The 84,115-nt window shown below is 61.6% G+C and carries 101 protein-coding genes and 4 tRNA genes (1 of these 105 only partly in view); 35 read left to right on the plus strand and 70 right to left on the minus strand.

Going from position 1 to position 84,115, the window contains the following annotated elements:
• The 13 genes from rplE to rplC all read right to left on the minus strand — a co-directional run.
• On the minus strand, positions 1 to 126 hold the 5' end (the start) of the coding sequence (gene rplE / locus KBZ22_RS08965) for a 50S ribosomal protein L5 (protein ID WP_254941848.1). Its footprint begins 414 nt before the window's first position; the window shows 126 of its 540 coding nt (coding positions 1-126); it begins with the start codon at positions 124 to 126; its stop codon lies off the left edge, out of view.
• A gap of 107 nt (positions 127 to 233) precedes the next feature.
• Positions 234 to 590, minus strand: coding sequence for a 50S ribosomal protein L24 (gene rplX / locus KBZ22_RS08970; RefSeq protein ID WP_106632389.1), 357 nt, complete (start codon positions 588 to 590; stop codon positions 234 to 236).
• Position 591: 1 nt separating this feature from the next.
• Positions 592 to 957 (minus strand): 50S ribosomal protein L14, encoded by a 366-nt coding sequence (gene rplN / locus KBZ22_RS08975; RefSeq protein ID WP_106632388.1) that lies wholly within the window; start codon positions 955 to 957, stop codon positions 592 to 594.
• A gap of 12 nt (positions 958 to 969) precedes the next feature.
• Positions 970 to 1,221 (minus strand): 30S ribosomal protein S17, encoded by a 252-nt coding sequence (gene rpsQ / locus KBZ22_RS08980; protein ID WP_255021737.1) that lies wholly within the window; start codon positions 1,219 to 1,221, stop codon positions 970 to 972.
• A 16-nt stretch (positions 1,222 to 1,237) separates the two neighbouring features.
• Entirely contained in the window at positions 1,238 to 1,462 is a 225-nt protein-coding gene (gene rpmC, locus KBZ22_RS08985; protein ID WP_106632387.1) for a 50S ribosomal protein L29, read from the minus strand.
• A gap of 3 nt (positions 1,463 to 1,465) precedes the next feature.
• Positions 1,466 to 1,909 (minus strand): 50S ribosomal protein L16, encoded by a 444-nt coding sequence (gene rplP, locus KBZ22_RS08990; RefSeq protein WP_254941846.1) that lies wholly within the window; start codon positions 1,907 to 1,909, stop codon positions 1,466 to 1,468.
• A 16-nt stretch (positions 1,910 to 1,925) separates the two neighbouring features.
• The gene (gene rpsC / locus KBZ22_RS08995; protein ID WP_106632385.1) at positions 1,926 to 2,654 is read right to left on the minus strand and encodes a 30S ribosomal protein S3; all 729 of its coding nucleotides are present in this window, start codon (positions 2,652 to 2,654) and stop codon (positions 1,926 to 1,928) included.
• A gap of 19 nt (positions 2,655 to 2,673) precedes the next feature.
• On the minus strand, positions 2,674 to 3,027 hold the full coding sequence (gene rplV, locus KBZ22_RS09000) for a 50S ribosomal protein L22 (RefSeq protein ID WP_106632384.1): 354 nt from the start codon (positions 3,025 to 3,027) through the stop codon (positions 2,674 to 2,676).
• Between the two features lie 4 nt (positions 3,028 to 3,031).
• Positions 3,032 to 3,307 (minus strand): 30S ribosomal protein S19, encoded by a 276-nt coding sequence (rpsS, locus tag KBZ22_RS09005; RefSeq protein ID WP_106632383.1) that lies wholly within the window; start codon positions 3,305 to 3,307, stop codon positions 3,032 to 3,034.
• Positions 3,308 to 3,342: 35 nt separating this feature from the next.
• Positions 3,343 to 4,206, minus strand: coding sequence for a 50S ribosomal protein L2 (rplB, locus tag KBZ22_RS09010; RefSeq protein WP_254937624.1), 864 nt, complete (start codon positions 4,204 to 4,206; stop codon positions 3,343 to 3,345).
• A 15-nt stretch (positions 4,207 to 4,221) separates the two neighbouring features.
• Entirely contained in the window at positions 4,222 to 4,524 is a 303-nt protein-coding gene (locus KBZ22_RS09015) for a 50S ribosomal protein L23 (RefSeq protein ID WP_094560045.1), read from the minus strand.
• The gene (rplD, locus tag KBZ22_RS09020; protein ID WP_255021738.1) at positions 4,517 to 5,152 is read right to left on the minus strand and encodes a 50S ribosomal protein L4; all 636 of its coding nucleotides are present in this window, start codon (positions 5,150 to 5,152) and stop codon (positions 4,517 to 4,519) included. Before rplD ends, KBZ22_RS09015 begins: the two co-directional genes overlap by 8 nt.
• A gap of 11 nt (positions 5,153 to 5,163) precedes the next feature.
• Complete coding sequence (gene rplC / locus KBZ22_RS09025) at positions 5,164 to 5,811, minus strand: 50S ribosomal protein L3 (RefSeq protein ID WP_106632380.1); 648 nt, start codon at positions 5,809 to 5,811, stop codon at positions 5,164 to 5,166.
• Positions 5,812 to 6,265: 454 nt separating this feature from the next.
• Between rplC and KBZ22_RS09030 the strand changes: the two genes are divergently transcribed.
• The 6 genes from KBZ22_RS09030 to recA all read left to right on the plus strand — a co-directional run bounded on the left by KBZ22_RS09030 (position 6,266) and on the right by recA (position 11,862).
• On the plus strand, positions 6,266 to 6,727 hold the full coding sequence (locus KBZ22_RS09030; protein WP_255021739.1) for an NAD(P)H-quinone oxidoreductase subunit N: 462 nt from the start codon (positions 6,266 to 6,268) through the stop codon (positions 6,725 to 6,727).
• Positions 6,705 to 7,736, plus strand: a complete 1,032-nt coding sequence (locus KBZ22_RS09035) for an LdpA C-terminal domain-containing domain (RefSeq protein WP_255021740.1) — start codon at positions 6,705 to 6,707, stop codon at positions 7,734 to 7,736. Before KBZ22_RS09030 ends, KBZ22_RS09035 begins: the two co-directional genes overlap by 23 nt.
• A gap of 32 nt (positions 7,737 to 7,768) precedes the next feature.
• Positions 7,769 to 9,412 (plus strand): AAA family ATPase, encoded by a 1,644-nt coding sequence (locus KBZ22_RS09040; RefSeq protein ID WP_255021769.1) that lies wholly within the window; start codon positions 7,769 to 7,771, stop codon positions 9,410 to 9,412.
• A 123-nt stretch (positions 9,413 to 9,535) separates the two neighbouring features.
• Positions 9,536 to 9,607: transfer RNA gene (locus KBZ22_RS09045), tRNA-Gln, on the plus strand.
• Between the two features lie 60 nt (positions 9,608 to 9,667).
• Positions 9,668 to 10,405 carry an HAD family hydrolase gene (locus KBZ22_RS09050; protein WP_396111890.1) on the plus strand — a complete coding sequence of 246 codons (738 nt, stop codon included), beginning with the start codon at positions 9,668 to 9,670 and terminating at the stop codon, positions 10,403 to 10,405.
• Between the two features lie 191 nt (positions 10,406 to 10,596).
• A complete protein-coding gene (gene recA / locus KBZ22_RS09055) occupies positions 10,597 to 11,862 on the plus strand; it encodes a recombinase RecA (RefSeq protein WP_255021742.1) in 1,266 nt (421 codons plus the stop codon).
• Positions 11,863 to 11,880: 18 nt separating this feature from the next.
• On the opposite strand, the gene KBZ22_RS09060 is transcribed toward recA, so the two are convergent.
• From KBZ22_RS09060 to KBZ22_RS09070, 3 genes are read right to left on the minus strand one after another with little or no spacing between them, the layout of a single operon-like run.
• On the minus strand, positions 11,881 to 12,270 hold the full coding sequence (locus KBZ22_RS09060; protein ID WP_255021743.1) for a DUF1815 family protein: 390 nt from the start codon (positions 12,268 to 12,270) through the stop codon (positions 11,881 to 11,883).
• A 52-nt stretch (positions 12,271 to 12,322) separates the two neighbouring features.
• Positions 12,323 to 12,571: a DUF2839 domain-containing protein gene (locus KBZ22_RS09065; protein WP_254941839.1), complete on the minus strand. Its 249-nt coding sequence runs from the start codon at positions 12,569 to 12,571 to the stop codon at positions 12,323 to 12,325.
• A gap of 38 nt (positions 12,572 to 12,609) precedes the next feature.
• A complete protein-coding gene (locus KBZ22_RS09070; protein ID WP_255021744.1) occupies positions 12,610 to 14,046 on the minus strand; it encodes a helicase in 1,437 nt (478 codons plus the stop codon).
• A gap of 59 nt (positions 14,047 to 14,105) precedes the next feature.
• Here KBZ22_RS09070 and KBZ22_RS09075 point away from each other — a divergent pair, with 59 nt between their 5' ends.
• The gene (locus KBZ22_RS09075) at positions 14,106 to 15,017 is read left to right on the plus strand and encodes a prephenate/arogenate dehydrogenase (protein ID WP_255021745.1); all 912 of its coding nucleotides are present in this window, start codon (positions 14,106 to 14,108) and stop codon (positions 15,015 to 15,017) included.
• Positions 15,018 to 15,031: 14 nt separating this feature from the next.
• On the opposite strand, the gene crtD is transcribed toward KBZ22_RS09075, so the two are convergent.
• Positions 15,032 to 16,555 (minus strand): C-3',4' desaturase CrtD, encoded by a 1,524-nt coding sequence (gene crtD, locus KBZ22_RS09080; RefSeq protein WP_255021746.1) that lies wholly within the window; start codon positions 16,553 to 16,555, stop codon positions 15,032 to 15,034.
• A 20-nt stretch (positions 16,556 to 16,575) separates the two neighbouring features.
• Between crtD and KBZ22_RS09085 the strand changes: the two genes are divergently transcribed.
• Positions 16,576 to 17,478: a fructosamine kinase family protein gene (locus tag KBZ22_RS09085; RefSeq protein ID WP_255021747.1), complete on the plus strand. Its 903-nt coding sequence runs from the start codon at positions 16,576 to 16,578 to the stop codon at positions 17,476 to 17,478.
• Here the strand turns inward: KBZ22_RS09085 and KBZ22_RS09090 are convergent, their stop codons facing one another.
• Positions 17,479 to 17,865, minus strand: a complete 387-nt coding sequence (locus tag KBZ22_RS09090) for a CAAD domain-containing protein (protein ID WP_255021748.1) — start codon at positions 17,863 to 17,865, stop codon at positions 17,479 to 17,481.
• A 101-nt stretch (positions 17,866 to 17,966) separates the two neighbouring features.
• Between KBZ22_RS09090 and KBZ22_RS09095 the strand changes: the two genes are divergently transcribed.
• Complete coding sequence (locus KBZ22_RS09095; protein WP_255021749.1) at positions 17,967 to 18,359, plus strand: M67 family metallopeptidase; 393 nt, start codon at positions 17,967 to 17,969, stop codon at positions 18,357 to 18,359.
• 11 nt (positions 18,360 to 18,370) lie between these two features.
• On the plus strand, positions 18,371 to 19,543 hold the full coding sequence (gene moeB, locus KBZ22_RS09100; RefSeq protein WP_255021770.1) for a molybdopterin-synthase adenylyltransferase MoeB: 1,173 nt from the start codon (positions 18,371 to 18,373) through the stop codon (positions 19,541 to 19,543).
• Between the two features lie 37 nt (positions 19,544 to 19,580).
• Here moeB and KBZ22_RS09105 read toward each other — a convergent pair whose 3' ends face one another.
• A complete protein-coding gene (locus KBZ22_RS09105) occupies positions 19,581 to 20,729 on the minus strand; it encodes a cob(I)yrinic acid a,c-diamide adenosyltransferase (RefSeq protein WP_254937611.1) in 1,149 nt (382 codons plus the stop codon).
• Positions 20,730 to 20,793: 64 nt separating this feature from the next.
• Between KBZ22_RS09105 and larE the strand changes: the two genes are divergently transcribed.
• Positions 20,794 to 21,654: an ATP-dependent sacrificial sulfur transferase LarE gene (larE, locus tag KBZ22_RS09110; RefSeq protein ID WP_254942609.1), complete on the plus strand. Its 861-nt coding sequence runs from the start codon at positions 20,794 to 20,796 to the stop codon at positions 21,652 to 21,654.
• A 14-nt stretch (positions 21,655 to 21,668) separates the two neighbouring features.
• Here larE and speD read toward each other — a convergent pair whose 3' ends face one another.
• Positions 21,669 to 22,175 carry an adenosylmethionine decarboxylase gene (gene speD, locus KBZ22_RS09115; RefSeq protein ID WP_106632365.1) on the minus strand — a complete coding sequence of 169 codons (507 nt, stop codon included), beginning with the start codon at positions 22,173 to 22,175 and terminating at the stop codon, positions 21,669 to 21,671.
• Between the two features lie 53 nt (positions 22,176 to 22,228).
• Entirely contained in the window at positions 22,229 to 23,341 is a 1,113-nt protein-coding gene (gene recF / locus KBZ22_RS09120; RefSeq protein WP_255021771.1) for a DNA replication/repair protein RecF, read from the minus strand.
• Between the two features lie 64 nt (positions 23,342 to 23,405).
• On the opposite strand from recF, the gene KBZ22_RS09125 reads away from it, so the two are divergent.
• A tRNA-Arg gene (locus KBZ22_RS09125) sits at positions 23,406 to 23,479 on the plus strand.
• A gap of 129 nt (positions 23,480 to 23,608) precedes the next feature.
• On the opposite strand, the gene KBZ22_RS09130 is transcribed toward KBZ22_RS09125, so the two are convergent.
• From KBZ22_RS09130 to KBZ22_RS09165, 8 genes are all read right to left on the minus strand, one after another.
• On the minus strand, positions 23,609 to 24,070 hold the full coding sequence (locus KBZ22_RS09130) for a GNAT family acetyltransferase (RefSeq protein WP_106632363.1): 462 nt from the start codon (positions 24,068 to 24,070) through the stop codon (positions 23,609 to 23,611).
• 50 nt (positions 24,071 to 24,120) lie between these two features.
• Positions 24,121 to 27,120: a phosphoenolpyruvate carboxylase gene (gene ppc, locus KBZ22_RS09135; protein ID WP_396111895.1), complete on the minus strand. Its 3,000-nt coding sequence runs from the start codon at positions 27,118 to 27,120 to the stop codon at positions 24,121 to 24,123.
• Positions 27,117 to 28,295 (minus strand): glutamate--cysteine ligase, encoded by a 1,179-nt coding sequence (gene gshA / locus KBZ22_RS09140; RefSeq protein WP_255021751.1) that lies wholly within the window; start codon positions 28,293 to 28,295, stop codon positions 27,117 to 27,119. Before gshA ends, ppc begins: the two co-directional genes overlap by 4 nt.
• Entirely contained in the window at positions 28,292 to 29,845 is a 1,554-nt protein-coding gene (locus KBZ22_RS09145) for an anthranilate synthase component I family protein (protein WP_255021752.1), read from the minus strand. Before KBZ22_RS09145 ends, gshA begins: the two co-directional genes overlap by 4 nt.
• Positions 29,846 to 29,913: 68 nt before the next feature.
• A complete protein-coding gene (locus KBZ22_RS09150) occupies positions 29,914 to 30,345 on the minus strand; it encodes a photosystem I reaction center subunit II PsaD (RefSeq protein ID WP_254961914.1) in 432 nt (143 codons plus the stop codon).
• A gap of 94 nt (positions 30,346 to 30,439) precedes the next feature.
• Complete coding sequence (locus KBZ22_RS09155; RefSeq protein ID WP_261354014.1) at positions 30,440 to 31,825, minus strand: histidine kinase dimerization/phospho-acceptor domain-containing protein; 1,386 nt, start codon at positions 31,823 to 31,825, stop codon at positions 30,440 to 30,442.
• Positions 31,819 to 33,096 carry a rod shape-determining protein RodA gene (gene rodA, locus KBZ22_RS09160; RefSeq protein ID WP_254942364.1) on the minus strand — a complete coding sequence of 426 codons (1,278 nt, stop codon included), beginning with the start codon at positions 33,094 to 33,096 and terminating at the stop codon, positions 31,819 to 31,821. Before rodA ends, KBZ22_RS09155 begins: the two co-directional genes overlap by 7 nt.
• Positions 33,097 to 33,101: 5 nt before the next feature.
• The gene (locus KBZ22_RS09165) at positions 33,102 to 34,196 is read right to left on the minus strand and encodes an Mrp/NBP35 family ATP-binding protein (protein WP_255021754.1); all 1,095 of its coding nucleotides are present in this window, start codon (positions 34,194 to 34,196) and stop codon (positions 33,102 to 33,104) included.
• 149 nt (positions 34,197 to 34,345) lie between these two features.
• Between KBZ22_RS09165 and hemF the strand changes: the two genes are divergently transcribed.
• A complete protein-coding gene (gene hemF / locus KBZ22_RS09170; protein ID WP_255021772.1) occupies positions 34,346 to 35,386 on the plus strand; it encodes an oxygen-dependent coproporphyrinogen oxidase in 1,041 nt (346 codons plus the stop codon).
• Here the strand turns inward: hemF and KBZ22_RS09175 are convergent.
• Together KBZ22_RS09175 and KBZ22_RS09180 are read right to left on the minus strand one after the other, a co-directional pair.
• Entirely contained in the window at positions 35,313 to 36,191 is an 879-nt protein-coding gene (locus KBZ22_RS09175; protein WP_255021755.1) for a dehydrogenase, read from the minus strand. The two genes, hemF and KBZ22_RS09175, sit on opposite strands and share 74 nt — an antisense overlap.
• 16 nt (positions 36,192 to 36,207) lie before the next feature.
• A complete protein-coding gene (locus tag KBZ22_RS09180; protein ID WP_396111899.1) occupies positions 36,208 to 36,792 on the minus strand; it encodes a cofactor assembly of complex C subunit B in 585 nt (194 codons plus the stop codon).
• A 36-nt stretch (positions 36,793 to 36,828) separates the two neighbouring features.
• Here KBZ22_RS09180 and KBZ22_RS09185 point away from each other — a divergent pair, with 36 nt between their 5' ends.
• Positions 36,829 to 37,506 (plus strand): ribonuclease D, encoded by a 678-nt coding sequence (locus tag KBZ22_RS09185; protein WP_106632352.1) that lies wholly within the window; start codon positions 36,829 to 36,831, stop codon positions 37,504 to 37,506.
• 15 nt (positions 37,507 to 37,521) lie between these two features.
• Here KBZ22_RS09185 and KBZ22_RS09190 read toward each other — a convergent pair whose 3' ends face one another.
• Positions 37,522 to 37,779 (minus strand): hypothetical protein, encoded by a 258-nt coding sequence (locus KBZ22_RS09190; RefSeq protein WP_255021756.1) that lies wholly within the window; start codon positions 37,777 to 37,779, stop codon positions 37,522 to 37,524.
• A 28-nt stretch (positions 37,780 to 37,807) separates the two neighbouring features.
• Entirely contained in the window at positions 37,808 to 39,058 is a 1,251-nt protein-coding gene (locus tag KBZ22_RS09195) for a lipid-A-disaccharide synthase-related protein (RefSeq protein WP_255021757.1), read from the minus strand.
• Positions 39,059 to 39,102: 44 nt separating this feature from the next.
• On the opposite strand from KBZ22_RS09195, the gene KBZ22_RS09200 reads away from it, so the two are divergent.
• Positions 39,103 to 39,173, plus strand: a tRNA-Cys gene (locus KBZ22_RS09200).
• Between the two features lie 35 nt (positions 39,174 to 39,208).
• Here KBZ22_RS09200 and KBZ22_RS09205 read toward each other — a convergent pair.
• Together KBZ22_RS09205 and KBZ22_RS09210 are read right to left on the minus strand one after the other, a co-directional pair.
• Positions 39,209 to 39,712: a hypothetical protein gene (locus tag KBZ22_RS09205; RefSeq protein ID WP_255021758.1), complete on the minus strand. Its 504-nt coding sequence runs from the start codon at positions 39,710 to 39,712 to the stop codon at positions 39,209 to 39,211.
• Between the two features lie 8 nt (positions 39,713 to 39,720).
• On the minus strand, positions 39,721 to 39,879 hold the full coding sequence (locus tag KBZ22_RS09210; RefSeq protein WP_254998987.1) for a hypothetical protein: 159 nt from the start codon (positions 39,877 to 39,879) through the stop codon (positions 39,721 to 39,723).
• Positions 39,880 to 39,914: 35 nt separating this feature from the next.
• Here KBZ22_RS09210 and KBZ22_RS09215 point away from each other — a divergent pair, with 35 nt between their 5' ends.
• Positions 39,915 to 40,886 (plus strand): aldo/keto reductase, encoded by a 972-nt coding sequence (locus KBZ22_RS09215; protein WP_255021759.1) that lies wholly within the window; start codon positions 39,915 to 39,917, stop codon positions 40,884 to 40,886.
• On the opposite strand, the gene KBZ22_RS09220 is transcribed toward KBZ22_RS09215, so the two are convergent.
• Together KBZ22_RS09220 and purM are read right to left on the minus strand one after the other, a co-directional pair.
• Positions 40,883 to 41,524: a hypothetical protein gene (locus tag KBZ22_RS09220; RefSeq protein WP_255019460.1), complete on the minus strand. Its 642-nt coding sequence runs from the start codon at positions 41,522 to 41,524 to the stop codon at positions 40,883 to 40,885. The genes KBZ22_RS09215 and KBZ22_RS09220 overlap by 4 nt on opposite strands.
• 214 nt (positions 41,525 to 41,738) lie before the next feature.
• Positions 41,739 to 42,779 carry a phosphoribosylformylglycinamidine cyclo-ligase gene (purM, locus tag KBZ22_RS09225; protein WP_255021773.1) on the minus strand — a complete coding sequence of 347 codons (1,041 nt, stop codon included), beginning with the start codon at positions 42,777 to 42,779 and terminating at the stop codon, positions 41,739 to 41,741.
• Positions 42,780 to 43,169: 390 nt separating this feature from the next.
• On the opposite strand from purM, the gene KBZ22_RS09230 reads away from it, so the two are divergent.
• Entirely contained in the window at positions 43,170 to 43,721 is a 552-nt protein-coding gene (locus KBZ22_RS09230; protein WP_254929500.1) for a septal ring lytic transglycosylase RlpA family protein, read from the plus strand.
• Positions 43,722 to 43,803: 82 nt separating this feature from the next.
• Positions 43,804 to 45,366: a bifunctional pantoate--beta-alanine ligase/(d)CMP kinase gene (locus KBZ22_RS09235; protein WP_255021760.1), complete on the plus strand. Its 1,563-nt coding sequence runs from the start codon at positions 43,804 to 43,806 to the stop codon at positions 45,364 to 45,366.
• Between the two features lie 4 nt (positions 45,367 to 45,370).
• Here the strand turns inward: KBZ22_RS09235 and KBZ22_RS09240 are convergent, their stop codons facing one another.
• The 3 genes from KBZ22_RS09240 to KBZ22_RS09250 are packed head-to-tail and all read right to left on the minus strand — an operon-like array spanning position 45,371 to position 47,309.
• Positions 45,371 to 45,844 carry a low molecular weight protein-tyrosine-phosphatase gene (locus tag KBZ22_RS09240; RefSeq protein ID WP_255021761.1) on the minus strand — a complete coding sequence of 158 codons (474 nt, stop codon included), beginning with the start codon at positions 45,842 to 45,844 and terminating at the stop codon, positions 45,371 to 45,373.
• Positions 45,841 to 46,485 carry a HEAT repeat domain-containing protein gene (locus tag KBZ22_RS09245; RefSeq protein WP_106632342.1) on the minus strand — a complete coding sequence of 215 codons (645 nt, stop codon included), beginning with the start codon at positions 46,483 to 46,485 and terminating at the stop codon, positions 45,841 to 45,843. The genes KBZ22_RS09240 and KBZ22_RS09245 overlap by 4 nt, the downstream gene beginning before the upstream one ends.
• Positions 46,482 to 47,309 (minus strand): HEAT repeat domain-containing protein, encoded by an 828-nt coding sequence (locus KBZ22_RS09250; protein WP_255021762.1) that lies wholly within the window; start codon positions 47,307 to 47,309, stop codon positions 46,482 to 46,484. Before KBZ22_RS09250 ends, KBZ22_RS09245 begins: the two co-directional genes overlap by 4 nt.
• 294 nt (positions 47,310 to 47,603) lie before the next feature.
• Here KBZ22_RS09250 and KBZ22_RS09255 point away from each other — a divergent pair, with 294 nt between their 5' ends.
• Positions 47,604 to 48,317: a heme oxygenase (biliverdin-producing) gene (locus KBZ22_RS09255; RefSeq protein ID WP_255021763.1), complete on the plus strand. Its 714-nt coding sequence runs from the start codon at positions 47,604 to 47,606 to the stop codon at positions 48,315 to 48,317.
• Between the two features lie 27 nt (positions 48,318 to 48,344).
• Here KBZ22_RS09255 and KBZ22_RS09260 read toward each other — a convergent pair whose 3' ends face one another.
• Positions 48,345 to 48,587 carry a hypothetical protein gene (locus KBZ22_RS09260; protein WP_127432026.1) on the minus strand — a complete coding sequence of 81 codons (243 nt, stop codon included), beginning with the start codon at positions 48,585 to 48,587 and terminating at the stop codon, positions 48,345 to 48,347.
• A gap of 102 nt (positions 48,588 to 48,689) precedes the next feature.
• Between KBZ22_RS09260 and KBZ22_RS09265 the strand changes: the two genes are divergently transcribed.
• Positions 48,690 to 49,637, plus strand: a complete 948-nt coding sequence (locus KBZ22_RS09265; protein ID WP_127432025.1) for an NAD-dependent epimerase/dehydratase family protein — start codon at positions 48,690 to 48,692, stop codon at positions 49,635 to 49,637.
• Here KBZ22_RS09265 and KBZ22_RS09270 read toward each other — a convergent pair.
• Entirely contained in the window at positions 49,616 to 50,446 is an 831-nt protein-coding gene (locus tag KBZ22_RS09270; RefSeq protein WP_106632850.1) for a hypothetical protein, read from the minus strand. The two genes, KBZ22_RS09265 and KBZ22_RS09270, sit on opposite strands and share 22 nt — an antisense overlap.
• A gap of 241 nt (positions 50,447 to 50,687) precedes the next feature.
• Here KBZ22_RS09270 and hemH point away from each other — a divergent pair, with 241 nt between their 5' ends.
• Complete coding sequence (gene hemH, locus KBZ22_RS09275; RefSeq protein WP_106632849.1) at positions 50,688 to 51,863, plus strand: ferrochelatase; 1,176 nt, start codon at positions 50,688 to 50,690, stop codon at positions 51,861 to 51,863.
• Positions 51,864 to 51,874: 11 nt separating this feature from the next.
• Here the strand turns inward: hemH and KBZ22_RS09280 are convergent, their stop codons facing one another.
• The 4 genes from KBZ22_RS09280 to KBZ22_RS09295 are packed head-to-tail and all read right to left on the minus strand — an operon-like array spanning position 51,875 to position 54,267.
• The gene (locus KBZ22_RS09280; protein ID WP_106632848.1) at positions 51,875 to 52,663 is read right to left on the minus strand and encodes a phycoerythrobilin:ferredoxin oxidoreductase; all 789 of its coding nucleotides are present in this window, start codon (positions 52,661 to 52,663) and stop codon (positions 51,875 to 51,877) included.
• On the minus strand, positions 52,660 to 53,367 hold the full coding sequence (locus KBZ22_RS09285; protein ID WP_106632847.1) for a 15,16-dihydrobiliverdin:ferredoxin oxidoreductase: 708 nt from the start codon (positions 53,365 to 53,367) through the stop codon (positions 52,660 to 52,662). Before KBZ22_RS09285 ends, KBZ22_RS09280 begins: the two co-directional genes overlap by 4 nt.
• 26 nt (positions 53,368 to 53,393) lie before the next feature.
• On the minus strand, positions 53,394 to 53,963 hold the full coding sequence (locus tag KBZ22_RS09290; protein ID WP_106632846.1) for a phycobiliprotein lyase: 570 nt from the start codon (positions 53,961 to 53,963) through the stop codon (positions 53,394 to 53,396).
• A 49-nt stretch (positions 53,964 to 54,012) separates the two neighbouring features.
• Positions 54,013 to 54,267, minus strand: coding sequence for a hypothetical protein (locus KBZ22_RS09295; RefSeq protein ID WP_106632845.1), 255 nt, complete (start codon positions 54,265 to 54,267; stop codon positions 54,013 to 54,015).
• Between the two features lie 371 nt (positions 54,268 to 54,638).
• On the opposite strand from KBZ22_RS09295, the gene cpeB reads away from it, so the two are divergent.
• The 3 genes from cpeB (at position 54,639) to KBZ22_RS09310 (ending at position 56,469) form a co-directional block, all read left to right on the plus strand.
• On the plus strand, positions 54,639 to 55,199 hold the full coding sequence (gene cpeB, locus KBZ22_RS09300) for a class 1 C-phycoerythrin subunit beta (RefSeq protein WP_106632844.1): 561 nt from the start codon (positions 54,639 to 54,641) through the stop codon (positions 55,197 to 55,199).
• 61 nt (positions 55,200 to 55,260) lie between these two features.
• A complete protein-coding gene (cpeA, locus tag KBZ22_RS09305) occupies positions 55,261 to 55,755 on the plus strand; it encodes a class 1 C-phycoerythrin subunit alpha (protein ID WP_106632843.1) in 495 nt (164 codons plus the stop codon).
• Between the two features lie 93 nt (positions 55,756 to 55,848).
• Positions 55,849 to 56,469, plus strand: a complete 621-nt coding sequence (locus tag KBZ22_RS09310) for a HEAT repeat domain-containing protein (protein ID WP_106632842.1) — start codon at positions 55,849 to 55,851, stop codon at positions 56,467 to 56,469.
• Between the two features lie 19 nt (positions 56,470 to 56,488).
• Here the strand turns inward: KBZ22_RS09310 and KBZ22_RS09315 are convergent, their stop codons facing one another.
• On the minus strand, positions 56,489 to 57,379 hold the full coding sequence (locus KBZ22_RS09315; RefSeq protein ID WP_106632841.1) for a HEAT repeat domain-containing protein: 891 nt from the start codon (positions 57,377 to 57,379) through the stop codon (positions 56,489 to 56,491).
• Positions 57,380 to 57,451: 72 nt separating this feature from the next.
• On the opposite strand from KBZ22_RS09315, the gene KBZ22_RS09320 reads away from it, so the two are divergent.
• Together KBZ22_RS09320 and KBZ22_RS09325 are read left to right on the plus strand one after the other, a co-directional pair.
• Positions 57,452 to 57,880 carry a DUF2656 family protein gene (locus tag KBZ22_RS09320; protein ID WP_106632840.1) on the plus strand — a complete coding sequence of 143 codons (429 nt, stop codon included), beginning with the start codon at positions 57,452 to 57,454 and terminating at the stop codon, positions 57,878 to 57,880.
• A gap of 418 nt (positions 57,881 to 58,298) precedes the next feature.
• Positions 58,299 to 59,660, plus strand: a complete 1,362-nt coding sequence (locus tag KBZ22_RS09325; protein WP_255021764.1) for a HEAT repeat domain-containing protein — start codon at positions 58,299 to 58,301, stop codon at positions 59,658 to 59,660.
• Positions 59,661 to 59,954: 294 nt separating this feature from the next.
• Here KBZ22_RS09325 and KBZ22_RS09335 read toward each other — a convergent pair whose 3' ends face one another.
• The 10 genes from KBZ22_RS09335 to KBZ22_RS09380 all read right to left on the minus strand — a co-directional run bounded on the left by KBZ22_RS09335 (position 59,955) and on the right by KBZ22_RS09380 (position 68,062).
• Complete coding sequence (locus tag KBZ22_RS09335) at positions 59,955 to 60,593, minus strand: chromophore lyase CpcT/CpeT (RefSeq protein ID WP_106632838.1); 639 nt, start codon at positions 60,591 to 60,593, stop codon at positions 59,955 to 59,957.
• Positions 60,594 to 60,601: 8 nt separating this feature from the next.
• Positions 60,602 to 61,144, minus strand: a complete 543-nt coding sequence (locus tag KBZ22_RS09340) for a phycobiliprotein lyase (RefSeq protein ID WP_106632855.1) — start codon at positions 61,142 to 61,144, stop codon at positions 60,602 to 60,604.
• 277 nt (positions 61,145 to 61,421) lie between these two features.
• Positions 61,422 to 62,162: a phycobilisome rod-core linker polypeptide gene (locus KBZ22_RS09345; RefSeq protein ID WP_106632837.1), complete on the minus strand. Its 741-nt coding sequence runs from the start codon at positions 62,160 to 62,162 to the stop codon at positions 61,422 to 61,424.
• Between the two features lie 68 nt (positions 62,163 to 62,230).
• A complete protein-coding gene (locus tag KBZ22_RS09350) occupies positions 62,231 to 63,847 on the minus strand; it encodes a phycobilisome rod-core linker polypeptide (protein ID WP_106632836.1) in 1,617 nt (538 codons plus the stop codon).
• Between the two features lie 132 nt (positions 63,848 to 63,979).
• Positions 63,980 to 64,864, minus strand: a complete 885-nt coding sequence (locus KBZ22_RS09355; RefSeq protein WP_106632835.1) for a phycobilisome linker polypeptide — start codon at positions 64,862 to 64,864, stop codon at positions 63,980 to 63,982.
• A 116-nt stretch (positions 64,865 to 64,980) separates the two neighbouring features.
• A complete protein-coding gene (locus KBZ22_RS09360) occupies positions 64,981 to 65,712 on the minus strand; it encodes a pentapeptide repeat-containing protein (RefSeq protein ID WP_106632834.1) in 732 nt (243 codons plus the stop codon).
• Between the two features lie 100 nt (positions 65,713 to 65,812).
• Positions 65,813 to 66,406, minus strand: a complete 594-nt coding sequence (locus tag KBZ22_RS09365) for a hypothetical protein (protein WP_255021765.1) — start codon at positions 66,404 to 66,406, stop codon at positions 65,813 to 65,815.
• Positions 66,403 to 66,819 carry a hypothetical protein gene (locus KBZ22_RS09370; RefSeq protein WP_127432024.1) on the minus strand — a complete coding sequence of 139 codons (417 nt, stop codon included), beginning with the start codon at positions 66,817 to 66,819 and terminating at the stop codon, positions 66,403 to 66,405. Before KBZ22_RS09370 ends, KBZ22_RS09365 begins: the two co-directional genes overlap by 4 nt.
• 193 nt (positions 66,820 to 67,012) lie before the next feature.
• A complete protein-coding gene (cpcA, locus tag KBZ22_RS09375; RefSeq protein ID WP_106632832.1) occupies positions 67,013 to 67,501 on the minus strand; it encodes a phycocyanin subunit alpha in 489 nt (162 codons plus the stop codon).
• Between the two features lie 42 nt (positions 67,502 to 67,543).
• Positions 67,544 to 68,062: a phycocyanin subunit beta gene (locus KBZ22_RS09380; protein WP_106632831.1), complete on the minus strand. Its 519-nt coding sequence runs from the start codon at positions 68,060 to 68,062 to the stop codon at positions 67,544 to 67,546.
• 514 nt (positions 68,063 to 68,576) lie between these two features.
• Between KBZ22_RS09380 and KBZ22_RS09385 the strand changes: the two genes are divergently transcribed.
• Entirely contained in the window at positions 68,577 to 68,990 is a 414-nt protein-coding gene (locus tag KBZ22_RS09385; RefSeq protein ID WP_106632830.1) for a hypothetical protein, read from the plus strand.
• Between the two features lie 16 nt (positions 68,991 to 69,006).
• Here KBZ22_RS09385 and KBZ22_RS09390 read toward each other — a convergent pair whose 3' ends face one another.
• The 12 genes from KBZ22_RS09390 to psbB form a co-directional block, all read right to left on the minus strand.
• Positions 69,007 to 69,609: a chromophore lyase CpcT/CpeT gene (locus KBZ22_RS09390; RefSeq protein ID WP_106632829.1), complete on the minus strand. Its 603-nt coding sequence runs from the start codon at positions 69,607 to 69,609 to the stop codon at positions 69,007 to 69,009.
• 29 nt (positions 69,610 to 69,638) lie between these two features.
• Positions 69,639 to 69,923: a hypothetical protein gene (locus KBZ22_RS09395; RefSeq protein ID WP_106632828.1), complete on the minus strand. Its 285-nt coding sequence runs from the start codon at positions 69,921 to 69,923 to the stop codon at positions 69,639 to 69,641.
• 47 nt (positions 69,924 to 69,970) lie between these two features.
• A tRNA-Phe gene (locus tag KBZ22_RS09400) sits at positions 69,971 to 70,043 on the minus strand.
• Positions 70,034 to 70,720, minus strand: a complete 687-nt coding sequence (locus KBZ22_RS09405; RefSeq protein WP_106632827.1) for a ComF family protein — start codon at positions 70,718 to 70,720, stop codon at positions 70,034 to 70,036. Before KBZ22_RS09405 ends, KBZ22_RS09400 begins: the two co-directional genes overlap by 10 nt.
• Before the next feature lie 44 nt (positions 70,721 to 70,764).
• A complete protein-coding gene (locus KBZ22_RS09410) occupies positions 70,765 to 71,031 on the minus strand; it encodes a DUF2470 domain-containing protein (RefSeq protein ID WP_106632826.1) in 267 nt (88 codons plus the stop codon).
• 175 nt (positions 71,032 to 71,206) lie between these two features.
• Entirely contained in the window at positions 71,207 to 72,472 is a 1,266-nt protein-coding gene (locus tag KBZ22_RS09415; RefSeq protein ID WP_106632825.1) for an FGGY-family carbohydrate kinase, read from the minus strand.
• A 15-nt stretch (positions 72,473 to 72,487) separates the two neighbouring features.
• A complete protein-coding gene (gene metK / locus KBZ22_RS09420) occupies positions 72,488 to 73,735 on the minus strand; it encodes a methionine adenosyltransferase (RefSeq protein ID WP_106632824.1) in 1,248 nt (415 codons plus the stop codon).
• A gap of 21 nt (positions 73,736 to 73,756) precedes the next feature.
• Entirely contained in the window at positions 73,757 to 74,572 is an 816-nt protein-coding gene (locus tag KBZ22_RS09425; protein WP_106632823.1) for an HAD family hydrolase, read from the minus strand.
• Between the two features lie 24 nt (positions 74,573 to 74,596).
• A complete protein-coding gene (locus KBZ22_RS09430) occupies positions 74,597 to 75,682 on the minus strand; it encodes a 30S ribosomal protein S1 (RefSeq protein ID WP_106632822.1) in 1,086 nt (361 codons plus the stop codon).
• Between the two features lie 208 nt (positions 75,683 to 75,890).
• Positions 75,891 to 76,385, minus strand: a complete 495-nt coding sequence (nrdR, locus tag KBZ22_RS09435; RefSeq protein ID WP_106632821.1) for a transcriptional regulator NrdR — start codon at positions 76,383 to 76,385, stop codon at positions 75,891 to 75,893.
• Between the two features lie 124 nt (positions 76,386 to 76,509).
• Positions 76,510 to 76,605, minus strand: a complete 96-nt coding sequence (locus tag KBZ22_RS09440) for a photosystem II reaction center protein T (protein ID WP_010314684.1) — start codon at positions 76,603 to 76,605, stop codon at positions 76,510 to 76,512.
• A gap of 24 nt (positions 76,606 to 76,629) precedes the next feature.
• On the minus strand, positions 76,630 to 78,189 hold the full coding sequence (gene psbB, locus KBZ22_RS09445) for a photosystem II chlorophyll-binding protein CP47 (RefSeq protein ID WP_106632820.1): 1,560 nt from the start codon (positions 78,187 to 78,189) through the stop codon (positions 76,630 to 76,632).
• A 114-nt stretch (positions 78,190 to 78,303) separates the two neighbouring features.
• Here psbB and KBZ22_RS09450 point away from each other — a divergent pair, with 114 nt between their 5' ends.
• Positions 78,304 to 78,789, plus strand: coding sequence for a 2Fe-2S iron-sulfur cluster-binding protein (locus KBZ22_RS09450; protein ID WP_106632819.1), 486 nt, complete (start codon positions 78,304 to 78,306; stop codon positions 78,787 to 78,789).
• A gap of 48 nt (positions 78,790 to 78,837) precedes the next feature.
• The gene (gene psbM, locus KBZ22_RS09455; protein WP_015109223.1) at positions 78,838 to 78,945 is read left to right on the plus strand and encodes a photosystem II reaction center protein PsbM; all 108 of its coding nucleotides are present in this window, start codon (positions 78,838 to 78,840) and stop codon (positions 78,943 to 78,945) included.
• Here the strand turns inward: psbM and KBZ22_RS09460 are convergent.
• The gene (locus KBZ22_RS09460) at positions 78,942 to 79,790 is read right to left on the minus strand and encodes a universal stress protein (protein WP_106632818.1); all 849 of its coding nucleotides are present in this window, start codon (positions 79,788 to 79,790) and stop codon (positions 78,942 to 78,944) included. The genes psbM and KBZ22_RS09460 overlap by 4 nt on opposite strands.
• 113 nt (positions 79,791 to 79,903) lie before the next feature.
• On the opposite strand from KBZ22_RS09460, the gene KBZ22_RS09465 reads away from it, so the two are divergent.
• The 6 genes from KBZ22_RS09465 (at position 79,904) to KBZ22_RS09490 (ending at position 83,662) form a co-directional block, all read left to right on the plus strand.
• Positions 79,904 to 80,347, plus strand: a complete 444-nt coding sequence (locus KBZ22_RS09465) for a thioesterase family protein (RefSeq protein ID WP_106632817.1) — start codon at positions 79,904 to 79,906, stop codon at positions 80,345 to 80,347.
• Between the two features lie 27 nt (positions 80,348 to 80,374).
• The gene (locus KBZ22_RS09470; protein ID WP_106632816.1) at positions 80,375 to 81,529 is read left to right on the plus strand and encodes a DNA-processing protein DprA; all 1,155 of its coding nucleotides are present in this window, start codon (positions 80,375 to 80,377) and stop codon (positions 81,527 to 81,529) included.
• Positions 81,530 to 81,538: 9 nt separating this feature from the next.
• On the plus strand, positions 81,539 to 82,435 hold the full coding sequence (prmC, locus tag KBZ22_RS09475; protein WP_255021766.1) for a peptide chain release factor N(5)-glutamine methyltransferase: 897 nt from the start codon (positions 81,539 to 81,541) through the stop codon (positions 82,433 to 82,435).
• 31 nt (positions 82,436 to 82,466) lie between these two features.
• The gene (locus KBZ22_RS09480) at positions 82,467 to 83,036 is read left to right on the plus strand and encodes an L-threonylcarbamoyladenylate synthase (protein WP_273330404.1); all 570 of its coding nucleotides are present in this window, start codon (positions 82,467 to 82,469) and stop codon (positions 83,034 to 83,036) included.
• A 12-nt stretch (positions 83,037 to 83,048) separates the two neighbouring features.
• Positions 83,049 to 83,216 carry a hypothetical protein gene (locus tag KBZ22_RS09485; protein ID WP_161956166.1) on the plus strand — a complete coding sequence of 56 codons (168 nt, stop codon included), beginning with the start codon at positions 83,049 to 83,051 and terminating at the stop codon, positions 83,214 to 83,216.
• Between the two features lie 245 nt (positions 83,217 to 83,461).
• A complete protein-coding gene (locus KBZ22_RS09490) occupies positions 83,462 to 83,662 on the plus strand; it encodes a hypothetical protein (protein ID WP_127432022.1) in 201 nt (66 codons plus the stop codon).
• Positions 83,663 to 84,115 lie beyond the last annotated feature (453 nt).

Raw genomic sequence — 84,115 nt, forward strand, 5'->3', positions numbered from 1 at the left:
CGCTTCGCCGAGGCCCCTGTTGATGGTGACTTTCACCACCTTGGGAACTTCGTGAATATTGGAGAGATTCAGGTCCTTTAGGAGTTTGGGCTGAATCGACTCCCGGTAGCGCTTTTTCAGTGACATGACGGGGAGAGGGGGGTGCGCTTCTGGTCTGGGTCAGAAGGCTGACAGGGACTGGAGTTGAAGTTGGCGGGGCATGTGCGAGTGATCGCGGGGCACGCCTCTGGAGCTCAATCGAGGATTTCTCCTGTCTTCTTGAGGCGACGCTTTTTAGTGCCGTCTTTCTCCACCACGATTTCGACGCGGCTTGCCACCTGTTTTGAGCTGGAGTAGAGCATCACATTCGAGGCATGCACAGAGGCTTCCTCGGTGACGATGCGACCACTCTCGCCTTCCTGGGTGGGTTTGACGTGGCGGGTACGCAGGTTGATTCCCTGCACTACGACCCGATTTTCATAGGGAAGGGTGCGTAGCACCTCTCCGGTTTTGCCCTTGTCCTTGCCGGAGATCAGCTGGACGGTGTCACCCTTTTTGACGCGCATCTTGATGCGCTCAGCGGGTTTTGCCTTGGGAGTTGCGGTCGCCATTTCAGATGACCTCCGGAGCGAGGGAAACGATCTTGGTGAAGTTGCGCTCGCGCAGTTCACGGGCAACCGGGCCGAAGACTCGGGTTCCCTTGGGGTTGTTGTCGTTACCCAAGATCACGGCTGCGTTGTCGTCAAACCGGATTGAATTGCCGGTGTCACGGCGCAGGGTGGCTTTGGTGCGCACCACTACCGCTTTGACCACATCCGATTTTTTGACACCCATGTTGGGCATGGCATCCTTGACGGCTGCCACGATCACGTCGCCCACGTGGGCGTAGCGACGGTTGGTGCCGAGCACCCGGATGCATTGGATGCGCTTGGCGCCGCTGTTATCAGCGACGTTTAAATAGGTTTCTTGTTGGATCATTAGGAGTTCTCCTCAACCGGCGGTGCTTTTGGTGAGAACTTCGGCCACGGTCCAGCGCTTGGTGCGACTGAGCGGCCGGGTCTCTGTGATGCGAACCCGGTCACCCACTTTGCAGCTGTTCGCTTCATCGTGGGCTTTGTATCTGGTGGTGCGGCTGACCGTCTTTTGATAGATGGGATGGGGGAAGCGGTTTTCCACCGCCACCACCACCGTTTTGTCCATCTTGTCGCTGACGACGGTGCCGACCCTTTCCTTGAGTGCCATGGGGATCGAGGGGGTATCAGGAGGCTGAAGCAGCCGTGGCGGCGGAGCGTTGCTGCTCCTGCTGCACCGTCATCAGGTGGGCCAGCTTGATGCGAGCCTCCTTGAAGCGGTGAGTAGTTTCCAGCCGGCGGGTGGCTTGCTGGAAGCGCAACTCAAACAGTTCACGCCTGGTGGCATTGACCTGTTCGTTGATCTGGTCACCGGTGAGCTTGCGCACATCGGCGATGTTGGGTTTTGCCATCGGTCAGGCCTCCACTGGGGCTGCGGTTTCCTGATCCGCCAGGCTCAGGAATTTGGTCTTGAGGGGAAGCTTGAACTGCGCCAGGCGCATGGCTTCCTTGGCGATCTCGGGGGTGATTTCAGGACCACCCATTTCAAACAGAATGCGCCCCGGTTTGATTACGGCCACCCAGAATTCCGGGTTGCCCTTACCGGAACCCATACGGGTTTCGGCGGCGCGCATGGTGACTGGTTTGTCAGGGAAGATCCGGATCCAGATCTTGCCGCCGCGTTTGACGTGGCGGGTCATGGCTCGGCGGCTGGCTTCAATCTGGCGGGAGGTGATCCAGCCACATTCCTGGGCCTGCAGTGCAAACTCCCCGAAGGCAATCGTGTTGCCCCGGGTAGCGACACCGCGCATGCGGCCTCGCTGTTGTTTGCGGAATTTGACGCGTCTTGGACTCAGCATGGTTCAGGGCTCCGGATCACTCTTTGTTAGAGCGGTCTTCAAACTGTTGCGGCTGCCGGCTGGTCCGGCGGCGGGGCGCAGCACCAACGGGCAACTGCTCTTTCTGGCCAGGTAGCACCTCGCCTTTGAAAATCCACACCTTGATACCCAGCACTCCGTAGGTGGTGCTGGCCAGCTTGGTTGCGTAGTCGATGTCGGCACGCAGGGTGTGCAGGGGCACGCGACCTTCCCGGGTCCATTCGGTCCGGGCGATCTCGGCGCCGTTGAGTCGGCCAGCCACCATGATTTTCAGGCCGAGCACGCCAGCCCGCTGGGCCCGTTGCACGGCCATGCGGATGACGCGGCGGAAGGCAACGCGCTTCTCCAGTTGCTGGGCGATGTATTCAGCCAGCAAGAACGAGTCGGCATCGACCCGCTCTACCTCCACCACGTTGATGCGCACCTGACGGTTGGCATCACCGAGGGTTTTCTGAATGCCGGTACGTAGCTCCTCGATGCCGCTGCCCTGACGGCCAACAAGCACGCCGGGACGGGCGGTCTTGAGTTCAACTTCTAGTTGATCTGCCTTACGGGCAATAAGCACGTCGCTGATGCCTGCGGCGCCGTACTTCTTATGGACGAACTTGCGAATGCGGTCGTCTTCCTGAAGCAGGATTGGATAGGTCTTACTTGGGGCGTACCAACGCGAGCGGTGATCCTGGGTAATCCCCAGGCGCAGGCCGGTTGGATGGATCTTGTGTCCCATCTTTCGGTGTCCTCGGGGGTTAGGTGGAAGGAGCCACAGCAATGCTGATGTGGCAGGTTTGTTTTTTGATCGCGTAGGCACGACCCTGGGCGCGTGGGCGGAAGCGCTTCAGGCAGGGACCCATGTCGGCGATCGCTGAAGCGATTACCAATGTCGAGGGGTCCAGGCCGAGATTGTTCTCGGCGTTAGCCACAGCCGAGCGCAACACCTTGGTGATTGGGCCGGTTGAGCGGTAAGGCATGAACTCGAGCATGATCAGGGCCTCGCGATAGCTGCGGCCACGGATCTGGTCGAGAACTCTTCGCACCTTGGATACGGAACCGCGGATGAAGCGGCCGTGGGCGAGAGCCTGGTTGGAAGGTGTGTTTGCCATAGCGTCAGCGGCCTCCTTTCTTATCCTTGATGTGGCCCCGGAAGGTGCGGGTGGGGGCAAATTCCCCGAGTTTGTGGCCCACCATCTGTTCCGTCACGTAGACGGGAACATGGGATTTGCCGTTGTGAACGGCAATGGTGTGGCCGATCATCATCGGCAGGATGGTGGAAGCACGTGACCAGGTTTTGATCACGGACTTGTCATCTGCGCCGTTTTGCTTTTCAACCTTGCGAAGCAGGCTGTCGGCAACAAACGGTCCTTTTTTGAGCGAACGTCCCATGGTTGATTAAGCGAACAGCAAAGCGGTGTTGATCATCAGGAATCGCGTCCGCCACGGCTCCGTTTGGAGGTACGGCGACGTTTCCGGAGCACAAACCGATTGCTGGGTTTGTTCCGCTTACGGGTTTTGTAGCCAAGGGCAGGCTTGCCCCAGGGGGTGACCGGACCAGAGCGTCCGATCGGGGCACGGCCCTCACCACCACCGTGAGGGTGGTCGCAGGGGTTCATCACCGATCCACGCACTTCAGGCCGGCGACCAAGCCAGCGCTTGCGACCAGCCTTGCCCAGGCTGGTGTTGCGCACTTCGGAGTTGCCAACTTCACCAAGGGTGGCGTAGCACTCGCGGCGCACAAGGCGCACCTCGGTGGAAGGCAGCTTCAGGGCTACGTAGTCGCCCTCTTTGGCAACCACTTGGGCACTGGCACCAGCCGTGCGGACCATCTGGCCGCCCCGACCGGCATAGAGCTCCACGTTGTGAACGCTGGAGCCGAGGGGGATGGCAGAAAGAGGCAGGGCATTCCCCGTTTCAATCGGCGACTCGGGTCCGGAGATCACCTGCTGTCCGATCTCAATGCCAGCCGGAGCAAGGATGTAGCGCTTCTCGCCATCGGCGTAGAAGAGCAGCGCTAGGCGGGCGTTGCGGTGCGGGTCGTAGTGGATGGCCGCCACTTTGGCGACGACTCCCAGCTTGTCGCGGCGGAAATCGACGATGCGGTAGAGGCGCTTGTGACCACCGCCGCGGTGGCGGCAGGTGATCACGCCACGGTTGTTGCGGCCTTTGCGGCGGTGTTTGGCGACCACCAAGCCTCGCTCCCGTTCGCGGCCAGTTACTTCGGAGAAGTCACTGGCGACACGGGTACGGGTGCCGGGGGTGATGGGTCGGTATTTACGGATAGCCATTTCTTTTCAGACCCCTCAGGACTCAGGGAACAGCTGGATGGCATTGCCTTCGGCGAGGCGCACCACTGCTTTCTTCACTTGGGCACGTTTGCCGGCGAAGCGGCCCACCCGCCTGGAGCGGCGAGGGGGGTTCATGGTGCTGATGCCGATGACTTTGACGTCGAACAGCTGTTCAACGGCAGCCTTGATGTCGGGTTTTGCAGCCCGATGGTCCACCTCAAAGGTGTACTGGTTCTGCTCGAGGGCCCGGGTGGCCTTCTCGGTGATCAGCGGCCGACGGATCACATCCGCAAGCCGGCTCGAAAAACGTTCAGCCATCGCCGTAGACCTCCTGAATCTTCGCGAGTGCTTCCTCGCTCACCACCAACTTGTTGGCGTGGAGCAAATCAAACACGTTGAGCTGATCCGCAGCGATCAGCTTGACCTTCTCGAGGTTGCGCACCGAGCGGCGCACGGCCTCGGAGGCTCCGTCGAGCACCACCAGCACCTTGGTGCCGGCTTCGATACCAAGCCGGCGGAGGCCGGCGGTGATTTCCTTGGTTTTGGGGGTATCGAGCCCAATGCCAAAGCCCTTGACCACGGTGATGTCGTTGATGCGACTCATCAACGCGGTGCGCAGGGCCAGGCGACGCTCCTTGCGGTTCATCGCCAGGGTGTAGCTGCGGGGCTTGGGACCAAACACCACGCCACCGCCGGGGCGGAGGGGGGTTCGAATCGAGCCTTGGCGGGCCCGACCCGTGCCCTTTTGCTTGTAGGGCTTGCGGCCGCCACCGGCTACTTCCGCGCGGGTAAGCGTGCTGGCCGTGCCCTGACGGGCGTTGGCCAGCTGACGGACCACGGCGCGATGCACCAAGTCTGTGGCAGAAGATTCCTTAGCGACTTTGAGTTCAAGGGCAGCCTTGCCGGCCTCCTTGCCTTGCCAGTCGCGAATTACACAATTAGCCATTGGTTTTCTCCTCAGTTCCCGGCTTTGGCGCCCACCCGGTTCGCCGGGCGGATGTTGAGCAGGGCGCCAGGCTTGCCGGGCACCGAACCCTTCACTACCAGCAAGTTGCGCTCAACATCCACTTTGAGGATGACGAGGCCGCGGGTGGTGATTTGTTTGCCGCCGTAGCGGCCCGCCATGCGCTTGCCTGGGTAGACGCGGCCCGGCGTGGTGCCAGCGCCGATCGAGCCAGGCTCCCGGTGGTTCTTGGAACCGTGGGTCATGGGGCCCCTGCTGAAGCCGTGCCGCTTTTGGAGGCCGGAGAAGCCACGGCCCATGGTGTCGCCGCTCACATCAACCTTTTGACCAGGCTCAAAGGCCGTCACGGAGATGGAGCCACCCAGCTCAAGGCCATCCACGCTGTCGACCCGATATTCCTTCAGGTGGCGCAGGACCTCATCACCAGATTTGGCTAGATGCCCCTTGGCTGGCTTGTTCACGAGCTTTTCGCGAATGTCGCCAAAGCCAAGCTGAACGGCGTTGTAGCCGTCGGTGCTGGTGCTTTTGAGTTGGGTGATGCGGCAAGGACCCGCCTCGATCAAGGTGACCGGGATGGACTTGCCCTCGTCGTTGAAGAACTGGGACATGCCCAATTTCTTCCCAAGAATGCCGATAGACATAGGAGGGGAAACAACGCCAGCTGGACCACCGGGCGCAGTGAGCAAGGGGCTCATGCACGACGGTGAAACTGAAGCGGTCAGGATTTTGCCTGGCTCGGCCGAGGGGCCGCTCTTCGCCGCGGAAGCACGGGCTTCCATCAACGGGTTGCGATTTCCAAGGGCTAGCGAGGCTGATCTGATTCGGATCAGCGCGGCTGGGACTTATCGGAACCGGACTGGACTCAACAGACGTGAGAGCGGTGCGTTCTGACAGTTTCCCGACGGGACCTGCAACCTTTTAAAGCTGCTGGAACCGTGCTGGCCGAGGACGATCACCACCACTGGTGATCGTGTGCCGTGATCTGGAGGCCCGGCTAGCGGTCGGGCACATATCAATGGCACAGTTGATGAACATACCCCACCACCTAACCCGTCCTGGGCTGTCAAAGTGGTGCCTAGCTAGCAATTACCCGTAATGCCCCTGCTGCTCTCCGGTCGCGGTTTCCGCCAGGACCTTGAGCGCGCTGGTGCTCTGGCCCTATTTGCTCCCCTTGAGGGTGGCGCAGAGACTCGCTTGATGCGCCGGATGCGGGCTGTTGGTTATCGGGCCCAGCTCACATCGGCGCGGGGCCTTGGTGACCCTGAGGCCTTTCTTCTGCAGTTGCACGGTGTGCGTCCGCCCCACCTTGGTCACCAGAGCGTGGGCAGGGGCGCAGCCGTGGGCGAGGTGCAGCGGGTGATGCCCCAATTGGGGGCTTTGCTCGAGGGCACGCAGCCGATCCTGCTGTGGTTGTTGGAGGGTCAGGTTCTTTCTCAGGCTGAGTTGGGCTCCTTGATTGCCCTCTGCCAGCGTGAGCCTCGCCTCAAGCTTGTGGTTGAGATGGGCGGTTCCCGTGAACTGCGCTGGCAGCCCCTTGAGCAGCTGCTTGACGCCTGAGGAGGCTCTCGCCTCAGGCCGCTGGGTCAAGTTGATCTGTGGGGCTAGCAACCAGGATCTGGCTGGGATCGAAGACCTCTGCGGCATTTTTTCTCTGGCCGGGGTGCACTGCATAGATGGCGCGGTAGATGCGGCTGTAGTGGCTGCGATCCGCCGCGGGATTGATTGGGCCGAATCCCGTGGCGCCAGTCGCCCCTGGCTGATGTTGAGCCTCAGCGATGGCGACGATCCCCATTTCCGTAAGGCTTGGTTCGACCCCGCCTGCTGCCCGCCGGCCTGCCCCCGCCCCTGTGAGCGGGTTTGTCCTGCCTTGGCCATCGGGTTTGCTGCTACTGGCGCTCCAGGAGTGTTGGCGGAGCGCTGCTATGGCTGTGGCCGCTGCCTGCCTGCTTGCCCCCACGGAATGATTGAGGAGCGGAGTCAGGTACTGGCAGGGGCGGATGTGCCTCCCCTGCTTGCGGAGTTGCGCCCTGATGCGGTGGAACTCCACACTCACCCCGGTCGCGGCGTGGCCTTTGCAGAGCGGGTTAGCCAGCTGCGGGCCAGTGGCGTGCAGCTGCAGCGGCTGGCGGTGAGTGCGGGTCTTGAGGGCACAGCCCAGTCGCCCGCTGCTTTGGTAGCGGAGCTATGGCAGCGCTTCAGCCTGCTGCGCGGCGCCGGCTTTCGTCCCCTCTGGCAGTTCGATGGCCGGCCGATGAGTGGTGATGTGGGGGCGGGTACGGCCCGAGCGGCCGTCAAGTTGGTTGCGGCCGTGCTCCCCCAGGCTCCCCCCGGCCCAGTGCAGCTGGCTGGGGGCACCAACGCTCACACGCTGCCGCAGTTGACGAGCTATCCCTTGCAGCATCGAATCGCTGGCGTCGCCTTTGGTGGCGTGGCTCGCCGGCTGTTGCAGCCCCTGCTATTGGAGGCCCAGGGGCGGGGACGCTCTTTGCTGGCCGATGCCGAGCTTTTCCCCCTTGCCCTGGGGCTGGCTCGGGAGCTTGTTAATCCCTGGCTAGAACGTACCTAGTGCCTTGCGATTCGGTGTCCAGCCCTGCTTTGATCGCCCCCCAGCGCGTCACCGACGACCTCGATCGCCTGCTGGCCCTGCTGCCTGAGGTGGTGCAGGCGGTCCTGGCGACTGCCGAGTCGCGTGAACAGTTGTTGGAGGTTGTGCTCGACCTGGGACGGGTGCCCGAGGCCCGTTATCCGGGTCAGGTAATCGCCCTGGGCAATCAGCCCCTGGAGCGCGCCGACCTGGCTGCAGTGGTGGAGCGACTCGGCAGCTTCGGCGGCGACAACCGTGCCGGCATTGAGCGCACCCTGCATCGCATCAGTGCGATCCGCAACCGCACCGGCACGATCGTGGGGCTCACCTGCCGGGTGGGCAGAGCAGTGTTTGGCACAGTGGCGATGGTGCGCGACCTGCTCGATGCAGGCGAGTCGCTGCTGTTGATGGGGCGCCCTGGTGTGGGCAAGACCACCGCCCTGCGCGAGATCGCCCGGGTGTTGGCCGACGACCTGGGCAAGCGGGTGGTGGTGATTGATACCAGCAATGAAATCGCCGGGGATGGCGACATTCCCCATCCCGCCATCGGCGGCGCCCGGCGCATGCAGGTAGCCCGGCCGGAGCTTCAGCACCAGGTGATGATCGAGGCTGTGGAAAACCACATGCCCGAGGTGATCGTTATTGACGAGATCGGCACCGAGCTGGAAGCCCAGGCGGCTCGCACCATTGCCGAGCGTGGCGTGATGCTCGTGGCCACGGCCCATGGTAATGCCATCGAAAACTTGATCAAAAACCCCACCCTCTCCGATTTGGTGGGTGGGATTCAGGCGGTGACGCTCGGCGATGAGGAGGCCCGCCGCCGCCGCACGCAGAAAACCGTGTTGGAGAGGGCTGCCGAGCCCACTTTTGCCATGGCGGTTGAGATGCACAGCCGCCATCGTTGGCATGTGCACAGGGATGTGGCCCGCACGGTTGACATGCTGCTGCGGGGCCAAGTGGGGCGTCCCGAGATCCGGGAGCTTGGCGCTGATGGGCAGCTGCAGCGGCAACAGGAGTCAGCGCCTGCCCTAGCCGCCAGGGAGGCGGTGGCGCCGCGGCCCCATGGGCGACAACGGCTGGCGGCCGCACCCCTGCCTGAGTTCGAGGATGCTGACGCGGCGTCAGAGCGCCCAGCGGTTGAAGCCGCTGCAGCGATGTTGCGGGTGTACGGAGCGGGCCTCAGCCTGGGGCCGTTGGAGCAGGTGGTGCGGGCCCGTCAGTTGCCCGTGGAGCTGGTGGGCAGTGTCGAGCTCGCTGACGCGGTACTCAGCCTGCGTCAACATCTCGGCCGTGATCCCCATGTGCGCCGTCAGGCGCAAGACCTGGGCCTGCCGATTTTGGTCCTTAAGTCGGCGGCCCCGCCCCAGCTGCAGCGCGCCCTAGAGCGGCTGCTCCAGCGTCATCGTGAGGGCCAGGCGCAAAAGGATCCAGGCGCAGTGGCTGCCTGCAGCGCCCAGGCCGATGACGTACTCGCCGGGCTCGAGGAATGCCGGCTGGCGGTTGAACAGGTGGTGTTGCCCCACGGCCAGCCCGTAGAGCTGCTGCCCCGCAGCGAGAGGGTGCGACTGATGCAGGCGGAATTGGCTGATCGCTACCGGCTACGCACCGCTGTGTTTGGTCGCGGTGTGGAGCAGCGACTGCGGCTATTTCCTGTCTGAGCTAGGAGCCGGTGGCTGCGGCGGTTGACGAAGGACCGGGCGCTATGGGTAACTATCTTGGTACCCGGAAATTCCGGTTGAGCCCATCCGTTAGGTTTGGCTCAAGCTCTTTCAGAGCGCCATTGGGTCGTCGCCAAGCGGTAAGGCAGCGGTTTTTGGTACCGCCATTCCTAGGTTCGAATCCTAGCGACCCAGTTTTGATCCATGTCTTTCGCTCCCCCTGCTGCGACTAGCTTTTGGGCTCGATCTGGCCCCTTGATCGTTTTTGATTTCGACGGGGTGCTGATGGACGGCATGCCCGAATACTGGTGGTCGGCCAGGGCGGCGGCCCTGCAGCTGGCTCCAGAGCTGGTGCTCCCTGAGCAGGCACCGGCAGGTTTCACGAGCTTGCGGCCCCTGATTCACAAGGGTTGGGAAATGGTGCTGATGGCAGCGGAGCTGGGCCGCCCGGCTCTCAATCTGGAGGAGTTGCTCGCCGATTACGACGGGGCCTTGCCTGCCGCTCTGGCCCGTTGGGGGTGGCAGCCGGAGCGGCTGCAGCGCCAGCTCGAGCAGGTCCGCAATGCCGCCATCGCTGAAGCGCCTGCTGCCTGGCTTTCCCGCCACAGGCTTTACTCGGGGGTGAAGGAGCGATTACAGCGCTTGGGGCAGGAAGGTGCCGACTGGGTGGTGCTCACCACCAAGGGCGCCGCTTTTGCGGCCAGGCTGTTGGCGGCTGCGGCTCTAGAGCCTTCCGCCCTTTATGGCCACGAGCACGGCAGCAAGCCCGAGGTGCTGCACCAGCTGCTGGATCAGGGGCGCCCGCTCTGGTTTGTCGAAGACCGACGCCCCACGCTGGCAACGGTGCGGGCCGATTACCGCTTGGCATCGGTTCGTTGTTTTTTGGTGAGTTGGGGGTATTTGCGCCCCCAGGACGCTGAGGCTTTGCCGGCTGACATTGGCTGGCTGACGCCGGAGCTATTTGCTGCCCCCCTGGCGCAATGGCCCCAGTGAGCTAGAGTACGCTCGTACTATAAGCAATTGATACGCCGGCCCGCTTTAGGGGCACTTGCTGCTTAGAGGCCGCAGGATGGCCGTCTTCGGGTTTGCCTGGAGGTCGTGCCTGCGGGTCATGCCGATTTACGGCTCGCCCCCCGCCCTGCTTTGCGTCTTTGCGGCCTGTTCCTTCGCATTTGATTGCTGTTATGCCCGCTACCCCTAACTCCTCCTCCAGCCCTTCCGTGCCCCCTGCTTCCCGCGCCTCAGCCAGTTCTGCTTCGGCTTCTGCCTCTTCTGCAGCTACCGCCTCTTCAGCTACTAATTCTGCGGCTACTGCCTCTTCAGCTAATAATTCGACTGCCGATAGCCGGGCAGCCGCCGAGCGCGACAAGGCCTTGGGGCTTGTCTTGAATCAGATCGAGCGCAATTTCGGCAAGGGTTCGATCATGCGCCTGGGGGATGCGTCCCGCATGCGGGTGGAAACCATCGGCACTGGGGCCCTCACCCTGGATCTGGCCTTGGGTGGGGGCTATCCCAAGGGCCGCGTAGTTGAGGTCTATGGGCCGGAGAGTTCCGGTAAGACCACCCTCACGCTGCATGCCATTGCTGAGGTGCAGAAGCGAGGTGGTGTGGCCGCTTTTGTGGATGCGGAGCATGCCCTCGACCCCGTCTATGCAGCGGCTCTTGGCGTTGACATTGAAAACCTGCTGGTTTCCCAACCGGATACCGGTGAGATGGCCTTGGAGATCGTCGACCAGCTGGTGCGTTCAGCGGCCGTGGACATCGTGGTGATCGACTCGGTGGCGGCCTTGACCCCCCGCGCTGAAATTGAAGGTGAAATGGGGGACCTGGCTGTGGGTGCCCAGGCTCGCCTAATGAGCCAGGCCATGCGCAAGATCACCGGCAACATCGGTAAATCCGGCTGCACCGTGATCTTCCTCAACCAGCTGCGCCAGAAGATCGGTGTCACCTACGGCAATCCGGAAACCACCACCGGTGGTAACGCCCTCAAGTTTTATGCATCGGTGCGCTTGGACATTCGCCGGATTCAGACCCTCAAGCGGGGCACCGAGGAGTACGGCATCCGCGCCAAGGTGAAGGTGGCAAAAAACAAAGTCGCCCCGCCTTTCCGGATCGCCGAATTCGACATCCTGTTTGGCCGTGGCATCAGCACCCTGGGCTGTTTGCTCGACCTGGCCGAGGAGACCGGTGTGGTGATCCGCAAAGGCGCCTGGTATAGCTACGAGGGCGACAACATTGGTCAGGGCCGGGACAACACGATCACCTGGTTGGAGCAAAACCCAGCCCAGGCTGAGGTGATTGAGCAACTCACTCGGCAAAAGCTGAAGGAGGGCTCAGAGGTCACCGCCAATTCCATGAAGCCCCTCGCCGCGGCTGCTAAGGCGGCTGTTGCAGCATCAGGGCTCGCTGAAGCGGGCGATGGCCTCGAAGAGTTGCTGGTGGCCAGCTGAGCGGCTTCTTGCCCCAGCTCAAGGGAGCGTGAATGCTCCCTTGAGCTGGTTGGGATTAGGTAGGTTGGCTGGGGATTGAGCTCGCGGTCCTTTGGCTGCCACGGGGCTTTGGAGCACCTGGGCGACTCGCTGTAGCTCCTGGATGGCTTCGGCTCCTTCCAGCTTCACCAGTTCGTGGCCATCGCGGGATTCCACCCAGCTGATGCCGAAATCGGAAACTAAAAACCGCACCATGTGGTTCGCGTCGAGGTTGGCGACGAAGGAGGCTCCGTGACCATCCCGGCCATCACCGCAGACGTAGCAGGTGGCAGCAATGTCTCGGTCTTGAAGGCTTTTGGCGAGAGCCTGAAGACTCATCACCAGGTCGTGAACCACAGATCTGTACTGCTCGGCTAAGCGTGGGAACACGACGACCCGACGGATTCAAAAGATCCTAATCTTTTCTTCAGGATTTGGTGGGTCAGCCGTCGGACAGGTTCCACCAGCCGGCTGCGGGGCCGACAAAACGCACCGTCAGCCAGAACAGCACCAGGGCGCCGATGCCTATCCAGGCCCCTTTGGTGGTGAGGGTGACGAAGCGATCAGCCTGGTTGCGAGTCAGGGGCAGCCAGGCTGCGACGCGTGGCGAGGTGTCAATTTCTTTTGGCCGTTTTGGCTTAACCAGCTTGGGTGGCAGACCCTGAATGCTGCGACGCTTGGCTTCCCCCATGGCCTCCACTACTTAGATGGTGAAGTCAGGATCCCACGTCAGTGAGGCAGTAGGCGGGTGAGGTTGATCCAGGGTTCTAGGGCCGCAAGCACCTGGCGGCCCCAGCTCCGCCCCCGCAGTCGCCCATCCAGTACGGCCAGCCGGCCAGCGCCCTCGCGCCTAAGCCCCGCTACACCGAGCTGCAAACGGGTGAGGGCGTCTGGCAACAGGCCCTCTCGGAACCAATCGCGACCCTCCCGCCGCAGGGCCATTACTCGCGCAGCGGTGAGTGGATCTTCGAGGCTGGCGATCGGCAGCAGGGCGATCACGATCTGGCTTGGCAGCGGCAGCCGGGCCTGCTGCTCGAGCCACCAGCACCAGCGGGCACAAATCACCCCATTGCCTTCGGGCGCGGTGCTCTCGTGCACTACTCGACTGCCGAATTCCGCCGCCAGCCCACTGGTCAGTCCTAATCGCAGGGCGTCGTCATCGATCAGCACGACCGTTAGCCCAGCTTGGCCAAGGATCAGGCGCCGGCTTTGCTCGAGCAGGTGCTGTCCGTAGTTCGGGCTATTCGGCAGCGGTTGGCGCAGCGGCGCAAATAGGGGCAGGGGGTCGGCAAGGGGCGCATCGCCGAGATTCAGCTCCACAACCGGCTTCAGCCCCAATTCACTCCCAGGCGCAAGTTGGCCCAGCAGCACCGCACCCCGCCGCTCCAGCAGGCCGCGCAGCACCGCCAAGGGCTCGAGGGGGTGGCGGTGCAGTTGCCATTGCAGCAGTTGGGGATTCAGCTCGGCCCAGCTGGTCCAGCCGTCGCCCTTGGCGGCCAGCCAGTCGGGCCATGGCGCGGGTAGGGGGCTTAGCAGCTGCAGTAGGTGGCGCAGGGGGGCTTCGTCGTCTGGGGCCAGGGCCACCAGCTGGTTGGGACGGTGGGGGGCGCTGAGCACCCGGCGATTGAGCCGTTGGTGCAGGCTCAGCAGGCTGGACTCGGCCGCGGGCTGGGCCCGCCGCAGTTGGTCCCAGTGCTGGGGCGTGACCACCACCTCCAGGGCTTGGCGCAGCAGGGTGTCGAGCTGTTCCGCTTCCGGAATCACCAGTTGGCGCTCCCCCAGCCAGCCCTTTTGCCAGGCCGCCACCAGCTGTTGATGGTTAAGCAACCAGACGCGGGCATCTTCTGGTGCTCGGTCGCCCTCGAAGCAGGGCAGGGCCATGCTTGGTTCGGCCTTTGCCAGCCTGGGCAACTCCACCTGTAGAAGGCGTTGGCGTTGGGCCTCGCCTACCACTATTGCCAGGGGGCACTCGCTCAGGGCCAGGGGTACCAGCAGGCTGATCCACCAGCTGGGTTCGCTGCCTGGTGCCAATCGCACCAGGGTGTGGTCGCTGCGGCGCAGGCTGCGGGCCACCAAGCGGCTGAGGCTGAGGTGGTGGGGCCAGGGAGCACTGCCCTCCTGGCGCAATAGGTCTTTGAGTTGCTGATGGGCGCGGGCTTCGAGCATTCCCAGCCAACCAACAGATCAAAAGCGTAGGAAGCTGGCGGGATGGCTCCTGCGCCCCGATGACTTCCGATTCCTTGCCCAGCCCCCAGGCTCGTGGTCACAGCACTGCCAATCCGTGGCGGCAGGGGCCCGTGGGGATTGTGGGCTTGGGATTGATTGGCGGCTCCCTGGGGCTGGATCTGCAGCACCAAGGCGTGGAGGTGCGTGCCTTAGTGCACCGTGAGGCCACCGCCGAGCGAGCCCGGCAGCGGCTCCTGGCTACCGAGGTGGGCACCAACCCCGCCGTGCTGGCCGGCTGCAGCCTGGTGGTGCTGGCCCTGCCCTTAGACCGGCTGCTGGAGCCGCCGCAAGAGTTGGTGGCGGCGTTGCCACCGCAAGCGGTGATTACCGATGTGGGTTCGGTGAAGGCGCCGGTGCTGGAGCTCTGGCAGGGCCTGCATCCCCGTTTTGTCGCCAGTCATCCGATGGCCGGTACGGCCGAGGCGGGCGTGGAGGCGGGGCAGCAGGGGTTGTTTCACGGGCGCCCTTGGGTGGCCACGCCCGCTGCCGCCACCGATCCGCAGGCGCTGGCGGATGTGCGGGCCCTGGCGCAGCTGCTGGGTGCCCAGTGGCTTACCTGCGCTGCTGCCGCCCACGATCAAGCCGTGGCCCTGATCTCTCACCTGCCGGTGCTGGTGAGTGCGGCCCTGCTGCAGACGGCAGATCGGGCCAGCGCCGCGGGCTCCGGGGATCTAGCCGTCCTAGTGCGTGCCCTGGCCTCCAGTGGCTTTGCCGACACCACCCGCGTGGGCGGCGGCAACCCGGAGCTGGGCAGCCTGATGGCCCGCTGCAACCGCGAGGCGCTGCTGCTCGCCATAGCCAGCTACCGCACCCAGCTGGAAGCCCTGGAGCAGCAGGTGAGCCAGGGGGATTGGCAGGGCTTGCGGCAGGAGCTCGATCGCAGCCAGGAGTTGCGGCCGCAGTTTCTCTGATCTCCCTGACATGGCTAGGTGCTCAGTCCGCTGAGGCTCAGCGTCTGGCCCCGCTCTGCCAGTAGCTGGCGGCAGGCCATTAGGGCTGAGAGGCCCACGGCGGCCGTGCCCTCGCCGGGGTGGATCGAATCACCGCACAGCCACAGGCCCGGTAGGGGGGGGCGGCTGGCCAGGCCGAAGGGCCCGAAGCGGCTGGGGTGTTGGCCCAGGCCGCCCACAAAGCCAAAGGGCCGACTGGTCCAGCGCGCAAAGCCGCGCGGAGTGGCCAGCTCGCCGTGGCGCCACTGCTCCGGCGCCACCCCCAGCAGCTGCTGCAGGCCTCGCTGGATGCCAGCCTGCGCTGTGGCCTTGGTCTGGTCGTAGGCCGCAGGCTCCAGGGCAAACCAGGGCCGGGCCGGCTTGAACACACTGGCGATCACCGTGGCCTGACCCACCGGCGCCCGGCCATCGCCCTCGCGGCTCACCGACACAAACAGCGAGCCCGGCTCGGTCCAATCCATCTGCAGGTGGGCGGGGCACTCGGCCGGCAGCCGATCACGCGCTACGGCCCCATAGAACACCAGGGCGCCGGAAGGATCGCCCAGGTTTGCCAGCCGCTGCCGGTAGCCCGCAGGTAGCTGGGCGCCCAGCAGCTCTGGCAGGCTTTGCACCGGCAGCGCCAGCACCACATCGGCGGCCGCCATGGCGAAGGGCTCGCGCCGGGTGCCGGGCCCCAGCCGCTCGCCCCGCACCAGCCAGTGGCTGCCACTTCTTTCCAGGCCGTTTACCAGATGCCGCAGTCGCAGCTGGCCGCCGCCGGCAGCCAGGGCCTGCTCAAGCTGCTGGCTGAGCACCTGCATTGAGCCCTGCAGGTGCCAGAGCCCCAGCGGTGCCTGGCCCATGGCCAGCACGGTGGCGCCATAGAGGGCGGCGGTGCGCTCGGCGGGCTCCTGGGAGTAGAGGCGTAGCTGCAGATCGAGGAAGCGGCGCAGGCGCGGGTCGCCGCCGCAGCCCGTGAGCGCCAGCAGATCGGCCACCGTGGCGCCGGCCAGCAGGCCGCTGGCCAGGTTGACGGGGCGCAGGGCCGGCAGCAGCTGGCCCAGATCCCAGAGGGTGCGCGGTGGTAGCACCGGATCGCGGCCAGCGAAGGCCCAGTTGGCCTGGTGCAGGACGGCGCACAGTTGCCAGAAGCGGCCGCTGCCGGGAAACTGCTGCTCCCGCTCGGCGGCCCAGCGCTCCGGATCGCGCCAGATCCGCACCGGCGGCTGGCCATCGGCCAGATCCACCACGCAGGCCGGATCCAGGGGGGTGGCCTGCGGTAAGGGCAGAGCGAAGTGGGCCAGCAGGCGCTGGTGGCTGCCGCCCGGTTCCAGGCCTGCCACCTGGGTGGCGCCCACATCAAAGGTGTAGGGGCCGCGGCGGAAGGTGCCGGCGCAGCCGCCGCTCTGCTGGTGGGCTTCCAGCAGTTCCACCGTCAGGCCCTCCCGGGCCAGCAGGGCTGCGGCGGTGAGGCCGGCGATGCCGGCGCCCACCACCACCACATCGAGGCGCTTCTCCATCGCGCCATGCTGGCAACCAGGTGCGCGGGCGCGCGATGCAGGCTTGGGTAGAGCAGCAGCTCGGCTGCGCCGTGGTGGCCCAGACGCCGCTGGGGGGTGGTTGTATCCACCAGGCCTGGCGGCTGGAGTTGGCTGATGGTCGCAGCTTGTTTGCCAAGACCAACACGGCCGCAGCCCTGCCCATGTTTGAGGCGGAGCTAAGCGGCCTGCAGCAGTTGGCACAGCATGCGCCTGCCGCGCTGGTGATTCCAGAGCCCCTGGCATGGGGAGTGGCCGGCGATCTCGCCGTGCTGCTGCTCAGCTGGCTGCAGTTGGCAGGCTCACCTGGCGCCGCAGCTGAAAGTGGTTGGTTTCAATGCGGCCAGGGCTTGGCCCAGCTGCACCGCAGCAGTGCCGGCTCGGCACCAGCCCAGGGCTACGGCGCGGCGGCAGACAACTTCATTGGATCAGCCCCCCAGCCCAACGGCTGGCGCTCCGATTGGGGGGTGTTTTTTGCGGAGTGCCGCTTGGCGCCTCAGCTGGCTTGGGCCGCTAGGCGGGGAGAGCCGCTGCGGGGAGCACGGGAGCTGCTGGAGCTGGTGCCGCTACGGCTAAGCGGCCATCACTGTGAGCCGGTGCTTGTGCACGGGGATCTCTGGTGCGGCAATGCGGGCCTGCTGACCAATGGCTGCAGCACAATTTTCGACCCCGCTTGCTACTGGGGGGATCGGGAGGTGGATATGGCGATGGCCCAGCTATTCGGCGGATTTCCGAAAGCTTTTTTTAGCGGTTACGAAGATGTCTGGCCGCTGGAGCCTGGGGCCAAGGCTCGGGTCGCCCTCTACAACCTGTATCACCTTTTGAATCACGCCAATCTTTTTGGCGGCGGCTGGGGGCGCCAGGCTCAAGCCAGCATTGATCAGCTGCTACTTAATAGGGGCTGATTAGCCCAGATATTCCTTGCGGAGGTTCTGGACCTTGGATACCACGGCACCACGCTTTTCGCTGGTGGTGAGGTTGTGCCAACTCCACTGGCCGACAACCACCAAGCCCAGCAGCTCCAGCAGGCCAGGAACCACGGGCAGCAGGTTTATTGCGTCGAGCACTCCTTTGATCAGGATCTGAGCGACGATCACCGCCAGAATCACGCCGCTGGCTTTGCCGATCCGTCCCATCTGGCTCCAGTCCACCTGGTCCAGGGTGCCATTCACCTTGGCAAGAATTTCGCTGTAACGCTCACTGAAGCTGGCATCGGCGGCACCGGAGGTGGCGTCAGTCTCCACTTCAGTGGCAGTGCCCTGCTCAACCGCGTCGGTGGTGGTATCGCTCATGGACCGGTTGGGAGGCGAATGTTTGGAATGATTCATAAGGTATCGGCGTGTTCTCCCAAGCGCCAGAGCAAATCAGGGCAGATCTGCACCTGCTCACCGTTTTGCGCCCCGTTCTGGCCAGCGCAGAACCGGAGGAGGGTTGTGCCCTGCTGCTGGGCGAACGCTTGGACTTCGACTGGCAACTGCGCCTGGTCTGGCCGTGTTGCAACGTCTGGCCCCAGCCTCAGCAACGCTGCCAGCGCTTTGCGATTGATCCAAGGGAGCAGCTGCAGGCGCAGAAGTGGGGCAGGGCTCAGGGGCTGGAGCTGCTGGGCTCGGCCCACAGCCACCCCACTAGTGGGGCCGTGCCTTCTGGTACCGATCGCAGTCTCTGTGGGATATCCACTTTGATGGTGATCCTCGGGGCCCAAACCCTTGGCGGGGAGTTGGTTGCCTGGTGGCTGCCGGAAGCTCCGGCCGCGCCCCTGCGCCTGCCATGGAGAATGGTGTCCTGATTCAAGAAGCCATGCTTCCTCCCGACACCAGCGGCGTCCAGCTCAGCCCCGATGAGGTTGCTCGCTTTGCCCGGCACCTGATCCTGCCAGAGGTGGGTATGGAGGGGCAAAAGCGGCTCAAGGCAGCTTCTGTTCTGTGCGTGGGCACCGGTGGGCTGGGCTCGCCCCTGCTTCTTTATCTAGCGGCTGCCGGCGTAGGCCGGCTCGGCATCGTCGATTTCGATGTGGTCGACCACTCCAACCTCCAGCGCCAGGTGATCCATGGCACCAGCTGGGTTGGCAAGCCCAAGATTGAATCGGCCAAGGCCCGCATCCTGGAGATCAATCCCCACTGCCAGGTGGATCTCTACGAGACCGCCCTCACCAGCGAAAATGCCCTGGAGATCATTTCCGGCTACGACCTGGTCTGCGACGGCACTGATAACTTCCCCACCCGCTACCTGGTGAACGACGCCTGCGTGCTGCTGGGTAAGCCAAATGTCTACGGCTCGATCTTCCGCTTCGAGGGCCAGGCCACGGTGTTCAACCTCGATGCCGAGAGCCCGAACTACCGCGACCTGTTCCCCGAGCCGCCGCCGCCGGGCATGGTGCCCTCCTGCGCCGAGGGCGGAGTGGTGGGGGTGCTGCCCGGAATCATCGGCGTGATCCAGGCCACCGAGGCGGTGAAGATCATCACCGGCATCGGCACCACCCTCAGCGGCCGCCTGCTGCTGTTCGATGCCCTGGGCATGAAGTTCCGCGAGCTCAAGCTGCGGCCCAATCCCGAGCGCCCCGTGATCGACAAACTTATTAACTATCAAGAGTTTTGCGGCGTTGGCGGCACCGCACCTGGCCAGGAAGAATCCGGAGCTGTGGAGAGCATCAGCGTGGGCGAGCTCAAAACGCTGCTCGATGGTGACACCAGTGGCCTGGTGCTGATCGACGTGCGCAACCCCCCCGAGGCTGAGATCGCTGGGATTCCCGGCGCTGTTTTGATCCCTCTCGATCAGATCGAGAACGGCACGGCAGTGGAACGCATCCAGCAGCTGGCGGCGGGCAAAAGCCTCTACGTCCACTGCAAGCTGGGCGGCCGCAGTGCCAAGGCCCTGATCGCCCTGAAACGCCACGGCATCGAGGGCATCAACGTGGCCGGAGGCATTGACGCCTGGAGCCAGGAAGTTGATCCGAGTGTGATGCGCTACTGAGGCCTCTTCTCAGTAGCCCAGCCTCAGTAGCCCAGCCTCAGTAATCCACGCCGCGTTTTAGATCGACGCCGCGCTCGGCGTAATGCTTGTGGCACACCATCTCGGAGTGCACCGAAGCCAGGTCGAAATAGGCAGGGCGGTTTTTACAGCGGCCGGTGAGGATTACTTCCGTTTCAGCGGGTTTGCGCAGCAGGGTTTGCACGATCGGCTCCACCGGCAGCAGCTCCAGATCAACTGTGGGGTTGATTTCATCGAGGATCACTGTTTTGTAGAGGCCGCTGGAGATGGCGGCGCGGGCGATCTCCCAAGCACGCTCGGCTTCCACGTAGTCGATCGGCTGCTGCTGGCCGCGCCACACGATCGCGTCGCGCCCGGAGCGCAGGTGATCCACCAGGTGGGGATAGCTCTCGCGAAGTGCGGCGATGGCGGCATCTTCGGTATAGCCAGCGCCACCTTTGAGCCACTGCAGAATCAGCACCCGGTGGCTCTTGTCCTGGCTGATGCCACGGCCGATCGCCTGTAGCCCCTTGCCCAGGGCACTGGTGGATTTCCCCTTGCCTTCACCGGTGTAGATCTCGACGCCCTCAAGGCCACCCGGGCCCTGGTGGGCGCGCATTTCCGAGTGCAGGTCGGCCAGTTGCACCAGCTGGCGGGGCGCACCGCGACCTGTGCAGATCACCTCCATGCCGTCGGGTTTGGCCGCCAGGGTGCGGGCTACATCTTCGACATCAAGCAGGCCCAGATCAAGCACCGGGTTGAGCTCGTCGAGCACCACCACCGAGTAGAGGTCGCTGGCGATGGCCCCTTTGGCAATGTCCCAGCCCCGCTGGGCCTCCTGCCGGTCGAAGCGGGTGGCTTCCTCGGCGCTGAAAAAGTCTCCCCTGCCGGTGCGCACCTGGTCGATCAGATGGGGAAAGCCCTGTTGCAGGGCTTCGATGGCGGCGTCTTCGTCGTAGGCCCGGCCAGGCCCCTTGAGAAAGCGCAGCAGCAGCACCCGGGTGCGTTTTTGCTCGCAGATACCAAGGCCGATGGTGCGCAGAACCACCCCTAGGGCCGCCTGGCTTTTGCCCTTGCCATCGCCGTCATAGACGTGCAGCTGGCCATGGGCGCGCTCATCGCTGCCGGCCGCCGTACGGATGCCGATACCCCGGCCCGTTCCTCGTTGCGGCGTCTGGGTGCTGCTCATATTGCGATGCTACCGGCGTCATTGGGGTGGGGGTTGCCAAGATCTGGGCAGGAGTTTGGTGGCGATGCTGTTTTCCCCGTTGGAGCTGTTGCCGCCGCCGCTGGAGCTGGCGCTGGCTTCGCTGCGTCAGCAGTTGGCGTGCCTAGATCGGCTGGTGCTGGCCTATTCCGGTGGCGTTGATAGTTCCCTAGTAGCTGCCCTCGCCGTAGAGCAACGCGGTGAGGCGGCTTTGGCGATTACGGGTGTGTCGCCGGCCCTAGCCCCCCACCTGCGGGCGGAGGCGGCGGAGCAGGCTCGTTGGCTGCGGATCACCCACCGGGAGATCGCTACGGCGGAGCTGGCAGATCCTGCCTACGCCAGTAATCCTGACCAGCGCTGCTACGCCTGCAAGCGGGAGCTGCACCGGCTGCTGGCGCCGATCGCGGCCGCGGCGGCAGGGGCGACCGTGCTCGATGGCGTCAATGCCGAGGATCTAGATGATCATCGGCCCGGCATTCGGGCCGCAAAGGAATTCGGAGTGCGTTCGCCCCTGGCCGAGGTGGGCCTTAACAAGGCCGGCGTACGCCAAATTTCTCGGTCCCTGGGATTGCCCTGGTGGGACAAGCCGGCCCAGCCGTGTCTGGCTTCGCGCTTTCCCTACGGCGAACCGATCACGGCGGAGCGGCTGGAGCGGGTGGCTGCAGCGGAAGCCTGGTTGTTGGCAAGAGGATGGCCCCAGGTGCGCGTGCGCTCCCAGGGCCAGACGGCTCGGATTGAACTGCCTCCCGCCCAATTGGATCGCGCTCTGGGTTTGTGGGCCAAGCCCGAAACCAGGCAGGCGCTGGTGGCGGCCTTCCTGGAGATGGGCTTTAGCGCCGTTGGGCTGGATCTGGAGGGGCTGGTGAGCGGCAAGCTCAACCGGGAACTGGGCTCAGCTAACCGGTGATTAGCCCGCCGAGATCAGAGGGTCACCGCGGCGGTGAACCCATGCTCCTGCAACGGATCACGCGGGCTCTCAGCAATCGACGGCGGTGTCTCGCGGCGGAAGCTGGTGAGCTTGTGGTCGTTGGCTGAAAGCTCGGCGGCGAGTACCGCACAGGCTTTTTCCGGCATCGTGTGATCACCGCAGGTGAACACATCAACCGCCGCGTAGCCCGATTCCGGCCAAGTGTGAATCGAGATATGGGATTCGGCCAGCAAGGCTAATCCCGTAACCCCTTGGGGTTCGAATCGGTGGGTGATCAGGTTGAGGAGGGTGGCACCGGCACGCTTCGCTGCTGCGGTGATGGTGTCCCTCAGGAAGGCTTCGTCGTCGAGCTTGGCGCTGTCGCAGCCATAAAGCTCAAGGATGCAGTGTTTTCCGACCGTTTCGGAAATCTGGTGAGGCAGGGGGGAGGCTGCGGTGGTAGCAGCAGGGGCCTCGGTCCATCCCGGGTTCGGGTGGAGGCAGGGCAGGGTCTGGGTCATCGAATCCGACCAAACAAGCCTCCAACCATACGCTGTCAGCCAGGTATTGGGGCCTAGCTGTCCAAGTCAGTTGGCATCTTCGGATCGAGCTGGCCGGCGCGCATCCGCACCACCTGGCTTTCGGCCTGCCAGCCCCCACTGAAGGCTCCCAGGTGGGTGGCACTCACCAGGCACTGGTGACCTTCGCCCACCGCCTCGAGCAGCAATTGTTGCCGCTCCGGGTCTAGCTCGGCGAGCACGTCGTCGAGGAGCAGCAGGGGTGGCTCCCCCAGGACGGAGCCCACAAGCTCGAGCTCAGCCAGCTTGAGGGCCAGTACCAGGGTGCGTTGCTGGCCAGCCGAGCCGTAGCGGCGGGCCGGTTGGCCGGCCAAGGCCAGCTCTAGCTCGTCCCGGTGGGGCCCCACCGTGCATTGCCCCAGCCGCAGTTCCTCTTGGCGTTGAAGCTGTAGCTGCTCAAGCAGGGATTGACGCCAAGGCTCCTCAGCCTCCTCTCCCGCCAAGACGGTGCCGCTTTGGTAATTCAGTTGCAGGTGTTCACGGCCGCCGCTGAGCCGCTCCTGCCAGGCTGCGGCCAGGGGCTCGAGGCGCCGGATCGCTCGGAAGCGGCGCCGGTGTAAGCGGGTGCCGATCACGGCCATTTGCAGATCAAAGGTGTCGAGTAGGGCCAGCAGGCTGGTTCCCCCCAGGCCGCGCCGCAGCAATTGGCTGCGCTGGCGTAGCAGCCGGCCGTAGCGACTCAGCAGGTCGCCGTAGAGAGGCTCGAGCTGCAGCACCACCCGGTCGAGCCACTGACGCCGGCCAGCGGGCTCGCCCCGCACCAGCTCGAGGTCGAGGGCGCTGAAGCCCACGCAGCGCAGCGAACCCAGCAGGTCAAGCTGGCGCTCCAGCTGCTTGCCGTTGCGCTGGGCCTGCCTGCCGGCACTTCGGCGCAGCTCCAGCTGCAGCTGGTCCCCGCCGCTGGTGAGGGCGCGCACCTGGCCGCTGGCCTCGCCGTGCTGGATCAAATCACGATCGCTACTGGTGCGGTGGGATCGCAGGCAGCCAAGTAATTCCACCGCTTCCAGCAGGTTGGATTTGCCCTCGCCATTGGCCCCGATCACCAGCAGCCGGGGAGCTTCCAGGCTCAGCTCCAGCCGACTGATATTGCGGAAACGCAGCAGCTCCAGGCGATGCAGCCGGATGGGTCTGATGCGGTGTGCGGTTAAGGTAAGCCAGGCAGGGTGCCATTAAGGGCATGTAGCTCAGTTGGATAGAGCATCAGATTCCGGTTCTGAGGGTCGGGGGTTCGAGTCCCTCCATGCTCGTCACCCAACCGCATCCCGCCCCACCTCTCCCCACCGCCGAGGCAGTCAAGGCCCAGGCGGTGGGGTTTTTGCTTAGGAACTGTGGTTTGCGGCCCAAGCCCAGCTTGAAATCAACTATCTAGCTTGAAATCAATTCTCCAGCTTGAGCCCCATGGCGCGGATGCCCCCCGGATCCACGGCAAACCCGTAGCGCTCCAGGGCAGCAAGGGCCTGGGGCGGGGCTGAAAGCGAAATACTGCACCCCGCCAGCTCCCGGCGCAATCGGCCCAAGGCGGCATGGACAAGCACCGCCAGGATCTCTGCCTCAGCTGGATCGGCAGGATCGGCGCAAAGGTCCCAGAGGTTGGCATTGAGGGCGAGGTCGCTGGTAGCTCTGACAAAACCCACCAGCTGGCCATCGGGGCCCGCCACGCCCAAGTGCCAAACGCTTAGCTCCAGCACCCGCTGCCAGCGCTCAGGCTGCCGGGGCTGATCACCCGCTGCCACCAGCAGCCTGTTGAGCGCTTCGGCACTGGGCAGTAGGCCATCGGCCAGCAGGTGATAACCATCCCTCAGTTGTGGGGCTTGGGGCTGGCTGCGGAACGGGATCAAGAGGGAGTCCAGAGCTGGGCTGATCTAGGTAGGGGCTGAAGGGAATGGACTCAGCCGGTGTTGCGCATGCCCGCCGCGATGCCGTTGATGGTGAGCAGGGCGCCTCGCAGCAGTTCACTGCGGCTATAGGTGCGCCCATCGTCGCTGCTGCTGGCGCTCGTTTCACTCATCGGTGGTTGGCGGTTTTGGTCGCGCAGGCGTCTGAGCAGGGCCACCTGCAGGAAGCCGAGCGGAATGATCGTGCGGTTGCGTAGATCCACCGAGAGCTGCAAGGCAGGATCGCCATCCAGCAGTCGGCTGTGGCCGGTGATCGCCAGCACCAGATCGCGGGTAAGGCCAAATTCGGCAGCGATCGACTGGAAGATTGCTTCAAAGGCCTCGCGGTTTTCGCTGCGGCCCAGGGCCTGGACGTAGTGGTGGGCCAGGTCGAGATCCACCTTGGAGAGGGTCATCTCCACTTTGGAAATCAGCATGCGGAAGAACGGCCAGCGCTGGTAGAGCAACCGCAGTAGCTCCAGCTGACCTGGATCCTGGTCGAGCTCCTCCTGCAGCGCGGCTCCCACCCCAAACCAGCTGGGCAACAGGAAGCGGCTCTGGGTCCAGCCGAATACCCAGGGGATGGCCCGCAGGCTTGAGAGGTCCTTGGCGCCACTCTTGCGGCGGGCCGGGCGGCTGGAGATCTGCAGCTTGCTGATCTCTTCGATTGGGGTCACCTGCTGGAAGAAGGCCACCAGGTCGGGGTTGTCGTGCACCAGGGCCCGGTAGTGGTCGCGGGAGCGGGCCGCCAGTCGGCCCATCAGCTCGTTCCAGCTGGGGGTTTCGTCAACGGGGCTGCTCACCAGGCTGTTCTGCAGCACGGCGGTGGTGACCGTTTCCAGGTTGTAGAGCGCTAGCTCCGGCAGGGAGTATTTGGAGGCCAGCACCTCCCCCTGTTCGGTGATCTTGATACGGCCGCTGAGGGTGCCGCTGGGCTGGGCCAGGATCGCCTGATAGGCGGGCCCACCACCGCGGCCCACCGAGCCGCCCCGGCCGTGGAAGATGCGGAGGGCGACGCCGTGCTCGATGGCCAGACGCTGCAGGGCGATCTGGGCCTTATGGATTTCCCAGTTGCTGGAGAGGAAGCCCGAATCCTTATTGCTGTCGGAGTAGCCCAGCATCACTTCTTGGAGTGGCTGGCCACCGTCACTGCCCAGCAGGGCTAGGTAAAAAGGATGGCGGAACAGGGTGCCCATCACCGCTGGCGCCTTCTGGAGATCCTCCACCGTTTCAAACAGCGGCACCACCAGCAGGCCGGCGCGCTGGGCAAGTGGGTCTACTAGCCCGGCCTCCTTGGCCAGCAGCAGCACCTCCAGCAAATCGGACACCGTGTGACTCATCGAGATCACATAGGTGCGGCAAATACGCGATCCGAATTCCTGCTGCAGCCTCTGCAGCATCCGGAACACGGCGAAGGTTTCGGCTGTGGCGGCACTCCATTTGGCCGTGGGCGGCAGCAGGGGGCGGCGGGTCTGGATTTCGCTGAGCAGCCACTCGACCCGCTGGGACTCATCCATCTCGCCGTAGGGCACGGCTAACTGCAAGTAGCGGCTGAGTTCGTCGAGGGCATCGCTGTGGCGGGTGCTCTCCTGGCGGATGTCCAGGCTGGCAAGGCAGAAGGCAAAGATCTGGGCCTGGCTGATGAGGTGCTGCAGCGATTCGCAGCTCAGGCCAGTGCGCTCGAGGCTGTCTTGGATCAGTTCCAGGTCGTAGCGGAATTCATCAACCGTGCTGTAGTGCAACTCCTGGGTGGGAGCGGGGGCCATGCTGCCCCCCATCGGCGGCGGTGGGGCGCTGCCATCGCAGGGAGACTCCCAGCCGGCATCGGCCAGTTGCTGGTTGCGTTGGTGGGTGAGCCGCAGCCGCTCCATGGTGTAGCTGAGCTTGAGCCGGTAGGGCTCGAGTCGGTAGCGGGCAGCCCGCTCCTCGTAGATCTCAGGGAAGCGCAGCCGGTCCATTTCCAGCGACTCCAGCAGGGCGGGGCTCACCTGGCTCCACTGCATCGAGATGCTGAGCTGGTCACTGAGCTCGTTCACCGCCTTGAGATAGCGCTCCAGCATCAGCTGGCGTTGGTAGCAGGCGGTGCGCCAGGTGATGTCCGGTGTCACCGAGGGGTTGCCGTCCCGGTCTGAGCCCACCCAGGAGCCGAAGGTGCAGAACGAATCCCGTGGCGGTTCCACGTCTGGATAGCTCAGCTTCAGGGCGGCGCGAATGCGATCGCGTAGCTGGGGCATGGCGTCGAAGAGCACCTGCTGGAAGTAGTGCAGGGCGTAGTCGACCTCGTCGAGCACCGTCGGTTTGAACTGGTGCAGTTCGTCGGTGCGCCACCAGAGCCGGATCTCCTCCTCCAGCTGGAGTCGCAGGCCTTGGCGCTCAAGGCAATTGAGGCCGCTGCCCTGCTCCAGTTTCTGGATCAAGGTGGCCACACGCCGCTGCTTGTGCCGCACCGTATGGCGCACAATTTCGGTGGGGTGGGCGGTGAACACCAGCCGCAGGTCAAGGGTGCGCAGCAACTTCTCCAGCTGGGCTGGCGGCACATTCAGGCTGCGCAGGCGGGCGAACAGTTGGCGAAAGGTGGCGGGGTCGGTCTGGTTGGCCAGGGCCGGCAGGAAGGGATCGCTGGGGCCGTTTTCCTGGTTTTTGAGGCTGTCGAGGTAGGTGTCCTCCTCGATGTGTTGTTCGAGGATGTTGACCAGCTGGAAATAAAGCGAAAAGGCCCTGGCCGCGGCGATTGCCTCGGCCAGATCCATCTCGCGGATCAGCTGCACGATCGCCCCAGTGACATCAGCCTCGTCTGGGTCACTCAGCTGCTTGAGGCGCAGCAGTCGCTCGGCCTGCTCGGGGGGGCACTCGCTGCGCAGCACCGTCTCCCAAAGATCTTCAACTAATTCGAGACGCTCGCCCAGCAGCCGCGTGACCCGCTGGGAAGCCGGTATCGCTTCGATGGCTGCAGCGGGAGTGGGCATGGACTGCCGCATGGGAGCTGAATTGGCGGCGGAGTGATTTTCGATCATCCCAAAGGACCAGGCACCCCGTCTGTGGCGATTGCCTCAAGTAGCTCGGCCTCCTGGCTTGCCATCGCCTCGACGGTCTGGTTGAGCAGGGTCGGGATCGACAGGCCAGCCTGGTGTCCGGCTAGCCAGCTCATGGCCTGGTTGCCCTGGTCAAGGACGCCCTGCAGGGGGGCGAGCACCCGGGTTAGGCCCAGCTCTTCAGCAAGTGGAGCCAGATCTGCCAGCTCCTGAGCAAGCCAGTCTCGGGCCTGGATCGGGGCTCCATTGCGCCAGTGCATCACGGTGGCATCAAGGCTGGAGCGGGCTGCGGCCCGGTCGTTGGCATCGGCGAGGGCTGCTAGCTGGGATGGGTCCAGGCTGCTGGCCTGGAGTGGGTCGTAGCGCTCCGGTTCTCGCATCAACTGCTGTAAGCGCAGTTCGGCGAAGGCCGTGATCGCCAAAAGCACGAGTGGATCGGTGACCAGATCGCAAATGCGAATCTCCAGGCGGTTGAGGTCGTGGGGCCGGTTGTCGCCATTGGGCCGCACCGATGTCCAGAGATGGCGCACGTTTTGCATGGTGCCCAAGGCCAGTTGATCGCCCATCCAGCTGATGTAGTGCTGGTGATCCAGGAACAGGGGCACCTCCGCTGGCGTCAGGGGAAACTGCAGCCAGCGCTGGGAATGGGCAGCGGTTACAACCCCGTCGAGAAAGGGCGAGCTGGCGCTGAGGGCCAGGAGCAGGGACGCTTCGCAGCGCATCAGGCGCAGGCCCGCAAACAGGCTGGTCATTGGCTCGAGGCCGTGGCCTGCGGTGAGCCCCAGATTGATGTGCACACTGGCTGTAACCACCTTGGTGCCGTAGGTGGCCTCGATGTAGCCGTGATACGGATTGGCCGGATCTGAGCGCTCAAAACGCTGGCTGTCCCCCAGGCTCAGCGTGCTGCCGGGCAGAAGGGTGAGCTGGCGGCTGGCGAGCCAGCGGCGCAGCCGTTGGCGGGGCTCGAGCAGCAGTTGCAGTTGCCGGGCGTAGTCGGCATCCGGGGGAGTGATGTATTCGAGGTTGCGGCAATCGGGCTCGGTTACGAACCCCTCAAGGGCGGCCGCAGCCTCGGCGCTGCAGCCCACCACCGTGCCATCGGCACGGCCGGTGTATAGCTCCACCTCAAAACCTTTAAGCAACAGGGGGGCGCTCATGGCTGGGCCGGCAGCAGGCAGGCCAGGGCTTTGAGCATGCCGCGGGCTTTGTTCAAGGTTTCCTGGTATTCGAGTTCGGGCTTGGAGTCGGCCACTACTCCAGCACCGGCTTGCACCTGCACCCGCCAGCCCCCTTCGGGGTGGGGCAGCACCACCATCGTGCGGATGGTGATAGCGGTGTTGAGTGCGCCAGCCAGGTCAACCCCGCCATACACCCCGGAGTATGGGCCTCGGGCGTCAGGCTCCAGGGCGTGGATCAGCTGCATAGCCCGAATTTTGGGAGCGCCACTGACCGTACCGGCGGGGAAGGAGGCCATCAGAAGGTCCCATACCGTTTGGCCCTCGGCCAGCAGGCCCTCCACCTGGCTCACGATGTGCATCACGTGCGAGTAGCGCTCGATCACCATCAGCTCGCTCACCTTGACGGTGCCTGGCTGGCAGACGCGGCCCAGGTCGTTGCGGCCCAGATCCACCAGCATCACGTGCTCGGCTCGCTCCTTGGGATCAGCCAGCAGCTCCGCCTCCAGGGCCAGGTCTTCGGCCTCATCGGCGCCCCGGGGGCGCGTGCCTGCGATTGGTCGTAAAGAAGCCTTCACTCCCCCTGCGGCCGTTGGTTCTGCCTTCACCATCACCTCCGGACTGGAGCCGATCAGATACCAGCCGCCGAAGTTGAAAAACGCCATGTAGGGCGAGGGATTCACCATCCGCAGGCTGCGGTAGAGCTCGAAGGGATCGCGATCGATGCGGGTTTCCAGCCGCTGGCTGAGCACCAGCTGGAACACGTCGCCAGCTTCGATGTGCCCTTCTCCGCAGCTCACGGCGGCCTCGAAGGCCTCCTGGCTGACGTTGCTGGTGGTCCGCAAATTGGCAGCGATGTCACCGGCAGTGGCGTCGTGCCAGTTCAGGGGGGTGCCGGCACCGGGGAGGGGGCCGTGCATGCGCTCCTCCAGGGCCTGGATGCGGGCTGCGGCCGCGGCGTAGGCGGCCTGTGGATCCTGGCCGCCACTCAAATCGGCGTAGGCCACTGCGGTGATCTGGCGCTTCACCTGGTCGAATACCAGCAGACTGTCGGCCAACATCCAGCAGCCATCAGGCGGTGCACCCTCGGCCGACGTATGTACCGGCACGCTGGGTTCTATCCAACGGATCAGCTCGTAGCCCCAAAAGCCAAATAGCTGGCCCACCGGTGGCAGACCGGGGATCGGCGGGCTGGATAGGGGCTCTAGGCACTGGCTCAGCAGGTCGAAGGGGTTGCCCTGCAGCCGCTCTTCGGAGCCGGTGCGCCACTGGCGCACACTTTGGTCGCCCCGGCTGGTGAGGGTCCAGAGCGGATCAGACACCACAAAGCTCCAGCGGCCGATGCGCTCACCACCCTCCACCGACTCCAGCAGCACGCCATGACTGCTACCAGCTCCGGCCTTCAGCCAGGCGGTGAGAGGGGTTTCCAGGTCAGCAGGCCAGCGCTTCCAGAGGGGGATGAAGTTGTGGCCAGCCGCGACTGCCTCTAGAAAAGCCTGTTGGGCTAAGCCATCGCGATCGGGGCTGGGCATCGGACAAGCGGGCAGGCAAAAAAAACGGGGCGCCTGGCCCCGCCTTTATAGGGGTTGGTTAACGCAGCTCAAGCGTCGAAGGTGTTCTTGCCGGTGAACTTGAGATTGGCGGGATTTTGGTTGGCGCCGATGCGGCGGGGGTTATGACCAACCATGGTGCGACCCTCATTGACTTTCTCGGGGAAAACGCCGTCCTTGGGGTGCAGGAACTCGGTGTCGCCGCCAGGGAAGATCCGGTAAATCTTGTAATCCTCGATCCGGGGCTTGAACTTGGTGCGCAGCTGGGTGCCCAAGGCGAGGCACTGCTCCTTGCGGGCGAAGTACATCAAATTTTCGCCCGCATTCATGTGGGCCGCGCCACCGGTGGGCAGCTCGAAGACTTGCTCCTTCGGGCTGCTCCAGGTGATGGCGTATTTCTCCTCAGTTTCAGCAGAGTTCAGCAGGCCGCCGGTGCTGCCGATGTACTTCGGGAGTTGACCGCTGAGCACCGTAGCTGCCATGGCTTTGGAACGTTTCAGCCGGAAGCTAGCACCGTGGTTTTGACCGGATCGGGGCTTCTGCCGCACTCTTCACACCCGTCAACAAACCGGCCCTTCAGCAAACCGGGAAAAACACGGTCAAGCCGCTGCCGTTGCGCTCGGTGAGGCGACCGCCGAGGCGATGGAACAGCCGCTGGGTGGCTTGACGGCTCAGCTGCAGGCTGCCGGTGGTGGGGTTCCAGCTCAGCACAGGCCCCACCAGCTCCCGCTGCTCGCCGTTCCCCATCCCGTCGTTCTCGCTGGTGTCGTGGCCCTCGCTGTTGAGCTGCAGCTTCAGCCTGCTGCCGGCCGGCAGCAGGCTCACGGTCACGCGGCTGCCGCTGGGCAGGCCGCGGCTGAAGCGGTCGATTAGTCCGCCCAGCATGGTTTCGAGCCGGGCCGGATCGCTCAGCACCGGCGACAAGCCATCGGCTACTGCCAGCTCCAGGTCCAGGCCGCGGCGCGCCAGTTGCCGCTGCCACAGTTCTTGCTGCTGGTGCAGCACCGCACTGAGGTCGGTGCGGGCCAGGTCGTGGCTTTCAAGGGGCTGTTCGCAGCCTGGTTGGCGTTGCAGCTCGGCCGCTAGGAAGATCAGGCCGAAGCGATCGATTTGCTCACTGCATTCGCCGTCGATCTGCTCGAGGCGCTGGCGCACCACCGCCGGCAGGTCGTTGCGCCGCAGCAAGGACCGGATCAGGGTGCGGATCGTGGCCAGCGGTGTGCGCACCTCGTGGGTGAGGGCCTCGAGCAGGGCTAGTTCGCTGCTCACCGCTCGTGGGGTGTCGCCGGCCTGGCGCTCCTGGGCCTGGGCTGGACGATCGCTACCGCCATGCACCAGGGGCTGCAGCGTCAGGCTGGGGGCCATGGCGGCCAGCCGTTCCCCCAGCCGCGGCCAGAAGCGCAAGCCCAGTTGGTCGTCGCTGCGCAGGGGCCCCAGTCGCTCTAGGGCGCTGCGCAGGTCTGCCGAGGCTGCGGGATCCTGGCTCAATAGGCGCCCATGGATAAGGCCTAGGGCCTCGGACAGGGCCTCAGGGTCGAAGCGAACAATCAGGCGCCGGCCTTCAGCCGGGCCATCGAGGCAAAGGGCTACCTGTAGCTGGGGGGTTATCACCAGCAGGAGGGGGTCGGTGCCGTCCTCCTCCGCCAGGGCTAGCCGCTGAAAGCTGCCGCATGGAGCTGGGTTGCCGGCTCCTGGCAGAAGGGGTGCGGGGCTAGGCAGCAGGCCATCTAGGTCGCTTGGGGCCCAAACCCAGCCCTGCAGCTGCTGTAACAGGGCTGGTTCATAGAGGGCGGGCAGTGGCGCGGCCAGCCATAGGCCCTGGAGGGGTTGGTGGGGCAACAGGAAATCCTCCTGCAGGGTGGCCAGGGCTGCCCACCACTGCCGCCGCGCGCAGTCTTCGTTGCCGACCCCGGTTGGCACCCCTTCAGCCAAACAACGTCGCAGGTCGGCCAGGCTCACCAGCGGCCCTGGGCCGTGCGGCCCCGGCGGGCGGCTGAGACGCACAGCCCAAGGGAGATGAAGTTCACCAACATGGCGGATCTTCCATAACTCAGCCAGGGCAGGGGTATGCCGGTGATGGGACCTAGTCCAATGGTCATGTTGATGTTCACCACCACTTGGAACATCAGCATCGCCCCAATTCCCACCACCACAAGGGCCTCGTAATCGCTGCGGGCCCGTCCAGCGATCTGCAGCAGGCGCCACATGAGCAGGGCGAAGCCGGCCACCACCAGCACCGAGCCGAGAAAACCGGTTTCCTCGCCAAGGGCGCTGAAGATGAAATCGGTGTGTTGCTCAGGGATAAACCGCAGTTTCGTGAGGGAGCCTTGCATCAAGCCGGTGCCCCAGATCTGCCCCGAGCCGATGCCCACGGTGCTCTGCAGCAGGTGGTAGCCGCCGCCGAGGGGATCCTGGGCTGGATCAAGAAACAGGGTGAGCCTGGCTCGCTGGTGGGGGCGCAGGCCGTGCTCCCAGAGCCAGGGGGTGGCGATTGCGAAGATCCCCTGCACGGCAAGGCTGATCGCCAGGGCCACCCGCTTCCAGGGCAGGCTCTTCCATGCCAGCCAGCCCATCAGGGGCACCCAGCCCAGCAGCAGCCAGGGCAGGGTGCCTGCCACTATCGCCGCCACAAGAGGGGAGAGCAGCAGCACCACCCAGGCCCCAGGCATTCCAGCCCAAAACAGCATCACCAGCAGTACGGCGCCAAACACAAGCGAGCTGCCTAGGTCGGGTTGCACAAAAACCAGCAGCCAGGGCAGGGCGATTAGGCCCACTGGACGGATCAGGTCAACAGGACGGTCAACCGGGTGTCTGGCTAGTACCCCGGCGAGAAGCAAGATGGCGCCCACCTTGGCGAATTCAGAGGGCTGTACATAAAAGCCGCCAATGTTGATCCAGCTCTGGGCCCCTAGGGCGCTGGTGCCGACAACTCGTACGGCCACCAGGCTGGCGACCATGGCTATGTAAATCGGCCACTTAAATGGGATCAGCCGATCCAATGGCATTCGCGCCAGCAGTAGGGCCACCACCATGCCCACCGCCGCCGTTACCCAGTGCTGGTACCAGTCGGCGTAATTCGCTTGGCGCTGGGTGCTGGCAATCAGGATCCCGGCGATCGCCACCATTGCCAGCGGTACCCCCCAGAGGATCAGGTCCACGTCGGCCAGGGGGTTGCGCCGGCTGCTGCGGCCACTAAAAAATCGAGGGTTTCGCCGCCCCAACTGGCTCAACATGGGCTTCAGGCTGGCACCAGATGGGCGGCGCTGAGCTGGCGGGCCAAAGCCAAAAAGCCCCGGGCGCTGATCGATTCGGGGTGGCTGAGCACTACGGGGCGTCCGGCATCTCCCCCCTCCCGCACGGGCATCTCCAGGGGAAGTTCGGCCAGCAGGGGCACTCCGGCCTCTTCGGCCAGGCGGGAGCCGCCGCCGCTGCCGAATAGGGCATAACGCTTGTCAGGAGCGTCAGGGGGAATGAAGACGCTCATGTTTTCCACCACACCCAGCACGTCCACCCCCATCTGCAGAAACATCGCCAGACCCCGGCGGGCATCAGCTAGGGAAACCAGCTGGGGAGTGGTGACGATGATCGCCCCGGCCATCGGCACCGCCTGGGCGATGGTGAGCTGGGCATCACCGGTGCCAGGAGGCAGGTCGACGATCAGCACATCCCGTTCGCCCCAGGCGACTTGGTAAAGAAACTGGCGAATGATGCCGTTGAGCATCGGCCCCCGCCAGATCACGGGTTGGTTTTCCTGGATCAGCAGGCCCATCGACACCATGGCGATGCCGCAGGTTTCGATCGGTGTCATCACTTGCTGGGCGCCTTCGCCGCTCACTTCAGGCGTTCGATCAGCCACTCCCAGCATGGTGGGGGCATTCGGCCCGTAGATGTCCGCATCGAGCAAGCCCACCTTCAGTCCTGAAGCAGCCAGTGCACAGGCCAGGTTCACGGCAACCGTGCTCTTGCCCACTCCGCCCTTGCCGCTGCTGACGGCGATGACCTGGCGCACCCCAGGGATGGCCTGGCGCTCTGGCAGTTGACCGCGTTCCGGCACGTGACCATGACCAGCGGCGCCGATTGGAGCGCCGCCGCTGGGCTGCTCCAACTCAATTTGAACGTCGTTGATGCCTTCAAGGGCGAGCAGGGCCGCCTTGGCTTCGGCGGCGATGCGATCCCGCTGGCTCTGGGCAAAGCCAGGTAGGGCAAGGCGAAATACGGCCCGATCGTCCACCAGTCGCGTCTGCTGGATCCAGCCCAGCTCGATCAGGCTGCGCCCGCTGCCGGCATCCTGAACGGCGTTGAGGGCGGCCTGAGCCTGCTCCACAGATGCCATCGGAAATCCAATCAGAGACTGCGATCCTAGGGGCCTCGCTGCTGCGTTTGACCGTCAGCATGGGCGTGACAGACCCTCTCGATTACTTGTCTGGGGGGAGGCTGGGCTGAAATGGTTAGACGTTTCCAGCGCCATGTGGCGCAGTGTCGATGCTTAAGGCCCTGCTGGAAGCTCCACCGGCCGACTCCCGCACCAGGGCTAAGGCCCTGCTGATGGGCTTGCAGGACTCCATTTGCGCCGGTTTAGAAGAATTTGATGCCGAAGGTTGCTTCGCCGAGGAGAGCTGGGAGCGTCCGGAGGGCGGCGGCGGTCGCTCTCGAGTGATGAAGGGCGGCCGCGTCTTCGAGCAGGGCGGCGTCAACTTCTCAGAGGTGGAGGGCTCAGAACTGCCCCCCTCGATCCTCAGCCAGCGGCCGGAAGCCAAGGGGCACAGCTGGTTTGCCACAGGCACCTCGATGGTGCTGCACCCCCGCAACCCCTATATCCCCACGGTTCATCTCAACTACCGCTACTTCGAAGCGGGCCCGGTGTGGTGGTTTGGCGGCGGCGCCGATCTCACCCCCTATTACCCGTTCCTGCAAGACGCCCAGCATTTCCACCGCACGCTCAAAGGAGCCTGCGACAGCGTTAATCCCGCTTTTTATCAGGTGTTTAAGCCCTGGTGCGACGAGTACTTCTTTCTCAAGCATCGGGACGAGACCCGCGGCGTGGGCGGCATCTTTTACGACTACCAGGATCCCCGCGGGGTGCTCTACAAGGGCCAGGACCCCGATGGGCCTGCGGCGGCTGTGAGCAACCAATTAGGCCCGGTGCCGCAGAGTTGGGAGCAGCTTTTTGCCCTGGCCAGTTCCTGCGGCAACGCCTTCCTGCCCAGCTACTTGCCGATCGCTGAGAAGCGACAGCACACCCCTTATGGCGAGCGGGAGCGCCAGTTTCAGCTCTACAGGCGGGGCCGCTATGTGGAGTTCAATTTGGTATTTGACCGGGGCACGATTTTCGGCTTGCAGACCAACGGACGTACCGAGTCGATCCTGATGTCTCTGCCGCCCTTGGTGCGCTGGGAATACGGATATCAGCCGGAGGCTGGCAGTCGTGAGGCCCTGCTTACAGACCTGTTCACTCGTCCCCAGGATTGGCTGGAGGACGGCTCGCTCGCGGACCGCTGCGCCCCCCATCAGGCGCTGAATTAGGTAATGGGTTGATGGTCGCTGGTTTGGTGGCGGCCAGGCCAGGCATTGGTGGGGCTGGTTGCAAGCCCTGCTCCAGACCCCGTTGCAAAGCTGAAACCACTCGCTCAGCTATCGCTTGGAGAGCGCCATTGCGGCTGCGGGGATCTCGCAGCGATGCTTCTAGCTGGCCCTCAAGTTTGCCGATCTCGAGAATGGCGATGCCTCGCCTGGGGGCTCCCAGGCCGTCGCGGAAGAGCAGGGGATAGGGACCAAAGGCCAGCGCCAGGCTTTCGTCTAGGCGGGTTGGGTGGCGATGTAGGGGAGGGATCAGGCCCGAACCCACACCATCTGGACCGTAGGCGTCGTAGTGGATTTCCAGGGCATACCCACCGGCTTGGGCATGGGCTTTGCCCACGCTCCAGTTGGTGCGTGGATCGTCGCCGTCAGCAATGCTGCGCAGCGGTGGGTCGTAGAAGCGGATGGCCAGACCCCGCTGCTGGCCAAGGGCCACAACCGCCTGGGCGGTGAGCAGGTTCCAATAGAGCTCGTCGCGCATGCCCGGCTGCATCGGCGCGGCTGCGCCGAGGTCGACGGCCTCTCCCCCTGTGCCGGCTCCGCCAATCCCCTGGGAATCGGCATGACCCGCTAGCACCAGGATTTCGGTGCTGCTGGGCAGCTCAGCCAGGCCTCGCCAGTTTTTGCTCAGCCGGCTGCGCGGCCCTGTGAGCGGATCAAAGTTGGCCAGCGGCGGCGCTTGGGCAGCCGCGCCCCCAGCTATGGCAAGCACTCCGGTCAAGACGAAAGCCAGGGGGCGGAATCGTTGCATGACTGCCAGGCAAAGTTCAGATTGGGGAGCTGAGCAGCTTGCCGTCGCTAAATAGGCCCAGCTTGGGACCCATTTCCAATTCGAGCGCTATTAGCTCATCGCGGTGGGCCCTCAGTCGTAAGGCGCTGCCCGTGGCGCTGTCATGGCTGATCAGGCGCAGCTCCAGGGTTTCGGCCCGCATCGCCCGAGTGCGATAAATCAGCCCAGCCGCCGGCCCCAGTAAGGCCAGCAACAGGGGCCACCAGCCCAGCTGGGGCAGCAGCTGGCGCAGCACCAGCCCAAGGCAGGCGGCCCCCACCGCTCCCAGCACGGAGAGCAGCACCGCCAACCAGGGACTGGCAGCCACCTCGGCGCGGAAGCAGAGGTGGCGGCGCTCGGGGTCAGTGGATTCGGCGCGCCAACCACGTTGCAGCAGCCATTCGCTCAGCTGGCTCAACACCTCCAGAGGCGGCCGCGAGGAGCGCACCTCGACTGTGGTGGTGCGGTCTTTACTGGCGGCACGCAAGAAAAAAACCAGGCCTACGGCTAGTAGCAGGGTGAGCAGCAGGGTGGAGCTGAGGTTGGCCATCCATCCAATTGTGACGCCACCCCTAGGGGGCATGGCTTGTCAGCATGGCAAGGCATTCGCCCTTTCCGTGTGACCGCTTCGTCTGCCCCCAGCAACCTGCCGGCTCCCGCCCGCTTCGCCGTGTTTGACGGTGATCTTGATGCCGAGTGGGCGGCCCTTTACGCCGGGGCTAGGGCGCTGGCGGTGGACACCGAGGCGATGGGTCTGATTCATGGCCGCGACCGGCTCTGCCTGGTACAGATCTGCGACGACAACGACAACGTTTGCTGCATCCGCCTCCACCGCGGCCAGAGCTCGGCACCCCGGCTCCAGGTCTTGATGGAAAACCCGGCGATTGAAAAAGTTTTCCACTTCGCCCGGTTTGACGTGGCTGCCCTGGCTGAAAACTTGGCAATTGCCGTCGATCCGATCTTTTGCACCAAGGTGGCCAGCCGGCTGGGCCGCACTTACAGCCCCCGCCATGGCCTCAAGGAAGTGGTGCAGGAGCTGGTGGGCATTGAGCTCGACAAGCAGGCCCAGAGTTCCGATTGGGGCCGGGTTGAAGATCTCTCTGATGTCCAGCTGGCCTACGCCGCCGGCGATGTGCGCTACTTGCTTCCCGCTCGCGACAGGTTGGAAACCATGCTGAAGCGGGAGGAGCGCTGGCAGCTGGCTGAGCGTTGCTTTGGCTGCATCCCGGTGTTGGCCGATCTGGATCGCCAGCGCTTTCACCTGCTGTTTGAGCACTCCACCGGCGGCAACCGCTGAAGGGCCCCGGCCGGCTCAGTCCTCCACCATGAAGTTCTCGTCGTTGCCGACTGCCTCCAGCAGGGAGCTGAGCAACTCATGGTGGTTTTCGCCGCTGGCTTGGGCTTCCGCAAGCATCTGCTGGGCCAGGGCGAGCTTGGCTGCGGTTTCTTTCAGCCCCTCCTGGGAGCTGCGCACGTCGACCTTGCGGCGGGCGGCCGCCAGGCTGATGCTCAACTGGCTGGCCAACATGCCGCAGGCGGCGTTGTAGGCCCGATCGGGAATGCCGGCCATGGGCGACGGAGCTGCGGGGGTGGCCGCATCATCCCAGCAGCTGTTGCTCCACCAGCTCGGCTAGCTGGGCGCTGCCACCGTCCGGCCCCATCCGCTCCCGACCCATGGCGCCACGCCGGGCGCATTCGGCTGGATCGTCGAGCAGTTGGTGCAGTTTTAGGGCCAGCTCCTGTTGGGAATGGCAGGGCACGACGGCCCCCCCCAGCAGGCGGCTCTGGCGGCGGGCAAAGCCAGCCTTGAATTGGGGCCCGGGGCCCGGCAGCGACAGGCAGGGCACCCCCAGCCCCGCTAGTTGCTCCGTGGCAGTGCCCGCGGTGGCCAGGCCCAGCTCGGCCCAGCCGGCCCAAGTGGCGAAGCGGTTTTGGCCAAGCAGCAGGGTCCAGCGGCCCCGTTGCCAGCTGCTAATGGCTCCGCTGGCGGCGCTAGCTGCTGCTGGCGATAGGGGCGTAAAGCCCGCTTGCCCCAACAGCTCGGCCCAGGCGGCGACCGTGGGCGCCGATCCAGAGGCCACCAGCACGCTGGCTGGCTGCCGCGGCTGCTGGAGGTTGAGGCAGCCCAGCAGCCGGCGGGCATTGCCGAGGGCTTCGGGCAGGCGGCTGCCGGCCAGCAGGATTAGGCGCCGCTGGCTTGCCAGCCCGGCCGGCAGAGGGTTGTGGCGGAAGCCATCCATCATTGGGTTGCCAGGAGCCAGGGCTGCCACCTTGTGGCGCCGCAGCCCTTGGGCGGTGAGCTGGTCGCGCACGGCCACGAGCCGGCAGCGCCGGCTGCCCATCAACGCCCATTCCCACGGATCCCATTCGCTGCCCTTGCAGCGGTGGTAGGCATCAGCGAGCGGTGTCGCCGCCCAGTCCGGTGGTGCCGGCGTGGCCCAGGTGTGGTCGCTTTTGGGGGTGCCGATGAAGCCGAAGCTGCCGCCGCCGCTCCAGGCCAGCAGTAGGGGCAGCAGGTCGCCAATTGCTAGCACCGGGCTGCCTTGACGGGCCAAGTGGCGCACAAGTTGCAGTTGGCGCCAGCTCAGCAGGGGCAGTCCGGCCCCGAGGTCCCGGGCCAGGCCCCTCAAGCTCTGGTTGCTGAAGCCACCACTAGGCAGCTGCAGCTGGGGGCCGATCTGCTGCAGGTGGCCGGCAGCTGCGTCGGCGCTGAACGCCTCGCCGAGCCCCACCAGGGGCAGTACCTGGATTTCCAGGTTGGGCCGCCGCGCCCGTAGGGCCTGCAGAACCCGTTGGGCGATCAGATCCTCACCGTGGCCGTTGCTCAGAACCAGCAGACGGGAGGACATGCCGTGGCTGATACGATCCGCTGCAGGGAGTTTGCTCCCCGGCCGGCGGCATGGCCAAGTGGTAAGGCAGAGGATTGCAAATCCTTTACCCCCAGTTCGAATCTGGGTGCCGCCTTTATTAATGGCTTCGGCTTGAAGCTCCGCCTCATTTCAGAGGCGGGCCTGAGCTTCCCACCTCTGTCCGCTGGAATCACTGGCCTCGCACCTCACTCGATGGCGTTCCAGCAGGCATGTCCCTTTGGCTAGCTGGGCCCGGGGCAAGGTGGGCGCTGGAGATCCGTCTAATGCCACGTTGGTGGCCACCGTGGTCACATCCAGCTGGATAGGCCATTGCGGTTTGCATTTGCCATCGGCGCCGCAGCGCATCGGCTTTTGACCGGGGGCGAGCACACCGGCGAACACCAGGCTCCTGCTGCCGAATAGTTGGTTGGCAGAGGGCGTGATCAGGCGCACACTCAGCAGCCCCTCCATGTTTTGTTCAAGCCGCAACCGGACGCAGTTCTGCTTCTGTTCGCGCAGTAGCTGGGGTTGCCCCATCTGGCCCTGCCTCAGTGAGCAGCCTCTTAGCCCGATCTCCCAGCGCCCGAAGCCCCCTGCTTGGGCGGCGCTGGCCCAGGCCAGCAGCATCAGGCCCAGGCTGAACATTCGAGCCATGGGCGTGCTCAGTAGCCCGAGTCGGCCACGCAGCTGCCCTGGCAGCTGATGCCATTGCTGGCGGTGCGTCCGCAGTGTTGGCAAAGAACTGGGTCTGGGGGGAGCGCCGGTTCGGCTGCAGCATTGGGCAAGCTGGCGGTGCTGCCGGGGTTAAGGGCATCGGGCATTTTGGGGAGTATCAGGGTTGGCAAGTAACTCCACGATGGCGCATCCAATTGGCCAACCAGGCATCGGTGTTGGCACTTGGGCCTGGGGAAACCAGTTCCTCTGGGGCTACGACCCGAGCCAGGATCCGGTGCTTGAAGCCACCTTCCAGCGGGCTGTGGTCTGCGGCCTGCACACCTTTGATACCGCTGACTCCTACGGCACTGGCAGGCTTAACGGCCGCAGTGAGGCCCTTTTGGGCCGCTTTGCGGCGGCCCTACCGGCGGCCCAGCGCGACCAGCTGCTGGTGGCTACCAAGCTCGCCCCCTTCCCCTGGCGACTGGGGCGCCGCGGCTATGAACGGGCTTTTGCAGCGTCGAAACGGCGCCTGGCCGGTCGAATTGATTTGGTGCAGCTGCACTGGAGCACGGCTCGTTACGCCCCCTGGCAGGAGGACCCCCTGCTTGAGGGTCTGGCTGATCTGGTGCAGCAGGGGGAGGTGGCGGCCCTTGGCGTTTCAAATATGGGACCGCGTCGCCTGCGGGCGGTGCACCGGCGCTTGGCCGAGCGGGGAGTGCCGCTCAGCAGCCTCCAAGTGCAGCTATCACTGCTGGCACCCAATCCGGTCCAGCCGGGCGGCGTGGCTGAAGTCTGCCGTGAGCTGGGTATTCGTTTGATCGCCTACAGCCCCCTGGCCCTGGGGCTGCTGGCCAGATCAATGGCGGATGGGCCTCTGCCTAGGGGGCCAAGGGGAGCTTTGTTCCGCCGTCTAGCTCCCGCCTTGGTTGAGCTCCAGGCTGAGATGGCCCGAATCGCGGCCAGTCGCGACGCCGGCCTGGCGGCGGTGGCCCTCAACTGGTGTCGTGCCCACGGCGCTTTGCCGATTCCTGGCCTGCGCCGGCCGGAGCAGGTGGAGCAGGCCGCGGCTGCCCTGGCCTGGAACTTGTCTGAGGAGGAGCGTCGCCGTCTAGATGATCTGGCGCTGGGATTGGACGTAGGCATGCCTGCCAATCCCTTCCAGAGCGACTAGCCGGCCTGGGGGGCTGGATCGAGGGTGAGCACCACCGGCATGGCCTGGGGGCGTACCAGGGGCACCACAGGGCTGGGACCGTGGTCGCCGTGGCTTTCGGCTTCGGCGGCCGCTTCGGGACCGCAGGCTGCCAGGGCTTCCTGCAGCAGGGAATCGAAGGTGGCTCCAGGCAGCCGGTGGCGTGCCAGCTCCAGGAAGGCTCGAGCCAGCGACTCACCAGCCGCTGCCCTCAGGGCGGGGTTGTTGTGGCGTAGCTGCAGCTCGTCATCGATTGAGCGCAGGAAGCGCTCCGTAACATCCCGCTTCGTGGAAGCCCGGATCCTGGTGTCCTGTTCGGCCTGGGATAGGAAAGGCTGAGCCTCAAGCTCCTCAAGCCGGCGACCCAGGCTTTCAAGCACCTCCCGCGCTTCTTTGGTCACGTGGGCCAGTTGGCCGTCTGAGAGCCGGGGCAGGTCGGCTACATAGACCTTGCCGTGATCTCGCAGGGTGAGGAAGGTGGGCCTCACTCCACCCCGCTGGGGCGCTGCCTGAAGCTCTCGGGGGCGTTGCGGCCGGGCTGGGGCTACGGGGCCGGCCGAGCTGCGGCGGCGGGTGATGCGTTGACCGGTGCCGAGGGGAGGTGCAGCGGAGGAGCCCAAGGGGCTTGGGGCCGCTATTCGCTGTGGTGAACCTATTGATTGCGTCATGACGCCACTCCTAATACAACTACGTATGGCTCGAACATCGCCCCGGCTCAGGAACCGGGGCGATAGGTGTTGATCAACTTCGAGGCCAGCACCCTAGGCAGGAGAGCGTCTTCCGACCGGGCCAGCAGCCCACTCTGATGCAATTGGCCATTGGCAGCCGGGCTGATCAAGCGCTGAAGGGAAGTCCTGCCAGCGGTTGCGCTCCAGCACTGCCATTGGCCACCGCGCCCAGCTCCCAGGCCTCGTAGCCAGTGTCTTGGCAGATTGCGAGAGCTTGATCCGCTGCAGCTGCCGGCACCACTAGGCAGTAGCCCACCCCCAAATTGAAGGTGTTCCAGAGATCGGCCTCCGGCACTTCGCCGGCTTGCTGCAGCCAGTGGAACAGAGCTGGACGCTGCCAGCTGGCTGGGTCGATCACGCCGTGCACCCCAGTGGGCAGGCAGCGGGGCAGGTTTTCAGGCAGGCCGCCGCCGGTGATGTGGGCCATGCCGTTTATGGGCACCTTGCTGGCAAGCAAGGCTTTAACCAAGGTTCCATAGAGACGGGTGGGGGCGAGCAGGGCATCTATCAGGTTTTGGTTGCTGTGGGGCAGGGTCGTGAGTTCATCGACTGCCTGGCTCTCAAGAATGCGGCGCACCAGGCTGAAGCCATTGCTATGGACCCCACTGCTGGCCACCGCCAGGATGCGATCCCCTGGACTAACGGCCCGTCCATCGATCAGGGCGCTCGCCTCGACCACGGCCACGCAGAAACCGGCCAGGTCGTAGCGGCCCGGGGCATAGAAGCCAGGCATTTCGGCTGTTTCGCCGCCAAGAAGGGCGCAGCCGCTTTGGCGGCAACCATCGGCGATGCCCTCCACCACCTCAGCCATGGCCTCCGGGCTGAGCTTGCCTGTGGCGATGTAATCAAGGAAGAAAAGCGGCTCGGCCCCGCTGGTGATTACGTCGTTGACGCACATAGCCACCAAGTCGATGCCCACATCGTGGTGGCGGCCGTAGGCCTGAGCCAGCTCAAGCTTGGTGCCAACCCCGTCGGTGCCGGAGACCAGCAGGGGATCCCGTAGCCCGGCGGGCAGTCGGCATAGCCCCCCGAAGCCTCCGAGCCCGCCCACAACCTCAGGGCGCCGTGTCGCTTCAACACTGGATCGGATCCGCTCCACAAACTCCCTGCCTGCGACCACATCCACCCCGGCTGTGCGGTAGTCCATCCCGTGCGAACCCATCTGCAGCTCCGATCCTCTGATGCCACCTGCCCAAATCCGGGGCCAATTGCCCGATTGGCACCCCAAACGATTAGCTGCGCTGATGATTGTGATTTGGGTCGCTGATCCTCGCTGGCCTTGCCTACCCCCGCTCAGCCCTGTAAGCGCCTGCCCTGGTCGCTTGGATGACAATTGCTGATCAATCTTGTAGGTGTCGTTTTTGACCGAAACGGCCGGCTGAAGCAGTTAACTTTGCCCTGTCGTCAATTCCCGATAGGAACCCCGAACGCGAATTCGTATCTCAACTCCATTCAGTTTGAGATCGAATCCAACGCTGACGAATCACTAATTGCCTCTGGCTGGTGATTGCCGCAACAGCGGCGAGTTTCGTTTGTTATGCGCAGCACCTTCTCCCTTGGGGCTCTCGCCCTGCTTCTCTCCGGCAGTGCTTTGGTTCCCGCCATCGCCGAGTCCAGCCTCGCCTCAACCAGCAACGATGCTGTAGCGATGGCTGTTTCCAGCCCTGAGCCCCAAGGCCCTTCGCCTGCAGTCGCCATCCGCGAGGTTGATGTGGAGCTGTCACCAAGTGACACCCAGATCAAGCAGGCTCCTCCGACCCCTATCGCTCCTGCCCCAAAGCCAGCGCCCCGTGTGGTGCATAGCTCCAAGGGTCAGGCAAGTTGGTACGGCCCCGGATTCTTCGGCAACCGCACTGCCAACGGCGAAGTCTTTCGTCCTGGCACCCTCACGGCGGCCCACCGCACCCTGCCTTTCGGCACCAAGGTGCGTGTGACCAACCTCTGGAATGGCCGCACCGCCGTGGTGCGCATCAACGACCGGGGTCCTTTCCACGGCAACCGCGTCATTGACATTGCCCATGGAGCTGCCCAGTCCTTAGGCCTCACAGCCAGTGGCGTTGCTCAAGTGCGTCTCGAAGTGCTCCAGTGAGCTGAGCTAAGCCAGCTCCCCTCAATCAGCCCATCCGCCAATCTGGCGGGTGGGTTTTTTGTTGGCTGCCGCCGCTCTTTCCTTGGACCTGCTCGAAACATGCCAAGACCTAGCCGCCTGGCGGCAGCAGCAGCAGGCTCCCCTGCATTTCGTGCCCACGATGGGGTCGCTGCATGAGGGTCATCAGCAGCTGATTCGCCGAGCAGCGGCACTGAGGCAAGGGTCAGGCCAGCCCCCATCTGTGTTGCTGAGTGTGTTTGTCAATCCCCTGCAGTTCGGCCCTGGGGAAGATCTCGAGTCCTATCCCCGGGACCTCCGTTCCGACATTGATCTAGCCGCCGCCGCCGGTGCCACGGCCCTGTTTGCTCCCAGCGTGGCGGAGATCTACCCCCGGGGCGAGGCCGGCTTGACCCGGGTGGTGCCGCCTTTGCTTTTGCGTCAGGGGCTCTGTGGCCTCCACCGGCCCCAGCACTTTGAGGGGGTGGCCACCGTGGTGATTCGGCTGCTGACCCTGGTGCGCCCTGATCTCCTGCTGCTTGGCGAAAAGGATTGGCAGCAGCTGGTGATCCTGAGGCGGGTGGTGGCGGATCTGGGCTTGCCGCTGCGCATTCAGGGCTGCCCCACAGTGCGGGAGGCCGATGGGCTCGCCTGCAGCTCCCGCAACCGTCGCCTTTCCCCCTCCCAGCGCCAGCAGGCCGCGGCGCTGCCAGCTGGTCTGGCGGCTGCGGCTGCCCAACTGCGTGGCGGCCTTTCCCAAGCCCCAGCGCTCACTTCCCAGCTGGCCCAGCAGCTGGAAGCGGCGGGCCTGAGGGTGGATTATGTGGAGCTTGTGGCTCCCCATAGCCTGGAGCCATTGCAGCAAGTGCAAGGCTTGGCCCTGCTCGCCACTGCGGTGCACTGCGGTTCAAGCCGCCTGATCGACCATTGTTTTCTGATGTCTCGTCTGCCGATCGTTGCCATTGATGGACCAGCGGGGGCGGGCAAGAGCACCGTCACCCGTGCCTTTGCGCGCCAAATGGGCCTGGTTTACCTGGACACCGGCGCCATGTACCGGGCCCTCACCTGGTGGGTGCTGCGCCAGGAAGCCGACCCTGCCGATGCGGCGGCTGTGGAACCCCTGCTGCTGGGCCTGGATCTGCAGCTCAGTGCCAGCGGCGCCGGCGAGCAGCTGGTGAGCATCAATGGCTTCGACGTGGCCGAGGCGATTCGCAGCCCGGAGGTAACGGCCCAGGTCTCCCTGGTGGCTGCCCACGGCTGTGTGCGCCAGGCCCTCACTGCCCAGCAGCAGGCCATGGGGCTTAAGGGGGGGCTGGTGGCCGAGGGCCGCGACATCGGCACCGCCGTTTTCCCCGACGCCGAGCTCAAGGTTTTTCTCACGGCCACTGCGGCGGAGCGGGCCCGCCGTCGCGCCCAAGACCTCGAGCGGCGGGGCTTTGAGGTGCCACCTCTGGCTGAACTGGAGGCCCAGATAGTTGCCCGTGATCACCAGGATTCCAGCCGGGAGGTGGCTCCGCTGTGCCAGGCAGCGGATGCGGTGGAGCTGGTTACGGACGGTATGGCCATTGAGGCTGTGATCCAGGCACTCGTGGACCTGTTCCGCGAGAGGGTTCCGGAGGAGGCCTGGCCGGCCGCTAACGGCGTTTAGTCGTTTAGACGTCTAGGGCCTGCAGCAGGCCACTGCAGGCGTCTTCCAGTAGGTCGAGCACGTGCTCAAATCCCTCGGCTCCCCCGTAATAGGGATCGGGCACTTCGCTGACATCAAACCGACTGCAATAGCGCAGTAGCGGCTCGATGCGGGCGAGGCTGCTGCCGCCAGCTTTCCCGGCTAGGGCTTGCACCTGAAGCAGGTTGCTGGCGTCCATGGTGAGGATGTGGTCGAAGCGGTTGAGGTCCGCTCGCTCCAGCTGTCGCGCCCGGCTGGGTAGCTGGATGCCGCGGCGGCTGGCGGCTGCGCGCATGCGGGCATCGGCAGCCTTGCCCACATGCCAGCCCCCGGTGCCAGCCGAATCCACCACAAACCGCTCACCAGCCTGAGATTGCTGGAGCAGGTGCAAAAACACCCCTTCAGCGGCTGGGGAGCGGCAGATGTTGCCCAGGCAGACAAACAGCACCTGTTTCTTCATTGCAGCTCCAGCCGTGAAAGGGCCAAGTTGGCGCGCCTCTGCACCACCGGAGCGTTGTCTGCGGCCGCTTCCTGCAGTGTGAGCAGGCCCTGTTGGGCCAGCTGCCTCTCCGGTCCTGCCGCGGGCAGGCCAGCTGCCAGCAACTCCAACCCCACTGCCACCGCGTAGCGCACCACCCACTCGCCGTCGCTAGTGGCGGCCAGCAGGGCTCCTAGGCACTGACGCCGCACAGCTTGCTGTTGGTCAGGGGGGAGCTCGTCCAGTTGCAGTTGGCCGAGCCCCTTGGCGGCAGCCCGGCGCACGCTGGCAGCTACGTCGCTGCCGAGGGCATCGAGCAGCAGCTCTAGCCCACGCACATCACCGATGCCGGCGAGGGCGCGCACGGCCCAGGCCCTAGCCCCGTAATTCACTGGGTCGAGCTGCAACAGGGCTTCCACGGCCGCTGGCCCCAGGCTGATCAGCCCCTTCACGGCGGCTACCGCCGCACCGGGGTTGTTGAAGCCCAACACCTCCACCAGCACTGGAGCTGCGCTGGCATCGGCGCAGCTGGCCAGTTCCTGGGTGGCTTGCTGTAGGGCCAGGGCACTGCCGGCCTGTTGCAGGGCTGCAATCCGGGCTGCCACCAGTGAAACCTGGCTCATAGCAAGGTGTCCATGTAGGCCAGCAGGGCCTCGTCGCCGGGGTCGCCGCTGCCCTTTTCCACCAGCCCCCGCAGGGCAATCAATTTCAGACTGTTTTCGGCAAGGGTGGCGGCAATGGCTTTAAATCCGGGCCGCCAGCCGGCGGCACCTAGATCCATCAGGGCTGCATGACGCACCTGCAGCTGGGGATGGTCAAGTAGGTCCACAAGCAGTTCCCCCCAGCGCGCCTCACCGCTCAGTTGCAGCAGGGTGCGGGCCGCAGCGCTGCGGATCAGGGGGCTCTCGTGGCCGAGGAAGGGTTTCACCACGGCCAGCACCCGCGGCTCGTTGACACCGATGTCGCCCAAGGCCTCCAGCAGAGCTTCGCAGGGTTCCATCAGGCGGTGGCTGTTGGCCTGCTGGACGCCAGCCACGGCGGGGCCGCTGGCTAGCCTCTCGCAGAGAGCCTCAATGGCTTCGCTGGCCCCGAGTTGGCCCAGGGCCCGGGCTGCCGCTTCCCGTAGTCCGTCGTCGCCGTCCTGCAGGGTGTCGAGCAGGTCGGGGATGGCCGCTTGTGCTGCTGGAGCCAGTTTGCCGAGGGAGCGGGCGGCATTGCGGGCTACTGCGTTCTCCTCGACGCCGGCCCCGCTATCCCTGGGCCGGCGTCGACGCAGGGCTTGTTGCAATAGGGGCACTGCCTCTGGGTGCTGGCTGCGCATTCGGCCCAGCCACCAGGCTCCGTAGTACTGCTGGGAGGAGTCTTCGCTCTGGCGGAGCCGGCGCAGGGCTTCCTGCTCACTAATGGGTTCGCCTGCCTGGGGGGGGCTGGCGTCGTCGTCGGCCATGGGTGCTGTCGCGAGACGCGGGCTCCAAGTGATGTTGCCACTGCCCGGTCTGGTTCGAAATTTCAGCTTGGGCATGATTCCGGCAGGTCCGCTGAGGCCTGGCTCTCAATGAGTGAGAGCCAGCCAGGCACCGGAATCGCATAAATGGGGCTTTCAAAGCATCAACTCAGCCCCAGGACCAACGCGCGTGGCGGGCCTACTACTCCAGTCGTGAACTCTTCGCAAAGGGGCAAACCAATCCAGGGCGCCCCCTCTAAGTTGCTGCCGACATACCTGTTCCTCAGACCGGCACCTATGGCTGTTGCGCTCGCTTCCCAACTGCGTGAAGGCACCAAAAAGGCCCACACGATGGCGGAGAACACCGGCTTCGTGAGCTGCTTCCTCAAGGGGGTGGTGGATAAGGCCAGCTACCGCACCCTGGTGGCCGACCTTTATTTCGTGTACACGGCCATGGAGGAGGAGTTTGGCCGGCTTAGGGAGCATCCGGTGGTGGGCCCAGTGGCTTTCCCAGAGCTGAACCGGCGCGAAAGTCTCGAGCAGGATCTTGCCTTTTATTTCGGTGGCGACTGGCGTAATGCGGTCCAACCCACCCCTGGAGCCCAGCAATACGTAGAGCGGCTGCACCAGGTGGCTCAGGAGTGCCCGGAGCTGCTGGTGGGTCACCACTACACCCGCTACATAGGTGATCTTTCTGGAGGCCAGATCCTCAAGAACATCGCCCAGAAGGCGATGAGCCTGGGCGAGCACGATGGCCTGCGTTTCTACGAATTCGCGGCTATTCCCGATGAGAAGGGCTTCAAGGCCAACTACCGCACCACCCTCGACGCCCTGCCGATCGACCAAGCCATGGCCGATCGCATTGTGGAGGAGGCCAACCACGCCTTCCACCTGAACATGACCATGTTCCAGGAACTGGAAGGCAATCTGATCGCTGCCATTGGCAAGGTTCTGTTTGGCTTCCTTACCCGGCGTCAGCGTTCGGGCAGCACGGAAGTGGTGGCGGCCTGAGGCTTAGCGGCGCTTGGATCGGACCCATCAGTCCTCAATTAGATCAACGCTCACCAGCCGGGTGAGACCTCCAGGGGTGGCTGGGTCGATGGTGCCTGGCTTGAAGTTGGCCTGAAACCACCACTGGCGACCATCTTTGCTGCGCCGCTCGACACGGAAGTTGTCCAGTCCCTGCTCCCGCAGTGCCAGTTGCAAAGCATCTCCGCTGCAGCCGGCGCAAGTCACGGAAACTGGCGCTAGTCCAGGCACTTCGACGCAATAGACGGGCATGGGCTTAAGGAGATAGCTCAGGCTGCCACAAGAACCGAGTAGGGCTCAGGGAGCGTCATCCGTAGCGGTGACAACGCAACCCCCCATCCGGCAGGCCTAGGGTTGCAAAACTTCATGATTGGGCTTTGCGGGATGACTTCTGCCCCAGATCTGGCTTCCCTCTATCAGTTGCTGTCTCTCCAAGAGCGCCCGATCCTGCCCTCGGGCGAGCGTCGCGCAATCCTGGGTTGTGGCTATGTGGGCGAAGCGGTTGCCAAATCCTGGAAGCAGGAAGGGCATGCACTTTGGGGCACCACAACCCGGCATGAACGCTTGGCAGAGCTGGCCGACCTAGTAGGGAATCCGCTGGTTTTTGATTCGACGGATCCCTCCAGCAGTCTGGACTTCGCAGCAGATCTCGACGGCATCTTGGTGTCCTTCGCTCCGTCGAAGAGTTCCAGTGTTGAGCTGAGCCAATACGAGCAGACCTTTCTTGGCGGTCTGCAACGGCTGATCGAAACGCTTAGCCGTCGGCCTGTCAGCTCGCCACTCCAGCTTGTTCACCTAAGTAGCTGTGGCGTGTATGGCAACCGGCAGGGAGCGCTCACAAGTGAGAGCGATCCAACTGATTCAAATCATCCAGTGAATTCCGTGCTCGTGAGGGCAGAGCAGATGATCGCGTCGGTCCGCTCCGAATCGATCAAGGTCTGCGTGTTGCGCCTCGGTGGCATATATGGGCCTGGACGTGATATTCCGGCCATGTTGCTCAGTGCAGCTGGCGGATTAGTGCAGCGTAATGGCTTGAATGTGCCGTGCTGGATTCACCGCGACGACATCGTTCGCGGTATCAACTTCGCCTTTGACCAAGGCCTGAATGACACGTACAACCTGGTCAATGATACCCAGTACAACGGCCAGGAGCTCACAAATCGGTTGTGTGAGCGCGCTGGGCTGCCACTGGCCAAGTGGTTGACCAGAGACACCAGCGATCGAATCCTTAATGCGCGGGTGAGTAATGAGAAGCTTAAGCAGCTTGGCTTCAGCCTCTCTCATCCATGCATGGTGGGCTGATAGCGGCGCTCTATCCAGGCCAAGAGATTGTGATTGGCATCAAACTCCATTGTTAGATGCACAAAGTTTTGACGATCTAGTATGCAGCCGAAGTGGAGGCCAAATGAATGCTTTGGCAAAATCTCCGGCAGGCTGCAGATTAAATTATCTGCAAATAGCCCGTTCACTTCATTTTTGATAAACCATTCGCTACAGAATGGCGCCAGCCGCTGTTCTGACATTGCAATTCCAGAACTGAATCCGGGTCTGATCACTGATTCCACCCCTTGCCAGCCAATGACGGTCTCTAATACCGCCTCCAACGATTGAAACTGAGTGCGTTCTGGGTCAGGACTGGTGCGTTGGCAGCGGAAGGGTGTGGCGGCGATTGAGTCCAGCAGCATCTGTCCATCCGGTTGTTGCTGGTAAAGCGCAACCAGCATCGAACGACTGCGACCGCTGAAGAAGTTCACTTCATGCCCAGCACGCGCGACGCTGCCTGCCATTTGCAGGCTCGACTGACCTGCAGTCTGCGGAAAATGCCAGCAGTTGTGGCTGAGGTTGTAATTGTGCCGATATAGGGGGAAGCGGCGTTCTCCACCCGGTGCGAATCGAAGGCCGGTTCCATGCCATTCACCCGTATGCGCATCCGAGAAGCGGATGGCGTAAAGCGAGGCCTCCGGGTTGACGGTGCCCTGCTTCATGTTCATGCCGTCGCCGTTGCGGCCATACCAGGTGGTTGTTCCCTGCCAGTCGCCATCAAAGCTGGCGCGCATAAGGTCCCATTGCCGATCAGCTGCGGCTTTGGCGTGGTTATCTGAAGCTTCCATCGTCTTCAGTTTGGTAATCGGGTTTTCCAGAATCGTTGTTTCGTGATCAGAGGGGTCCGCAGCGAAAAGTTTATGGGGCTCTCAGGCCACTATCCGCTGGTGAAAGATCCCTGGGGCTGGGGCGTGGCTTGATCCACTTCGTTGTCAGGGCTGACCCTAAACGTTTCTTAATTAACCGAGCGAGTGCAGCTGCAAGCGGTTGTAGACCTAAGGTGATGATTGGCCTCATGATCGCCAAGCCATGGCCAAGGTAGGTGTGCTCCTGCTGAACCTCGGGGGTCCGGAGCGCATCCAGGATGTCGGCCCTTTTCTCTACAACCTGTTCTCGGATCCGGAGATCATCCGGCTACCCAACCCGGCTCTGCAGAAACCTCTGGCTTGGCTGATCAGCAGTCTGCGGGCGAGCAAGTCGCAGGAGGCTTATCGCTCTATCGGCGGTGGCTCGCCACTGCGGCGAATCACCGAGCAGCAGGCGCGGGAGCTGCAGAGTGCCCTGCGCCTGCTTGGGATCGAGGCCACCAGCTACGTGGCGATGCGCTACTGGCACCCATTCACCGAATCGGCGGTGGCAGACATCAAAGCCGACGATGTGGATGAGGTGGTGGTGCTGCCTCTTTACCCTCACTTCTCAATTAGCACCAGCGGTTCCAGCTTTAGGGAGCTTCAGCGTCTTCGTCAGGCTGATCCTGTCTTCGCAGCTTTGCCGATTCGATGCATCCGCAGCTACCACGATGACCGGGGCTATATCGACGCCATGGCCGGGCTGATCGCCCGCGAGATCCAGGCCTGCCCGGACCCTGACAGCGCCCACGTGTTCTTCAGCGCCCACGGTGTTCCTAAGAGCTACGTGGAAGAAGCGGGCGATCCCTACCAAGGGGAGATCGAAACCTGCGCCCGGCTGATCATCGAGAAGTTGGAGGCCACATTGGGCCACAGCAACTCTTTCACCCTTGCTTATCAGAGCCGGGTGGGTCCTGTGGAGTGGCTCAAGCCCTACACCGACGAGGCATTGGCGGAGCTAGGGCGGCAGGGTGTGAAGGATCTGGTGGTTGTGCCGATCAGTTTTGTGAGCGAGCACATCGAGACCCTTGAAGAGATCGACATTGAGTACCGCAAGCTGGCTTTCGAGTCGGGCATCACTAATTTTCGGCGTGTGCCGGCGCTTGACACCAACCCTGCTTTCATCCAGGGGCTTGCGCGACTTGTCCAGCAGGCCCTGGATGGGCCCGAAGTGAATCTTGACCAGGCGGCGGCTTTGCCCAGCACCGTGAAGCTCTACCCCCAAGACAAGTGGGCTTGGGGCTGGAACAACAGCTCAGAAGTGTGGAATGGCCGCTTAGCTATGGTCGGATTCTCCGCTTTCCTGGTGGAGCTGATCAGTGGAAGTGGCCCTCTTCATGCCATAGGTCTGCTTTGATCTCCTTTTTACTAGGGATAGTGTCTATCCAGATCGAACAACACCTCATGGATATATGTCTCGGTCCATTCCGTGCCGTGAAAGCGGCCGAGCATCCCCCTTGCCGGATCTTTCTCTGCCCGGTAGCTGGTGTAGCGCCTTTGGCCATTGAGTAATATCGCTGAGCGATCGTCTGCTACGGGGGATGCTTCATCCACGAGCTGTAAATAAAGCTTTAAATACTCAGCAAAGGCTTGGAATATAACGGTACTGATCAGCTCATCGGAGGCTGCTCCCAAAGGTAGACGGGTCCAGAGAAATGCAGGCGAAAAGTAAGGTTCCGCCTCAGCAGGAATGGGTCCGCCATCAGGTAAGTGAGGTTTCCAGTTGTTAAAAATTGGGAGCAATCTATCCCAGACTGGTTGGGTATGGAGGGAATCGCTGCGGTCAACTGGCTGCAGGTCAAGGGCTAGCAGATGGCCTGAGGGCAGCGTGACCAAATCTGCTCCGAAGAAAGGCAGATCAAAACGGCAGTGGGGATTGATGACTAGGTTCAGCACGGACGCTGCTGGCCCCGCCTCCACGCAGGCGGCCCTCACCTGGCGAAGTTTGTTGGTTTGACATGCCCAGGTTGCAGTTTGCACAACTACCGGCTGTGCCTTCGAACCGGTGGATCCGGTTTTTTGCAGAAACTGCTCCGGCACGGGGTAGGCGGCTGGCTCCAATGCCTGAAGCATTTCGACTGCATGATCAAGAAAGGGCTGCCAACGCCAACCGGGGATTCTGACCTGGTCAAGGCTGCAGCTTTGCGGTGCTGTCATTGCTGCGGGCTAGATGGGAAAAGGAACTCGTGCAGAAAACGATCCGACCAAGCCTTGCCGAAGTGGCTGCTAAACAGGCCGTGAGCCGGATCTCTTTCGGCGCTATAGACATCGTATGCCTCCTGCAGGGTTTTCACCTTTTCTGCTGTAACTATGGAAGTGCGTTGGCCGGCTTCGGCGCTGAGCTGCCAGTAGCAGTCGAGAAAGGCAGTGAAAGCTCTGGGCAAAGATTCCTGCGCCTCCTCAGCTCCTCCACGGCAGAACAGCAGCCAGGGCGAAAAATATTGGTTTGGATCAAATGAGCGCATCGCCTCAGCACCGTGAAGATCCGGGTGGCGTGAAATAAGTTCTTTTAGGCCTTGATAATAGGTGTCAAGATAATTTTGATCCTGCAGTAGTGGCTGAAAATCAAGCACTGCGACCAGCTTGCCGCGGGTGCCGAACCAAAGGAGATCGATTCCCATAAGGGGCTGATCGTTGTTGTATTCGGGATAGGCCACCGAATTCAACACTTGCAGGCTGTCCCCCGCGTCCATCCTGGTCACCCGCCAGCGCCGGAACCCAGGCACCTGCCAGAGCCAGCTTTGGATCACGCTCTGCCTCTTCGGGGAGCGACATTCAGCTAGCCCATCGGGTGGGGCAATGGGCTGCGCTCCAGACCGTTCCAGCCTGCTATTGAGCTCTTGCAAAAAAGGGTCAAACATCTCGGAGTGCTCAGGAGCAGGGTGGGTTAACGGAAACCGGCGGCCATGGAATCGGCGCTTTCCCGAAGCGACTGCAGAGTTGCGTCGGAGGGGCAACGAAGCTCCGTGCAGTAGGTGGTCATCGACACACCATCGAGACACTGCACTGAGCTCACCCGCATTCGCACCTGATCCGTGACGAACCAGCAGCGCTCCGTGCCGACATTGCTGTCATAGCGCGTGGTAACGGTCATGACGCCATCAGTTGAAAAGGTGTATTGACTGAGGACGGGCTGCTTCTCCACGTAGCCCTTGTCCCGGACCAGAAAACCCTGAGTGGGATCTCCTGCCAGAGGGATATCTATTAATACAGCCGCTTGATCATCTGTTCTGGCTAGGGGTTTAAGATTGCTCTCCCACCAGAAACGGGCCCCTCCTGCTGCTAGTAGAGGGTTGATATTAAGAGTTAGACATATCTGCTCGACGGCTGGATCCTCAGCGGAGAAGGGCTCGATAACAAGATTGGAATCGCCGAATTCATCATCTTGGTGGTCGAGGTGGTGCACAGCCCGTCGCGTCAGCCAGGTCCCTCGACTGGCCGCCAAGAACTGGTCCATCGTTCGGGCTGGGTCCATGGGTGCCACGGGCGTGTGAGGGGGATGGGAGTTAGTCCTGCTCGGACTTCTGGGACTCAAGCTGAGCCAGAATTGCTTCTAACTTCTGCAGCTCGGGATGCTGAGCCAGGGTGAAGTCCACTTGCTTCTGAGGGAGCTTCAGTCTTTGCCCCATGCCGATCACATCTTTGATAAGTCGATCGCGGTAGGCCGCTAGCTGATCAATCGACTCCTCCAACTCCTGCCGGCTGGGATCGGATGCGTTGATTGCAGACGTGTCGGCGCGAGGGGGAGTGCCGTCGGTCATGGCTTGGATTGGGCGGATGTCAGCATACGGAGTCGACCGCTGCGATCCACTAGAGCAGCTTCAAATGGGTCGCATCCATGGTGAAAATGGAAGAAAAGATAAATCTCCTGGTGCTTTGTTCCGCGATTAGGAGGGAGTGCGTGCCTTCCCCTTGCCAAAACCCTTTGCCAGCGCTGCACTTTTCAAGTCCGAGCGCGATGGGTGACGAAAGTTTGCATGATTGGCTTGATGGGGGGCCTGAGGCGGGAGATGACCGTAGTTTCCCCTTACGCCTTCCCCGAGAGGCAGCTACGCCATACAGACCTGAACAGATCTAACGATCTTCACTGGCTGTCAATTGGCTAAGCACAAGCACCCCTGGCCCCTTTCCCATGCTCGACGCCTTTTCACGCGCTGTCGTCAGCGCAGATTCGAAGACTGCCCCTATTGGAGGCGGTGAGCTCGCTGCTCTCCGTAACTATGTTACTGAGGGAAATAAGCGTCTAGACGCTGTTAACGCCATCACCAGCAATGCCTCCTGCATCGTTTCAGATGCAGTCACCGGCATGATCTGCGAAAACACTGGCCTGATCCAGGCTGGTGGCAACTGCTATCCCAACCGCCGCATGGCCGCCTGCCTGCGCGATGGCGAAATTGTGCTTCGCTACATCAGCTACGCGCTGCTGGCAGGCGACGCATCGGTTTTGGACGACCGCTGCCTGAACGGCCTCAAGGAGACCTACATCGCTCTGGGCGTTCCCCTTCAGTCTGCCGCTCGCGCCGTGGCCATCATGAAGGCTTCTTCCACAGCTCACATCAACGAGACAAACACCAGCGGCACCAACCCTGTGGAAACCCGTTTCCGCAAGATGGAAACCGTTCAGGGCGACTGCTCCGCTCTAGTGGCTGAAGCTGCTACCTACTTTGACCGTGTGATCAGCGGCCTCAGCTGATTCATCCGAAGAGATTGCTTTTTTTAAACCACTACTACTCAATTAAACGAGGATCTTCACGATGAAGTCTGTTGTGACCACTGTTGTGACCGCCGCTGATGCCGCTGGTCGCTTCCCCTCCCAGAACGACCTGGAAGCTGTTCAGGGCAACATTCAGCGAGCTACTGCTCGCCTTGAAGCTGCTGAAAAGCTGGCTGCCGGTCTGGACAAAGTGACCAAGGAGGCTGGTGACGCCTGCTTCAGCAAGTACCCCTACCTCAAGCAAGCTGGCGAAGCTGGTGAGAACCAGGTCAAGGTGGACAAGTGCTACCGCGACATCGCTCACTATCTGCGTCTGATCAACTACTGCCTGGTTGTGGGCGGCACTGGCCCTCTCGATGAGTGGGGCATTGCCGGAGCCCGTGAGGTGTACCGCACCCTGCGTCTGCCTACCGCTGCTTACGTGGAAGCGCTCACCTTCACCCGCGATCGGGCTTGCTCCCCTCGTGACATGAGCCCCCAGGCTCTCAATGAGTTGAAGTCGTACCTTGATTACGCCATCAACGCCCTCTCCTGATCAGTTTCTGATTAATTGTTGAGGACAAACCAGGGAGGCCTTCGGGCCTCCTTTTTTGTGTGAAAATTAGCCGTCGCCTACCCCCTCTCCTCGATGGAAATGGAAGCATTAGATATCTTATTTGATGATCTTGCCCACCCTAATCCTTATATTCAAAGCCAGGCTTTTATGGCCATGGTCAGGGATTGGCCTCAGCAAGCTCTACCTCGCCTGCTTGGTTTGTTGGCCCAACCGGATATAGCTTTACGCAGGGCTTCTGTTCGTGGTATTGGCGCCTTTGGCGCGGCAGCCTTGCTGCCCTTAGCGGATCTTCTTATGGCTAGCACGGACAGTACTATCCGCGCCAGCTGCGTGAAGGCCTATGCCCAGGTGGCTTCAAACCAGCCTGGGATCCATTTCCCCGAGACAGCGATGCAGGCTCTCGAGGAGGCACTTAGCGACGACTCACCGGTTGTGGCTGTTGCTTCGGTGATGGCCCTTGGGCAGGTTGGTGGGCAGGCGGTGCCGCTGTTGCTAAGAGTGGTGGGCGGTGATAATCCAGCCCAGGCGGTAGCAGCTGTCAATGCACTCGCCCAGATTGATGATCCTGCAATTGAACCAACTCTTAAGGATCTGCAGCGCCAACCAAAGTTAGATAGTTATGTGCGAGAGACCCTTGAATCAGCCTTGGCTCGAATAAGGGACCTGCAAGCACGTCAACCTCAGCCGGGCTGACGCGAGACGATTGTTATCCTCACTTGCTTAGCTGACTGATCGCTAGCTCTAGCACTAATCTGACACCAGGTTGTACTTCCTGTTCCACACTTGCTTTTAAGTCAGGCAATGCATCCCTGGCCCCTAGCTTCATCAGCGATAGAGCAGCGTTTTTGCGAACCTGTTCTTCCGAGTCGGTGAGCAGGGGGAGCAGGCGCGGGCAGGCCCATTCTGGCTCCTGCAACTTCCCCATCAGCGTTGCAGCTTCTGCCCGCACTTCGGAGTCCAGGTCATCCAGCGCGGTTAGAAGCAGCTGTCTCGCCTCGTCATCCCCCAAAGACTGGATCTGTTCGCCGAGAGCTGCTATTGCTGCCGCTCTTATCCTGGCATCCGGCGAGCTGGCTGCTTGGCGAAGCGCTTCGGGCGCCTTGGCGCCGATAAAAGCGATCCCCCAGCTGGCCAGCCCCTGTTGCATGGCCGAAGCTTTTGGATGAACCAGCACTGAGAGGAGTGGATTGAGAGCCTGCTCGCCGACTGCAGCCATCGCTCCGACCGCTGATCCCTGCACAACGGGATCCGAATCTGAGAGTAGGGTTTCGAGTAAAACGGGCAAGGCAGCTGGATCTGCAATCAGGGTCAGAGTCTTAGCTGCAGCGCGTCGAACGGTGACGTTGTCGTGAGACTGCAATGCACGGCAGAGAGTTGGCACCGCTGCAGCACCCACTGCTCCAAGGCTTTCGGCAAAGGTGAGCCGCATCAAGCCCCTGGTATCGCCGAGACCAGCCACCATGCGCTCAATAGCTGGGGTGTCGGATGAAGGAACTAACCCCTGACGAAGTTGGGAACGAAGCTCTGCAGCAAGAATGTTGGCTTCCTCAACGCTCAGTTGCTGGATTCCAGATGCGGGGGTAGCGGACAGCTCGGCAGACAAGGGTCCCTCCTATTGAACTAATTATCAGGGATAGCCGCCGCGATCCTATGGTGGGCTTAACAAGATCAGGACATGACACGCTTTTTGCTCTCCCACAACCTTCAGGTGGTTTCCGACAACCTGAAGGGCTTGAATTCCGCGGAACTGGCGGCTGGTCTCGTTGCACACCTGTCCACCGATGTCCGGGTTCAGGCAGTCAGCCACCCTCACTGGTTGGTTCAGGTGGAAGCCGACCTGCTGCCCGTCGATTTGGCCAATGCCGTACTCCTGGCCTGGCGACAGCTTCGCTGCTCTGCAGGTGCTACTGATCATGATTGCCAGCTGTTGGCCTTAGGTGGACGCAAGGACGATCAAGGCGCCTCTGGAGCGTTGCTGCAGCAGAGTGACTGGGGGGTCGATGTGGTGGAGACTCTGAACACCGCCGCTTTCCTTCAGTCAATCAACTGGGATCTGCTCAAACAGGGGCGTGCTCCTGATGGTGTGTTCGAGCTTCAAGGCTGAGCTGGGCTATTTGCGGCGGCGGCGAGGTGATTGCTGTCCAGACTTGGGTGATTCGACTGGATCCGTAGAGGCTGTGGTCGCCACTGCGGAAACTGAGCTGGCCGCCTCCATCAGACATACCGACGTAACCGGGATTCCATTCTGGTGTAGTTGCTGCATAGTGTGGCTCAGCATATGGCGCGGAACTCGCAGCTTCTGAGCAACCCTCTGGGGAGTTTCAGAATTGATGCTTGTAACAAGTAAAAGCGCACCACATTGATGGGGTCCCATTGTGCCTCTAATTTAGATGGGTTCATATTGAACGCTTCCTGGGCTGGGTTGCATCAAGACACATAACTCTTAAACTTTCAGCGCTCTTGCCCTGCCGGCTATCAGAGTTGGAAGCAGCTCTGCTTTGAGCTCCACAGCCGCGTCCACTTTGACTTCTGAGGACAGTATTTTGGCAAGCTCCAGCAACAGTTACGACAATATCCATCCCGGGCTCAGCCACCATGATGCGCTAGCGATTCTTGAACAATCTCTTGACTCGCTTGATTCTGCCAGCGACTACTACATGGCGGCCGCCCATCTCGTGAATTTCCCCGGCGATAAAACGGAGGAGGCATTATTGAGGCTCATTGATAATTCTTCGGGCGAACAGGCGGTTAACCTTGCGCGCCGCAAAGCGGTCGAAGTTTTGGGCCGGCTTGGGGTTCAACGGGCCATCCCCAGCATTGGGCGTTGCCTAAGGAGCAATGATCACTATCTCGTTGAAAATGCCGCCTGGGCCCTTCTTCAGCTCAATTGCCAGGATGTTGAACTCCATCAGGCAATGCTCCCGCTGCTCAATGATCCAGGCCAGAGCCGCCGGGTTCTTATCCAGGCTCTTGTGGGGTTAGAAGTGCATGCGGCCTTGCCCGTACTTCAATCGCTGCAAGATGAGGCGAATCCAGGGGTTCGCGGCGCTGCTTTGGCCGGGGTTGCACAGCTCAGTGGAGATGGCAGTCGCCTTCAAGAATTGGAAGACCACCTGACCCTGCCTAACCAAATGGACCGGCAGTCGGCGATTCAGGATTTAATTGACTGTCGGGCTACATATCTATTGCCTTCGATTCTCAAGGCGCCCGTGTCCCCTGTGTTCAGGTTGCGCGCTCTGCGGACACTCTGGCCTGGCCAAGACAAAGAACACGCAGGCATTGACCTGCTTACTTGTTTAGATTCGCTGATGTGGGATCAGCCAGAAGGTTTGGTCTTGGCGCACTGCTACGACACTGAACCAACCATATTATTTTTATTTGATGAGTTTTTTGGTACTGACTTTAGCCGTTGCTACCTAGCATTGTCCACATTGAAGCATAGGCCAGTAGAAGAGCTCTGGCCTGTTTTCTGGAAGCGATGGCAGGAGGATGCTTATAATGACTATGGTGCTCATTATTTCTTCATTCAGCTTCTTGGCAGTGTGGATATCTGGCCTTCCGCTGCTACTCCTGTCATTGAGGCATTGCTGCTGGAAGCTATGAACAGCAAGCGCCCACAATTCGGTAAATCAAGAGCGGCTGCTTGCTTGGCTTTGAATAAACACTTTCCTGATATATGGTGCAAAAGTGTGCGGCAGCTTTTGTCCTCCGATTTCACGCCGAGCTGGGAGCTACGTTATGCTGCATTGATGGGTCTTGATTCAATTGATGTTGGGCATAACCATGAAATATTTCAGCTATTACAGAATGCTTTTGCCGTGCAGGATCCTGATGTTTTTGTAGATCGTAGGCGTCAACTGCTTATTTCCGAAAACCGGGTCTGAAAGGACCCACGTTCAGCCCAGTAGCGCTGAATTTCCAGGCCTTTGGGTCTTGGCACAGCTGCTTCAGCTCTCAGTATCTTGAATGTTCGACGGGGCCCCATGGGCCAGTTTCCGATTGCTCTTACAGACCGCACTTGCCCATCAAGCATATTTAGACAGGCTTCAAAACGCTCAAGCTGACTATGATCAATTGTTTCAAAAATAAAGTCTTGGCCTTGGCAAATTAGGTGCTGCGAGCGAATCCAGCTACGGAATTGCTGGATAGCTGGTCCATCAGCTTGCATGGTTTCTGTTTTATCCAATTTGTTCAGATTCTTCTCCCTTATGATTACTTAGACGTGCCCACTCAGCTGTGACTTCATTCTCAAAGCTAGCCACGCGTTCAAAACGTAGTGGCCCATGTTCGGAGCCCCATTGCAAGGTATTGGTAGCTGGATCAAAACCCTGATCTCTACTAATCCAGTTTTCATGATCAACCAACACCTCGCTCACTAGATAGGTAGGCCGCCCATCACGTGGTACTAGGCATTTATTACCAGGCTCTACCTTCCCGCTGAAGCAACCCGGTGTCGTCTCTTGGAAATGCATCGCACAACCGCAGCGTTGTTTGAGGCGATCAATATGAATAAGCTTGAGCAGTTTAGGCGTGAAGCCTGCTCCAGCTAAGCGAATTGGTTGGTCGAATCCAAAATTCTCAACAATCTGCACCTTCTCGGTCGAAATTAGCCGATGTACGCCTTGCCTATATGGTCGCCAAGGATCGTGCCCATAGCTCTGCTCGGAGTAAAAACCAGGGCCCTGAAATATTTCCCAAGGCAGAGGGCGAAAATAGATGTTAATATGGGCAAAATTTACGGGATCTCTCTGTGACTGAGAGAAATTACTGTAGTGTCCAGCTAGAATTTTAGCGAATTTTAGGGTAATACCTATCATGGCGAACTCTACTGGCTGAAGGAATCTAACCGTCTGATTTCAGATGCGAAGGATGTTTGCAGTATTCCTGAGCCGGCTGAAGTTCGCAGCACTGATGAGCGGCAGCGAACATTCTCAGATACGAACCAGATCCTTTCCTCTGCAATCGATTGACCATATTGGGTAGTGAGTATAAAAGTATCATCTTCTAAAAAAGCATAGTTTGATACTGCTTGCTCGGCCTCTGCGTATCCAGCGCTTCGCAGTAAGATTCCTTTTTGATTATCAGTCGGGATTGGAATTAGTACGCATGATCCTGCTGATACTTCACTGGGGCCATCTGGCTCCCAGTCACTTTCTGCATTCCATTCCATTCGGAATGGCAGAAGGGGTTTGGCGTCGTGTATTTTGCAGTCTCTAATTAACTTAAGTACCAACGGATCTTGGAGTCCAATTGGTTCAATCAATACTGAACTGCGAACATCCTCAAATTGCTGAAAAGCAAGAGAATGACCACTTCTCATGGATCGCCAGCGGCCTAGGCTGCGAGCTACAAAAGATTCCAGCTGCATCAACGCTGCTCAGGCCCTGTTTCTGTGAGTGGTCCTTGCAACTGGCAGACGACCTGCCTGAACCATGTGTACCCATGTATCGATCATCATGTTGATCGCAGGCTGCGTTTCTTCAGTGCTCTGATTAATCTGAGTGCACTCTGCTTTGCGATAGTCTTTGTCCTTTAAATTCATGGATTGCAGCCAGGGTGCTTGCTGTTGATGCTTTTGGGAGGCGGCGCAAGAGTTGCCTTAATATACTTATTAAGGCTTTGAACCGCCTCCGGTTTAGTTTGACTTAGGATTCCTTTACTGAGGCGATGCGACCTCCGCGTCGATGAATTGATTGGATGGCTGATGATAGTGAGCTGAAGGGAACGGTTGTCGTTTGCGTTACCCGTCGATTTAGGCCGACTGGATTAACGCTTGTCCAGCGAATAGCGTAGCGCTGGTTGTTGCGACCTCCTGGGCCGGGAGTTTTTTGACTGCCTCCGGGGGCTGATCTGGTCGCCAGGCTGACTAATAATTGTGATTGCCCGTCACCATCAAAACTTGCAAAGCCTGAAGTCAAGGCACGTGTTCTGTTATATGTAAGGTTGGATTCACCTTTCTGGCTTGCCACTCCCCTGTCATAAGGTACTGTATCAAAGCCAAAGACCTCTAGATACTCGGCGCCGTATATATAGCTGTTGATTTCTGCTTCGTATCCTTCTGTGGCTAGGAGCTGAACATGCTTGCTCAGTTCAGCCTGATTTCGTGGGGCGCGGCCTAAGAGATGCTTGAAGTTGAGTTCAACAAATCGATAGGGACCATTTGCATCAAAAAAGAGACGCCGATAGCTGTCGGACAGAGCTAGAGCATTGACCAGCCCCTGCACAGTGAGGTCGCCGTTGATGAATAGACTCTCTGCAGAGACTGAGAGCTCTTCATCAAATAGGTGTGCATTGCCAAATACCTGGCGGTAGGCGGCTTTCAGCTGGGCTTGAGCTTCTGATTGGCGTAAACCCGAATTGGCCCGGTTAAGAGTTTCGATTTCCATTGTTTTTAGGTTGGTAGGGGGGGAGTTCAGAAATTAGCAGTTGTCCCGAATAAATGAACTAGTGTTTTCTAGGTGATTTCGGTCACAGAAATGATCCGACCACCGCGTCTATGGATGTATCCCAGTTGGCTTGTAATGTCATTGCCGCTTACTACGTAACTGGCGTTCGGGTTGCGTTGGCGGCCGCCTGCAGGCTGGGCATTGACGACAATACGGAACCGCTTGGATGTGGGATCAGCTGATCCAGAGGCTGCACCAAGCCTGTTAATCCGTACGGTTGTATTTGTCCAGTTTGTAGGTGCAGATCTTGTTGCTACCGAATTTAGCAGGCTTGAGGCACATTGAATGGTGTCACTGGCCGCATAGCCTTGAACTAGTGCTATGTGTCGATTAAAGGAAACCTGTTCGCGACCATTTTCAGTTGCTACACGCAGGTAGGGAACAGTATTCTCGCCGAAGGTGTTCTGATACTCTTCGCTATCAACGTAGCTGTTGATTTCTGCGTCATAGCCGTGAATGGCTAGCCTTTGTAGATGCTCACTCATCTCGGCCTGAGATGCGGGTGCACGCCCCAAAATATGTTTGAAATTCAGCTCAACAAAACGGTAGGGAGCATTTGTTTCGAAGAAGCGACGGCGATAGTCTGCAGAGAGTCCAATAGCTCTTATAAATTCACGGGTGCTGAGCCTTCCCTCAGCAAACTGGCTTTCTGCTGTTAAGTTGCGCTCGCTGTCCATTACATGGGGATTGCCCAGCACTTGGCGGTATACCGAGCGGATCAGCGCAGTAATCTGATCTGCTGAATCACCGTTGCAGCGCTCGAATACTTCCTGCTGGCGCTGGCCAAGCCCAAAGCCAACGTATAGATCACCACGCATCGGTGTCGAGTCGCCTCCATCGGCACTGTTCCGCTTGACAGGCACTAACATTCCGTTCGAACCAGCCGCTGTTCTACCCATCTGACTTAGGGAACCAGATCGGTAAACCTGTGCAGGCACTTTTATTGATAGCCTGTAGCCGCTAACTAGATTGCCTAGCAGTTGACTTTTGGTTCCTACGGCTGTGTCGCTGCCAGCGAAATTCTGCTCAAGTGCTGCGATCCTGTTGAACGCTGCTTGAGGCTGGCCTACTGGTGAGTTCCAGCTTGTTGGGTATGGAACTGTTTCCTCGCCAAAAGACTTTAGATACTCATCGGAATCAAGATAGCTATTGATTTCTTCTGTGAAGCCACTTGTGGCGATTAATGCCACATGGCTAGCAACCTCTGCTTGATTCTGGGGGGGGCGGCCCAGCAAATGCTTGAAGTTAAGCTCAACTGCTCGATGCGGAGACACGGCATCAAAGAAGCGTGAGCGATAAAAATCGGATTGGGCCAATCTACGTACGAATTCCCGTACGTTTATGTCCCCATTGCGTAATTTTGATTCGGCACTCAGCAGGCGCTCGCTTTCCATCGGCTGAACATTGCCGAATACCTGCCGGTATGCAGCTCTTACTGCTATGTGAAAAGCAGCATTGTCGTTTGCAGTGAATGCAGACGGCGTATTTAGTAGCTGCTGGTTGCGAAATTGATCTTCGCTTGTGGCAGTTTCTACGGTATCAGTCCTTTGTCGAGAAAACCTTGCTGGTGCTTCAAGCAGCTGAGTGGCTCCGAAGTCAAGTGAATTGCTTTGATTTGCTGTCATGGGGCTATGGGATTAGCGGACTTGCTTTGTTAGTTGGAAGATAAGTCGTTAGACGTTTTTGGACATCTAATTCCTTTGTTTTTTGCTGATTTGGGAACTCTGTTGCTAAATAGGGCTGGTTTTGGCAATGGATCAGCTTAATGGTGTGATGCTTGCGATCTTGCCGCCTTCGCGGTGAATAAGTTGATACTGCTCAGATAGCTTGTTGAATGGGACGAAGAGTACTCTGTTCGCTTTCCTATAGCGTGATGTGGGTCGCACGTTATTGGCCCTGTATGCTGTTACTTCAACTCGATAGACTTTGCCTGCTTCACCTGCGAGTACACCTATCCGGGTCACGGGATCTGTCAGGTTGGCAGCTGGCCGGAAGCTCCAGCCTTGGGAATCTTGTGATGAGGGAGCTACCACAGGAAGGGGGCGGTTTTGATAGGCAGCACCGCCAAGACGGCTCCTGATTCCAGCCAAGTTGCCTTTTAGGCTGCTGCTGCTGTTGCCACGTAGCAACTGGAATGACCAGGTGAACTCTTGAAGCGTTGCACAGGATTCTGTTTTCCACCCACGCTGATATGGAACTGTCCACTCACCAAAGGTGTTCTGATATTCGTCAGAATCTAAGAAGCTGTCGATGTCTGCTTCGTAGCCACTTGTATCTAGTCTTTCGGCATGCCCCCGCATTTCCTCAAAATCTGCTGGAGCACGTCCGAGTAGGTGGCGAAAAGCTAGTTCGATATAGCGGTATCGCGCGCATGAGTCAAAAAAGCGCGTGCTATAAAGATCGCTTTTTGCGATACGTCTTACCAGTTCTCTAACGCTGATCTCACCTAGCTTGAACTGCGATTCTGCAACAACTTGTCGTTCGCTCTCCATGACGTAGGCATTCCCAAGCACCTGTCTGTAGACAGCCCGGATTACTGACTCCTTCGCTTGGTCGTCGTCCCCTGGAACTAGCTCACGTGGTGCCTCGCACTCTTGGGAGAAGCTCTCCACACCCAGGATGGAGGCTGGACCAAACGGCATGACTTTCGTGGCGATACCTTGCAATTATCCCCGGCATCCCATAGCCCTCGACCGTAGCTTTATAAACCTCAATCTTTTGTTTCAATCGCTTCGCTTTGTCTGCCATTGCCAGCGCGCTATGCGGGACTTGTTGTGGATCCCAGCAGCGATTCCAGTGTCGTCCGGGTCGCTTGCCTAGTGAGTGGGTTCCAGCAATCCAGTTCGATGTGTGAGCGAGTTAGGAGGTTGGCTAGCTGTATCGTGTCCAAACCCGTAGCTTGACTGAAGTCAGCCCCCTTGATACTTTCAGCCCCATCTAGGATTGCATCTGTTAAATTAGCGGCCCTAAAGTCTGTCTGTTGCAACTGGCTACCGGTAAAGCGTGCGCCTATGCAACGACTGCCTTGCATTTTTGCAAACCTTAGGTCTGCTCCTACAAAACGTGCTCCGTCTAATACTGCACCACTTAGGTCACATCCGCTTAGGTACGCACCCATGAAGTTGGTGTTCTGTAGGTCCATACCCCTGAGATCTGCACCATTCAAAAATGCCCCATTAAGAGCTGCGCCAGGCCCTACTGCACCTGACTTTTCAAGATTAATACCAACGGGTACACGAGTATTTTTATCATAGCGGGCAAGTTTTAAACTGCATCCCTCTAGTAGGCAGGAAGATAGATCTGCACCTCTTATGTCTATACGACAAAGGTTTGCCTGACGCAGATCAAGTGGTTCCAGAACACGGTTGGTCCAGCATGCACCTCGCGCGTCTACGGGTTGATGCTGAGCCGCAGTTGGTTTGCATTTCTCAGGAGCACTCCATTGGCTTGGAACTTCCGGTAGCAAAAATGCTTGATGCTTTTGATTCATTTTCAGGCAGGATTTGATTCTCTAGTGGTCAGACACATCTATGTTCTGTGATTGCGCTCGCTTCGGTAATCGCTCGCTTGGTTTGCTTCACTTCCTGTTATCAGGGCTCGGTTGGTAGCAGAGCGCTGCACAGGTTATCAAAAGCCTTGTTGAGGCAGGTAGCCTCATGACCATGCCCTGAAGTTTCTAGGATCTGTGTGGTTAGTGTACGCATCCGGGATAGCACATACATCATCGCAGGGATAGGTACTTCCATCTCTTTGTATAACTGACGTAATGCGCTCATGCCGGCCATATCTGTTATTTCTGTGCAATCGCACGCCACCCCGTAAATGATCACACGCAGAAACTGTTGGCAATCGCGCCAGCAGGCTTCTGCCCTTGGTTCCGGGTATAGCTCTCCGCCAGCTAGTGTGAGCTGTGGTTGTTGGGCTAGTAATTGTCGCCTTGCTTTGTCGATTACCTGCTTTGACTCCGCTATCAGTAGCTCAATGGCATCTTCTGAGGTATTGCAACAGTTACATATTGTTTTTAATTCTTCTGCGCTTAGGAACCGTTTGGAAGTATCGGCTTTAGCTATCATCACTCCTGCCTCTTCGGGGAGGTTGTTGCGATTGCTTATCCCGCATACTTTTGCAGCCTTGGCAAGTTGGCTGATCACCACTTTCTGCTGAGCTTCTTTAGTCAGGTTCACGATTCCACAGGAGTAGCGGTCAGCCAGCCATGTCGCTCCAAATGGAATGCCCAGACTGCTGTCCCGCCAAGGTCTGGACAGTATTCAGCTGCCAGATCCACTAGTTCTTCTGACACTCCGAGGTTTTTAAGTAGATCCCTTGCTCCGGACGTTCCTTCAACCACGGCTGAACGGATTGCCGCTCCGACAACCCAGGTCAGATTGGTGTCTGATAATTCACCGCTGTTACTTTCGCAGGCAAGTAGAAGATTTTTGTTGCCAGGATGTTTGTCGTGATGGGATTTCCAAAGCCCAATGTCGTCAATTCTTAGGTCTATGCGCAAGCGTGCCTCGCTCGTACCGTACTGAATCTCCTGTTCCTCTCCAGCTTGGTTTATTAAGTCTTTTATGCAAAAAATTTCATTGGGCGGCATGGTGGTTTTTTTGGCAGGAGGACGGTTTCCCCGGGCTGTCTAGTCTTTCTCGAATCTTCGCGCGCGCCTAATGCAACATGCCTATTGCCTTGTCGCACATTCTGCATGCAAGTCTTTATATCTTTTATTTGTTCAATAAAAATAGCCTCCCTTGAGCGGGGAGGCTATTAATCACTTTTTACAGGAAGCCTGATCAAACAAGTGCGTTGATTGCGTAATCGAGGTAATTGTTTGCTTCTGTTGCTGCTTCGCCGGCAAGGCCATGGTTGGCCTTGATGTAGTTAAGAGCTTCCACATACCAGGAGGGGGAGAGCTCAAAAGCGCGATTGATTTCATCAATCCCGGCTATCAGGTACTCATCCATGGGGCCGGTGCCACCAGCCACGAGGCAGTAGGTGACCATGCGGAGGTAGTAGCCGATGTCACGGGAGCACTTGGCCTTGCCACGGGCGTCAGCGGCATAGTTTGCACCCTGCATCTGGGTGGTGTAGGGAAACTTGTTGTAAACGGCCTGGGCAGCGCCGTTCACCAAGTTGTCTGCTTTGGCTGTTAGGCCCTTAGCAGCTGCAAGAGCATTTTTGGCGCGGTCAAAGCGACCAAAAGCTGAGTTGAGCTCAGTGTTTGAGAGGAACCGTCCCTGGGAATCAGCGGCTGCGACGGCTTCGGTAAGGGGAGTCTTCATTGGAAGGGGGGAATAAGTTGGTTTGACTTTTTAGTGAGCTGATCAGCCGACGGCTGCTGCAGCGCGGTCGAAGTAGGTGCCGATTTCGCTGATTAAAGCTGAGCAATCTCCCTGGGTGATGCCGTTGCGGTCGTTGGCAATTGCAATGGCGGCGGCCTTCATCTTGCGAACGCCTTCAGCAACCGAATTGCCAGGAACGCCGAGGGCGAGGTAGGTCTCCCGCAGGCCGTTGAGGCAGCGGTCTTCCAGCACGGATGCATCGCCGTTGAAAATGGCGTATGTGATGTAACGGAGGATGATGTCCATATCGCGTAGGCACGCAGCCATGCGGCGGCTGGTGTAGGCGTTCCCCCCAGGAGCCGTTAGCGCCGGCTGAGCTTCAAAAAGATCGCGGGCCGCATTGGTGACGATCTTGGATGCGTTGGAGGTGATGCGGTTCACAGCATCCATCCGCTTGTTGCTCTCGGAAACCATCGCCGCAAGCGCGTCGATTTGACCGGCGTTGATGAATTCGCCACGGGCATCAGCCTGGGCTACAACCTTGGTGAAGGCGTCGAACATTGGGAGGCTCCTAGTCGCGACGAATAGTCGGAAGGGTGGATAGGGGTTCCAGGCTGGTCAGGGCCCAGGGCTGCGCAGTGCCCCTTGTGGGCAGGGAGCAGCAACCTGGCTGTTGTCAACTTGGTTCGCCCATTCTCATCAAGATGCCTGCTTGCCTACTGCTCCCTTAACAAACGGTCATTGCCCCAAGGCCTGGAGGGTTTTGCTCGGTGCAGGGGGCCACGGCAAGGGCCTCATTTTGCGCTCGACAATGCGGTGGGTGGGGCGTTTTTCAAAAAACTTGGCCTTCCACAACTTGCGATTGAGCAATGACTCGAGCTCTTGAGGCGTTCCCTGGCCATTCCGTATTGGTTGGCAAGCACCGCTTGTCCTTCGCTGTTCCACATGGCCTGTTTTGGTTGGTTCACAAGGCTTTTGGAATCGTTACAAACGCTGCGCTGCAGGCTTTGGGGCGCCAACCCCTGGCGCTTCCGGGCTGCGCCGATACCATCCGCCCATTCCATCGGCTCTGGTTATGGCTGTTGAGCTAAAGGTTGCAGACTGCACCCAGCGGCTGGCTGACCAGCTGCAGACCCTCTCGGAAGTTGCTGAAGCGATCACCTTCCGCCTCCTTGAACTGGAGGAGCGGCTTGCCGCTCAGGAGTTGAGGCTCGAACCGCTGCTTGAGGGCCAGGCAGGTAGCCAGGGCGTTTTGTCTGATGAGACGGAGCTACGACTCGATGACACCGAAGACCGACTGGCTCGTCTTGAAGCCTTGCTAAAAGGCATCGAGAATCAAGGCGTAGGCCGTCACCTGCGTCCAGTTGCTGCCCCCCAGCTGGCCCATGCCCAGGAGGCTCTACAGGATAGCTTTCTGGATGACAGCCTGGCCGAGGAGCCCTTCCTTGATGAAGAGGAGCAACCCTTTCTCGATGAGCTCAGCGCCTGAGACTCAATCGCGCCACTCAATCGCCCCACTGCTCAGACCAATGGGCTGGTATCTCGTCGTTGTAGTCGTCGGTTCGGGCAAATTCAAAGGCACCCGCCAGCGATCCCCAGAGATGTTCGTGGGTGATGGGATCGTGGCCCCTGTCGATCGTGCGCATGCCAGCTGGGTTTAGCTCCAGCCGGCTCACCAGGTAGGAGGTGGCTCCCTTGCGCTCCACCAGACAGCGACATCCAGGCTCCACTTCTCCCACGAATCCTTCGCTCTCTTCTCGCACCACGTAGGCGCAGCCATCGAGGGGCAATAGGTCACTGGTTTGAATCCGGCCACGGAGTTCGCTGTCCTCTACCGCTCCCCAGAAGCGTTGATCTTCTGCCAGCGCCTGGTTGACGATCGTCAGCTGGCCGTTCAGTGCTTCCACCCTCAATACTCGAATTCGGTAGGGAGCTGCAGGGTTAATCGCATAGCTCTGCTCCAGCAGCAGGGAGCCCGGTGCCAGCTGGGGGAGGGGGCGGAATTTGACCAGGATGTGGGCGTAGAGGGGCGGATTCTCAAAAGCCTGCTCCTGGTTGCTGAAGCCACCGCTCAACATCCGCACCAATCGCTCCAAGGAGCTCGCCATCACGCCATTACACGGCTGTGAGGCTGACGCTACTGGCTGGGCCTAGCCAACCCCAAGAGGCGGAGGCGAAAAGCGGCTACTTGCCGGGCCAGCTCTGGTTGTTTTTGTAGAAAGGGATGGTCGCCAAGCCCCTCGAGCATCAGATCGACCTTGGCTGCTGGATCAAGTCCGTGGTGGGGATCGCTATGTTCATGCTTTTGCCAGGCTTCATCAAAGGCCTGAGCGAAGCTGTCGGCGTTATTGAACATCCGGTTGGAGTTCAGTGGATGCTCACGCATGGTGCTGCAATATTCAGCTGTTTCTAGTTGAGCCATCCCAAACCCTGCAGGCTTTTCGCGGAAGGAAAGTAGTGGGATGAGAATGCCAGGACCCAGATTTGAACTGGGGACACGGCGATTTTCAATCGCCTGCTCTACCAACTGAGCTATCCCGGCCCGTCGCCTAAGCGACGAATCGATCTTAGATCACGGCCCTGCCACGGGGTTCGGGCCAGGCAGGCCATGCCAGCCACGTGCCAGCCCTGTTCGCGCAGGCTGTCAGCGGCGGCGCAGGCCGTAGCACCCGTCGTAAGGATGTCGTCCAAGAGCACCACCGCTGTTTTCTCCCGGGGGTGCTGTTGCTGCCCAGACCCGGAGCAGCGAAAGGCTCCCGCCTGGTTAGCCCAGCGCAGTTCGCGGCCTAGGTGGTGCTGGCCCAGCACTGCCCGACTGCGTTGCAGGAGGGGTACTTGGCGCCAGCCCAGTTGCCAGCTAAGGGCTCTGCCCAGCAGGCCGGGCAGAGGGTTGGCTCGCCGCTTCCAGCTGGGGATCGCAACCAGCAGGGGTGGTCTGGCCCAAGGTTCGGCGCCCAGTCCTGCGGCTAGTGGCTGTACCAGAACTGCCACCATTGCTGGATTCGGATGGGTGCGCAGATAAAGAAGCTGCCGGCGCAGCCGCCCCGAGTACATGCCAGCGGCCCACCAATGGATGGGATCACTGCCCTGGCATCCCCCCTCGGGTAATTCCGCCGCCAGATCGGCGTGCAGGCTTGGTGGTTTGGCGATCCAGTCCAGGGGCAGCAGCTTTAACAGCCCTGCTGTTAGGGGAGTTGGGCCAGGGGACCAAGAGGCCATGGATGGATCTGCAGGTTTCCTGCAGGGTTCCCACGCCGCCGGCTTCAGCGGGGCAGGGCCCGCAACATCGCCACCAGGGTGCGATGGGCATCTTCACTGTCACTAAGGCAGTGGTCGAAGGGCACTGTGACCTTGGCGCCATCCACATCAAGCTCCATGGCTTCGGCTCGGACTGCTACCAGGCTTGCCTTTTCGGCTGCGCCTAGGCCGCCGTAGTGACGGGCATAGGCCAGCACCGCCTCGGCATGGTCGTCATTCATGTGTCGGCAAATCCGATCGCTCACGGCGGGGGTGATGGGGTCGGCGGCCATGGTGCTGAGCGGCGGTGGGTATGGGAGTGATTCTGGCTCGGACGAAGCTGCTGAGGGAGTTAGGCGGCGCCGAAGCGCTGCCACAACAACAGGCCAAGACGCAGGGCACTGAAGCCCACATAGCCAGCCAGCACCACAAACACCGCCATGGAGATCACAGAGCGCAGGCGGTCGTTCATGGTTTTTGCAGGGCTGTTGCGGCCAGTCTGGCCATGCCAAGGGCAGCTGTGCACCCCGGTCGATTCAGCACCGGTATGCCCAGGCTCTGCTGGCGCAGCCGCCGCCATTGTGGGTTGCGGGCCCCGCCCCCCAGGGTGATCACCCGCTCCAAGTCGGGGGCGCCGGCCGCTTGCAACCGCTGCCATCCCTGTTTTTCGAGGGCTGTGAGGCCCTCCAGCAGGGCCTGGAGGTAGCGGACGTCGCTGATCGGGCGCGGGCCCAGCAGCGGCTCTAGTTCAGGATCGTCCACAGGAAAGCGCTCCCCACGGGCTGGCAGCGGCCGCAGCTGCAGACCCGTGGGCTGGCGAGGGTCGATCTGGCGGCTCAACTCTTCGATCTGTCCGTCACTGAAGAAGCGCCTCAGGATGCCGGCTCCGGCATTGGAGGCACCACCCACCAGCCAGCTTCCTGCTACTCGGTGACAGCTGATGCCTGGCCCTTCGATCGGCCTGGGGCTGAACTGTTTGAGCACCAGCGTGGTACCCAGCACGGTGACGCCATCGCCCCTACCTGGCTGGGCGGCAAGCACCCCGGCGTTGGCGTCGGTGCTGCCTGCCACCACCTGACAGCCAGGCGCCAGTCCCAGCTTTTGGGCGGTCGTAGCAGCGATCCGCCCCAGCACCGCGCCGCTGGGGCGGATCGCCGGCAAGGCAGTGGCCCATGGCTGGCGCGCAATCGAGCCACTCCAGCCCTGCTGTTGCAGATTCCAGCCGAGGCGCAGGTTGTTGCCCTCTTCTCCCCAGCTCCAGTCACCAAGCAACCAGCCGGTTAGCCAGTCGGCCTGGTGACGCAGCAGCCAGGGGCCGCCCGTTCCGATTTCTTGGGCCTGTGCCAGCAGGTGCAGGGCCCGGGCCAGGCTGCCGTTGGCACTGGCGGCTGGGCCTGAACCGGCCATGGCTGCAGCAATAGGGGCCTGCTCACGGCAGGCGAAGTGATAGGCCAGGGCTTTGCCTAGGCAGCCAGGGCCGGGCTGGCCATCGGGACGGCACAGCAGCAGGGTGCCGGAGGTGCCATCCACCGCCAGGGCCCCAACCTGCTTGCGGGTAGCTGCTGGCAGCAGCCCGCAGAGGCTTGTTAATCCCTCCACCCAGCCCAAAGGCTCCTCCAGGCTGGATGGATAGGGGCTGGACTCTTCGATCAGCTGCTCGCCGTCTGGGCCTATCAGGGCAATCCGCAGACCACTACTGCCCAGATCCACCCCAAGGGCAAGTGCAGTGTTCACCCGCCGGACTGCAGCTCAGGCGTTGACCTGCGCTGCGGTGACCTGCTTGAGCGTGGCAGCGATGGCGTCCACGTTTTCCCAGGGCAGATCCAGGTCGGTGCGGCCGAAATGGCCGTAGGCAGCCACATCTTGATAAAAACGGCCGCCGCGTTGCTGGGGCAGCTCCCGTAAACCGAAGGTGTCGATGATGGCCCCGGGGCGCAGGTCGAACTGGTCCTGCACCAGGGTGGTGAGGTCGTCATTGCTGATGGCGCCCGTGCCGAAGCTTTCCACCAGGATGCTGACTGGTTTGGCTACGCCGATGGCGTAGCTGAGCTGCACTTCGCATTTGCGGGCCAGGCCTGCAGCCACGAGAGCTTTAGCCACGAAGCGGGCGGCGTAGGCGGCGGAGCGATCCACCTTGGTGGGGTCCTTTCCCGAGAAGGCGCCACCGCCATGACGGGCATAGCCGCCGTAGGTATCGACGATGATTTTGCGGCCTGTTAGACCGGCGTCACCCTGGGGGCCGCCCACCACAAATTTGCCGGTGGGGTTCACCAGGAAGCGAGTATCTGCCTGGGAGGGCTTGAGGGCCAGATCGGCGGTGGCGGGCTCCACCACGTGGCTCCAGAGGTCGGCGGCAATGCGCTCCCGAATTGCTTTTTCATCCGAGATGCCATCGATCTCAGCTGTGTGCTGGGTGGAGATCAAGATCGTGTCGATCGACACGGGCACTTCGTTTTCGTAGACGACGCTCACCTGGGTTTTGCCGTCGGGCAGCAAATAGCCGAGGCTGCCGTTGTGACGCACCTCGGCCAGCCGCCTCGCCAGGCGATGGGCCAGGCTGATCGGCAGAGGCATTAGCTCTGGCGTCTCGTTGCAGGCGTAGCCAAACATGATCCCTTGGTCGCCTGCTCCCACCAGATCGAGGGGGTCGCCGTCGTGGTCGTCGGCCTCATTTACCCCCTGGGCAATATCAGGGGACTGCTGGTCTAGGGCCACCAGCACGGCGCAGCTGTGAGCATCGAAGCCGCCGGCGCGGGCCCCGGCATAGCCGATCTGGTTGATCACGCCCCGCACCAGGGTGTTGAAGTCAACCCGGGCGGTGGTTGTCACTTCACCTGTGATTAGGCAAAGGCCGGTGTTGACCACGGTCTCGCAGGCAACTCGAGAAGCCGGGTCCTGGGCCAGCAGGGCGTCAAGCACCGCATCGCTCACCTGGTCACAGATCTTGTCGGGGTGCCCTTCAGTTACCGACTCGGAGGTGAAGACGTAGCGGCTCATGCAGCCTTAATTCAACTGAACTCAGCCTATGTGCTGGCCTGCTTTTACCTGGAGCTCGCGCCAATGTTGCAGGCAGGGGAAGCGCGGATCTAGTGGCGGGGCGATGCTCCAGCCCGACCCATAGCCGAGCACCACGGGCACCCCCGCCTGCTGGGCCATGCGCAGGTCGCTGTTGGCATCGCCGATCAGGGCGCAACGGTTGGCTTTTATACCCAGTTGGGCGCAGAGGGCGTGCACCGCGGCCGGGTCTGGCTTGCGCGGGTTGTGGTCGGCACTCCACAGGGCTTGAAACCTGGACCTGAGGTTTTGGCTGGCCAGAAAAGCTTCGATGCCAGCCTCGTCATCGTTGCTGATCACGGCGCACACCACTCCTGCTTCCTGCAGTGCTTGCATCAAATCGTGGAGTCCGGTGGTGGCGATTGGCCGGTGCTCACTTCCCTGGCCATGCAGGCCATCGGTGGCCGCAAATACGCTTTCGCTTAATTCCAGGGCTTCTGGCCAGCCAAGACCAACCTGGGCCAAAGCTGTGGCGGTGGAGATCAGGTTGTGGCTGCGGGAGCCGACGGCCGTGGCGCCGGCTGGATCGATGGCGATATTGCGGAGCCCGTAGGCCCGCTGAAGTAGCTGAGCCAGTTCTTCGCCTCGGCTGGTGGGTAGCTCTGGGTGGCGTTTCCCCAACAGCTCGCAGGCATGAAAAACCCTGGCCGAGGCCAGGGTGTGGAGCATGGGTTCGCTGATGCAAAGGGTGCCGTCCTTGTCGAACAACACCGCTTCGATTGGGAATGGTGTTCCCGTGGCATCGGCCAGGGGTTGTCCCCGCAGAAACAGCTCGGCCATGGAGGGCTCGTAGTTGGGCCTGGCTTAGTCGAGGGTGACGCCCATTGGTTCGTTGTCTTCGGCCTGCTCAAGCAACATCTGCTTGTACCGTGCGGCCATTTCCTCGGCTTTATCGAACACTTTCTGAGGGTCGGTGAGCATGTCGCCGGGCTCGGGCTCTAGGGCCTTGGTCGAGAGGGAGATGCGGCCCCGCTCGGCATCGAGGTCGATGATCATCACCTTCATCTGGTCGTTGACATTGAGCACCGTGTGCGGTGTCTCGATGTGCTCGTGGCTGATTTCGGAGATGTGCAGCAGGCCGCTGACTCCACCGATATCAATAAAGGCGCCGTAGGGCTTGATGCCGCGCACGGTGCCGAGCACCACTTCGCCCACTTCGAGGCGATTCATCTTGCGTTCCACCAGGGCGCGGCGATGGCTGAGCACCAGGCGGTTGCGCTCCTCGTCCACCTCAAGGAACTTGAGGGGCAGGAAGTCGGCCACCAGCTCTTCTTTGGCCTTCCGGGTGCTGATGTGGCTGCCGGGAATGAAGCCGCGCAAGCCTTCGACCCGTACGAGGGCGCCACCACGGTTGGTGGCAAACACTTCGCTGTAGATGGTCGCGTCTTCTTTCTGCAGCTGGCGCACCCGTTCCCAGGCACGCTGATACTCGATGCGGCGTATGGAAAGCGAGAGCTGGCCGTCTTCGTTCTCCTCACTCATGATGAAGAACTCGCGCACCTCGCCTGGTACGAGAACGTCGCTGAGGCCCTCAACCCGGTTGATCGACACCTCCTGCACCGGCATAAACGCCGCTGTTTTGGCGCCGATATCGATCATGGCGCCCTTCGATTCCAGGGCAAACACGGTGCCGTTGACAACGTCACCCGGCTTGAAGTTGTAGTCGTACTTGCTCAGTAGCGAGGCAAACTCATCCAGGGTGAAACCCACGCCATCAGCGTCGTTGCGGGATGCAGCGCGACTGCTGGGGTCATCGGCGGTGGGGACCTCTTCCGGAATGGCTAGATCGAGGTCATCGCCCATGGCGGCGGCGAAATCGAGCTCGGCCTCGGCACTGATCGCGTCTTGGTTGAGCGCTTCAGTGCTGGTATCGGAAGGGGTCACGGTCATGGATAGGTGGCGGTCTGCCTGAAGCAGTAGGAAAGGAACGGATGATCTGCCCGCCAGCAGAGCAAACCCGGTTTGTTACTGTACCAATGCGGCAGCAGCGTGTTTCCGTTGCTTTGACCTGGTTCAGCTTGGACACGGTCAGTTGAATGAGGTCAGCTGAACCAGGTCAGCTGAACCAGGTCAGCTGAACCAGGTCAGCTGAACCAGGTCAGCTGACCGTGGCCAAGCTGGCTTTGCGCAAGCGGCCACCACTGCGCTTGTGCAGTCCTTCCAAGGTGGACACAAAGTCGCTTACGCCCTGGAACTGGCGATAGACAGAGGCAAAGCGCACATAGGCAACCTCACTCATTTCGCTGAGCTGCTGAAGCACAAGTTCACCGATTTCGGCACTGCTCACCTCCCGTCCGCTGCGTTGCTGCAGCTGGAGTTCGATTTCATCCACCACCCCTTCGAGCCGGGCCGGCTCTAGGCCTGTTTTTTCGCAGGCGCGCAGCAGCCCGTGCAGCAACTTGACGCGGTTGAAGGTTTCCCGCGAGGAGTTGCGCTTCACCACAGTGATGGGCACTGTCTCTACCCGTTCATAGGTAGTGAAGCGGAATTCGCAGTTGAGACACTCACGCCGCCGCCTCACACTGCGACCACTGTCGGCCGCTCGAGATTCGAGCACCCGGCTATCGGTGTGTTGGCATGAGGGACATTGCATCCCTGGCATCCGGGAGTGTCATTCAAGTGTAAGCAGCACTTTTTCATTTGGAAAGGCCTGCATTCGCCAATCGCACAACAAAAAAGCCCCTGCCGAAGCAGGGGCTTTAAAGGGCTCTGGCTGATTATTTGCCGATCTTGGGGGGATCGCGGAAGGCGATTGCAAAGAAGAGCGTGGAGATGGCCAGGGCCAGGATCAGGATGTAAGCGAAGCTTTCCATGGATGTCCTCGGGGGTGCTGGCGGTCAGCTGAGGGGACTGCCTGCCGGGGGCACGTAGCCCTCGGGCAGACGACGGGTCGAGCGGTCGCCCAGTTTCTGGAATAGACCGAATTCCACTTGTTCGCCCAGGTCGGGATCAATACCGGCAAACACATCGCGATACAGGGTGCGAGCACCGTGCCAGATGTGGCCGAAGAAGAACAGAAGGGCGAAGGTGGCGTGTCCGAATGTGAACCAACCACGGGGTGAGCTGCGGAAGGTGCCGTCGGAGTGATAAGTCTCGCGGTCAAACTCGAAGGCTTCACCGAGCTGGGCCTTACGAGCCAGGCGCTTCACGTCGGCAGGATCAGTAAAGACCTGGCCATTGAGGGCGCCGCCGTAGACGGTTGCCGTCACACCGGTCTGCTCAAAGGAATACTTGGCCTCAGCCCGACGGAAGGGGATGTCGGCGCGAACGATGCCTTCTTGATCCTGGAGAACTACGGGGAAGTTCTCGAAGAAGTTGGGCAGGCGGCGCACCTCAAGGTCCCGGCCATCTTTGTCAGTGAAGGAAATGTGGCCAATCCAGCCTGTGGGGAGACCGTCGCCATTAACCATCGGACCAACCCGGAACAGGCCGCCCTTGGCAGGACTGTTGCCGACATAGTCATAGAAGGCCAGCTTCTCCGGAATCGAGGCATAGGCCTGTTCCTTGGTGGCTCCGTTGTCGAGCGCGGTTTGGACTCGACGATTGATTTCCGTCTTGAAGTAGCTCTGGTCCCACTGATAACGGGTGGGTCCAAAGAGCTCTACAGGGGTTGCTGCAGCGCCATACCACATCGTGCCGGCAACAATGAAAGCCGCGAAGAAGACAGCGGCGATCGCCGAGGCCAGCACCGTTTCGATGTTGCCCATGCGGAGGGCCTTGTAGAGGCGCTCGGGCGGACGAGTGGTGATGTGGAAGATGCCAGCAATGATTCCAACGATGCCAGCAGCAATGTGGTGGGCCACGATGCCGCCAGGGTTGAAGGGATTGAATCCTTCTGGGCCCCAGGATGGTTGGACTGGCTCTAAGTGTCCCGTTATTCCATATGGATCACTGACCCACATGCCAGGTCCGAAGACCCCGGTGAGGTGAAAGGCCCCGAATCCGAAGCAACCAAGGCCGGCAAGTAGCAGGTGGATGCCAAAGATTTTGGGCAGATCGAGGGCAGGTTCGCCGGTGCGTGGGTCCTGCCAGATCTCTAGATCCCAATAAGTCCAGTGCCAAATGGCGGCTAGGAAGAGCAGGCCGCTGAAGATGATGTGGGCTGCAGCCACACCTTCAAAGCTCCAGAATCCCGGGTCAACGCCGGTTTCGCCGGTGATGCTCCAGCCGCCCCAGCTGCCGGTTACGCCGAGTCGGGCCATGAAAGGCATGACGAACATGCCCTGGCGCCACATCGGGTTGAGTACCGCGTCTGAGGGATCAAAAATTGCGAGCTCATAGAGCGCCATGGAGCCGGCCCAGCCGGCAACCAGGGCGGTGTGCATGAGGTGCACTGCGAGCAATCGGCCCGGGTCGTTAATGACGACCGTGTGCACCCGATACCAGGGCAATCCCATGGGGGTAGTTCTGGGTGGGTTGGGCGATCGTAAGGGGCGCTCCGGCCGCGGTGCGCTCCAGGTAACGGACCGCAACGGCCTGGCCCAGAATGAAGACCTCTGCAAAAAGGTTTCATGCCCGTGATCCGATTTGTTCGCGAGGGCCGCGACATTGAGTGCTACCCCGGCGAAAACCTGCGAGAAGTGGCTTTGCGGGAGGGCATTCAGCTCTACGGCCTCAAGGGTGCCCTAGGCAATTGCGGCGGCTGCGGCCAGTGCATCACCTGCTTTGTGGCAATTCCGGAGGGCACCGGTGCCCAGGTGCTGAGCGGCCGTACCGCCGTGGAAGACCAAAAACTGCGCCGGCGCCCCCAAACCTGGAGGCTTGCCTGTCAAACCATGGTCCAGGAGTCCGTTTTGGTTTTGACTCGGCCCCAGGTGGGCATGGCCGACCAGGAAAATTTGGTGGCGGAGGCCCAGGCCAAGCCCCTGCCTAGCGGCCCCACAGCCTGGCCTGCCCCTCCGGTACAGGAAGGCGAGGAGGATTTAGAGGATGGGGGTGAAGGTCAGAGCCAGGGCGATGAACAGGCCCCAACCGCAACGAGCGGTGAAGCCTCCTGAAAAGCGCCCATTTGGCGGTGATACCCTCCCCTCACTTCCCCTTCAGCCATGGAAACCAACGATCTCGGCTTTGTTGCCAGCCTTTTGTTCGTGTTGGTTCCCGCCGTCTTTTTGATCATTCTTTACATTCAAACCAACAGCCGCCAGGGGGGCTAGTTCCTCCCCTCAGGCTCCCGCACCAGCAACACAGGGGCTGGGGCATGAACGCGGATGTAGTCGCTCACAGAGCTGCCCAGTAGCCGGTCGATGTCGACCAGTCCTCGAGCAACCACCGGGCGCCGATCCTGGGAAGCGATCACCAGCAGGTCGGCTTTGAGATCCTCGGCGGCGGCGCACACGCTGCGGCCGACATCGCCGCTGCGATGCACAGCCTTGAGCTCCACTCCGTAGCCACGGGCTCGCTGGCTGGCTTTTTCGAGTACTGCATCGGCTGGGGATTTGCCGCCCCGAGAAGGGGTGATGTCTTGGCGGGTGACATGGACGCCGGTGAGGCTGCCGCCAGGAATCTCCCGCACAAGCTCGCAGGCCAGTTTCAGGGCATCGTCTCCGACCCCGGTGCCATCGATGGTCACCATTACCCGGTTGATGTGGCGGATGTAAAGGTCGTCGCGCACCAGCAGCATCGGCCTGGTCGAGAGCTGGAATACGTATTGGCTGGCGCTGTTGCTGAGGATCGACTGGAGGCGGCCCAGGCCTCTGGAGCCCATCACGATCAGGTCGCTGTTGAGTTCGTCGGCCACCTTCAGCACCGTTTGCTTGGTGTCTCCCTGCCGAATGATCGTGTTCACCTCGCTGGGGTTGAGCCCGAGCCGTTGCACCGCTTCGGCGGCGATAGCCGCCGCTTTTTGGGAGTGCTCCGCGAAGCTCTCACCAGCCTGCTCAGGCACCACGTGCAGCAGGTTGATGCGGGCTGCACGCACCGCCGGGATGTCGCGCAGCATGCGCACCATCTCTTCAACGTGGCCTTTGCCGGAATCGGCGATTAGAACGTTGCGAAACACTGAGAAGACTCGAAGTAGCAGGCTGCCTGTCAGCCTATGGCCGATCTGCAAGTGCAAACCATCTGCCCGCTACACCGCAACCATCCCGCTCCGGCCAAGCTGGCCCGGCTGTGGTGAAGAGAGTGTCTGAAGGCTGGTTGCTGGAGCGCCGTGTGCTGCCCCAGCACACGGATCACGCCGGCGTGATGTGGCATGGCGCTTACTTGGCTTGGCTTGAGGAGGCGCGGGTGGAGGCCCTGGCTGCAGCTGGCATCGCCTACAGCGATCTTTCCGCTCGCGGCTTGGAGCTGCCGGTGGTGAGTTTGACCATTGACTACAAGCAGCCCCTGTTTCACGGCGACGCTGTGCAGCTGTGGAGCGAGGTGCTGCCGCGCTGTGGTCTGAAGTTGCCCTGGCGCAGCCGTTTTGTAGCTGCAAGCGGAAAGCTGGCGGCTGAGGCAAGGGTTGAGCTTGTGCTGGTGGAGAGCGCCCCTGGGCTGGATCAGCGCCGGCTGGTGCGCCGCTTGCCCGCTGATCTGGAGGCCGCGGTCGCAGCCCTGGTGCGGGGACCGCATTAGGATCAGTACATCTGTACTGAAAGCGGTATGGCGATTCAGGGGTTGCTGCGGAGCGCCGATGGCGCCGGTTGGAATCAGGAGCAGCGGCTTTGGTGGCTGCTGTGGTCGGGTTGTCCAGGCATTGGCGCCCAGCGGTTGGTTGCCATTCGGGACAACTTTTGTGGCTGGGCGGCAGCCTGGGGCGCTCCGCTCGAGGCCTTTGCTGCCCTTGCCGGTTTTGGTGCGGTGGGCTGCCGCCAGCTTCAGCGCTATCGCGACCGCTGGGGTCCCGATCCCTTGCCCCGTCTCTGCCAAGAGCTGCGCGGCGGCAAGGGGGTGTTGGTGCCGGCTGATCCGGCCTTTCCGCCCGAGTTGCTCGCCTTGGCGCGGCCGCCTCTGCGCCTGTATTGGCGGGGTAAGGGCTGGTTGTGGCCCCTGCTTCGTCGCCGCCAGGCCATTGCGGTCGTGGGCACGCGCCGGCCCTCCCTGCATGGGGTGGCCATGGCTGAGGCGATCGGTGCGGCCCTTGCCCAGGCGGGTTGGCCGGTGGTGAGTGGCCTGGCAGAAGGGATCGACGGAGCCGCCCACCGGGGCTGCTTGTCCAAGGGTGGCCGGCCTGTGGGGGTGTTGGGCACTCCCCTTGAGCGGGTTTATCCCAGGCACCATCAGCAGCTGCAGGCTGAGGTGGGTGCCGGGGGGCTGCTGGTAAGCGAGTTGCCGGCAGGCACTGCGGTGCAGGCAGGTCATTTTGCGGCTCGTAACCGGCTGCAGGTCGGCCTGGCTCGGGCGGTGGTGGTGGTCGAATGCCCTATGCGCAGTGGGGCTCTCCAGTCGGCCACCCTCGCCATGCAGCAGGAGTTGCCGGTCTGGGCCGTGCCGGCTGATGCGGGCAAGGCATCTGCTGCCGGTAGCAATCGGCTGCTCGCCCAAGACGCCACGGTGCTGCTTGAGCCCGCAGATTTAATTCGCCAGCTAGGGCCTGGCCCCCTGGCCTCGCCAGATCCCGCTGCTCCTTCGGCCTCCCATGGGCTGCTGCGATCAGCCGATCCCGCGCTGCTAGCAGCCTTGGGGCACGGAGCTTCGCTTGAGCAGCTCTGCCTGATGCTGGAGGAGCCTGCGGCCTCCCTTGCCTCCCGTCTGTTGGCCCTAGAGCTTCAGGGGCTGGTGCGGGCTGAGCCTGGGCTTTGCTGGCGTCCGGCCTAGCCTTGATCCATGGTGAATGGGCAGCTCGATGGGGCTCAATTGTTGGCCTGGCGGCGACAGCAACTAGCCCTGGGCGGGAGCCCTGGAGACTTTGACTGGCTGCTGGATCTGGCGGGAGGCCTGCCCTGGCGTGCTCAACAGCAGCTGCGGCTTCATGCTGAGCTGCCGGTTCAATTGGCCTGCGATCTCAACCAATTGGAGGCGATGTGGCGCTGCCATCTCGATACGGCCGAGCCGCTCCAATACCTTGTGGGGCGCTGCCCCTGGCGTGACCTGGAGATCAGCGTCGCTCCAGGAGTGCTGATCCCTAGACAGGAAACGGAATTACTGGTGGAGCTGGCACTGGAGCTGGCCCCTTCCGGCCCGGGCTGTTGGGCCGATCTCGGCACCGGCTCTGGCTGTATGGCCCTGGCCTTGGCCCTCGCCTGGCCCTCCAGTCGCGGCTGGGCCGTCGACTGCAGTCCAGGGGCGCTTAGTCAGGCGGCCCTAAATCTTGCGGCAGGAGGCGTTGCCGATCGGGTCCAATTGCTGGAGGGCAGTTGGTGGCAGCCGTTGAGCCCCTGGTTGGGACAGTTTGAGCTGGTGGTGAGCAATCCCCCCTACATACCGACAGCGGTATGGGCTGGTTTGGAGCCCGGGGTGAGGGATCATGAGCCCGTAATAGCCCTCGATGGTGGAGTCGATGGACTGGATGCCTTGCGCCTAATCGTGGCGGGTGGAGCGGCGGCTCTTGCTCCAGGAGGCCTGTTGCTGATGGAGCATCACTTCGACCAGAGCCATGCGGTGATCGACCTACTCAGTGCTGCCGGATATGCCGAGGTGCGCTCCCATGGGGATCTCGAGGGTGTAGAGCGCTTTGCGTCGGCACGCTGGCCAGGATCGGGCAGGGATTGCCATGACCATTAAGCCTGGATTGTTGCCGGTTCCATCTCCAGCCTTGGAGCCGTCAGATCTGGCGGCACTGCTCCTTCAGGGTTCAGCTGCCCTGTTCCCCACAGATACCTTGCCAGCTCTGGCGGCTTCACCTGGCCAGGCCAACCAGCTTTGGCGCCTGAAACAACGCCCGGCAGACAAGCCTTTGATTTTGATGGCGGCCAGCTCCGAAGATCTGTTTGCTTGCCTTGGCGTAGCGCCGCGCACTGAGTGGTTGGAGATGGCTGCTTGGGCCTGGCCAGGGGCGGTCACTTTGGTGCTACCTGCCGTTGGAGTGGTGGCAGAGGCCCTTAATCCCGGTGGGTCGAGCCTGGGCCTGCGGCTGCCGGCCAGTGCGGAAGCCCAGGCCTTGCTGCAGCTAAGTGGCCCCTTGGCTACAACCAGCGCCAACATTTCAGGCTGTCCGGCCGCATGCACAGCTCAGGAGGCTGCCCAGCAATTTCTCGGGGTGCCGCTTCTGGCACCGATCCCCTGGCCCCTCGCCGCAGGTCAGGCCAGCACGGTTGTTGCTTGGCGCGCTGAGGGAGGCTGGCGGGTATTGCGGGCCGGTGCTCTACTGCCCCCAGGCATTTAGGAGCGCGTAGGCATGGGGGCTCTGATTGTTGTGGTGGCGGTCTCGGTAGCGGTGTTTTATTGGGCTATGGGGCCCTTGCTGCAGGTGTTGTCCGACTTGATGCAGCTCAGCTTTTTGCCCTGGTTGTTGCTGGCCCTTGGTATCTGGCTTCTGGCTGGGCGAGCCCAGGAGGACACCTAGGGCGCCTGGGTTTGGACTAGTAACGGTTTGGCGGTGGCGGACCACTTCTGTTGAGATAGCGGCAGGCGCCAGTTGCTCCAGTTTCCCTGGCCGGATTGGTTGCTCACCCGCAGGGTGTCGCAGTGCATCGCCATTTTTTTGGTGATCTCAGCCGATCCACAGACGCTGGTGATCTTGGCTCTGTGTATTTCAGGTGGCAGCTGTTTCTACTGCATAATTTGGAAGGCAAGATCTGCGGAGAGCCCATGACAGTCCTTGTTGCTCTGGTTGCTTCCTTGTCCGTGGCATGGATGGTTAGAAAACTCATTGCAGGCAAACCTAGGGATCAAAGAGAAGACCTAAGGACTATTACCTTCGAACCGGAATGGCCAAGGGCTCTTTCCTACACAGAGATGATGAACTCTGGTCAGCAACGGATGGTTGAAACACCGCAGGGTGATGATTGAAATCTCTCTTCGGCTGCTTGATATGGGAGAATGATCAGTATTCGGGGGTGGGGCATGACTCAGCCTGCTTTGAGGCAGCTCGGTAGCGATGCGCTCCTTTGCTATCTGTCAACTCGTCCCTTATGTGCGTTTGATCAATGCTGGTATCGGTGTTGAGCACGTCCGCTATGCGGATACCCCTGTCCATAGCTGCCACGACCGATTTGGATCTGAAAGCCGGCTAACGGATTTGAACCGATGGCCTTCGCTTTGCAATGAATCTTGTTTGGAGATCTATAGTACTATTAGAGGTTTTGGCTTTATTGCCGACTGTTTAATCAGCCAATTAGGGCCTACTGAGAAAGTGATTCAGGGGTCAGCCTCAACAAAAATGGACCTTGGTTGAGCACGCAGCCCGATCATCACGCCGCAGCCATCTGAGGCTTCAGCGGCAGAGTGCGAACACTCTGACCG

The organism is Cyanobium sp. L1E-Cus (genome assembly GCF_024345755.1).
Lineage (GTDB): Bacteria > Cyanobacteriota > Cyanobacteriia > PCC-6307 > Cyanobiaceae > Cyanobium_A > Cyanobium_A usitatum.

Bases quoted from the DNA above. Each gene is read 5' to 3' on its own strand.
- rplX (WP_106632389.1), bottom strand. From the start codon at position 590: ATGGCGACCGCAACTCCCAAGGCAAAACCCGCTGAGCGCATCAAGATG.
- rplN (WP_106632388.1), bottom strand. From the start codon at position 957: ATGATCCAACAAGAAACCTATTTAAACGTCGCTGATAACAGCGGCGCC.
- rpsQ (WP_255021737.1), bottom strand. From the start codon at position 1,221: ATGGCACTCAAGGAAAGGGTCGGCACCGTCGTCAGCGACAAGATGGAC.
- rpmC (WP_106632387.1), bottom strand. From the start codon at position 1,462: ATGGCAAAACCCAACATCGCCGATGTGCGCAAGCTCACCGGTGACCAG.
- rplP (WP_254941846.1), bottom strand. From the start codon at position 1,909: ATGCTGAGTCCAAGACGCGTCAAATTCCGCAAACAACAGCGAGGCCGC.
- rpsC (WP_106632385.1), bottom strand. From the start codon at position 2,654: ATGGGACACAAGATCCATCCAACCGGCCTGCGCCTGGGGATTACCCAG.
- rplV (WP_106632384.1), bottom strand. From the start codon at position 3,027: ATGGCAAACACACCTTCCAACCAGGCTCTCGCCCACGGCCGCTTCATC.
- rpsS (WP_106632383.1), bottom strand. From the start codon at position 3,307: ATGGGACGTTCGCTCAAAAAAGGACCGTTTGTTGCCGACAGCCTGCTT.
- rplB (WP_254937624.1), bottom strand. From the start codon at position 4,206: ATGGCTATCCGTAAATACCGACCCATCACCCCCGGCACCCGTACCCGT.
- KBZ22_RS09015 (WP_094560045.1), bottom strand. From the start codon at position 4,524: ATGGCTGAACGTTTTTCGAGCCGGCTTGCGGATGTGATCCGTCGGCCG.
- rplD (WP_255021738.1), bottom strand. From the start codon at position 5,152: ATGGCTAATTGTGTAATTCGCGACTGGCAAGGCAAGGAGGCCGGCAAG.
- rplC (WP_106632380.1), bottom strand. From the start codon at position 5,811: ATGTCTATCGGCATTCTTGGGAAGAAATTGGGCATGTCCCAGTTCTTC.
- KBZ22_RS09030 (WP_255021739.1), top strand. From the start codon at position 6,266: ATGCCCCTGCTGCTCTCCGGTCGCGGTTTCCGCCAGGACCTTGAGCGC.
- recA (WP_255021742.1), top strand. From the start codon at position 10,597: ATGCCCGCTACCCCTAACTCCTCCTCCAGCCCTTCCGTGCCCCCTGCT.
- KBZ22_RS09065 (WP_254941839.1), bottom strand. From the start codon at position 12,571: ATGGGGGAAGCCAAGCGTCGCAGCATTCAGGGTCTGCCACCCAAGCTG.
- KBZ22_RS09070 (WP_255021744.1), bottom strand. From the start codon at position 14,046: ATGCTCGAAGCCCGCGCCCATCAGCAACTCAAAGACCTATTGCGCCAG.
- KBZ22_RS09075 (WP_255021745.1), top strand. From the start codon at position 14,106: ATGACTTCCGATTCCTTGCCCAGCCCCCAGGCTCGTGGTCACAGCACT.
- crtD (WP_255021746.1), bottom strand. From the start codon at position 16,555: ATGGAGAAGCGCCTCGATGTGGTGGTGGTGGGCGCCGGCATCGCCGGC.
- KBZ22_RS09090 (WP_255021748.1), bottom strand. From the start codon at position 17,865: ATGAGCGATACCACCACCGACGCGGTTGAGCAGGGCACTGCCACTGAA.
- moeB (WP_255021770.1), top strand. From the start codon at position 18,371: ATGCTTCCTCCCGACACCAGCGGCGTCCAGCTCAGCCCCGATGAGGTT.
- KBZ22_RS09105 (WP_254937611.1), bottom strand. From the start codon at position 20,729: ATGAGCAGCACCCAGACGCCGCAACGAGGAACGGGCCGGGGTATCGGC.
- larE (WP_254942609.1), top strand. From the start codon at position 20,794: ATGCTGTTTTCCCCGTTGGAGCTGTTGCCGCCGCCGCTGGAGCTGGCG.
- speD (WP_106632365.1), bottom strand. From the start codon at position 22,175: ATGACCCAGACCCTGCCCTGCCTCCACCCGAACCCGGGATGGACCGAG.
- ppc (WP_396111895.1), bottom strand. From the start codon at position 27,120: ATGATCGAAAATCACTCCGCCGCCAATTCAGCTCCCATGCGGCAGTCC.
- gshA (WP_255021751.1), bottom strand. From the start codon at position 28,295: ATGAGCGCCCCCCTGTTGCTTAAAGGTTTTGAGGTGGAGCTATACACC.
- KBZ22_RS09145 (WP_255021752.1), bottom strand. From the start codon at position 29,845: ATGCCCAGCCCCGATCGCGATGGCTTAGCCCAACAGGCTTTTCTAGAG.
- KBZ22_RS09150 (WP_254961914.1), bottom strand. From the start codon at position 30,345: ATGGCAGCTACGGTGCTCAGCGGTCAACTCCCGAAGTACATCGGCAGC.
- rodA (WP_254942364.1), bottom strand. From the start codon at position 33,096: ATGTTGAGCCAGTTGGGGCGGCGAAACCCTCGATTTTTTAGTGGCCGC.
- KBZ22_RS09165 (WP_255021754.1), bottom strand. From the start codon at position 34,196: ATGGCATCTGTGGAGCAGGCTCAGGCCGCCCTCAACGCCGTTCAGGAT.
- hemF (WP_255021772.1), top strand. From the start codon at position 34,346: ATGCTTAAGGCCCTGCTGGAAGCTCCACCGGCCGACTCCCGCACCAGG.
- KBZ22_RS09175 (WP_255021755.1), bottom strand. From the start codon at position 36,191: ATGCAACGATTCCGCCCCCTGGCTTTCGTCTTGACCGGAGTGCTTGCC.
- KBZ22_RS09180 (WP_396111899.1), bottom strand. From the start codon at position 36,792: ATGCCCCCTAGGGGTGGCGTCACAATTGGATGGATGGCCAACCTCAGC.
- KBZ22_RS09190 (WP_255021756.1), bottom strand. From the start codon at position 37,779: ATGGCCGGCATTCCCGATCGGGCCTACAACGCCGCCTGCGGCATGTTG.
- KBZ22_RS09195 (WP_255021757.1), bottom strand. From the start codon at position 39,058: ATGTCCTCCCGTCTGCTGGTTCTGAGCAACGGCCACGGTGAGGATCTG.
- KBZ22_RS09205 (WP_255021758.1), bottom strand. From the start codon at position 39,712: ATGGCTCGAATGTTCAGCCTGGGCCTGATGCTGCTGGCCTGGGCCAGC.
- KBZ22_RS09210 (WP_254998987.1), bottom strand. From the start codon at position 39,879: ATGCCCGATGCCCTTAACCCCGGCAGCACCGCCAGCTTGCCCAATGCT.
- KBZ22_RS09215 (WP_255021759.1), top strand. From the start codon at position 39,915: ATGGCGCATCCAATTGGCCAACCAGGCATCGGTGTTGGCACTTGGGCC.
- purM (WP_255021773.1), bottom strand. From the start codon at position 42,779: ATGGACTACCGCACAGCCGGGGTGGATGTGGTCGCAGGCAGGGAGTTT.
- KBZ22_RS09230 (WP_254929500.1), top strand. From the start codon at position 43,170: ATGCGCAGCACCTTCTCCCTTGGGGCTCTCGCCCTGCTTCTCTCCGGC.
- KBZ22_RS09240 (WP_255021761.1), bottom strand. From the start codon at position 45,844: ATGAAGAAACAGGTGCTGTTTGTCTGCCTGGGCAACATCTGCCGCTCC.
- KBZ22_RS09245 (WP_106632342.1), bottom strand. From the start codon at position 46,485: ATGAGCCAGGTTTCACTGGTGGCAGCCCGGATTGCAGCCCTGCAACAG.
- KBZ22_RS09250 (WP_255021762.1), bottom strand. From the start codon at position 47,309: ATGGCCGACGACGACGCCAGCCCCCCCCAGGCAGGCGAACCCATTAGT.
- KBZ22_RS09255 (WP_255021763.1), top strand. From the start codon at position 47,604: ATGGCTGTTGCGCTCGCTTCCCAACTGCGTGAAGGCACCAAAAAGGCC.
- KBZ22_RS09260 (WP_127432026.1), bottom strand. From the start codon at position 48,587: ATGCCCGTCTATTGCGTCGAAGTGCCTGGACTAGCGCCAGTTTCCGTG.
- KBZ22_RS09270 (WP_106632850.1), bottom strand. From the start codon at position 50,446: ATGGAAGCTTCAGATAACCACGCCAAAGCCGCAGCTGATCGGCAATGG.
- hemH (WP_106632849.1), top strand. From the start codon at position 50,688: ATGGCCAAGGTAGGTGTGCTCCTGCTGAACCTCGGGGGTCCGGAGCGC.
- KBZ22_RS09280 (WP_106632848.1), bottom strand. From the start codon at position 52,663: ATGACAGCACCGCAAAGCTGCAGCCTTGACCAGGTCAGAATCCCCGGT.
- KBZ22_RS09285 (WP_106632847.1), bottom strand. From the start codon at position 53,367: ATGTTTGACCCTTTTTTGCAAGAGCTCAATAGCAGGCTGGAACGGTCT.
- KBZ22_RS09290 (WP_106632846.1), bottom strand. From the start codon at position 53,963: ATGGACCAGTTCTTGGCGGCCAGTCGAGGGACCTGGCTGACGCGACGG.
- KBZ22_RS09295 (WP_106632845.1), bottom strand. From the start codon at position 54,267: ATGACCGACGGCACTCCCCCTCGCGCCGACACGTCTGCAATCAACGCA.
- cpeB (WP_106632844.1), top strand. From the start codon at position 54,639: ATGCTCGACGCCTTTTCACGCGCTGTCGTCAGCGCAGATTCGAAGACT.
- cpeA (WP_106632843.1), top strand. From the start codon at position 55,261: ATGAAGTCTGTTGTGACCACTGTTGTGACCGCCGCTGATGCCGCTGGT.
- KBZ22_RS09310 (WP_106632842.1), top strand. From the start codon at position 55,849: ATGGAAATGGAAGCATTAGATATCTTATTTGATGATCTTGCCCACCCT.
- KBZ22_RS09320 (WP_106632840.1), top strand. From the start codon at position 57,452: ATGACACGCTTTTTGCTCTCCCACAACCTTCAGGTGGTTTCCGACAAC.
- KBZ22_RS09335 (WP_106632838.1), bottom strand. From the start codon at position 60,593: ATGATAGGTATTACCCTAAAATTCGCTAAAATTCTAGCTGGACACTAC.
- KBZ22_RS09340 (WP_106632855.1), bottom strand. From the start codon at position 61,144: ATGCAGCTGGAATCTTTTGTAGCTCGCAGCCTAGGCCGCTGGCGATCC.
- KBZ22_RS09345 (WP_106632837.1), bottom strand. From the start codon at position 62,162: ATGGAAATCGAAACTCTTAACCGGGCCAATTCGGGTTTACGCCAATCA.
- KBZ22_RS09350 (WP_106632836.1), bottom strand. From the start codon at position 63,847: ATGACAGCAAATCAAAGCAATTCACTTGACTTCGGAGCCACTCAGCTG.
- KBZ22_RS09355 (WP_106632835.1), bottom strand. From the start codon at position 64,864: ATGCCGTTTGGTCCAGCCTCCATCCTGGGTGTGGAGAGCTTCTCCCAA.
- KBZ22_RS09360 (WP_106632834.1), bottom strand. From the start codon at position 65,712: ATGAATCAAAAGCATCAAGCATTTTTGCTACCGGAAGTTCCAAGCCAA.
- KBZ22_RS09370 (WP_127432024.1), bottom strand. From the start codon at position 66,819: ATGCCGCCCAATGAAATTTTTTGCATAAAAGACTTAATAAACCAAGCT.
- cpcA (WP_106632832.1), bottom strand. From the start codon at position 67,501: ATGAAGACTCCCCTTACCGAAGCCGTCGCAGCCGCTGATTCCCAGGGA.
- KBZ22_RS09380 (WP_106632831.1), bottom strand. From the start codon at position 68,062: ATGTTCGACGCCTTCACCAAGGTTGTAGCCCAGGCTGATGCCCGTGGC.
- KBZ22_RS09385 (WP_106632830.1), top strand. From the start codon at position 68,577: ATGGCTGTTGAGCTAAAGGTTGCAGACTGCACCCAGCGGCTGGCTGAC.
- KBZ22_RS09390 (WP_106632829.1), bottom strand. From the start codon at position 69,609: ATGGCGAGCTCCTTGGAGCGATTGGTGCGGATGTTGAGCGGTGGCTTC.
- KBZ22_RS09395 (WP_106632828.1), bottom strand. From the start codon at position 69,923: ATGGCTCAACTAGAAACAGCTGAATATTGCAGCACCATGCGTGAGCAT.
- KBZ22_RS09405 (WP_106632827.1), bottom strand. From the start codon at position 70,720: ATGGCCTCTTGGTCCCCTGGCCCAACTCCCCTAACAGCAGGGCTGTTA.
- KBZ22_RS09410 (WP_106632826.1), bottom strand. From the start codon at position 71,031: ATGGCCGCCGACCCCATCACCCCCGCCGTGAGCGATCGGATTTGCCGA.
- metK (WP_106632824.1), bottom strand. From the start codon at position 73,735: ATGAGCCGCTACGTCTTCACCTCCGAGTCGGTAACTGAAGGGCACCCC.
- KBZ22_RS09425 (WP_106632823.1), bottom strand. From the start codon at position 74,572: ATGGCCGAGCTGTTTCTGCGGGGACAACCCCTGGCCGATGCCACGGGA.
- KBZ22_RS09430 (WP_106632822.1), bottom strand. From the start codon at position 75,682: ATGACCGTGACCCCTTCCGATACCAGCACTGAAGCGCTCAACCAAGAC.
- nrdR (WP_106632821.1), bottom strand. From the start codon at position 76,385: ATGCAATGTCCCTCATGCCAACACACCGATAGCCGGGTGCTCGAATCT.
- KBZ22_RS09440 (WP_010314684.1), bottom strand. From the start codon at position 76,605: ATGGAAAGCTTCGCTTACATCCTGATCCTGGCCCTGGCCATCTCCACG.
- psbB (WP_106632820.1), bottom strand. From the start codon at position 78,189: ATGGGATTGCCCTGGTATCGGGTGCACACGGTCGTCATTAACGACCCG.
- KBZ22_RS09450 (WP_106632819.1), top strand. From the start codon at position 78,304: ATGCCCGTGATCCGATTTGTTCGCGAGGGCCGCGACATTGAGTGCTAC.
- psbM (WP_015109223.1), top strand. From the start codon at position 78,838: ATGGAAACCAACGATCTCGGCTTTGTTGCCAGCCTTTTGTTCGTGTTG.
- KBZ22_RS09470 (WP_106632816.1), top strand. From the start codon at position 80,375: ATGGCGATTCAGGGGTTGCTGCGGAGCGCCGATGGCGCCGGTTGGAAT.
- prmC (WP_255021766.1), top strand. From the start codon at position 81,539: ATGGTGAATGGGCAGCTCGATGGGGCTCAATTGTTGGCCTGGCGGCGA.
- KBZ22_RS09485 (WP_161956166.1), top strand. From the start codon at position 83,049: ATGGGGGCTCTGATTGTTGTGGTGGCGGTCTCGGTAGCGGTGTTTTAT.
- KBZ22_RS09490 (WP_127432022.1), top strand. From the start codon at position 83,462: ATGACAGTCCTTGTTGCTCTGGTTGCTTCCTTGTCCGTGGCATGGATG.